The following is a 115,343-nucleotide window of genomic DNA, read 5'->3' on the forward strand; positions in this document are numbered from 1 at the left end:
CGCTGGTGTCGTTGGCCTGCTTGAGCGAGAGCGAGATGCGGCGACGCTCGAGGTCGATGTCGATGACCTTGACGAAGATGTCGTCGCCGACCTGCACGACCTGCTCCGGGATCTCCACGTGGCGCTCGGCCAGCTCGGAGATGTGGACCAGGCCCTCGATGCCGTCGTCCACGCGGACGAACGCACCGAACGGCACCAGCTTGGTGACCTTGCCCGGCACGACCTGGCCGATGGCGTGGGTGCGGGCGAAGTGCTGCCACGGGTCCTCCTGCGTCGCCTTCAGCGACAGGGAGACACGCTCGCGGTCCATGTCCACGTCGAGCACCTCGACGGTGACCTCCTGGCCCACCTCGACGACCTCGGACGGGTGGTCGATGTGCTTCCAGGACAGCTCGGAGACGTGCACCAGGCCGTCGACGCCACCGAGGTCGACGAACGCACCGAAGTTGACGATGCTGCTGACGACGCCGGAGCGGACCTGACCCTTCTGGAGCTCCTTGAGGAACGTGGTGCGCACCTCGGACTGGGTCTGCTCGAGCCACGCACGGCGGGACAGGACCACGTTGTTGCGGTTCTTGTCCAGCTCGATGATCTTGGCCTCGATCTCCTTGCCCACGTAGGGCTGGAGGTCGCGGACGCGACGCATCTCGACGAGCGAGGCGGGCAGGAAGCCACGGAGGCCGATGTCGAGGATGAGGCCACCCTTGACGACCTCGATGACGGTGCCGGTGACGACGCCGTCCTCCTCCTTGATCTTCTCGATCGTGCCCCAGGCGCGCTCGTACTGCGCACGCTTCTTGGACAGGATCAGGCGGCCTTCCTTGTCCTCCTTCTGGAGGACCAGGGCCTCGACCTCATCGCCCACGGAAACGACCTCGGAGGGGTCGACGTCGTGCTTGATGGAGAGCTCGCGGGAGGGGATGACACCCTCGGTCTTGTAACCGATGTCGAGCAGGACCTCGTCCCGGTCGACCTTGACGATGACACCCTCGACGATGTCTCCGTCGTTGAAGTGCTTGATCGTCGCGTCGATAGCGGCGAGCAGCTCCTCCTCAGACCCGATGTCGTTGATCGCGATCTGCGGGGTGGCCTTCTCAGCCGTGGTGGCAGTCATGTAGTGGGAACTCCGATGGTGGACAGATGATCGATGGGATGCGCCCGGTCGCTGTCGCGTGACCGGGCGCACAGATGTGCTCTGCCACCTTACCGACGTCGTCTCGTGCTGGTCAAAGCAGGGCAGGATAGCGCCGTGAGCGATGAACTCGAGGCGTTTGAGCAGGTCGGCCGGCGTGCCGCGGACCAGAACGAGACGGTTCGGGCGAACCGGTCGTGGTGGGACGAGGAGGCGGTCGGCTACTACGCCGAGCACGGGGACTTCCTCGGCGACGAGGACTTCGTCTGGGGCCCCGAGGGCCTGCGGGAGGCCGACGCGCACCTGCTCGGGGACGTCCGCGGCCGCCGCGTCCTCGAGATCGGCGCCGGGGCCGCCCAGTGCTCCCGGTATCTCGCGGGGCTGGGTGCGCAGGTCGTGGCCAGTGACCTCTCGGGCGGCATGCTCCGCCAGGGCCTCGAGATCGACCGCCGTTCGACCCACCACGCCGACTCCCCGACCGCTGCGACGCCGGGCTCGCCATCGGCTTCCGACTCCCCTGCCTCGGCGGCCGTCCCGCTCGTGCAGTGCGACGCCGCCGCGCTCCCCTTCGGCGAGGCGAGCTTCGACACCGTCTTCACGGCATACGGGGTGGTCCCGTTCGTCGCGGACTCGGCGTTGGTGATGCGCGAGTGCGCGCGCGTGCTGCGCCCCGGCGGGCGGCTCGTCTTCTCGACCACGCACCCGATCCGGTGGGCCTTCGCCGACGACCCGGGTCCGGAGGGGCTCGTGGCGCGCCTGCCGTACTTCGACCGCACCCCCTATGTCGAGGCGGACGGACAGGGGCGGGCCACCTACGTCGAGCACCACCGCACCCTCGGCGACCGGGTGCGCGAGCTGACGGCCGCCGGGCTGCGGCTGCTCGACCTCGTCGAGCCGGAGTGGCCGGACACCAACGGGCAGGAATGGGGCGGCTGGAGCCCCCTGCGCGGCGCGATCATCCCGGGCACGGCCATCTTCGTCGCCGAGAAGCCGTAGCCGGCGCGGTTCGCGCCCGGCGGCTCAGGCGCCCGCCGCCTGACCTGCGGGGCACGCGGCCGCCTGGGCCCGTTATCCGTGGTTCGGCGCTCAGGTCCGAGCACGCTCGACCGACATCGCGGCCGCGTGGACGCCATATCGCGCCGAAACACCCGCGACGGGGGTCGCCCGTGCACGCCTCCGGGTCCGGGCGCACCATGGCACCGCCGATCCGCCGGAGGCAGACGACGACCGGCGCGCCGCACCGTTGCCGCGGCGGCCAGCGGGAAGGGACAGTGAGTGGACCGGCCCGCGACCCGCCCCCCGACGGAGGTGTTGAGCGTGACGACGTCAGGACCACGCGTCGCGACCCAAGGCGACGCGGCGCGGGTCACCGACCTGCTCGTCGGTGCCTTCGCCGAGGACCCCACCTGGGCCTGGGCGTTCCCGGACCCGCTGGCCAGGCCCGCCCAGCACCGGCGCCTGTGGGGGCTGATGGTGGCCGGGGCCCTGCGCTACCCGTGGGTGTGGCTCGCCGCCGGGGACGGCGCGACCAGTGTCTGGATCCCGCCGGGAGGCACGGAGCTGTCGGCGGAACAGGAGGAGCGCATGGAGCCGATGCTGCGTGAGGTGGCGGGGCCCGGTGCGGGACGGGTAATGGACACCCTCGAACTGTTCGGGGCGGCCCACCCCCACGAGGAGCCGCACTACTACCTGAGCCTGCTCGCGACCGACCCGGCGCATCGTGGCAAGGGGCTTGGGCTCGGGCTGCTCGCCGAGAACCTGGCCCGGGTGGACGTGGAGGGCGCGCCCGCCTACCTCGAGGCCAGCAACCCCGCGAACGTGCCGCTCTACGAGCGCCACGGGTTCGAGGTGGTCGGCCACTTCGACCTGCCCGACGGGGGCCCGAGGGTGCACACGATGTGGCGGGCTGCGAGGTCGTCCGCACGTCCGTGAGGCGCGCTCCTCAGGAGGTGAGCCTCAGGGTGGTGGACCTCAAGGCGTAGGCGTCAGGGCGTGGAGGTCAGCAGGTTGGCGCTGGTGACGGCGAACCGCGAGAGCTCCGGCTCGAAAGCTCCCTGGCTGCTCTCGTCCGTGAGTACCCGGGTGACGGCCGGGCGGCCGGTGGTGATGACGAGGATGCGGCCGTCGTCGGCGGCGACCCACTGCCCGTTCGGCGCCCAGAACACCGCACCGAGGCGGTAGGTGCCGTCACCCGGCCCGCGGGCCGACATCAGGGTCCGGGACGTCGCGCCCTCGTGGAGGACCACCTTGACCTGGCCGCTGTCGGTGGAGGTCCACGTGAGCCGCTGCCCGGCCGCGTTCACGCTCGGGTGGGTGGTCCGGTTGGGCTCAGACGGAACCTGGGCGGCCGGCACGTCCTGGACGGCGCCGGTGCGCACGTCCACGATCTTCTGCCAGCCCTTCCGGAAGCCCGGGCCGGGCGGGTCGGTCATCCGGAACATGGTGATCTCCAGCCGGCCGTCGGGTCGCCACCCGAGCTGCGGCCCGAGCTCCTTGCCCAGCTTCTCGCCCGTCTTCACGTCCAGCGCCGGGAGGCAGTAGACGTCCTTGGCCGGCTGACCGGACGCCGCCCTGACCCGTACGCAGCCGGACCGGTCGGCCAGGTAGGCGACGGTGCCGTTCAGCGCAGGGTCCGGACGCTGTGCCAGGGAGGGGAACGCCGGGGCCTCATGCGGGCCGAGCGCGAGACCGACGCCGAACGTGACGACCGCGACCGCAATAGCCAGGACCAGCAGCCCGAGCATCCACCAGCCCATCCGCTGCCGCGGCAGGAGGGAGGTCCGCGACGGCGGCCGTTGCCCCGGTCCGGACTCGACGGGTGAGGGCGAGAGCTTCTCGGTCACGACAACCACCTCCGGCGGTGACGCCCTGCCGAGGAAGGTGTCCGGGTCCTCGGCCCTCCCGACACCTCCAGCGCATCACGGTGCGCTCGCGTGGTCCCCTGCCGAAGGTCCGGACACCGTTGTCCGACAGGCCGATCCGCAATGCCCGCCTGTGCCGGCCCGGGCGCCGGAACCGCTGCCGGGGACGACGGAGGGGCGCACCGGCTCATCGCCGGCACGCCCCTCCGTCGTTCACAACCCCTTGGCTGACTCCGGGGTCCGGAGCTCACCGTGCCCCGGACCCGGTCGGCCTCAGAGCCAGCGGCGCCGCAGCACCGTCAGGCCGGCACCGAGGCCGAACACCGCCATGGCCCCGAGGCCGCGGCCGACGTTGCGGCTCCCCTCGCCGGTCATCCCGGCCAGCTCCAGGCTGTATGCCGTGGCGCCGGCTGCGTTCGCCGGCGCGCCGTAGGCCATGCCCTCGGCCTTGGCCCGCTGCGCGCCGGCCTCGATGAGGGCGTACTTCAGGCCGTAGTCGGCCGCCGTGGACTTGCCCGAGCCCACGAGCTTGCTGGTGCCCTGGGCGGACAGCTGCCCGGCGCCGTCCCTCAGTGCCGGCGCCTTGTCGGCGGCCTGGGTGAGGCCGTCGGCCAGCTGCCCCGACCCGGTCGCGGCGTCGCCGAGCCCGGAGGAGAGCTGGTCCGCACCGGCCTTGAGCTGCCCTGCGCCCGAGTCGAGCTGCCCCGCACCGCTGTCGAGCTTGCCCGCACCCGAGTCGAGCTGTCCCGCACCGGTGTCCAGCTTGCCGAGGCCGGCGTCGAGCTGGTCCAGCCCACCCTTGAGCCGGCCAGCTCCGGCTCCCGCCTTGCCGACGCCGGCGGCGAGGCGGCCGGCGCCCGAGGTTGCGGTCGCCGCCCCGTCGGCCAGCTGGTCGACACCGAGCACGGCCTCGGTGAGCCCCTGGGTGAGGGCGTCAACGCCGGGCAGGACCAGGTTCTTCACGCCGTCACGGGCGCTGATTGCGCCGGCGTTGAGCAGGCTGACCCCGGCCTGGACCGACCCGAGGCCCGGCAGCAGCTTGGCGTCGATGCCGCCGACCACCTGGGTCAGGCCGGCGCCCGCTGCCTTGGTCTGGGCCTTCAGGCCACCTGGGTCGCTCGGTGTCAGGAAGTGCTCCGGCAGCAGGAGACCGTAGACGACGTTCGACAGCAGGACACACACGTTGCCTCCCGTGAGCCCATAGCCGGCGGGAGGCGCAGCCATGAGCGCCGAGGGCGGCAGGACGGGCGACACCGGCATGGCCGCGTTCGTCGGACACGGCGTCGTGCCACCCATGATCGACTGCTGGTAGGCACCGACGGCCGCGGCGCCGAGCTGGTCGATCGCCCCGCTCGTCGCCGCCGCGGTCGTGAGCTTGCCGGCGACCATCTTCACGACGTCGCGAACACCACAGGGGTTGCTGGCGTTCGCCGGGTCAGCGAGGTCGCACGTGGCGTTGCTGATGCCAGCCCCGACCCCGCGCAGCCCCTCGGCCACCCCGCACGGGTTGGCCGGGTTGGTGGGGTCAGCCAGGGAGCACGCCGGGTTCGACAGGCCTGCGCTGATCTGCTGCAGGCCCTGGAGGAGACCGCCGGGGTCGGAGGCTCCAGCGGCACCGACCGGGTGGTCCAGGCCTGCTCGCAGGTCCTGCAGCCCCTTCAGCGCGGCGGGGAGCCCGTCCACCCCGGCGAGCTGGTCGAGACCGCCGGAGATGAGCCCGAGGCCGGAGGCGAGGCTCCTGCTCCCCGAGGTGAGGTCGGGCTGGTGCTTGCTGGACGTGAACGCCTCCTTGAGCTCTGCAGCACCCGCGGCCAGCTGCGCGGAGCCGGACTTGGCGTCCTTGGCGCCCTTGGCGAGCTGACCGGTCCCGGCCTTGAGCTTCAAGGCGCCCGAGGCGAGCTGGCTGGTGCCGGCCTTGAGCTGACCCGCGCCGGTGGCGAGCTTGGCGGCACCGGGGGCCGCCTGGCCGGCCAGGCCGGAGTTCAGCTGCTTGGCGCCGTCGCGCAGCTTGATCAGGCCGGCCAGCAGCTGGGCCGCACCGTCGCGCAGCTTGAGCACGTTGCTGTCGATCTCGGTGGCCCCGGACGTCAGCTGCACGCCGGTGTCCGCACCGCCCTTGTAGCTGGCCGCCCCGCCCTTGAACGACGGGCTGTCCAGCGGCGAGACCGGCAGCGCCGCGACGGTGGCGGCGGGGACGACCCCGTCGGTGACCTTCGCGACATACCCGAACTCGGCGCGGGGCGAGCCGATCGGCCCGAACAGCGTCATCGTGTAGGTCATCTTCGTGCCGCCGTGGCCGTCGCCGGCGATGGCGGCCTCCGCGGAGCGCACGTCGGTGAAGCTCGACGGGAGGACGGTGGTCAGCGAGCCGACCATCGGGATGACGACCTTCTCGGTCCGGGTGACCTTGGTGCCGGTGCCGTCGTCGAACGACACGTCCTGGTCCCGCCCGGTGAGGTTCTCCACCACGTAGTGCACCTCGAGGGTGCCGGACTGCCCGACCACGTCGCCGGGCTGCACCTGCTTGCCGTTGAGCCGGTAGGTGGCAGAGACCTTCAACGGCAACGACTTCGTGAAGTCCGAGACCGTCCGCAGCCGCCGCTCGCCGTCCACCGACAGGTCCGCGACGAGGTTGCCGCCCTTGACGTCGAACCCGCCGAAACCGTCGAGGTTGCGCAGGTTCTTCGTCGAGACCGGGTCCGAGATCGCGACCCGGCCGTGACCCTCCAGGGCCAGCTGCTCGTAGACGCGGGCGTCGCGCACGTTGCCCAGCGCGTCGAGGTGCGCCTGCACCGTCTCCTGGTTGGTCACGACGACCCCACCCGCGGCCCCGCCGTCGGCGGCCAGCGCCGGGCCGGCAGCCAGGACGAGCGCCGCCGGGACCACGGCACAGGCCGCACCGGCCCGCAGCGTCTTCTGCACGCGCTTCACTTGTTCTCCCCTGCCAGGACGGCGTCGAATGCGGCGGTGTTGCTCTGGTCCTCGGTCGCCCATGCGGCGTTCGGTGCTTCGGTGCCGTGCACGTCGGTGCCGTGCTCGTCAGAGACGGCCTCAGTGCCGTGGCGATCGACCTGCGGCACGACGGCCGCGACGGGGTCGCCGAAGGCCGTCGTCGCGAGGTAGCCCAGGGCCGCGGCGAAGAGCACCGTGGTCGCCGCCGTCGGCGAGTCCTGGAGGAACTGGGAGGGCGAGCTGGAGTAGGTCGCCTCGTAGGCACCGACGATCGCGGCCGCCCCGATCAGCGTGCTCCACAAGGGAATCCGGCCGGCGCTGATCGAGCAGGCCAGCGCGCAGACCGCGATCACGAGGAACGCGGCGACGGCGCGACCACCGGCAGTGTCCGGCAGGACCGCGGCGCGGACGGCGAACCCGACCCACGCCAGGACGAAGCCCAGGGCAAAACCGCCGAGCTTGCCCGCGCCGGGGCGGTGCGGGACGAGGCCGATGACGCCACCGAGGGCGGCACCGAGGAGAGCGAAGTGCTGGAGGTCTTCCCCCAGCCAGCTGCCAAGGAGCACGATCACGGCCGCAGCGACGGCCAGGAGGGCGCCCGAGAGCAGGGCTTTACGCATGGTCACCTCACGGAAAGGGGGCTGCAGGCAGCACGCTTCGGCCGCCCCGAGCAGCAAGAGTTACCGGACGGTAACGGCCCGCCCGACCCCTCCGCAGGCGATTCTGTGAAGTTTCTTTGTTCCGACAGGAACCTGTCCGGCGTCAAGCATTGACGCTCGCCGGGCCCTCTTGGGCCGAGCCCGGAAGGAAGGCGTCCGACCCGGGCGCGGCGCCGCTGTCGGCGCCGCGCCCGGCCCTGCCTCAGTGCCCGGCGTCCTGCCAGGTGCGGCCGACCCCGACGCTGACCTCGAGCGGCACGGCGAGGTCGATGGCGGCACCCATCTCCTTGCGCACCAACGCTTCCACGGCCTCCCGCTCGCCCGGAGCGATCTCGAGCACGAGCTCGTCATGGACCTGGAGCAGCGTCCGCGACGTCGCGCCCGACTCCCGCAGCGCGGCATCCACCCGCAGCATGGCGAGCTTGATGATGTCGGCCGCCGAGCCCTGGATCGGCGCGTTGAGGGCCATCCGCTCGGCGCCCTCACGGCGCTGGCGGTTGTCGGAGGTCAGGTCGGGCAGGTAGCGGCGTCGGCCCAGCATCGTCTCGGTGTAGCCGGTGCGCCGCGCCTCCTCGACCACGTCGCGCAGGTAGTCGCGCACCCCACCGAACCGCGCGAAGTACTCGTCCATCAGCCCGCTGGCCTCGGCGGCTCCGATGCCGAGCTGTTTGGACAGTCCGAACGCGGAGAGGCCGTAGGCCAGGCCGTAGGACATCGCCTTGACCTTGGAGCGCATCTCCGGCGTGACCTCCTCCGGCGCGACGGAGAACACCCGCGACCCGACGAAGCGGTGCAGGTCCTCGCCCGTGCGGAAGGCCTCGATCAGCCCCTCGTCGCCGGAGAGGTGGGCCATGATCCGCATCTCGATCTGGCTGTAGTCGGCCGACATCAGCGACTCGAAGCCCTCGCCGACGACGAACACCGACCGGATCCGGCGACCCTCGTCGGTGCGGATCGGGATGTTCTGCAGGTTGGGGTCGGTCGAGGACAGCCGGCCGGTCGCGGCGATCGTCTGCTGGTAGGTGGTGTGGATCCGGCCGTCGTCGGCGACCGACTTGATCAGGCCCTCCACGGTCACCCGCAGCCGCGAGGAGTCGCGGTGCCGCAGCAGCGCCTCGAGGAAGGGGTGCTCGGTCTTGGCGAACAGGTCGGTCAGCGCGTCGGCGTCGGTGGTGTAGCCGGTCTTGGTGCGCTTGGTCTTGGGCATGCCGAGCTGGTCGAACAGCACGACCTGCAGCTGCTTGGGCGAGCCGAGGTTGATCTGCTGGCCGCCGATCGCCTCGTAGGCGTCCTCCTGCGCCTCGCGCACCTTGGCCGCGAAGTGGGCCTCCAGGGAGGTCAGCGCGTCGACGTCGGCCGCGATGCCGACCCGCTCCATGCGCGCCAGCACCTCCACCAGCGGCAGCTCGATCTGGTCGATGAGCGAGGCCCCGCCGGTCGCCTGGAGCTGGGTGTCGAGGGCCGCCGCAAGGTCGAGCACCGCCCGGGCCTTGACCATCGCCTCGTCGGCCTCGGCGCCCCCGTCGGCGGCGAAGTCGAGCATGCCCTGTCCGCCGTTGTCGGCCTCGGCCTTGAGCTCGCGGCCGAGATTGCGCAGCACCAGGTCGGCGAGGTCGTAGGAGCGCTGGTCGGGCCGCACGAGGTAGGCGGCGAGCGCGGTGTCGCTGGTGACGCCCGCCAGCGTCAGGCCGCGGGCGGCGAGCGCCTGCATCGGGCCCTTGGCGTCGTGCAGCGCCTTGGGGCGGCCCGGGTCGGCCAGCCAGGCCTCGAGCGCCGCCTCGGCCCGCTCGTCGAGCGTGGTCAGGTCGACGTAGGCGGCCTGGTCGCCGCCGGTGGCGACCGCCACGGCGTCGACGTCGCCGGTGCCGCGGGCCCAGCGCCCGACGACGTGGACCCCGACCCGCGCGCCGGGACCGGCGTGCTCCTCGAGCCAGCCGGGGACCTCCTCGGCGGAGAGCACCACGCCGTCGACGTCGAAGCCGGCCTCGGCCTCCTCCTCGACGGACTCCAGCGTGGCGAAGAGCCGGTCGCGCAGCACCCGGAACTCCAGGCCGTCGAAGACACGGTGGACCTCCTCGCGGTCCCACGGCTTGCGGGCGAGGTCGTCGACGGTGACGCCGAGCTCGAGGTCACCGACGAGCTGGTTGAGCCGGCGGTTGCGCAGGACGCCGTCGAGGTGCTCGCGCAGCGACTCCCCGGCCTTGCCCTTGATCTCGTCGACGTGGGCGACGACGCCGGTCAGGTCGCCGTAGAGGCCGATCCACTTGGCGGCCGTCTTGGGGCCGACGCCGGGCACGCCGGGAAGGTTGTCGGAGGACTCCCCCACCAGCGCTGCGAGGTCGCTGTAGCGCTGCGGCCCCACGCCGTACTTGGCCTCGACCGCGGCCGGGGTCATCCGGGCCAGGTCGGAGACGCCCTTGACCGGGTAGAGCACGGTCACGTCGTCACTGACCAGCTGAAGCGCGTCACGGTCGCCGGAGCAGATGAGCACCTCCATGCCCTCGGCGCGGCCCTGTGCCGTGAGGGTGGCGATGACGTCGTCGGCCTCGTAGCCCTCCACCTCGACGTAGGGGATGTGCAGGGCGTCGAGCACCTCGTGCAGCAGCGACACCTGCCCCTTGAACTCCGACGGGGTCGCCGAGCGCCCCGCCTTGTACTCGGCGTACTCCTCCGTGCGGAACGTCTGCCGCGACACGTCGAAGGCCACCGCCACGTGGGTGGGCTGCTCGTCGCGCAGGACGTTGATCAGCATCGAGGTGAAGCCATAGACCGCGTTGGTGCTCTGGCCGGTGGAGGTCGAGAAGTTCTCGACGGGCAGGGCGAAGAAGGCGCGGTAGGCCAGCGAGTGACCGTCGAGGAGCAGGAGTCGGTTCACGCATGGCAGCCTATTGCCACAGTCGGACACACAGACGGGCAGGCACGCACCCATGGACCGCGCAGCACAGCAGGAGCACGTCCTCGCCGGACTCAACGGCATGAACGCCGGCACCCTCGGCGAGCGGATGGAGATCGAGTTCGTCGAGGCCTCCCCCGAGCGGGTCGTGGCGCGGATGCCGGTCAAGGGCAACACCCAGCCCTACGGCCTGCTCCACGGCGGGGCCAGCGTCGTGCTCGCCGAGACCGTGGGGTCCATCGGCGCGGCGCTGCACGCCGGCAAGGACCGCATCGCGGTGGGCCTCGACATCAACGCCACCCACCACCGCGCGGCCCGCGAGGGCTACGTGACCGGCACGGCCACGGCACTCTCCCTGGGCAACACCCTCGCCTCCTACGACGTCACGATCACCGACGAGCAGGGCAACCGGGTCTGCACCTCCCGGATCACCTGCCTGATCCGACCCAAGGCCCCGGGCGCCTGAACCACCGCCGCACCGCCACACCAGCACACCCGCACACCCCGGGTATGACGAAGGGGCCGTCCCAGCCGGGCCGGCCCCCTCGTGCTGTGGTCGCCTCAGCCGACGTGCACCCACGTCGCGGTGGAGGGCACGCCGCTGGCGTCGACCAGGAACAGCAGGTACCACCCGGGAAGGGCGACCGTCCCGGACGGGACGGTCGCGCTGACCCCGCCGGCCGTGGCCGTCGTGTCGAGGGCGATGGTCCGCTCGTGGAAGTCCACCGTGTGCGTCGACGACCCCGGGGCCATGAGCACCAGGTGGCTGGTCGTGTCCGGGGTGCTGACCGACAGCGTCCCCCCGTTGGCGACCTGGGACGGTGCCGAGCCGATCGCCGGCCGCGCGCCCGCGGTGAGGTAGGCCGGCGTGTAGATCTCGTCGGTGTTGCCGCCACCGCCGGAGCCGGTGTCACCGGCCGACAGGACCCTTCCGTCGGGCATCAGCACGGCCGAGGAGTGGTAGGCACGCCGCATCGTCTGTGCCGCGAGGGTCTCCCACGTGTTGGTGTCGAAGCGGTAGCGCAGGCTGGTGTAGATCGGCCCCGCGAAGTTGCCGGAGCTGTTGCCGGCGACCGCCATGAGCGACCCGTCGGGCAGGAGCACCGGGCTCATGTGGGTGCGCGGCTGCGGCATGGACGCCACGGCCGACCACCCGGCGGTGGGGTTCGCGGCGTCGAAGGTCTCCGCGGCCGCGGTGGCACCCGTGCCGGTCTTGCCCCCGAAGAGCATGACCTTGGTCTGACCGGCCGGACCACTGGGCAGCAGGACCGCCGCCTCGCCACTGCCGTGCTGGAACAGGGGACGGTGGTAGCTGGTCCAGGTCCAGGTGCTCGGGTCAAGGATCGCCGTCGAGCGCGAGGTCACCTCCAGCACCTTGCCGTTCGGCAGCACCCACTGGTGCGGATACAGGCCGGACGGCCACGGGCCACCGACCTTCTGCAAGGTCCCGACCGAGCCGCCGGCCGGTGGAGGGGTCCAGACCTCCATGTCGGGGTTGGGGTTGCCGTTGCTGTCGAAGCCACCGCTGATGAGCACCCGCCCGTCGGCGAGGCGGGTCGCCGTGGGGTAGTACCGCCCCTTGGGACTCGACGGCTGGGGCGTCCACGACAACGAGACAGGGTCGAACAGCAGGATGTTGTTGATCCCCTTGGCGCCCTTGGCATGGCCACCGACGACGAGGATGCGACCGTCCGTGAGCGCCTCCATCGCGCCGCACTCCACGTCCGCGGGCGGGTCCGTCTCCGTCGCCTGGCCAGTGGCCGGGTCGTAGACGTACGCCTGGGTCGGGCGCAGCGCGCCGAACAACAGCACCTTGCCGGTGTACAGCATCACCGAGTGGACACCGATGACCCGCGTGTTCGCGCCGGGTGGCGTGAAAGGCGCGGACCAGGACCCTTGTCCGGTGACCACCGCGGTGGTCGTGGCCAGACCCGTGGCAGCGCCTGCCGGTATGGCCGTGGTTGCCGCCAGCACGGCGGTCGCCGCAGTGGCAGCGAGAACTGACCGTCGTCTCATGCCTCATCTCCCCAAGAAACGGCGCCGGGGTGGCCGGCGCTCAGGAACGACGATGGGGCCCGGCGGCCGGACGCGCCCCGCCACGGCGGCGTATCCCGGCTAGGCCCAACGGTTCACGGCCCCCGGCCGGTGGCGACGCAGGCCCCTCACCCCGCTGACGGATCCGGACCACCCGCCGATGCAGGCATCGCCCTGATGGCGCATGTGCCGAGGGGGTCCGTCCCGGCCGGGACGGACCCCCTCGTCGTGGGAGCTGCGGTGTGCCCGCCGGGTCAGCCGACGAGCTGGCGGTCGCTGAGGCGGGAGGCGCGACCGCGCAGGGAACGGCGGCGCTGCTGGAGGACGAGCTCGAGGCCGCCGCGATGCTCCTCGCCCGCGAGCTTGCGCCTCAGGCCGCTGGTCGTTGTGACCCGCTTGACGACGTAGGAGGAGAAGCCGAGGCGGGCGAAGAAGCGGTTGGCGTCGCGGCCCTGGGCCGGCACGCACGTGGCGATCTGGTCGGCACCGAACCGCTCGGCATACGTCGTCGCGGCGGTGAGCAGCGCCTTGGCCGCACCCTGGCGGCGGGCGGTCTCGGCGACGTAGAGCTGGTCGATGGACACGCACGGCATGTCGGTCAGCCCGGAGAGCGGGCTGTGGGTCAGGACCATGTAGCCGATCGGCTGGCCGTCGCTGTAGGCGAGGTAGGCCCGCACGTCCTCCCGGCCGAGTGCGGCCGCCACCCGGCCCTCGGAGGCCGCGCGCGTCGCGGACTCCAGGCTGCCTCCAGCCTCGACCCGCGCCGACAACCACAACCGTGTGAACTCCGGGTGCTGTGAGGGCGAAACCGGACGGACGCTGACCTGGGGACGCGACACAGACCCTCCATCGTTGGCGAAGCACGTTGCGGCAGTACGGGTCCCCCACCCGAGAAGTCCCGCAGACGTCCGCCCTGCGAAGGACGTCTCCGGAACGAGGCAGAGCCTAGAGGCAGGACTCCCGCCGGGTGAAGGGGTACCGCATAAATTTCACGAGCGGCCCCTAGGGTGGGCCGCGTGAGTGGTGCTTTCCCCGGTCTCGGCACGGTCATCAACGTCGCCACCGTGCTGGTCGGCGCAAGCCTGGGTATGGCGGTCGGTCACCGCCTCCCCGACCGCACCCGGTCGGTGGTCACCGACGTGCTCGGGCTGACCACCCTGATCATGGCGGGGCTGTCGGCGGTCAGCGTGACCGACCGCTCGCTGGGCGACGCCGTGGGGCGCGGCGCCCCGGTGCTGATCGTCCTCGGCAGCCTGCTCATCGGCGGGATCGCCGGGTCGCTGCTCGGCATCGAGGAGCGGCTCGAGGGCCTGGCAGGGGCGATCCAGGCCCGGCTGGCGCGCCGGCCGCGGCTCATGGGCGTGCAGGAGACCGGCCAGGGCCACGAGGCCCGCGAGCGGTTCATCGAGGGCTGGCTCAGCGCCTCGCTGCTGTTCTGCGTCGGGCCGCTGACGATCCTCGGCTCGCTCTCCGACGGCCTGGGGCGCGGCATCGACCAGCTGGCCCTGAAGTCGGTGTTGGACGGCTTCGCGGCGATGGCGTTCGCGTCGTCCTTCGGGGTGGGGGTGCTGTTCTCGGCGGTGTCCGTGGCCGTCGTGCAGGGCCTGCTGACGCTGCTGGGCGTGCTGCTCGGCTCGGTCCTGCCGGACGCCCACATCGCGGCGCTGACGGCGACCGGTGGGCTCATGCTCGTGGGGATCTCGTTGCGGCTGCTGCGGATCAAGGAGGTACCGGTGGGCGACCTGCTGCCGGCCCTGGTCGTCGCCCCGCTGCTGACCCAGCTGGTGATCGCCCTTCGCTGAGCACCTGGCAACCACGGGGCGTGCTGCCGGGCGGGCGGTGGTGCGCACGCGCAGGCGCCCGCCCCGGGGCACCCGGGGCGAGCACACGGCATACCGGGTGGCTAGACGTCGCCGCCGAGGTAGGCGGCCTTGACCGAGTCGTCGGCGGCGAGCTCGGCACCGGTGCCCTCGCGCACGATCTCCCCGGTCTCCAGGATGTAGGCCCGGTTGGCGCGCTTGAGCGCCTGGGCGGCGTTCTGCTCCACCAGCAGGACCGTCGTGCCCTGGTTGTTGATCTCGGTGACGATGTCGAAGATCTGCCGGATCAGCTTGGGCGCCAGGCCCATCGACGGCTCGTCGAGCAGCAGCAGCCGGGGCCGGGCCATGAGCGCGCGGCCCATGGCCAGCATCTGCTGCTCACCGCCGGACATCGTGCCGGCGGTCTGGTTCATCCGCTCCTGGAGCCGGGGGAAGAGCGAGAACACCCGGTCGCGGTCCTCGGCCACTGCCTTGGTCTTGCGGTCCTTGCGGGCGTAGGCGCCCATGTCGAGGTTCTCGTTGACCGTCATGCCCGGGAAGCAGCCCCGCCCCTCCGGACTCTGGGAGATGCCCAGCACCGGCCGCTGGTGCGGCGGCATGTGGGTGATGTCCTGGCCGTCGAAGCGGATCGTCCCGGCCCGCACCGGGCGCAGGCCGGAGACGGTCTTCATCGTCGTCGTCTTGCCGGCACCGTTGGCCCCGATCAGCGTGACGACCTCACCCTCCTCGACGGTGAAGGTGATGTCCCGGATCGCCTCGATGCGCCCGTAGTTGACGCACAGGCCCTGCACCTCAAGAAGCATTCTCGTCGACTCCCAGGTAGGCGGCGATGACGGCGGGGTTGTCGCGGATCTCGGCGGGCAGGCCCTCGGCGATCTTGCGGCCGAACTCCAGGACCACGATCCGGTCGGTCACCCCCATGACCAGCCTCATGTCGTGCTCGATGAGCAGCACGGTGTAGCCCTGGTCGCGGATGGTGCGGATCAGCTCCATCAGGCGGGCCTTCTCCGCCGGGTTGAAGCCGGCGGCGGGCTCGTCCAGGCACAGCAGCGTCGGGTTGGTGGCCAGGGCGCGGGCGATCTCGAGCCGGCGCTGGTCGCCGTAGGACAGGTTGCGGGCGAGCTCGTTGGCGCGCTTGCTCAGGCCCATGAACTTGAGCAGCTCGCGGGCGCGCTCGTAGCCCTCCTTCTCCTCCCGGCGGTGCTTGGGCAGGCGCAGGATGGCCGACCCGACCCCGGTCGTGTGGTGGGCGTCGGCCCCGACGAGGACGTTCTCCAGCGCGGTCATGGTGCCGAACAGCCGGATGTTCTGGAAGGTACGCGCGATGCCGAGCCGGGTGATCTCGTGCTTCTTGCGTCGGCCGAGCGGCTCCCCCTGGAAGCGGACGTCGCCCGAGGTCGGCTGGTAGACGCCGGTCATGACGTTGAAGCACGTCGTCTTGCCGGCACCGTTGGGGCCGATCAGGCCGAGGATCTCGCCCTCGTTGATGTGGAACGAGACCTCGTTCAGTGCCACGACTCCGCCGAAGCGCAGCGTGACGTCGTCGACCTCCAGCAGCCGGCGGGCGGACGCACCGGCGCCGGCCGCCGGGCCGGTCGAGTCGACCTGGGTGTCGGTCGCGGGCGTGCTGTCAGGCATGTGCGGTCCCCTCCTCCAGGGCCTCGATCTCCTCTTCGGACTCGATCGCCCGGACGGCCCTCCGTGGCGGGAGCAGACCCTGCGGTCGGAAGATCGCCAGGGCCATGAGCGCCAGGCCGAAGAGCAGGTAGCGCTCCTCGGACAGGAACCGGAACTTCTCGGGCAGCCACGTCAGCAGGAAGGCCGCCGAGATGACGCCCCACCGGTTGCCCTGGCCGCCGACGACGACCATGGCCACGAACAGCACCGAGTAGAGGATGGTGAAGTTGTCGGGGTTGAGGAACCCTTGGCGGGCGGCGAACAGCGATCCGGACAGGCCGCCGATGCAGGCACCGATCGCGAAGGCGAGCAGCTTGAACCGGAACGTGGGCACGCCCATGAGCTCGGCGGCGTCCTCGTCCTCCCGGGTCGCCTCCCAGGCCCGGCCGACGCGTGAGTTCTGCATCAGCCGGTCGATGAAGATCACGATGATGACGATGGTCAACGCCAGCCAGTAGTACGGCGTGGCGTCGCGCACCCCGAACTCCAGGAACGTCGAGGTCGTCGACAGGTCGACCACCGGGGCGCCCCCGGACCAGTCCAGGTGCGGGATGTCGAACAGCGCGAAGCTCTGCGGTGAGGGGATGTTGCTGATGCCCTGTGCGCCGCCGAGCCACTCGGAGTTGAGCAGCACCAGCCGGATGATCTCGCCGAAGCCGAGGGTCACGATGGCCAGGTAGTCACCGCGGACCCGCAGCGTCGGGGCGCCGAGCAGGATGCCGGAGAACATCGCCACGATGATCGCCAGCGGCACGCACAGCGCCCAGGAGAGCTTGCCGTGCTGGGAGCCGAAGACCGCCACGGTGAAGGCGCCGATGGCGAAGAAGCCCACGTAGCCCAGGTCGAGCAGGCCGGCGTAGCCGATGACCACGTTGAGGCCGAGGGCGACCAGCGCGTAGACCGCGCAGCTGAACAGCACGCTGGCGAAGTCGGAGTCGGTGGTCGTGATGAACGGCGGGTTGATGATCGGCAGCAGGTAGACCAGCAGGGCCGCGACCACGAGCAGGACGATCTTGACCGGCTTGGGCAGGCCTGCGACCCGCCCGCGGAAGCCGTGGAAGAAGTCGGTGACGGCACTCATGCGCGGGCCTTTCCGAGCGACTCGCCCAACAGACCAGTCGGGCGGAACAACAGGATGACGACCAGGAGCAGGAACGCCACGACGTCCTTCCACTGGGTGCCGACCAGCGCCGAGCCGTAGTTCTCGGCGACGCCGAGGATGAAGCCGCCGAGGAGGGCACCCCGGACGTTGCCGATGCCACCGAGCACGGCGGCGGTGAACGCCTTGACGCCGAGGATGAAGCCGGCGTTGTAGCGGGTGACGCCCACCTTGAGCAGGTAGAGCATCGCCGCCCCGCCGGCCATGATCCCGCCGACGAGGAAGGTGATCCGGATGACACGGTCGCGGTTGACACCCATGAGGGCCGCCGACTCGGGGTCCTGGGCCACGGCCCGGATGCCCCGGCCGAGGCGGGTGCGGCTGACGAACTGGTCCAGCACCACCATCATCACGACGGCCGCGACCAGCACGATGATGTCGATGTTCTTGACGCCGTAGTCGCCGAGCTGGAACACCACGTGGCTGTCGACGAGGCTGGGCGCGACGGCGTTCTCCCGGGGCCGGCCGACGTAGTCGGCCAGGGTCCGGTCGAGCCCGAACCACGCCGCGACCTTGTCACGCAGGCCCATCAGCTCGGAGAGCACGAACGAGGCGCCGATGGCCGAGATCAGTGCGATCAGGGGCGGGGCGTTGCGCTTGCGCAGCGGGCGGTAGGCACCGTACTCCAGGATCAGGGCGACGATCGCCGAGACCAACATCGCGGCGAGGAAGCCGATGATGAGGTAGCCCACCACCGCGAACCCGGTCGCCTTGCCCGCCCCCAGCGCAGTGAGCACCCAGACGGCGCCGAAGGTGCCCCACATGAACACCTCGGAGTGGGCGAAGTTGATCAGCCGCAGCACGCCGTAGACCAGCGTGTAGCCCAGGGCCACGAGCGAGTAGACCGCCCCGATCGCCAGGCCCGTGACCGTCAGCTCGAAGAAGTGGTGAATCAGGAGGTCCATGCAGGTCCCGTCTCGATGGCGGTTCGGACAGCGTCAGCATCGGCTTTGGGGGGACTCTAGGCCACCCGTGGCGCCCGCAGAAGGGCCACTGACGCGCGTGGCGGCCGGAGGCTGGTGCCTCCGGCCGCCACGTCTCACTGCGGAACCGGCCTGACGGCGAAGGCAGGTGTCGCCGGTTCCCTCAGCAGGTCAGCGTCTTACTTGATCTCCTGGTCGGGCACGATCTTGCCGCCGGTGACCTTGTAGGCCCAGACCGTCTTGTCGGACGGCTCGCCCTGGGCGTCGAACTTGATCTGCTTGGTCACGCCCTTGGCGTCGTAGTTGTGCACGAAGGTGTTGACGTCCGACAGGCTCGTCTTGCCGGCGGCGATGGCCGCGAGGAAGACGTTGGCCGCGTCGTAGCCCTCGGCGGAGTAGGTGGCCGGGTCGGAGCCGTAGGCCGCCTTGAACGCCGACTGGAACTCCGGCGCCTTCTCCGGCGGGAGGCAGGGGCAGGTCATGACGGTGCCCTCGGCAGCGGCGCCCGCCGCCTTGATGTACCCGTCGTCCTTGACACCGTCGCCCACGACGATGGTGCCCTTCCAGCCCTGCTGACGCAGCTGCTTGGCGAGGATGGCCGCCTCGGCGTAGTAGCCGCCGTAGAACAGGGCGTCAGCGTTGGACGCCGCCACCTTGGTCACGGTCGCCGAGAAGTCGGTCTGCTTCTGCTGGACCTCGTCGGTGCCCACGACCATGGAGCCGAGGTCACCCTTGACGATGTCGGCCAGGCCCTTGCCGTACTCGGAGGAATCGTCGGCGACGAACACCTTCTTGGCCCCGAGGATGTCCTTGATGTACTTGGCGGCCGCCGGACCCTGGGTCGCGTCGTTGCCGAGCATGCGGAAGAAGGTCTTCCAGCCGTTCTGGGACAGCTTCGGGTTGGTCGCCGACGGGGTGATGGTGGTCAGGCCCGCCTTGTCGAAGATCGGGTCAGCAGCCTTGGACTCACCGGAGAATGCCGGGCCCACGATGCCGATGACCTTCTTGTCGCTGACGGCCTTCTGTGCCAGTGCCGGCGCCTGCGCCGGGTCGCCCTGGCTGTCGAAGGTCACGAGGGTGACCTTGCAGTCGGCGTGCTTCTCGTTGTACTGCTTCACGGCGAGGTCGGCGCCGTTCTTGATGTTGATGCCGAGGTTGGCGGCGTCGCCGGTGAGCGCACCGAAGAAGCCGATCTTGAGGTCGCAGGCCTTGCCACCCGCGGCCGCCGAGGAAGAGCCCCCCTTGGTGCCACACCCGGTCAGGACGAGTGCGGCGGCCAGGACAGGCGCACCGAACTTGATGAGAGAACGCACAAATCCTCCTGATGCCACGTTTGGCGCCGCGCCCCGCGCAACGCTCTCAAACCCCCTCTGCGGGAGGTTTGTCGGAACACTAGACCCCGGCAGCCCCCCGGCGGGACTGTCTGGACCCGAACGGTGACCGTGTCGTGACCTGAGGTTGATGCGGGGGGTGTCGCGACATCCCCGACCCGGCCGCCGCGGCGGTTCTACGCGCCTGCGGACGAACCCGGCATACCGCTGATCACGGCCTCGGCGACCTCGCGCATCCCGAGCCGGCGGTCCATCGCGGTCTTCTGGATCCAGCGGAAAGCGTCGGCCTCGGTGACCTCCAGCCGCGACATCAGCACGCCCTTGGCCCGGTCGACCAGCTTGCGCGTCTCGAGCCGCTCGGCGAGGTCGGCGACCTCCTGCTCGAGGGCGTGCAGCTCGGCCCAGCGCGACCGGGCGATGTCGATGGCGGGCCCGAGGTCGGCGGCGGAGAACGGCTTGACGACGTAGCCCATGACCCCCGCGTCCCGGGCCCGCTCGACGAGCTCCTTCTGGCTGAAGGCGGTGAGCATCAGGACCGGGGCCAGCTTCTCGGCGCCGATCTGCTCGGCGGCGCTGATCCCGTCCAGGACCGGCATCTTGACGTCCATGACCACGAGGTCGGGGCGCAGCTCCCGGGTCAGCTCGACGGCCTGCTCGCCGTTGCTGGCCTGGCCGACCACCTCGTAGCCGCTCTCCCCCAGCATCTCGGCGAGGTCGAGCCGGATCAGGGCCTCGTCCTCGGCGACGACGATGCGCAGCCGCGGCTGCGCCGGGGGGTATGCCGTGTCGCCGGCTCCCGCGGTGGCCGGAGCCTCGGGGGCGGCGGGCGTGGGGTCCGGGGTGGTGGCGTCGTCGGTCACGGCGGCCAGCCTAGCCAGCCGGGCGGAGGACCTTCGCAGGGTGAGTGCCGAGGGCGGGACTTGAACCCGCACGCCCTTTCGGGCAAAGCATTTTGAGTGCTCCGTGTCTGCCATTCCACCACCCCGGCAGGGTGCGGCGTCAGCATAGCGTCCGGCTCCCCCCGACCCGGACGAGGTGGGGTGCGCCATTCGCAGGTGCCACCATTCGGTGGCACGGTCCGACGATGGCGGCATGGATGGTGTCCCAGCCCTGGAAGCCAACAAGGCCCTGGTCCGCCGGCACTTCGAGGAGACCTTCAACCAGCGCCACCTCGCCTCGTGCGAGGCGCTGTTCGCCCACGACTTCATCGAGCACGCGGCGGCACCGTTCTCGTCCACGACCCCCGGGCTGGTCGACGGCCCGCGGCACATGCGCGAGACGGTCGAGTGGCTCGTGGCGCAGTACCCCGACCTGCAGATGCGGGTGGACCAGCTCGTGGCCGAGGGCGACCTGGTCGTGGCCCGGGTCCGCAGCACCGGCACCAACCTGGGTCCGCTCAACGGGGTGATGCCGCCGACCGGCCGCCGCTTCGACAGCTACGCCTGCCACTGGTTCCGCGTCACCGACGGCAAGCTCAGTGAGCACTGGGCGGTGCGCGACGACCTGACCTCGATGATCCAGGTCGGCGTGATCGCGCCGCCCCGGCCGCCCGAGGGCGGTGCGGGCCGCGCGGCGCCGCCTTCCGGCGGGGCCATGGGGCGTCGCGGCGTCGGCTCCGCCCCCGGGGTGGTCCAGCTGCACCCCCGCGGCCAGTCGTAGGGCCGGGGCCCCGGCAGCTCGGCCTAGAGGTCGAGGTCCTGGTAGGCCGGCGCGACGCGGTTGACCGCGTTGCCCATGCGGTGCACCCGCAGGGCGTTGGTGGAGCCGGGGATGCCGGGCGGGGAGCCGGCCACGATGACCACCAGGTCACCCTCGGCGGCCCGGCCGGACTGCAGCAGCGACACGTCGACCTGCAGCGCCATCTGGTCGGTGTGCTTGGCCATCGGCACGAGGAAGGTCTCGATGCCCCAGGTCAGGGCCAGCTGCGAGCGGGTCGCCTGGTTGGGGGTGAAGGCCAGCATCGGCAGCTTGGACCGGATCCGGGACAGCCGCTTGGCGGAGTCACCGGTCGTGGTGAACGTGACGAGGAACTTGGCCCCGACGAGCTCGCCGATCTCGGCGGCGGCGCGGGTGACGGCGCCACCGGTCGTGTGCGGCTTGGTGCCCAGCGGCGCGACCCGGTCCAGGCCGTGCTCCTCGGTGTTCTCGATGATCTTGGCCATCGTCTGCACGGCCTCGATGGGCCACTTGCCGACGCTGGTCTCACCGGAGAGCATCAGCGCGTCGGCGCCGTCGAGCACGGCGTTGGCGGCGTCGCTGGCCTCGGCGCGCGTGGGGCGGGAGTTCTCGATCATCGACTCCAGCACCTGGGTGGCGACGATGACCGGCTTGGCGTTGCGGCGGGCGATCTCGATGGCGCGCTTCTGCACCAGCGGCACCTGCTCCAGCGGCAGCTCCACGCCGAGGTCGCCGCGGGCGACCATGACGCCGTCGAAGGCCTCGATGATGTCGGCGAGGTTGTCGACCGCCTGCGGCTTCTCGATCTTGGCGATGACCGGGAGGCGCACGCCCTCCTCGTCCATGATCCGGTGGACGTCCTCGATGTCCTTGGAGGAGCGCACGAAGGACAGCGCGATCATGTCGGCGCGCAGGTGCAGCGCCCAGCGCAGGTCGGCCTCGTCCTTGTCGGACAGCGCCGGCACGCTCACCGCGACACCGGGCAGGTTGATGCCCTTGTTGTTGGACACCACGCCGCCCTCGATGACGACGGTGACGACCTCGGTGTCGGTCACCTCGACCGCCTCGAGGGCGACCTTGCCGTCGTCGATCAGCAGCCGGTCGCCGGGGTTGACGTCCCCCGGCAGGCCCTTGTAGGTCGTCGACACGCGGTCCTGGTCGCCGAGGATGTCGTCGGTGGTGATGACGAAGCGGGCGCCGTTCTCCAGGGTGACCGGGCCGTCGGCGAAGCGACCGGTGCGGATCTTGGGGCCCTGCAGGTCGACGAGCACGCCGACCGCGCGACCGGACTCGTCACTGGCGCGACGCACCTCGAGGTAGACCTTCTCGTGGTCCTCGTAGGCCCCGTGCGAGAGGTTGAGCCGGGCGACGTCCATGCCGGCCTCGACCAGCTCCTGCAGCTTCTCCGGGGAGGAGGTGGCAGGTCCCAACGTGCAGACGATCTTGGCGCGGCGCATGGGTCAAACCCTATGGGTTACCGGGCCGTAGCACGGAACCGGCCACCCTCGTGGACGGCCGGTTCCGGACAACGGACGTCGCTCAGGCCGTGAGCGGACGGTCGGTCGGGTTGATCGGGCGCGGCAGGGCCGAGGACCCGGTCAGGAAGGCGTCGACCCCGTTGGCCGCGGCGCGCCCCTCGGCGATGGCCCAGACGATCAGGGACTGCCCGCGACCGGCGTCGCCGGCGACGAAGACGCCCGGCACCGTGGTCTGGAAGTCCTTGCCGCGCTTGATGTTGGAGCGCTCGTCCAGCTCGACGCCGAGCTGCTCGACGACACCGGGCGCCTGCGGCCCCAGGAAGCCCATGGCCAGCAGGACCAGCTGGGCCGGGATCTCCCGCTCGGAGCCCTCGACCTCGGTGAAGCCCTTCTCGCCCATCTCGACCTCGACCACGCGCAGCGCGCGGACGTTGCCGTCCTCGTCGCCGAGCACCTCCTTGGTGCTGGCGGCGTAGACCCGGTCGCCGCCCTCCTCGTGGGCGCTGGCGACGCGGAAGAGCATCGGGTAGGTCGGCCACGGCTGCCCGGCCGGCCGGTCCTCCGGCGGCCGCGGCATGATCTCCAGCTGGGTGATCGAGCGGGCGCCCTGGCGGATGGCGGTGCCGAGGCAGTCGGCACCGGTGTCGCCGCCGCCGATGATGATGACGTCCTTGCCGGTCGCCAGGACCTGGTCCTCGACCTCCTCGCCGAGCGCGACCCGGTTGGCCGGCGGCAGGTAGTCCATGGCCTGCACGATGCCGTTCAGCTCACGACCCGGCACCGGCAGGTCACGCGGCACCGTCGCCCCGACGGCCAGCACGACGGCGTCGTAGCGCTGGCGCAGCTGCTCGCCGGTGATGTCCTCGCCCACGCTGACGCCACTGCGGAAGCGGGTGCCCTCGGCCTTCATCTGCTCCAGGCGCCGGTCCAGGACGGACTTCTCCATCTTGAACTCGGGGATGCCGTAGCGCAGCAGGCCGCCGGGCTTGTCCTCGCGCTCGAAGACGGCCACCGTGTGGCCGGCCCGGGTCAGCTGCTGGGCGGCGGCGAGGCCGGCCGGCCCGGAGCCGACGACGGCGACGGTCTTGCCGGAGAGCCGCTCCGGCGGCTGCGGCGTGACGTTGCCGTCCTCGAAGGCCCGGTCGATCGTCGTGACCTCGATCTGCTTGATCGTCACCGCGGGCTGGTTGATCCCCAGCACGCAGGCGGTCTCGCAGGGGGCCGGGCACAGCCGCCCGGTGAACTCCGGGAAGTTGTTCGTGGCGTGCAGCCGCTCGATGGCCTCGCGCCAGTCGCCCTTCCACGCCAGGTCGTTCCACTCGGGGATGAGGTTCCCGAGCGGACAGCCGTTGTGACAGAACGGGATGCCGCAGTCCATGCAGCGACCGGCCTGGCGCTGGAGCTGGGCCGGGTCCTGCCGCTCGTAGACCTCCTGCCAGTCCATGATCCGGACCGGCACGGGCCGCCGGGTCGGCAGCTCACGCTGACGGGTGGTCAGGAAACCCTGAGGGTCAGCCACGGGAGGCCTCCATGATCCGCTCCCACACCTGGGTGCCGTTGAGGTCGAGTCCCTCGGACTCGGCCGCTGCCCTGACGTCCAGCACGCGTTGGTAGTCGCGTGGCAGGACCAGGGAGAAGCGGCTCTTGACGTTGTCCCAGTCCCCGAGCAGCCGCGCCGCCACGGCGGAGTCGGTCCACTCACGGTGCCGGGTGAGCAGGTCGTGCACGACCTTCTCGTCGTCCTCGCGCAGCGGCGAGAGGTCGACGAGCTCGGTGTTGACCCGCTCGGGCCGCAGGTCGAGGACGTAGGCCACGCCACCCGACATACCGGCGGCGAAGTTGCGGCCCGTCGGGCCGAGCACCAGGGCGATGCCCCCGGTCATGTACTCGCAGCCGTGGTCGCCCACGCCCTCGACGACGGCGGTCGCGCCGGAGTTGCGCACGCAGAACCGCTCGCCGACCTGGCCGCGCAGGAACACCTCACCGGAGGTCGCGCCGTAGCCGATCACGTTGCCGGCGATGACGTTGTGCTCGGCGGTGAGCGAGGCACCGCGCTCGGGGCGGACCACCACCCGGCCGCCGGACAGGCCCTTGCCGACGTAGTCGTTGGCGTCGCCGAAGAGCCGGATCGTCACGCCCGCGGGGACGAACGCGCCCAGCGACTGCCCGGCGGAGCCGTTCAGCGAGATGTCGATGGTGCCGTCGGGCAGCCCCTCGGGGTGGGCCTTGGTGACCTCGTGGCCGAGCATCGTGCCGACGGTCCGGTTGACGTTGCGGACCGGCAGGTCGATGCGCACCGGCTCGGCCCGCTGCAGCGCGTCCTGGCTGAGCTGGATGAGCGTGTGGTCCAGGGCCTTCTCCAGGCCGTGGTCCTGCCCGCAGGAGTTGTATCGCGCGGACCCGTCCGTGGGGGCCACCTCGGTGAGGATCGGGGTGAGGTCCAGGCCGCTGGCCTTCCAGTGCTCGACGGCCTTGGCGGTGTCGAGCAGGGAGACCTGGCCGACCGCCTCCTCGATGCTGCGGAAGCCCAGCGCAGCGAGGTGCTCGCGCACCTCCTCGGCGATGTACTCGAAGAACGTCTCGACGAACTCGGGCTTGCCGGAGAAGCGGGCGCGCAGCTCGGGGTTCTGCGTCGCGATGCCGACCGGGCAGGTGTCCAGGTGGCAGACGCGCATCATGATGCAGCCGCTGACCACGAGCGGGGCCGTGGCGAAGCCGAACTCCTCGGCGCCGAGCAGCGCCGCGATGACCACGTCACGGCCGGTCTTGAGCTGGCCGTCGACCTGCACGACGATCCGGTCCCGCAGGCCGTTGAGCACCAGCGTCTGCTGGGTCTCGGCCAGGCCGAGCTCCCAGGGGGCGCCGGCGTGCTTGAGCGAGGTCAGCGGCGACGCGCCGGTGCCACCGTCGTGGCCGGAGATGAGCACCACGTCGGCGTGGGCCTTGGACACCCCGGCCGCGACCGTGCCGACGCCGACCTCGGAGACCAGCTTGACGTGCACCCGCGAGGACGGGTTGGCGTTCTTGAGGTCGTGGATCAGCTGGGCGAGGTCCTCGATCGAGTAGATGTCGTGGTGCGGCGGCGGGGAGATCAGGCCCACGCCCGGCGTCGAGTGCCGCGTCCTGGCCACCCACGGGTAGACCTTGTGGCCGGGCAGCTGGCCACCCTCGCCGGGCTTGGCGCCCTGGGCCATCTTGATCTGGATGTCGTCGGACTGGGTCAGGTAGAGGCTGGTGACCCCGAAGCGGCCCGAGGCGACCTGCTTGATCCGCGAGCGACGGGCCGGGTCCAGCAGGCGGTCGACGTCCTCGCCGCCCTCGCCGGTGTTGGAGCGGCCGCCGAGGTTGTTCATCGCCACGGCGAGGGTCTCGTGTGCCTCCTGGCTGATCGAGCCGTAGCTCATCGCCCCGGTGTTGAAGCGCTTGACGATCTCGCTGACCGGCTCGACCTCCTCCAGCGGGACAGGCGTGCGCCCCTTCGCGCCGAGCTCGAACAGGCCGCGCAGCGTCATCAGCCGCTCGGACTGCTCGTCGACGCGGGAGGTGTACTGGCGGAACACGTCGAAGCGCCGGGCCCGCGTGGAGTGCTGCAGGCGGAAGACGGTCTCGGGGTCGAACAGGTGCGGCTCGCCCTCGCGGCGCCACTGGTACTCCCCACCGACCTCGAGCTTGCGGTGCGGCAGGCGCACCCCGTCCGGCGGGTAGGCCCGGGCGTGGCGGGCGGCGGCCTCCGCGGCGAGCACGTCGAGGCCGACGCCGCCGAGCTGGGTCACCGTGCCGGTGAAGTAGCGGTTGACAAGGTCCTGGGACAGGCCGATGGCCTCGAAGACCTGCGCGCCGCGGTAGGACGCCACGGTGGAGATGCCCATCTTGGACATCACCTTCAGCACGCCCTTGCCGAGCGCCTTGATGAGGTTGGCCACCGCCTTCTCCGCGGAGACCCCCGGCAGCTGGCCGGAGCGGACCAGGTCCTCGACCGTCTCCATCGCCAGGTAGGGGTTGACCGCCGCGGCCCCGAAGCCGATGAGCAGCGCGACGTGGTGGACCTCGCGGACGTCGCCGGCCTCGACGATCAGGCCGACCTGGGTGCGGGTCTTCTCCCGGATCAGGTGGTGGTGCACCGCCGAGGTGAGCAGCAGCGACGGGATCGGGGCCAGGTCGCGGCCCGAGTCGCGGTCGGAGAGCACCACGAAGCGCGCTCCCCCGGCGATCGCCTCGGACACCTCGGCGAAGATCTCCTCCAGCCGGGCCTCCATGGCCGCGGCGCCTGCTGACACGTCATACAGGCCCTTGACCACGTGGGTGGCGTAGCCGGGCAGGTCACCGTCGGCGTTGATGTGGACGACCTTGGCCAGGTCGTCGTTGTCGATGACCGGGAACGGCAGGATGACCTGCCGCGCGTGGGCCGGGGTCGCGGTGAGCGCGTTGCCCTCGGGGCCGATGACCGTGCCGAGGGAGGTGACCAGCTCCTCGCGGATCGCGTCCAGCGGCGGGTTGGTCACCTGGGCGAACAGCTGGGTGAAGTAGTCGAACAGCAGCCGGGGCCGGTCGGAGAGCACCGCGATGGGGCTGTCGGTGCCCATCGACCCCAGCGGCTCGCCGCCGGTCCGCGCCATCGGCGAGAGCAGGATCCGCAGCTCCTCCTGGGTGTAGCCGAAGGTCTGCTGACGCCGCGCCACCGAGGCCGCGGTGTGCACGATGTGCTCGCGGTCGGGCAGGTCGTCGAGGTGGATCAGGCCGGCGTGCAGCCACTCGTCGTAAGGGTGCTCGGCGGCCAGGGTGGCCTTGACCTCGTCGTCGCTGACGATGCGGCCGTGCTCGGTGTCGACGAGGAACATCCGGCCCGGCTGGAGCCGGCCACGGCGCACGACCTTCTCCGGCTCGAGCTCGAGCACGCCGGCCTCGGAGGCCAGCACGACCAGGCCGTCGTCGGTTACCCAGTAGCGCCCGGGGCGCAGCCCGTTGCGGTCGAGCACCGCGCCGATGAGCGTGCCGTCGGTGAAGGTCACGCAGGCGGGACCGTCCCACGGCTCCATGAACGTGGAGTGGAACTCGTAGAACGCCCGGCGCGCGGGGTCCATGTCCTCGTGGTTCTCCCACGCCTCCGGGATCATCATCAGCACCGCGTGCGGCAGCGACCGGCCACCGAGGTGCAGCAGCTCCAGGGCCTCGTCGAAGCTCGCGGAGTCCGACGCCTCCGGGGTGCAGATCGGGAAGAGACGCTCGAGGTCGCCGGGGATGATGTCGCTGGCCAGCTGGCTCTCGCGGGCGCGCATCCAGTTACGGTTGCCCTTGACCGTGTTGATCTCGCCGTTGTGGGCGATCAGCCGGTAGGGGTGGGCCAGAGGCCAGGAGGGGAAGGTGTTGGTCGAGAAGCGGGAGTGGACCAGCGCCAGCTCGGTGGCGAACCGCCGGTCGGACAGGTCCGGGAAGAAGGGCTCGAGCTGGCCGGTGGTCAGCATGCCCTTGTAGACGAGGGTGCGCGCCGACAGCGACGGGAAGTAGACCTCGGCCTCACGTTCGGCCCGCTTGCGCAGGCAGAACGCCATCCGCTCCAGGCCCAGGCCGACGACGCGGCCGGCGGCGGCGGTGACGAACAGCTGGCGGAAGACCGGCATGCAGGCCCGGGCGGTCTCCCCCACGAGCTCCTCGACGACCGGCACGTCGCGCCAGCCGAGGACCCGCAGGCCCTCCTGCTCGGCCAGCGACTCGATCGTCGCGACCGTGGCCGCCTGCTCGGCGGCCTCGACCGGCAGGAAGGCGGTGCCCACGGCATACGCACCCTTGGCGGGCAGCTCGAAGTCCACGACCTCGCGCAGGAACTCGTCCGGGACCTGGGTGAGGATGCCGGCGCCGTCGCCGGCCTCCGGGTCGGCGCCCGTCGCACCGCGGTGCTCGAGGTTGCGCAGCGCCGTCAGCGCGTGGTCCACGATGTCGTGCCCGGCGCTGCCCCGCATCGTGGCGACCAGCGCGACACCACAGGCGTCGTGCTCGTGCGCGGAGCTGTACAGCCCCTGGTTCGCGGGCTGCGCCGAAAAGCGCGTGAAGGCAGACATGCTGCTGAGTCACCGTCCTTGAAACTGTCGCGAGTTCGCCTCGGGCACCGGGCTGGACGGCGTTGGCCAGCGTGGTCCGAGCAGGATAGCCGAGACCGGCGATGTCCTGACAGCTGGGACGATTCAGTCCGGATCGTGAGACGAGACGCGCTCCCCCGCAGGGGTCGCCTCCCCTGCGGCACCCTCGTTCGGAGCCTTCCCGGTATCGCGCGCCGCACCGTCCGCGGTCCCCGCACCCTCCGGCTCGGCGCCCGCGAGCCGCGGCTCGCCGTCCGGCATGGCGAGGTCCTGCGTCCGCCCGAACCGCCAGAAGAGGACGGCCGCCCCGAGGAAGACCAGCACCGAGGTCCACACGTTGAGGCGCAGGCCGAGGATGAGGTTGGCGTGGTCCTCGCGCATCATCTCGATGACGCCGCGGCCCACGGTGTAGATCATCACGTAGAGCGCGAAGGCCTGGCCGCGGTGCAGCGAGGTGCCCCGGGCCCGCAGGCGCCGCTCGACCAGCACGATGGCCAGGGCCAGCAGCAGGCACCACAGCGACTCGTAGAGGAAGGTCGGGTGGTAGATGCCCGCCACGACCGGCTTGCCGCTGGCGTCGACGACGGCGCGGCCGGCGCCCTGGTCCCACTCGTAGACCTTCAGGCCCCACGGCAGCGTGGTCGGTCCGCCGTGCAGCTCGTTGTTGAACCAGTTGCCCCACCGGCCGAACGCCTGCGCCACCGCGATGCCCGGCGCCGCGGCGTCGGCGTAGTCGAGGAAGCGGATGCCCTGGCGACGGCAGCCGATCCAGGCCCCCACGGCGCCGAGGGCGATGGCGCCCCAGATGCCGAGGCCGCCGTTCCAGACCTTCAGCGCGTCGAGCGGGTGCTTGCCGGCGGCGAAGTACAGCTCGGGGTCGGTGATCAGGTGGTAGAGCCGGCCGCCGACGATGCCGAAGGGCACCGCCCACGCGGCGACGTCGAGGGCCTGCCCGGGCCTGCCCCCGCGGTCGAGCAGCCGGCGCTGGGTGATCCAGACGGCCACGACGATGCCGGCCAGGATGCACATGGCGTAGGCGCGGATCGGGAAGAAGCCGAGGTACCAGACGCCCTGCGTGGGGCTGGGGATCGTGGCGGGGACCAGCGCGCTCACTTGGTGGCTGCCTTGACCTGGTCGGTGAGGTACTGCTGCGAGAGCTGCTGCAGCGGCAGGTCCTTGCCGTTGAGCTTGAGCGTGGGCGTGCTGAAGACACCGGCCCTCTCGGCCGCGGTCTCGACGGCCGTGGCGTATCCCTGGTGCGTCTTGGCGTCGAAGCACTTCGTCCACGCCGTCAGCGCGGACCCGCTGATGCCCGCCTTGCTGGCGAAGCCCATGAGGTCGGCGTCGGTGTAGCCGGCGCCCTCCTGGGCGGGCTGGTTGGCGTAGACGACGCCGTGGTAGTCGAGGAACTTGCCCTGGTCGGCCGCGCACGCCGCCGCGGCGGCGGAGCGCACCGAGGCGTCGTTGCCGAGCTTGGCGTCGAGGAAGCTCATCATGTGCACGACGAGCTTGATGTCACCGGCCTGGGCCATCGAGGCGATCTGCTTGCCGAAGACCTGCTCGAGCTTGCCGCAGACCGGGCACTGGAAGTCCTCGTAGAGGTCCAGCGTCGGGGCGCCCGCCTTGGCCGTGGCGGCGTTGGCGACGATGCCCCCGCCCTGGCCGGTGGCGCCCACGGGCAGAGCCGCCCCACTGCTGCCCGAGGCCGAGGTGCCGGATCCCGTGCCGCCCGAGCCGCCGGCCCCGAGGATGACGGCGATCACGATGGCGATGATGGCCACCGCGGCCACCACCCCGCCGATGATGATCTTCGACGGTCCCTGCTTCGGGGCCGCTGCCTTGATGCGCGCCGAGGCGTCAGGGCGGGGGGTCATCGTTGCTCCTGTCCGAACAGACGGTGGTCGAGCCCGTATGCCGTGCGCGGCCGGGCGGTGAGCCAGGCGCCGCAGAGCAGCAGCCCGGCGTCGCGGAGGACTTCCGAGAGGTAGTGCGTCTGGGAGGCGGCGATGGTTCCCCCGCCTCCGAAGCAGCCGCAGTCGATGGAGAGCCCGCGGGCCCAGGCCGAGATGATCCCGATCTCGAAGGCCACCATGAGCAGGGCTCCGCCGATCGCGGCAGCGCGGGTGAAGAGGCCGGCCAGCAGGAGCAGGCCGAGGACGATCTCCAGGACCGGCAGGGCGAAGCCGATGTAGCCGGCCGCGTCGTAGGGCAGCAGCTGGTAGGCGCGCACCGCCATGGCGGACTGGGCCGGCTCGGCCACCTTCAGGGCCCCGGCGACGACGAGCACCCCACCCAGCGCGAGCCGGGCGACCAGCCCCACGATGTCGGCCACGCGTGCCCCCTGGCGCGAGAACATGACGGTCAGCGACCCTTGCGCACGCCCGCGGCCAGGTCCCGGGTCAGCTCGCGCAGCGCCTCCAGGCCCGCAGCGCGGTCCTCCGCGGCGTCGGTGAGGCAGCGCACGAGCGCCGAGCCCACGATGACGCCGTCGGCGAAGGCCCCGACCTCGGCGGCCTGCGCCCCGCTGGAGACCCCGAGCCCGACGCACACGGGCTGGTCCGTGGCGACCCGCGCACGGGCCACCAGCGCCTCGGCGGCGTCCCCGACCGCCGTCCGGGCGCCGGTGACGCCCATGACGGCGGTGGCGTAGACGAAGCCCCGGCACGCCGCGGCGGTGCTGCGCAGCCGCTCGTCCGTGGAGCTCGGCGCGACGAGGAAGACCTTGTCGAGGCCGTGCCGGTCGGCCGCCTCGATCCACTCCTGGCCCTCGTCGGGGATCAGGTCGGGGGTGATCAGCCCGGCACCGCCGGCCGCGGCGAGGTCGGCGGCGAACCGCTCGACCCCGTAGCGCAGCACCGGGTTCCAGTAGGTCATCACCAGGGCAGGAGCGCCGGCGTCGGCGACGGCGCGCACCGCGGTGAAGACGTCCGCCAGGCGGGTGCCTCCCTTGAGTGCCCTGTCGACCGCGTGCTGGATGACCGGGCCGTCCATCAGCGGGTCGGTGTAGGGCACACCGATCTCGACGATGTCGACGCCGGCCTCGACCATGGCCACCATGGCCTCGATCGAGCCGGGCACGTCGGGGTAGCCGACCGGGAGGTAGCCGACCAGGGCCGCACGCCCCTCCTGCCGGGTCCGCTCCAGGACCTGCGCGACGCTGCTCACCAGCCACTCCCCTCGGCCTGCTCGACCGGTTCCTCTGCCTTGAGCTGCTCGGCCTCGACCAGCTCCTCCTCGGAGATGAGCCCGAACCATCGCGCAGCGGTGTCGACGTCCTTGTCACCACGGCCGGAGAGGTTGACCAGGACGATGCCGTCGGGGCCGAGCTCCTTGCCGATCCTGATCGCACCGGCGAGCGCGTGGGCGCTCTCGATGGCCGGGATGATGCCCTCGGTGCGGCTCAGGAGCGCGAAGGCGTCCATCGCCTCGGTGTCGGTCACCGGGTAGTACTCGGCGCGGCCGGAGTCCTTCAGGAAGGAGTGCTCCGGGCCGACGCTGGGGTAGTCCAGGCCGGCCGAGACCGAGTGCGACTCCAGCGTCTGGCCGTCCTCGTCCTGCAGCACGTAGGTGAAGGCACCGTGCAGCACGCCCGGCACGCCGGTGCTGAACCGCGCGGCGTGGTGCCCGGTGTCGACGCCCTCGCCCCCGGCCTCGAGGCCGACGAGGCGCACGGAGGCGTCGTCGATGAACCGGTGGAAGATGCCCATGGCGTTGGACCCGCCCCCGACGCAGGCGCACACGGCGTCGGGCAGCCGGCCGACGAGGTCGAGCACCTGGGCCCGCGCCTCGACGCCGATGATGCGGTGGAAGTCGCGGACCATCTCGGGGAACGGGTGCGGGCCGGTCACGGTGCCGATGAGGTAGTGCGTGTCCTCGACGTTGGTCACCCAGTCGCGCATGGCCTCGTTGATGGCGTCCTTGAGCGTGGCGCTGCCGGTGGAGACGGGCACCACCTCGGCGCCGAGCAGCCGCATCCGGGCGACGTTGAGCGCCTGGCGCTTGGTGTCCTTCTCGCCCATGTACACGGTGCAGGTCAGTCCGAGCAGGGCCGCCGCCGTCGCGCTGGCGACACCGTGCTGGCCGGCGCCGGTCTCGGCGATGATCCGGCTCTTGCCCATGCGCTTGGTCAGCAGCGCCTGGCCGAGCACGTTGTTGATCTTGTGCGAGCCCGTGTGGTTGAGGTCCTCCCGCTTGAGCAGGATGCGGGCCCCGCCGGCGTGCTCGGCGAAGCGCGGGACCTCGGTGATGAGGCTTGGCCGGCCGGTGTAGGTGCGGTGCAGCCGCTCGAGCTCACCCTGGAAGGCGGGGTCGACCGCGGCCTTCTTGCGGGCCTCGTCAAGCTGCTCGAGCGCAGCGACGAGGGCCTCGGGGACGAAGCGACCGCCATACGCGCCGAAGCGCCCCTCGCGAGGCGAGGGCGGGGACTGGCTCATCACACTCCTTGCTTGCGCAGCGCCGGGTGGGCTCCGGCGGCGATCAGGTCTGCCACGGCCTCGCGGGGGTGACCGCCGGTCACGAGGCTCTCCCCCACCAGCACCGCTCCCGCCCCGGAGCGGGCGTAGTCGAGGACGTCGTGCGGCCCGCGGACCCCGGACTCGGCCACGCGGACCACCCCGGCGGGGATCATCGGGGCCACCCGGGCGAACGTCGAGCGGTCGACCTCGAGGGTCTTGAGGTTGCGGGCGTTGACGCCGATGACCTTGGCCCCGGCGTCGATCGCGCGCTGGGCCTCCTCCTCGTCGTGGACCTCCACGAGCGCGGTCATCCCCAGGGACTCCGCCCGCTCGCGCATCCCGACGAGGGTGTCCTGGTCGAGGGCGGCGACGATGAGCAGGATGACGTCGGCGCCCCAGGCGCGCGCCTCCCACAGCTGGTAGGAGGACACCATGAAGTCCTTGCGCAGCACGGGGATGTCCACGGCGGCGCGGACGGCGGCGAGGTCCTCGAGGCTGCCGCCGAAGCGCCGCTGCTCGGTGAGGACGCTGATCACGCTGGCCCCGCCGGCGGCGTAGTCGGCCGCGAGCCCGGCCGGGTCCGCGATCATCGCGAGGGCGCCCTTGCTCGGGCTGGACCGCTTGACCTCGGCGATGACCTTGACCCCGCCCGGCGCGCTGAGCGCGGCGAAGGCGTCCTTGGGCGGGTCGACCCGCGCGACCCGGGCCTTCAGGTCCTCCAGGGACGTGCGCGCCTGACGGACCGCGAGGTCCTCCCGGACTCCGTCGATGATCTCGTCTAGAACGCTGGGCACCCGTCAAGGCTAGCCGCGCCGGTCCTGGTGTCCGAATCGACCCCGGGCGAGCGCCCGGGCCGCAGCCCGGTCGACCAGGGCGTCGGGGCCGCACCGTCGTGCCGCACCGTCGCGCCGCACGTCAGCGCCGCATCGTCACCCCCCGACGGGCCGCCGCGATACCGGGCGATACCGCTCGCCCCTCAGGCGGGCGAGAGCCAGGTCCAGCCGGGGAGGTTGCGCAGCACCCAGAACGCGAGGATGCCGACCAGCAGCAGGTTGATCGTCCAGGCCGGCGCGACCCGGCGGGGCACCCGGCCGGTGAGACTGCGCTCGAGCCAGAGCACCCAGGCCAGGACCAGGAAGGGCACGACCGCCACCGTGAACGGGTTGCGGGCCAGCGCCCCGGCGACGTCGAGGTGCGCGAGGTCGTGGATCGCCCGCAACGACCCGCACCCGGGGCACCACCAGCCGGTCAGCGCGAGGAACGGGCAGGTCGGGTAGTGCCCGGGCTGGTTGGGGTCGACCGAGCCGAGGTATGCCGTCGCCCCGGCGGCGAGCGCGCCCACGGCCACAGGCAGCAGCGGGCCGCGTCGCCCACCCGGTCGGGTGGGCGACGCGGCCCGGTTCAGCAGGGAGCTCACGTGGTCAGCGTAGGCCGGTCACGCGCTCGAGCGGACACGCTCGCGGTGTCACCTGCCCGGCCTTCAGGCTCGTGGCGTCACGGGCTGGTGCTGGAGGTGGCACCGCCGAGGATGCCCGCCCCGATGAGGATGCCGTAGAGCACCCCGACGACGACGCCGGCGACCGCGCTCCAGATGGCGAACTTGCGGGCCTTCTCCGAGGAGTCCTGCGCCCCGGCGTAGTCGCCCATGGCCCACTTGCTGTTGACCTGGCTGGAGAACACGATCGAGGCGATGCCCAGCGGCAGGCAGCACAGCACCGTGGACAGGATCGCCCACACGAGGTAGTTCTGCGGCGGGGCCCCGGGGGCACCCTGGCCGGGCATCCCGTAGGACGGGGGCGGGGGCGGCGGCGGCGTCTGGCCGTAGTCGGACATGAGAGAGTCCCCTGTTCGTCATGGAGTCGCGCCGGCGCGGCGCGTCAGGGCCAGACCTTAGTGGTTCCTGTGACGCGTGGGAACGACTGACCCGCCGAAGCCTCTGCGGCTTCGGCGGGTCATCGTTGGCCGGTCTCGCTCGTCGGGTCACGCTCGCTGGGTCATGCTCATCGCGTCTGGGGCGACCGCGACGGTGGACCGGGTGGTCAGCGGACCGGTTGGTCAGCGGACCGGTTGGTCAGCGGATCGGGGGGTCAGCCGACCGGAGGGTGGTCAGCGGACCGCGGTGGTCCCGCGCGCGGTCTCGGGCTTGTGCTGGCCGAACCCCATCATGGCCAGGACCTTGCCCGCGATGACGCCGACGACGACGAGGACGCCACCCGCCACGAACATCCACACGGAGGCCAGCACGACGGCCAGGGACATGATCGCCGAGGCGACCAGGAGGATGGTGACGGCGGTCCAGGCCGCGACGCTGTGGCCGTGTCCGTGCTCTGCCATGAGGGTTCTTCTCCTTGTGACGCTCTGACGTTGGGGCACATTGTGTCAGCGCCGCGACGCCGGGGGGACAGCGGGCGCCGCGGGCCTACTCCTCGGTGGGGTCCTCGCCCCGGGAGAGCTGGTCCCAGGCCGAGACCTCACGGGCGGGCCGCCGGCGTGCGCCGGGTTCACCGGGCACGCTCTGGCCCTCCGCGGCGGCGCCGGCGGAAGACCCGGCCCCCTCGCCCGCGGTCACACCACCGGCGGCCGCGGCCCCCTCACCCGCGGACCCTTCCTGCGCCGCGTCCTCACCCGCTTCACCGCCGCCCGGGGCTCCGGCTCCGGCACCTGTCGGGACCCCGGCACCGGTCGGGACCCCGGCACCGGTCGGGACGCCGTCGCGGACAGGAGCATCCCCGGCAGGTGACGGCGCGTCATACCGGCTGGACAGGCCGGCCCAGTGGCGGCCGCCGACCAGGGCGGCCGCTCCCCCGAGGGTGACGGCGAGGGCGGCCAGGGCGGCGACCCACACCCAGACGGTGAGCGTCCCGTGGGCCGGCACGGACCCGGTCCGTCCGGTGCTGGCCGCCGCGAGGCGGCCGAGCGCGGCGCCGGGGTCGGAGGCGACGATGCCGATGATGACCAGGGCCAGGACGCCGGCGAGGAACGCCGCGACGCTGGCGATGACCCGGACCACCCGGCCCGCGGTGGCGGCGGCGACGGCGGAGGCGGCACCGACCAGCGCGGCGGCGAGCACGCCGGGCGCGACCTGCGACCCGGTCCCGCTGACGGCGCTGGCCCCGAGCACGGCGTCGCTGACCGACCCCTGCAGCCAGGTCCGCGAGCCGGTGACGAGCAGCACGCCGGCGCCGAGCAGCACGAGCAGCAGGACCACCCGCTTGGAGGTCAGCCGGGTCACGGCGCGCGCAGCCCGCTCGCGGAGGCCACGGCCCGCAGCGCGGCGGCCGCCTTGTTGACGCTCTCCTCGAACTCCAGCTGCGGCACGGAGTCGGCGACGATGCCGCCCCCGGCCTGGACGTGCGCCACCCCGTCGCGGATCACCGCGGTGCGGATGGCGATCGCCATGTCGAGGTCACCGTGGAAGTCGAGGTAGCCCACGACGCCGCCATAGAGGCCGCGCCGGCTCGGCTCGAGCTCGTCGATGAGCGCCATCGCCCGCGGCTTCGGCGCCCCGGAGAGCGTGCCCGCCGGGAAGGTCGCGGCCAGCACGTCGTAGGCGCTCCTGTCGGGTCGGATGTCGCCGACGACCGTCGACTCCAGGTGCATGATGTGGCTGTAGCGCCGGATGGTCATGAACTCCACGACGTCGACCGTGCCGGACTCGCAGACCCGCTGCAGGTCGTTGCGCGAGAGGTCCACGAGCATCACGTGCTCGGAGCGCTCCTTGGCGTCGGCGAGCAGGTCCTCGCCGTTGGCCACGTCCGCCTCGGGTGTCGCCCCGCGCGGCCGGGAGCCGGCGATGGGGTGGGTGATGGCGCGTCGTCCGGTCACCTTGACCAGCGCCTCCGGGCTGGAGCCGACGACGTCGTATGCCGTGCCGTCGGGTGCCGGGAGACGCAGGAGGTACATGTACGGGCTGGGGTTGGAGGCCCGCAGCACGCGGTAGACGTCGAGGGCGTCGGCCGGGCACGGCACCGAGAACCGTTGGGAGAGCACGACCTGGAAGACCTCGCCGGCACGGATGGCCTCCTTGCCGGCCTCCACCATGGCGAAGAACTCCTCGGGCGTGCGGTTGCTCGTCGCCTCCGGGGCCGTGGGCTCGATGACCGCGACGGTGCTCGGCGCCGAGGCGGCGAGGTCGGCGGTCATCCGGTCCAGGCGCTCGACCGCGTCGCGCCACGCGTCCTCGACCCGCTCGTCGGTGGCGTCGTAGTTGACGGCGTTGGCGACCAGCAGCAGCGAGCCGTCGGCGTGGTCGAGCACCGCGAGGTCGGTGGCGAGCATCATCGCCAGCTCGGGCAGGTGCAGCTCGTCCGGCGTCCCGTCGGGGACCTTCTCCCAGCGACGGACCGCGTCGTAGGTGATGGCGCCGACCATGCCACCGGTCAGCGGGGGCAGGCCGGGGATGGGCTCGGTGGCGAGCGCTGCAACGGTGTCGCGCAGGGCCTCGACCGGGTTGCCGCTGGTCGGGACGCCGACCGGCGGCGTGCCGATCCAGTGAGCCTGCCCGTTCTGCTCGGTCAGCGTGGCGTGGCTGCGCGCCCCGACGATGGAGTAGCGCGACCACACCCCGCCGTGCTCGGCGGACTCGAGCAGGAACGTGCCCGGCTGGTCCTTGGCGAGCTTGCGGTAGACCCCGACCGGCGTCTCGGCGTCGGCCAGCAGCCGACGCACCACCGGGATGACGCGGCGGTCGCGGGCCAGGTGGGTGAAGGTGGGCAGATCGGGCCAGGTCGTGCCGTAGCGCAGGTCGGGCTGCTCGCGGCGGTCGGCACCGGCCTCGGACGGGGCCGGGGTGTTCGGCGCCGTCGGACCCGTCGTGTCGCCGGTCGACTCGGAGGTTGGTGCGCCGGGTGGTGCGCCGGTCGTCGAGGCGTCCGTCGAGGTGGTGGGCTCAGGCATCGCGAGACCCCTCGACGACGGTCAGGTCGCGGCCGTCGAAGCAGGTGCGCGAGCCGGTGTGGCACGCCGCGCCGACCTGGTCCACGCGCACGAGCAGCGCGTCGCCGTCGCAGTCCAGGGCGACGGACTTCACGTGCTGGGCGTGCCCGGAGGTGTCGCCCTTGCGCCAGTACTCCCCGCGGCTGCGGGACCAGAAGGTGACCCGGCCACCGGTGAGCGTGCGGTGCAGCGCCTCGTCGTCCATCCAGCCGACCATGAGCACCTCACCGGTGTCGTGCTGCTGGACGACGGCGCAGACGAGACCGGCGTCGTCACGCTTCAGGCGTGCGGCGACGGCGGGGTCCAGGGCCGAGGGGGTTGACACCTGCCCCATTCTGCCGTGCCGGTTAGCCCTGCTGTTGGGCGACCCAGGAGGCGTGGAGGTGGGAGTAGACCCCGCCGGCGCCGACCAGGTCGCGGTGCGGACCGCGCTCGACGATCTCGCCCTTGTCGACCACGACGACCTCGTCGGCCGCCTCGGCGGTGGACAGGCGGTGGGCGATGGCGATCGACGTGCGCCCGCGGGTCAGCCCGTCGAGGGCGCGCTGGATACGGACCTCGGTGGCCGGGTCGACCGCGGAGGTGGCCTCGTCCAGCACGAGCAGGTCGGGGTCGGCGAGGTAGGCACGGGCCAGGGCGACCAGCTGCCGCTCACCGGCCGAGAGGGACTCACCCCGCTGGCCGACCTCGGTCTCCAGCCCCTGGGGCAGGCCGGACAGCCACGCGTCCAGGCCGAGCTCGGTGAGGGCGAGGCGCACCTCGTCGTCGGTGGCCTCGGGCTTGCCGAAGCGGATGTTGTCCAGCAGCGGGGCGTCGAAGAGGAACCCCTCCTGCGGCACCAGCACCACCCGGCCGCGCAGGGAGTCGAACCGCACCCGGCGCAGGTCGACCCCGTCGATGCGGACGGCACCCTCGGTCGGGTCGATGAGCCGGGTGAGCAGCTTGGCCAGGGTGGTCTTGCCCGATCCGGTCTCGCCGACGATGGCGATGCGCGAGCGCGGCGCGATGCTCAGCTGCACGTCGCGCAGCACCGGCGGGCCGCCGGGGTAGGCGTAGGTGACACCGTCGAAGTCGACCGTGATGGGCCCCCGCGGCAGTCGCTGGCCGTCCTCGCCGGGGTCGGAGATGTCGGCCGCGGTGTCGATGACGCCGATCACGCGCCGCCAGCCCGCCACGGCGTTCTGCATCTCGTTGAGGATCTCGCTGGCCATCTGCACCGGCTGGGTGAACAGGTTGACCAGGAAGAGGAACGCGAGCAGCTCCCCGAGCGTGAGCCGGCCGTGGACCGCGAGCACCGTGCCGACGACGATGACCGCCGCCATGGTCAGCCCGGAGACGAGCTGGCCGGTCGTGAAGGACAGCACGGCCTTGACCTGGGCCCGCACGGCGGCGGAGCGGTGGCGCTCGATGGCCTCGTCGATCCGGGCGGCGGTGCGCTCCTCCACCCCGTAGGCCCGGATCGTGGCCGCCCCGACGACGGACTCCGAGACCGCGCCGAGCAGCTCGCCGACGCGCTGGCGCACGAGGGTGAAGGCGCGCCCGACCATGCCCTGGAAGCGCGGGATGAAGAAGAACAGCGGCAGGAAGCAGACCCACACCAGCAGCGCCAGCGGCGGGCTGTAGATGGCCATCAGCACCGTCGCGACGGTGAGCTGGCCGAGGGAGACGATGAGGATCAGGCCGCCGAACTGCACGAACATCGAGATGGTGTCGACGTCGCTGGTCACCCGGGACACCAGCGAGCCGCGGCGCTCGGTGTTCTGGGTCAGCACCGACAGGTCGTGGATGTGTCGGAACGCCTTGAGCCGCAACGTCGCCAGCCCGGCCTCGGAGGAGCGGAACAGGCGCACGTTGACGAAGTACGAGGTCAGCGCGGTGAGCAGCACCACCACCGCCGCCAGCAGCACCAGGCGCACGACCAGGCCGACGTCGGGCCCGCCGGGCGCAAGGATGCCGTGGTCGGTCGTCTGCTGCACCACGAACGGCACCAGCACCCGGCCGATGGTCGAGACCAGCGCCAGCCCGAGGGTGACGCCGATGCCCTTGCGCAGCTCCGGCGACAGCTCGACGCCACGCTTGAGCGTGGCCCACGTGCCGAGGTCGGCCGAGCTCTCGATGCCCTTGGTGTCGGGCAGCGGCTGGGACCGCGTCGCCGTGCTCATGCCTGGTCCCCTGCCGTCACGCTGTCCTCCTCGTCGGCGGCGACCGCCGCACGCTCCGCGGCCTCCCGCGCGTAGGCCGTGACCAGGCGCGCGTAGCCCGCGCACCGGCCGAGCAGCTCGTCGTGCGTCCCGTGGTCGACCACCCGGCCGTGCTCGAGGTAGACCACGTCGTCGGCGAGGGCGATCGTCGCCATGCGGTAGGCCACGACGACCACGGTCGTGCCGAGGCTGGAGTCGCGCAGCGCGGCCAGGATGGCCTGCTCGACGCTGGGGTCGACCGCACTCGTCGCGTCGTCGAGCACGAGGATCCGCGGGTTGCGAATCACCGCACGGGCCAGGGCGATCCGCTGGCGCTGCCCGCCGGACAGGCTGGCACCCCGCTCCCCCACCTTGGTGTCGATGCCGTCGGGCAGCGCCGCGACGAACCCGTCGGCCTGGGCGACCCGCAGGGCCGACCAGACCTGCTCGTCGGTGTGGTCCTCGCCGAGCGTGACGTTGCTGCGCACGGTGCCCTCGAACATGAACGTCTGCTGCGAGACGAGCGACCCGACCGCGGGCACGCCTCCCTGGGTGACCTCGCGCAGGTCGACACCATCGAGGCTGACCGTGCCGGTGTCGGGGTCGATGAGGCGCAGCATCAGCGACGTGAGGGTCGACTTGCCCGACCCGGTCGGCCCGACCAGCGCCGTGGTGCCGCCGGCGGGCACGTCCAGCGTCACGTCGCGGACCGCGGGGTTGGCCCCGGCCACCACCTCGCCGTCGGGACCGACGGTGCTGACGTCGTAGGCGTAGGACGCCCCCTCGACCCGCGCCCGGGTGGGGCCGGCGGGCGCGAGCCGGCGGTCGCCATACTGCATCTCCCCCGTGGCCTGGAGGACCGCGTCGACGCGGTCCCAGCCGACCACGGTGCGGGGCAGCTCGGCGAGCACCCAGCCGAGGGCGCGCACGGGGAAGGCGAGGATCGAGAAGAGGTAGGCGATCTGCACGACCTCGGCCGCGGTCAGCTGCCCGGTGGCGACGCGGGCGGTGCCGAGCGCGAGGACGGTGAGCGTGCCCAGGGTCGGGATGGCCTCGATCGCCGGGTCGAACTGCCCGCGGGTGCGGCCGACCTCGACGTTGGCGGTCTGCAGCCTGCGCGTGACGTGCTCGAAGCGCGCGGCCTCCTGCTCCTCCCGGCCCATCGCCTTGACGACCACGGCCGCCTCGAAGCTCTCGTGAGCCACCTCGGAGACCTCGGCCCGCAGCTGCTGGGCGAGGGTGACCCGCGGGGACATCCGCCGCTGGAAGGCGAGGTTGGCGAGGAAGAGCGCCGGGAACACCGTCATGCCGACCGCGGCCAGCACCGGGTCGACGAGGAACATCTCGACGGCGCCGACGACGAGCATCAGCACCACGCCGACGGCCATCGGCAGCGGCTGGAACACCTGCCAGGCGGCCTCGACGTCGGCGTTGGCGTTGGACAGCAGCTGCCCCGAGGGGTGGCGGTGGTGCCAGGACAGCGGCAGCCGGAGGTACTGCCGGGTGACCCGACGGCGGTAGGTCGCGCTGAGGTTGTTGAAGGTGAGGCCGGCGGCGACGCGGCGCATGACCACCCCGACCACGTTGAGCACGACCACGGCGGCGACCATGAGGCCGGCGCGCCACAGCTGGGCGGACGTGACGTGGTGGGCGGCGATGGCCGGGCCGACGACCTCGTGGGTGACCTTGCCGATGACCCACGCGGTGCCGACGGTCATCACGGCGTAGAGCGCGCTGCCGAGGACGGCCACCGAGAACCACCATCGCTGCTGCCGGATGCCCTGGCCCACGACGAAGAGCCCACGCCGGAGCGTGGACGGGGACGCGGCTGGCACAGCGACCTCCTGCGAGGGGTGGGTGGGATGCCTCTCAGCCTCTCACGGGGCGATGACAGGATGCGCCCATGACGCGCTGCGCCCGGACCGAACGCCAGGCCCTGTGTGACACCTTCGAGCGGGTCGGCCCCGACGCCCCGACCCTGTGCCCGCCGTGGCGCACCCGCGACCTCGCGGCCCACCTCGTCCTGCGCGAGCGGCGGCCGGACGCCGCCTTCGGGATCTGGCTGGAGCAGGTCAAGGAGCACGGCCAGCGGGTGCAGGACGACTACGCCGGTATGCCGTGGGGTCGCCTCGTCGACCTGGTCCGCTCCGGACCGCCGCCGTGGTCGCCCACGCGGGTGCCGCTGCTGGACGAGCGGGCCAACCTGGCGGAGTTCTACATCCACCACGAGGACGTGCTGCGCGCCCAGGACGGGTGGACCGCCCGCGAGCGCTCCGCCGAGCTCGAGGCCGCGCTGTGGCACAGCCTGTCGACCGCCGGCCGGCTGATGTTCCGCCGGGTGCCGGTCGGGGTCGTGCTCGTCACCCCCTCCCACGGCCGCAAGGCGGTCAAGGCCCCGACCGGGCTCGGCACGGTCGTGCTCCGGGGCGAGCCCGGTGAGCTGACGCTGCTGGCCTCCAACCGCCGTGAGGTGGCCGACGTCGAGGTGACCGGGCCGGACGAGGCCGTGGCGGCGTTCGGGCAGGCCCGCCTCGGCCTCACCTGAGCCGCATCACCTCGACGGCCTTCCCCCGGCGGTCCCGTCAGCGGACCTCGTAGCCGCGCTCGCGCAGCGCGTCCTTGACCTGGCCGATGGTCAGCTCGCCGTAGTGGAAGACGCTCGCAGCGAGGACGGCGTCGGCGCCGGCGGCCACGGCCGGAGCGAAGTCCTCGACCCGACCCGCTCCCCCGCTGGCGATCAGCGGGACGGTCACCTCGGCCCGCACCGCGTCGATGAGCGCGACGTCGAAGCCGTCCTTGGTGCCGTCGGCGTCCATCGAGTTGAGCAGGATCTCCCCGGCTCCCAGCGAGGCCGCCCGGGCGCACCACTCGACGGCGTCGATCCCGGTGCCCTCCCGGCCCCCGTGCGTGGTGACCTCGAAGCCCCCGGTCGGGTTGCCGGCCGCGTCGCGGCGGCGACGGACGTCGGCGGACAGGACGAGCACCTGGGAGCCGAAGCGGTCGGCGATCTCGCTGATCAGCTCCGGCCGGGCGATGGCGGCGGTGTTGACGCCCACCTTGTCGGCGCCGGCCCGCAGCAGCCGGTCGACGTCCTCGACCGAGCGGACCCCGCCGCCGACGGTCAGCGGGATGAACACCTGCTCGGCCGTGCGGCGGACCAGGTCGTAGGTGGTCTCGCGGTTGCCGCTGCTGGCCGTCACGTCGAGGAAGGTCAGCTCGTCGGCACCCTGCGCGTCGTACTGCTTGGCGAGCTCGACCGGGTCGCCCGCGTCACGCAGGTTGAGGAAGTTGACGCCCTTGACGACGCGGCCGGCGTCGACGTCGAGGCAGGGGATGACGCGGATGGCAACACTCACGGGACGAGCGTAGCGACGCCGCTGCCGCTCCCTCCCCGCGGCCGTTAGCCTCCCCGCATGGCCACCCCTGCGCCGGAGATGGACGACGCCGGACCCCACGTGGGCACCCACTCGGGCACCGGCGCCGACGCCGACGTGACCTCCGCGGCCGAGGACCACGCTGTCGATCACGCTGGCGACCACGCTGTCGACCACGCTGTCCACCACGCCCTGAAGCGCGCCGTGGCCCTGGTCCGGGCCGCCGAGCCGCGCTGCGGCAGCACCGTGGTCGTGGCCGTCGACGGCCCCAGCGGCGCCGGCAAGTCGACCTTCGCCACGGCTCTTGCGGGCCGCCTCGGCGACCCGCAGGTGGTCCGCATGGACGACCTCTACCCGGGCTGGGACGGGCTGGCCGAGGCCGTCCCGAGGCTCCAAGACCAGGTCCTGGCACCGCTCGCGCGGGGCGAGCGGGCGGCATACCAGCGGTATGACTGGGACCGCGGGGCGTACGCGGAGTGGCACGAGGTGGCCCCCGCGCAGGTGCTCGTGCTCGAGGGCGTGGCGTGCGGGGCGCGGGCCTGCGCGCCGTACCTGTCGGTGCTGGTCTGGGTCGAGGCGGCGCGGGACGTGCGCTTCGCCCGGGGCATGGAGCGCGACGGCGAGGCCTACCGGCCGCACTGGGAGCGCTGGGCACGGCAGGAGGAGGCGCACTTCGCGCAGGAAGGGACACGCGGGCGCGCCGACCTCGTGGTGGTGACGGACCCGCCTGCCTCCGGGGCATGATGGCGCTCATGGAGCCCGTGGACATGATGGCGGCGGTGTCCTCCTCGATGAAGGAGCGCACCGGCCGCACCCTCGAGCAGTGGGTCGCGCTGGTGCGGGAGTCGGGGCTGGACCCGTTGCAGCAGAACGAGGTCCGCCGCTGGCTCAAGGACGTGCACGGAGTTCCGCAGAACTCCCAGTGGGCGATCGCCGACGCCGCCGCCCGCGATGCCGGGTGGGTGGAGCCGACCGTCGAGGAGTACGCCGACGCCTTGTATGCCGGACCGAAGGCGGCGCTGCGTCCGCTCGCCGACGCGGTGGTCGCCCTGGCCCTCGCCCAGGGCGAGGACACCAGCGTCCAGGGCCGTGGCGGCTACGCCCCCGTGGTCCGGCGGACCCAGTTCGTCGCGGTCGCGCCGGGCCCGGGCGGCAGGCTGCGGGTCGGCTTCCGGTTCCGTGGCCAGGTGCCCGAGGACGAGCGGCTGGAGCCGGCCAGGGGCTTCGCGCAGGCGACGCACTGGCTGCACCTGGACGCCGACGCCGACGACAACGACCTGCGCTCGCTCGAGCCGCTGCTGGAGGAGGCCTACGCCCAGAACGGGTGAGCCTCAGCCCTGCCGGCCCTGCTGGGCCTCCCGGTTCACGCGGCTCTCCCGGCCCTCGCGGTTGTCCCGGCCGCGGCGGTTGTCCCGGACCTCGCGGCGCAGGACCTGCTCCCACGTCGCCGGCGGCCGGCCGAGCAGGTGGGTGAGGACGGTCGCGTTGCCGGCCAGTCCGCGCGCGTCGTAGGCCGCGAACATCGCCAGCAGGTCGGCGCGCGCCTGCTCGGGCAGCCCGGCTCCGGCGCTGCCCGCCCACTCCCCCGGGTCCGTGCGCTCGACCCGGACCTGCCGGCCGAGCACGGCGGTCGCTGACTCCGCCAGGCCCCGCACCGTCGTCAGGTCGCCGGCGAGCTCGTAGGTCGCGCGCTCGTGGCCCGCCTCCGCGAGCACCCGCGCCGCCACCTGGGCGACGTCCTCGAGGTCGACGAACGTGAACGGCGCATCCGGGGAGTAGGGCACCGCGATCCGCCCCTCCAGGGCGGCTGGCAGCAGGTTCTGCAGGTATGCCGCGGGCCGCAGCACCGTCCACGACGGCACCTGTGCGCGGACCAGCTCCTCGGCCTGCGCCTTGCGCCAGTGGTGCGGCATGGCGCGCTCATGCGGGTGCAGCACCGAGTGGAGGACCAGCCGGGTGACCCCGGCGGCGCCGGCCGCTGCCACGACCCGGGCGGCGATGCCGACCTCGTCCGGGTGGACGTTGGGGGCGAGGTGGTAGACCGCGCTGACGCCGGAGACTGCACCGTGGAGCCCCTTTCCGGTGACCAGGTCCGCCGTGGCGACCTCGATGGCGCCGGCCGAGCGCGCCCTCCGGGCGCCCTGGTCGGAGCGGACCAGCGCGCGGACCGGGATCCCGCGGGCGGTCAGGGCGCGCGTGATGGCCAGGCCGGTCTTGCCGGCCGCGCCGACCACCAGGACCGGGCCAGGGGTGTGCGACATGCGCACCACCCAAGCCGAGGGGCGGTGGCGCCGTCTTCGGCAGACCCTGCCAACGCGGATCCTGCCAACGCAGACCCGGACGACCCACCCTGCCAACACAGACCCTGCCGCCACCGCGCCGATCGCGCGCAGAGACCGTGCCGTGCATGGGACGTGCCGTGCAGGACCGTGCAGTGCAGGGACCGTGCCGTGCAGGGACCGTGGCCCCTCAGCGGCGGTCGGCCCAGCGTCGCCGGCCCTGGCGCTTCGCCACCACGTCCAGCGCCTGGGCCAGGGTGAGCCCGGCGATCTCCTCGCGGGTGATGACGCGCGAGGACAGGGCCCAGATGACCGGCCGGAGGGCGCGCAGCTCCGCCTGGTCGCGGTGCCGCAGGGCCGCGGCGATCCGGACGGTGAGCGACGTGGCGTGGCGGTCGACCCGGGACATCAGGCTCAGCTCGCGCGCCGGCCGGCCTCGGGGCGCACCCGGCGGCGACGGGACGGCCGGGGCGCGCCTGACGGCCCCGCGGTCCGCCGCGGGCCGAGCAGGTCCAGGTGCGGGCTGCGCTCCGCGATGAGGGCGCACACCTCGTCCTCGGACCGCCCGCTCACCTCGGCGACGGTCAGCAGCCCGGCCGAGAGGCAGGCGGCGACCATCTGGACCAGGTGGTCGTGGTCGAGCCGGACCTGCTGCTCGGACGACAGCGGACCGCCGGCAGGAAGGACCCGTTCGGGGGTGCTGTCCTGGGCCGGTGTGCGGGGTGCGGGTGTCGTGCAGGGTTCGCTCGCCGCGAGGGGCGGGCCATCGGACGGGATCACTGCTCTCCTTCTGCTCCCCCGCCGGGTGGATTCCGGGACCATAGCCCGTCAACGGGCCCGTGCGGTAGGGGGTGGGTGGCGCCGGGCCGGGAGCCGGAGCAGGACCATCGACCATGACGGAGGTCCGGGGCACCGGGCGCGCCGCGCCCCTACTGTGGGGTCATGTCCTCACTGGGTCTGTGGCGCGAACGCGGGGCCGCGCTCGGCCCACGTGCCGTTCGTCGCTCACGCGAGTCGATGGAGCGGCGCGTCCAGCGCCTGCGCTCCCGGTTCTTCTTCATCGTGCAGTGCGCGCTGGCGGCCGCCCTGGCCTGGTGGCTCGCCCGCGTACTGCTGCACCACCACACCCCGTTCTTCGCACCCGTGACGGCGATGATCTGCCTGGGGCTGACCTTCGGCCAGCGACTGCGCCGGGTCATCGAGGTGACCGTCGGTGTCGCGGTCGGCGTGTTCGTCGGCGACGTCTTCGTGCACTTCTTCGGCTCCGGCGTCTGGCAGATCGCCGCCGTGACCACGATCGCGATGTCCGTCGCCGTGCTGCTCGGCGCAGGGCTGCTCATCGTCACCCAGGCCGGGGTCCAGTCCGTGGTCATCATGACGCTGCTCGCCCAGCCCGGCTACGCGTTCTCCCGCTGGCTGGACGCCGTGGTCGGTGGCGGGATCGCGCTCCTGGCGGCGACCATCGCCCCCGCCGCCCCGCTGCGCCGGCCACGGCAGCAGGCGGCCGCCGTGGTCAACGAGATCGCCCTGATCCTGGCCGAGACGGCCAGCGCCCTGCGGGACTGCAACGGCGACCTCGCCGGGGTCACGCTCGAGCGCGCCCGGCAGTCCGAGTCCGCTCTCGACGAGCTGCGATCGCTGTCCGCGGAGGGCATCGCGGTGGTCCGGCTCTCACCGTTCCGGCGCCGGCACCTGCCGGCCGTGCAGGCGATTGCCGACCTGCTCGAGCCGCTCGACCGCGCCATCCGCAACGTCCGCGTGCTCGTCCGTCGTGCCGCCGTCGCGGTGTGGCGCACGGAAGAGGTGCCGTCGGCATACGTCGATCTCATCGAGGAGCTCGGTCAGGTGACCGCGCGCATCGCGCAGGAGCTCGAGCAGCGCAAGCTGCCCGAAGGGGCCCGCAGTGAGCTCTCCCGCCTCGGACGGGCCAGCGCGCAGGTGGCGCCGCACCCCACGTTGTCCGCCGAGGTGATGCGGGCGCAGGTGCGCTCCACCGTCGTCGACCTGCTGATGCTGACCGGCCTGACGTATGCCGAGGCCCGCAACCGTGTCCCCGTCACCGTGGACGCGCTCGAGGACGACTTCGTCGAGAGCGAGCACTGAGCGCGGCGCCGGGCTGACCGGCCAGACCGGCTGTCCCGTCTGCGCCGGCGCGTCGGGGATGCCGAGCACGGAGAGCCGGGCCCGGGCTGGGAGACTGGCCCCGATGACCACTGCGCCCGCACGTCCCACCACCCCCACGCTCGCCCCGGTCTGGCTCATGGCCCTGGCCCTCGTGGCCGTCTCGGCGAACCTGCGCACCTCGATCGCCAGCGTCCCGCCGATGGTGCGCACCATCGCGGCCGACCTGCACCTGTCCAACGCGTGGATGGGCCTGCTGACCACGCTGCCGGTCCTGTGCATGGGCCTGTTCGCCCCGGTGGCGCAGCGGCTCGGCGCACGGATCGGGGCGGCGATGTCGGTCCAGGTCGCGGTGGTCTGCGTCGGGATCGGCACGCTGCTGCGGCTGTTCGGCGACCTCGTCTGGCCGCTCTACCTCGGGACGTTCGTCGCGGGCGTGGGCATCGCCATCGGCGGCACCCTGCTGCCGCGCCTGGTCAAGGCGCTGTTCCCCCCGGAGCGCTCGGGGGTCGTGACCGGGCTCTACATGTTCTCGATGATGGGCGGGGCCGCGGCGGCCTCCGCGCTGTCCGTGCCGTTGCAGGGGCTGCTCGGCAGCTGGCAGGGGTCGCTCGCCTCATGGAGCGTCCTCGCGCTCGTCGGCGCCCTGGCCTGGGCGCCGATGGCCACACGCGCGTTCCGGCACCGCGCCGCGAACCCCCCGACCGACGAGGGTGCCCATGGACTGCCCTGGCGACACGCGACGGCCTGGCTCGTCGCGGGGTACCTGACGGTGCAGTCGATCGAGTTCTACTCCTGCCTGGCCTGGATCGCCCCCTCGTACGTCGACCGCGGCTGGTCGCCGACGACGGCCGGCTACCTGCTCTCGGTCTTCAGCGCCGCCCAGCTGGTCTCCGGCCTCGTGGCGCCGGCGCTCACCGACCGCATCCACGACCACCGTGCCCTGCTCATGCCGGCGGCACTGCTCGGCGTGGCCGGCCTGCTCGGGCTGCTGCTCCTGCCCGACTCCGGGCCGTGGGTATGGGTGACGGTGCTCGGCCTGGGCCAGGGCGCCAGCTTCGCGCTCGGGCTCGTGCTGCTCGTCGACTACTCCAGCAGCCCGGCCGGCAGCGGCCGGCTCGCCGCGATGGCGTTCCTCGTCAGCTACACGACGGCGTCACTGGGGCCGGCATCCCTGGGCGCCCTGCGCGACGTGACGCACGGCTTCCACGCGACATGGTCGGTGCTCACGGCACTGATGCTCGTGCAGGCCGGGCTGGTGGTGCTGATGAAGCCGGGTCGGGCCCGCACTCCCTGACCCGGCGTCAGGTGCTGTCGAACCGGGCGCCGTGGACCTGCACCAGCGCGGAGAGCCGGCTGGCCTCGGCCCGGCCGAAGGCCCCGTCGGCCTTCTGGATCGCCATGACGGCAACGGTGTCGGTGTCGTCGAGGTCGAGGCTGACCCACGGCGCTCCCCCGCCGAACTGCACGCGCACGATCTGCGCCCACTCCAGCCGGCGGGTGAGGACGAGGTTGCGCACGGTCAGGCCGTCCTTGGTCGGCACCGCACGGATGGTCGCGTAGCGCCACATCAGGAACGCGACGGCGAATCCGCAGCCGACCAGCAGCATCCGGTCGCCGAAGCCCCAGCCGCCGTAGAGGACGTCCTTGCCCGGCAGCGAGATCGCCCCGATGGTGAAGATCAGCACGGACAGGACGGCGGCCACGAGCGCCACCCGCCGGCCGCGGCGGGGGCGGAACACGGCATACGGGTCGGCCTTGGGCTGCTCCACGACTGGCGCGCCCGTCAGAGCCGGCAGGCGGCGATGTCGGTGACCAGGATCGCGCGGGCGCCGAGCTCGTAGAGCTCGTCCATGACGCGGTTGGTCAGGTGCCGCGGGACCATCGAGCGGACCGCGACATAGCCCTTGTCGTGCAAGGGCGAGACAGTCGGCGACTCCAGTCCGGGGGTCAGCGCGCAGGCCTGCTCGACGAGCTCGACACGGACGTCGTAGTCCATCATCACGTAGCTGCGCGCGGTCAGGACGCCCTGGAGCCGGCGGCACAGCACGTCGACCGCCGGCTGGGCGGAACCGTTGTGCTCGCGGGTGATCAGCACGGCCTCGCTGCGCAGGATCGGGTCGCCGAAGGTCTCCAGCCCCTGGTTGCGCAGCGTCGTGCCGGTCTCGACGACGTCGGCGATGACGTCGGCGACGCCGAGCGTGATCGCGGTCTCGACCGCGCCGTCGAGGCGCACGACCTCGGCCCCGACGCCGTGGTCGGCCAGGTGGTGCCGGACGAGGCCGGCGTAGCTGGTGGCCACGCGCTTGCCGTCGATGTCCTTGACGGTGGTCGCCACGCCGGGCTTGGCCGCGAAACGGAAGGTGGAGGCCGCGAAGCCCAGGGCCATCACCTCGACCGCGGGGCTGCCCGAGTCGAGCAGCAGGTCGCGGCCGGTGATGCCGACGTCGAGCGTGCCCGAGCCGACGTAGACGGCGATGTCACGCGGGCGCAGGAAGAAGAACTCGACGTCGTTGGCGGCGTCGGTGAGGACGAGCTCCTTGGAGTCGCGGCGGCCGCGGTAGCCCGCTTCGCGGAGCATGTCGGCGGCGGACTCGGACAGGGAACCCTTGTTGGGGACGGCGATACGAAGCATGGGAGGCCTTTTTCGGTGCGGCCGGCGCGGTGTGCGCGGCCGGTCAGAGGTGGGAGTAGACGTCGTCGAGCGTGATGTTGGAGGCGACCATGAGCACCTGCAGGTGGTAGAGGAGCTGGCTGATCTCCTCGGCAGTGCGCTCATGGCCCTCATGCTCGGCGGCCATCCACACCTCGGCGGCCTCCTCGACGATCTTCTTGCCAATCGCATGGACGCCGGCGTCCAACGCGGCAACGGTGCCCGAGCCCTCGGGGCGCGTGGCAGCCTTGTCGGTCAGCTCGGCATACAACTGGTCGAAGGTCTTCACGGGGGACAAGGGTACGTGCCGCTGTCCGCGCCCCGTCCGTTGCGTCCACGCCGCGACGCGGACCCACAGGTATGCCGGCCTCTCACCCCGCCCGGTCCAGTCACCGGGGCGGCCGACGGGCCACGAACAGCGTGCGGGTCGAGTGGGCGACGAAGGGGCCCTCCTCCCGGATCCTGGCGTCGAGCCGGGCCAGCGCGCCGCGGTAGCCTTCCACACTGAAGTCAGGCACCCACCAGATGCACTTGCGCAGGATGTAGACGACCGCTCCGATGTCGTGGAACTCCATACGGCAGCGCGCAGTCCGCATCTCCAGGATCTCCAGCCCCGCGTCCCGCGCCGCCGCCGCCTCGCGATCATGGTGGCGGCCTTCGCGGTGATCCGGCAGGGGCCCAAGGAAGTACTCGATGAGCTCGAATGCGGACGCCGGTCCGACGTGCTGACCCAGGTAAGTGCCGTCGTCCTTGAGCACACGGGCGATCTCAGGCCAGTCCGGCACCACCGGATGACGGCTGGTGACCAGTTCGAAGGTCTCGTCGAGGAAGGGCAGTCGGTCGCCGGGCTGCCGGGGCACGACCTCCACGCCGCGACGCGCCAGCAGGTGCTTGGCCCGCTCGATGTTGGGTGGCCAGCCCTCGGTGACGACCATCCTCGGCGGCAGGGACGGTGCCTGACCGACGATCTCTCCCCCGCCAGTGTCGATGTCGAGGGCCGACTCCACACCTGCGAGGCGGGAGGCCATCATCCGCGAGTAACCCCACGGCGGCCTCTCCTCGGTGGCTCGCCCCGCCAGCCAGGAGAAGTCCCAGCCGGTCACGTCGGCGTCGGCCGCTTCCTCCACCAGCTCCTCGAACGCACGCATGTGAGCCATCGTCGCCATGCGGTCAACCGGTTATGACCCGGCCGTCGCGTGGAGCTCGGAGCCGACCAGGCCAGTCGGGCCGACGTTCGGCCGGACCGGCCGGACCGGCCGTGGTCATGCTGCCGATGCGGTCCCCCAACCGTCGTGGCGCTGTCGGGTCCGGACACGCCGCCGGCCCGGTCGTCATCCGGCCGGGTGCGGGGCGGGGTCGTCACAGGTGCCAGGTGACGCCGGTGTCGGTGGCGGTGGCGGTCCAGCCCTTCTGGTGGGCCAGGGTGTGGTGTCGGCCGCAGAGCAGGGCGGCGTTGCGCACGTCGGTGGGACCGCCGTCGACCCAGTGGATGACGTGGTGCCCGTCGCACCACCACGGCGGGGCGTTGCAGCCCGGGATCGTGCACCCGCCGTCGCGTTTCCACAGATGGGCGAGCTGCGCCGGGGTGAACAGGCGCTTGGTGCGACCCTGGTCCAGGATCTCCCCCTTGCCGCCCAGGACCATCGGGATGATCGCGGCATCGCAGGCGATCCGGCGCACCGTCTCCGGCGCGATCAGGGCCCCGCTGCCCAGCACCGTCCCGGCCCCGGTGCCGAGCGTGGTCGCCGCGCCGCAGGCGTCCCTGAGCTGCTGGTAGTCCATGGTCAGGAACAGCAACGCCTTCGCCTGCGCCGGCACCCCCTCCGCCGCGGCGGTCGACCGCCGGCACACCGCCACCAGCGCGTCACCACGCCGCTGGTCCGAGCTCCGCAAGTCGCTGACCCCCTCGGCCGGTTGCGGGGCGGACAGCGGCCCGATCGCTGCCTCCAGCACGCTCGCCCCCTCGGGGTCCAGGCGCAGCAGGTACTCCACCATCCCGTCATCGGCCCGCCCCGCCGACAGGGACACCCCGTGCTTGAGCCGGTCCTGCCGCACCTGGAACTCACCGTCGCGGCCGTACTGGGCGATGATCCGCTCCCGCAACCCCCGCACCCCAGACGGGCCTTCGGAGGCCGCCAACGTCAGGAAGCCCTCCCACACCGTGGGAACCGCCTCACGCGTCAACCGGGGCGCGAGCCTGTGCAGCTCACCCAACGCCACCGCCGCCCCATGCACCCCGACCTCCCCCGACAGCACGCAGCGCCGCAACTCCTGCACCGACCCGTGGTCGATCACCTGACCCGCCCGCACCGGCCGCCCGGTGCACGCCGTCGCCACGCTCACCAGGTCCCTGACCCCACCCGAGCGGTACGACGGCGCCCACTCCAGCACCCACGCCCCCGCCGACGCGTGCGAACAGGTCACCTCACCCCGCTCGATCGCCTCGGCCAGCACCGCAACCTTGGCCGCCTCCACCCGACGCGCCAACGCATCCAGGCGAGCGAACGCCGGCCCAAGATCCGACCCCACGCACTCGTGCAGGACCTCCTCGACCCCGGCCAGCGCCGACTCCGCCCCGGCCACAGCATCGAACCGCGCGGCCAACGCGGCGGGCACGCCTTCCCCGTGCACGGCATGCGACGCGGGTGCAGGCACGCCGGCGGAACCGCTGGCCGCGGCCCCCTGCTGACGGTCCCCCTGCTTCATGATTCGAACATATATTCGACCACCGACAGGCCTCCCCGCGTACCGAGGCGAAGGCCCTGCGCACCGGACGGCGCAACCATGGATGGACCCGGCCGGCCCCGGGGTCGCTTGCCCCAGTGCCAGCCACCCCTCGGCGCCCTCGTCAGGGCCGAGCACCGCCTCCCTGGCCCGACCGATGGCGCGGGGTCACCGGGTGGCCGTGGGGCGGCCGAGGCTTGGCAGTCTTGGCCTGGCCGTGCGGCACCTTCTTCGGCTTCAGCCCGCGGGGAGGCACGGGAGACGGCTTCAGGCCGCCGGGCGGGTGCAGCCGCGCGGCGGCGCCGGCCCCGGCGCAGGCGGAGGCCACGCGCTTGCACTTCGTCGGATCCGGTGTTGGCACCGGGGTGACCACCGAACCGCTGCCGGCTGCCCGGGTGCTCGACACGGGAGGAGCTGCAGGAACGGTGCCCGGCACCGGCGACGACCGCTGCGTCGCCGGTGAGCCGGCCGGCTGCACGAGGACCGGCAGCGGTGTCGGTGTGGCGGGGCCGGGCACCGGCGGCGTCGGGAGCTGCTGGCCCCATGGGTCGACCCGCCCCTGGCCGGGTGTCGGGTCGCCCGAGGGCGAGGGCGAGAGCGAGGGCGACGGCGCGGCACCCGCGATCCCCCGCACCCCACCGGCAGAGGGCGGATCGCCCTGGTGGGCCGCCACGGCGAACGCGCCTGCGACGACGGCACACGCGGTCCCCAGCACGACCACCCTGGCGGCGACCGCGCCCCAGGACCGCGACCTCCCGTCGGCCTCGCTGGCCCCGCCGGACCGACCTCCCTCGGCCACCCCTTCCCCGCCAGCAGCTCCGCCGGCCGCGCCGTCCCCAGGTGCGCCCTCCCGGGGCCTGGCATGCGCCGTACCGGCCTCCAGAGCCGCGGACTCCGGGTCCGCGGACTCCGGGTCCGCGGACTCCGGATCCGCCTCCCACCCGGGGATCCACCAGCTGTCCGGGTCCGGCGGGCCGGAGACCGCTGCGTCCTGGGGCTCGGGTGTCATGGTGCGTTCCGTTCTGGGCTGCTGGTGAGCACTTCCCCCCACCTCCCACGCGGCGTGACGACGCCGCCACCGACGCTAACGAGGGCGCCGCACCGACCGCTCAGGCAAATGGGCGAGGCCGCACCTGCGTCGTCGACCTCCGGACGCAGTGCCTCCAGAACGCCGCGGAGGCGGCAGCCCCCCAGACCGCCGCGGACGCGGCAGCCCCAGACCCCTGTATGCCGCATCGCCCCCGCCTCCCCCACCACCAGTCGACCGAGGACGGGCAGCCCCGGGGCCGGCGCCGGATCAGCCCCCTGCCCTGCCCGCCGGGTGGGAGGTCGCCGTCGTGGCGTCCCGGGCCAGCCGGGTCACCGGGCGCCCCGGCGCGATGGGGTCGGAGGGCCAGCGCCGGGGTCCGCTCCACAGCGCCGGCGGGGCGTCGAGGTGCTTCGCGAGCGCGAGGGCCGTGATGTCGTAGTTCGCCCGCCACCCCCGGAAGTGCGGCCAAGCCTCCTTCGTGCTGCGTTCCACGGGGTAGCCCAGCTGGCGCAGCTCCTCGACGGCTTCCTCGAACTGCTGGTAGCTGACCGAGATCGGTGCGTCCGGGTCGGGCTCCGCGGGGACCGGCAGCCGCACCGCGCGAGCGATCTGCTCCAGGGCCGTGAACCCCATCCGCAGCATCAACCGGGCCGACATCCGGGGCTCCCGGGACGGCGCGAGGGCCAGGTGCAGGGCCGCGGCGTCCATCACCGCCAGCAACGAGGTGAGCCAGTGGGACAGGGGGCGCGGCGAGCGCAGCCGCACCAGCACGGCATACGTCGTGTGCGACTCGGCGAGCTCGGCGGACCAGCGTTCCCAGGAACGGAACAGGTCGCCCAGCACCGGCCCGGTGTCCCCGTCGCTGATGCCCCACAGCGTGCGCGCCAGGATCTCCGGCCCCCACGCCGGGACCCCCGCGCGGGTGGTCAGCAGCGTCACCTCGGTCTCGCGGCGGTTGAAGGCGGCATACAGCGTGGGCAGGTAGCCCACCTGCAGACCGATCACGACGAGGCCGGTGAACGCGGCCGCGTACTCCACGACCGTGCTGCCGGGGTTGCGCGGGGCGGCGTAGCCCAGCGTCAGGATCGAGGAGCCCGCCTCGTGGAACGACGAGGCCACCGGGCCGCCGACAACGGGCAGCAGGACGAGGGAGTACCCGACGACGAGCAGGACGAGCCACACGCCGAGCCGGACCAGCAGGCTCAGGGGCGACTGCCAGGCGAGGATGCGGTCGCGGCGCACGAAGGAGCGCACACCGCCGGTCGCGAGCAGGAGGAGCAGGTCCACCACGCGGTCAGTGGCGCGCGAGACCCTGGAGTCGATGGCCCGGGGCACGACCAGGGTGCCGACCACGCTGAAGAGCGTGCCGCCCACGATGAGGAGACCGACGACACACCCGATCCAGCGCCACAGCACTCCTGCTCCAACCCCTCCGGGTGGCTAACCCTTCCCCGTACGGCCCGGGACCGGGCTCCGGTGCCGCCCGCGCCGCCTACGCTCCCGAGCCGGGACGGTCCCCGGCTGACCCTCCAGCGCTCCCTCCGGCGACCTCGTAGGACCACAGCTCGCTGTGGACCCCGACGGGGCGGGTCGGCCCACCACCCGCGGGCTGCTCACGCGGGGACTCCGCACCCGGGGACGCCTCGCCGGCACCCTCGGATGCCTGACGGTGGCCGTGCGCGAATGCCCGGGAGCTCACCCAGGCCTCGAACGCCGCGTCGTCACGCCACCGGGTGACGACCAGCCAGGTGGTCCGGTCGTCGGTGGGCTTGAGCAGCTCGAAGCCCTCGAACCCGTCCTGGTCGTCCACGGCGCCCGCCCGCGCGGCGAACCGGCGGGCCAGCTCGTCGCCACTGTCGGCGGGCACGGTGATCGCGTTGATCTTGATGACCGTCACCCTCGCCATGGTGCCAGAGGACGCGGGGTCACCCCAGGGGGCACGGCGAGCTCAGGAGACGGCGGGCACCGCGGCGCTGAGGAGCTGGGACCTCGTGCCGCAGCTGAGCCTCAACCTCGACGCCGGCGCGGCCTCGAGCCGGCAGGGCCCGTCCATCGGGTCCACCGTCGCCGTGCCCGGCTCCTGCACGTAGGTCACGGCCCCCTCCTGCCTCCAGACGTCGACGAAATCGCCGTCGTAGCTCCGGCTGATCACCACGACCTCGCCGCCGGGACCGCGGACGGTCGTCTGCGTGCCCGTGAGGCCGGCGAGCAGCCCGAGCACGAAGACCCAGGCGGCCAGAAAGGCAGCCCCGCCCAGCCACGCGATCGCGCCGACGACGGCCACCACCCTGCGCCAACGGCCAGGCACGTGATTACCGACGCGCAGGAGCACCCATGCGGCGAGCACCAGCGACAACAGGCTTGCGACCGCGAGGCAGACTGCCAACCATGCGTCGCTGGTCTGGTGCCAGTAGTAGAGGACCCGGCGGCCCGACCGGTCCGTCGAGGGCAGGCGGTGGAGGTGGACGGTCAGCCCCCACGCCGCGGCCGTCGCGACGACGAGCGCCGCCACGACGAACCGTGCGGCGAGCAGCCGACGCCACACCGGAGGGGTCCCCCGAGCGAGGCCTTGACCTGCCGCGCCGGGGTCGACCCCGCCCTGGGAGCTGCCCGGGACGCGAGCGCGCAACGGCTCCTGCGGGTCCCCTCCCATGCGGTGATCAAACCACGGGGAGCCGGCTCAGCCGGTGAGCGACGTCAGGAAGCCGCCGGCACGGCATACGTGGTGGTGCGCTCCCGCACGGGACGACCGATCCCGGAGGCGATCTCGGTCAGCTCGGCGACCGTCTTGGCCGACCCGTGGGCCGAGCCCGCCATCCGGCTGATCGTCTCCTCCATCAGCGTGCCCCCGACGTCGTTCGCTCCGCCGGTCAGCATCAGGCGCGTCCCCTCGACCCCGAGCTTGACCCAGGAGGTCTGCACGTTGTCGATGCGCCCGTGCAGCATCAGCCGGGCGACCGCGTGCACCGCTCGGTTGTCGCGCAGCGTCGGGCCGGGCCGCGACAGCCCGGCGAGGTAGACCGGCGCGTTCGTGTGGATGAAGGGCAGCGGCACGAACTCGGTGAACCCACCGGTGCGGTCCTGGATCCGGGTCAGCGTGCGCAGGTGGCCGACCCAGTGCCGCGGGTGGTCGACGTGGCCGTACATCATCGTGCTCGAGCTGCGCAGCCCGAGCTCGTGTGCCGTCTCCACGACCTCGATCCACTGCGCCGCCGGCAGCTTGCCCTTGGTCAGCACCCAGCGGACCTCGTCGTCGAGGATCTCGGCCGCGGTCCCGGGGATCGTGTCCAGCCCGGCCTCACGCACCTCGGTGAGCCAGTCCCGCACGGAGACACCGGACTTCGCCGCTCCGGTCGCGATCTCCATGGGCGAGAACGCATGCACGTGGATGCCCGGCGCCGCGGACTTCACCGCGCGCACGATGTCCGCGTATGCCGTGGCCTTCAGGTCCGGGGAGATCCCCCCTTGCAGGCACACCTCGGTCGCCCCCAGCGCCTGCGCCTCGGCGGCACGGCGGCCGACCTCCTCCAGCGAGAGCGTGTAGGCGTCGGCGTCGGTCTTGCGCTGGGCGAACGCGCAGAACCGGCAACCGACGTAGCAGACGTTGGTGAAGTTGATGTTCCGGTTGACCACGTAGGTCACGTCGTCCCCGACGACGTCGCGTCGGATCGAGTCCGCCAGCCCCGCGAGCGCCTCCAGCTCCGCGCCGTCGCACGTCAGCAGCGTCAGGTAGTCCTCGTCGGACAGGCCCGCCGGGTCGGTCTCGGCCCGCCGCAGGACCTCGCCCGCGTCGGAGTCCAGGCGCACCGGGGCGGCGGCTCCCACCCGCGACGCCACCTCCGACCAGTCGCCGTAGACCTCGTCGAAGTCGCTGCGCCGGTCGCCCGTGCGCCCTTCCGAATCAACGGCACGGTGCAGGTCCGTGCGGCCGGATCCCGTTCCGCCAGAGGTCATCCCGCCGTCAGGCTCCTGCCACACCAGCCCCTCGGGCCGCGCGTCCTCCCGGGCCAGGCCGGTTGCCGGGTCCACCAGCGCCCGCACGTGCGCGTGCACCCGCGGGTCGATCCATGCCTCGTCGCGCTCCAGCGACCCGAGCACGTAGCGCGGGTGCGCCGTCAGACGCTCGCGCAGCTCCAGCCCCGACTCGGCCGTCCAGGCGCGCAGGTCCTCCACGTGCGGCCACGGCCGCTCCGGGTTCACGTGGTCGGGGGTCACCGGCGACACCCCGCCCCAGTCGTCGACGCCCGCAGCCAGCAGCCGCGAGATCTCCTGCGGGTCGGACAGGTTCGGCGGCGCCTGGATCGTCACCGACGGCCCGAGGAGCAGCCGCGCCACCGCGATCGTGGCGAGGTACTCCTCCTCGCCCACGTCCGGCTCGCCCCGCATCGCGGTGTCGTCCTTGGCCCGGAAGTTCTGCACGATGCACTCCTGCACCGAGCCGTACTCCCGCGCCACCCGCCGGATCGCCAGGATGCTCTCGACCCGGTCCTGCGGCGTCTCGCCGATGCCCACGAGGATGCCCGTCGTGAACGGCACGCCCACGCGCCCGGCGTCCTCGAGCACCCGCAGGCGCACCGCCGGGTCCTTGTCGGGGGAGCCGAAGTGGGCCTGGCCGGGCTCGCTCCACAGCCGCTCGGAGGTGGTCTCGAGCATCATCCCCATCGACGGGGCGACCGGCTTGAGCCGCTGAAGGTCCGCCCACGACATCACCCCGGGGTTGAGGTGCGGCAGCAGCCCGGTCTCCTCCAGCACGCGGATGGCCATGGCGCGCACGTAGGCGAGGGTGTCGTCATACCCGTGCGCGTCCAGCCACTCCCGCGCGGCCGGCCACCGGTCCTCGGGACGGTCACCGAGGGTGAACAGCGCCTCCTTGCACCCCTGCGCCGCCCCTTCGCGCGCGATCTCCAGGACCTCGTCCGGGGAGAGGTATGCCGCGGGGAGACGATGCGGGACGGTCGCGAACGTGCAGTAGTGGCAACGGTCCCGGCACAGCCGGGTGAGTGGGATGAAGACCTTGCGGGAGTAGGTCACCACGCCCGGGCGCCCCGCGGCGACCATCGCCGCGTCGCGCACCCGGGAGGCCGCCTCCGACAGCGTCACCAGGTCCTCGCCGCGCGCCGCGAGCAGCGTGAGCGCCTCGGTGGCGTCGAGGGCCTTGCCGTCTCGGGCTCGGGCGAGGGCGCGGCGCATGGCGTTGTCAGTCACCACGGCAGGCTATGTCAGGCGGTCCTGCCCTCCGCCGGCCGGGCGGTCGCGTCCCGCAGGGTGACCGCCGTCGCCACCGCGGCGGTTGCGGCCTCGTGGCCCTTGTCCTCGTTCGAACCGGCCAGGCCGGCCCGGTCCAGCGCCTGCTCGTCGTTGTCGCAGGTGAGCACGCCGAAGCCGACCGGCACGCCGGTGCGCACGGACACGTCCGTCAGACCCACCGTCGCGGCCTGGCAGACGTAGTCGAAGTGCGGCGTCCCGCCACGGATCACCACGCCCAGGGCGACCACCGCGTCGTACGAGCCCGCGAGCCGCGCGCACGCCACCGGCAGCTCGAACGTGCCCGGCACCCGCACGATGTCGAAGCCGTCCACGCCGGCCTCGTCCAGCGCACGACGGGCGCCGTCGACCAGGCCGTCCATCACCGTCTCGTGCCACGACGCGGCCACGACGGCCACCCGCAGACCTCGTCCGTCGACGGTCAGAACCGGCGAACCCGCCCCGCTCATGCTGATGCTCCCTTGTCCGTGGCCTCGATGACGAGGTCGTGTCCCATCCGGTCCCGCTTGGTGCGCAGGTAGTGCTCGTTGTCCTCACCCGGGGTGATGCTGATCCGCTCGACCGCGGCGACCTCGATCTCGTACTCCCGCATGGCGTTGACCTTCAACGGGTTGTTGGTCAGCAGCCGCACCGCGTGCAGCCCGAGGTCGGCCAGGATCGCCGCGCCCGCGGCGTACTCCCGCGCGTCGATCGGCAGGCCGAGCTCGACCTGCGCGTCGACGGTGTCGAAACCCTTGTCCTGCAAGGCGTAGGCCCGCAGCTTGTGCAGCAGCCCGACCCCGCGGCCCTCGTGCCCGCGCAGGTAGACCACGACACCGCCCTCGCGCCCGACCCGCTCCAGGGCCCAGTCGAGCTGGGGCCCGCAGTCGCAGCGCTGCGACCCGAAGACGTCGCCGGTGAGGCACTCGGAGTGCAGCCGCGCCAACGGTGCCCGCCCGCCGAGGCCGCGCGGGCTGACCAGCGCCACGTGCTCGTCGCCGGTCACCATGTCGCGGTAGCCGTGCACCTGGAACTCGCCGTGCTCGGTGGGCAGGCGGGTCTGCACGATCCGCTCGACGCGGTCGTTGCGCTGCCGCCACGCGATGAGCTGCTCGATGGTGATCACCGGCAGGTCGTGGGCGGCCCCCAGCTCCTGCACCGCGGGCAGGCGCATCATCGAGCCGTCGTCGTGCACCAGCTCGGCGATGACCCCGACCGGGGACAGGCCGGCGAGGCGGCACAGGTCCACCGCCGCCTCGGTGTGCCCGGCGCGCACCAGGACGCCACCCTCCCTGGCCCGCAGGGGGAAGACGTGCCCCGGTCGCACCAGGTCGGTGGGCTCGGTCGCCGGGTCGGCGAGCAGCTGCACCGTCCGCGCGCGGTCCGCCGCACTGATGCCGGTGGTGACGCCCTCCCGGGCGTCGACCGAGATCGTGTATGCCGTGCCGCGCGGGTCCTCGTTGCGGCTCACCATGGGCGGCAGCTCGAGCCGGTCGGCCACCTCGTCGGGCATCGGCGCGCAGACGACGCCGGAGGACCAGCGGATCGTCCACGCCAGCCACTGGGCGGTGGCCGTCTCGGCCGCGAGGATGACGTCGCCCTCGTTCTCGCGGTCCTCGTCGTCGGTCACGAGGACCGGCAGCCCGCGGCGCAGCGCCTCCAGGGCCTGCTCGATGGTCGCCAGCTCGCTCATGCGGGCACCTCACTCGTCTCGCTCAGGGGGGTCGGCGTCTCGACGCGGGAGGCCCGCAGCCAGACGAAGAAGCCGTAGATGACCAAGCCGCCGTACACGGCATACAGGACGGCCGAGGGGTAGAAGTGGGAGTGGACCAGCAGCGGCACGCCGACGAGGTCGACGCCGATCCAGCAGAGCCAGAAGTCGTTCCAGCCGCGGGCCATGGCGTAGGTCGCGACCATGGACCCGACGAAGATCCAGGCGTCGCACCAGAAGTACCAGCGCGGGGCGGGGAACCCGGCGCCGATGGCGGAGAACACCTGCTGCGCCACCACGACCCCGACCAGCCACACCGCGAGGTAGCCGACCCGCTCACGCCCGCTCGCCCATCGCGGCGTGATCGCCGGGGCGTGCCCGTCCCCGGCCGCCCGCGCCCGCCGCACCTGCGACCAGCGCCACCAGCCGTAGACGCTGGTGATGATGAAGAAGACCTGGCGCCCGGCCTGGCCGTAGAGCGTCTCGCCCTGCGGGTTGGAGAAGGCGACGCCGAAGAACACGGTGAACAGCAGCGCGTTGCCGACGATGCCGACCGGCCAGGCCCACACGCGCCGGCGCATGCCGCCGATCGCCGAGGCGAAGCCGAACGCGTTGCCGATCACCTCGCGCCACAGGATCGGCTGGCCGGCGATCGTCAGCTGGGCCTCGAAGAGGCGCTGGAGGAGGTTCATGCTTGGGCTCCTGCGGACATGAGGCGCTCGACGTACTTCGCGAGGACGTCGACCTCGAGGTTGACGGTGGCCCCAACTCCCTTGTGCCCCAACGTGGTCAGGTCGAGGGTGGTCGGGATGAGCGAGACGGAGAAGGTGTCGTCGGTGACGGCCGAGACGGTCAGCGAGACACCGTCGACGGTGATCGAGCCCTTCTCCACGACGTAGCGCGCCAGCGACGGCGGCAGCGTGAACGTCACGACCTCCCACCGGTCGCCCGGCTCGCGGGCGGTGATGGTCGCGGTGCCGTCGACGTGCCCCTGCACGATGTGGCCGCCGAACCGGCTGCTCGCCCCCATGGCCCGCTCGAGGTTGACCGGGTCGCCGGCCGACAGGTCGCCGAGGCTGGAGCGCCGCAGCGTCTCGGCCATCACGTCGACGGAGAAGGACTCCGCGTCGTGCTCGACGACGGTCAGGCACACGCCGTTGACCGCGATCGAGGCGCCGTGTGTGGCGTCGCTGGTCACGAGCGGGCCGCGGACCCGCAGCACCGCGGACTCCTCCCCCGGCTCGACGGACACGACCTGTCCGAGCTCCTCGACGATGCCGGTGAACATCAGCGATCTCCCTGGGGTGCGATGGTCGCGACGACGCGGATGTCGTCGCCGATGGTGGTGACCTCGCGCGGCACGAGCCGCACGGCGTCACCGATGGTCCGTATGCCGAGGTCCCCCACCGCGGCCGCCCCGGCGCCGAGGAGCGCGGGGGCCAGGTAGGCGACGACCTCGTCGACGAGGCCGGCGGCCACGAAGGCCGCCGCCAGCGTCGGGCCGCCCTCGAGCCACACGTGCCGGACCTCGCGGTCGGCCAGGGCCTTCAGGGCCAGCGCCGGGTCCCGGTCGCGCAGGTGCAGGGTCGGCGCGGCGTCGTCGAGCACGCGCGCCCCGGCGGGCAGGTCCCGCTCCCCCATGACGACCCGCAGCGGCTGCCGCTCCAGCGGGGCACCGTCGAAGGGGCGCACGGTCAGCTGGGGGTCGTCGGCCAGGACGGTTCCCGTGCCGACCAGGATCGCCCCGCACCGGGCCCGCAGCGCGTGGACGTCGGCGCGAGCCGCCTCGCCGGTGATCCACCGGCTGGTGCCGTCGGCGGCCGCCGAGCGCCCGTCGAGGGTGGCGGCGAACTTCCACGTGACCATCGGGCGGCCGCGGGTCACCGCGAAGGTCCACGCCTGGTTCAGCGCGGTCGCCTCGGGCGCGAGCATGCCGCCGACGGCCTCGATCCCCGCGGCGCGCAGGGTCTGCGCCCCGGCCGCGGCCTCGGGGTTGGGGTCGGACTGGCCGAACACCACCCGGACCACGCCCGCGTCGACCAGGGCCTGCGCGCACGGCCCGGTGCGCCCGGTGTGGTTGCACGGCTCGAGGGTGACCACGGCGGTGCCGCCGGCCGCCTGCGGGCCGGCCTGGCGCAGGGCCTCGACCTCCGCGTGGGGGGTGCCGGCACCGCGGTGCCACCCCTCGCCGACGACGTCACCGCCGGCGTCGAGCACCACAGCGCCGACGCGGGGGTTCGGGTCGCCCAGGGGGCCACGGGCGGCGAGCTCGAGGGCGCGACGCATCAGCGCGACGTCGCGCTCGTCCTGCCTCGACTGCTCCATGTCCTGCCCCTCGTGCTCTGCCTGTCTCGGGCGAGCTCCGGGGTGGACTGTCGACGGCTCGGACCGGCGGTCGACGGCGTGCCTGTCGACACGGCATACGGACTGCCGGAAAAGCCTTGTCCTGCAACGGGACTGACGCTCCGACCGCGACCACTGGTCACGACCGGGCACCGGTCCCGCACGCGCTGCCTACCATCCGGACTTTCACCGTCGGTCCTGGAGTTCCACCAGGTCAACCGGCCGCTGGCTGCGGTCGGGTCGCGGACTGTCACCGCCGGTTCGGAGTTGCACCGACCCCGGAGCACGTGTCGTCAGTATCGCATCCGGGCGGCCGCCTCCGGCAGGCGCGTCCGGGTGACGGTCCTCACCCGTGGTGGTGGCGGCTCGCCAGCGCGCGGAGCTCGTCGACGGCGGCGGCGGCGTCCTGGGCGCCGTAGACCGCCGACCCGGCGACGAAGACGTCGGCCCCGGCCTCGGCGCACTGCTCGATCGTCTCGGCCGAGACCCCGCCGTCGACCTGGACCCAGATGTCTCCCCCGTGGCGCCGGACGGCCTCGCGGACCTCGCGCACCTTGGGCATCTGGTCGGCCATGAACGACTGCCCGCCGAAGCCCGGCTCGACCGTCATGACGAGCACCATGTCGAGCTCGGGCAGCAGGTCGGCGTAGGGCGTGAATGCCGTGCCCGGCTTGATCGCCATGCCGGCCCGGGCTCCCGCCGCGCGCAGGTCACGGGCCACCCGGCGCGGGTCCGCCGCGGCCTCGACGTGGAAGGTCACGCTCGACCCGCCGGCCTCGGCGTACATCGGCGCCCAGCGGTCGGGGTCGTCGATCATCAGGTGGCAGTCCAGCGGGATCGGGCTGACCTTGGCGAGCGCCTCCACGACCGGCAGGCCCAGCGTCAGGTTGGGCACGAAGTGGCCGTCCATGACGTCGACGTGGGCCCAGTCGGCGTTGCTGATGCGGCCCAGCTCACGCTCGAGGTTGGCGAAGTCGGCGGACAGGATGCTCGGGGAGATCTGCACGGACGCCAGCATAGGAGGGCCCGCCGGTGGCTCCGGCGGGCGCTCGGTGCCGGCGGTCGGTGCTTGCGGTCAGTGCCGGCAGTCGGTGCCGGCACTCAGTGCTTGCGCAGCAGGGCGAGGAACATCCCGTCGGTGCCGTGCAGGTGCGGCCAGAGCTGGACGTAGGGGCCGTCGCCGAGGTGGGACAGCGGTGCGCCCTGGGCGTCGCGGAAGTACTCCCGTGCGTCGACGACGCTGACCTCGGGGTGACGCTTGGTGACGTCCTCGACGACATAGCGCGTCTCGGCCAGGTGCGGGCTGCACGTCGCGTAGGCGATGACGCCGCCGGGCTTCGTCGCGGCGATGGCGGAGGCGAGCAGCTCGCGCTGCAGGCCGCCAAGGTCGGCCAGGTCCTCCGGCGACCGGCGCCAGCGCGCCTCGGGGCGCCGGCGCAGCGCGCCCAGGCCGGTGCACGGGGCGTCGACGAGCACCCGGTCGAAGAACTCCGGCTCCTCCTCGCCGACCTCGCGGCCGTCGCCGGTGCCGACCATGACCTCGATGCCGGAGTCGAGTGCGGCGCGCAGCGTCTGGCGGATGAGCTCGGTGCGGTGCTCGCTGACCTCGTTGGCAAAGAGCGTCGCCTCGTGCTGGGCGCCCAGCGTCGCCAGCAGCGCGGCCTTGCCGCCGGGGCCGGCGCACAGGTCGAGCCAGCGCTCGTCCCCACCGCCGGTCTCCACGGGCACGGCGGCGAGGGCCAGGGCGAGCAGCTGGGAGCCCTCGTCCTGCACGGCCGCGCGGCCGTCGCGCACGGCGGCCAGGGCCCCCGGGTCGCCGGACTCCAGCGTCGCCCCGAGCGGGGAGAGCCCGGAGGCGGTCGCCCCGGCGTCGACCAGCTCGGCGACGGTCGACAGGCCCGGTCGGGCCACGAGCGAGACCTTGGGCGCGGCGTTGTCGGCGGCGAGCAGGTCCTCGAGGTCGACGTCGACGCCGTCGGCGGTGGAGGCGCCGTGCCCGAGCAGGGCCGCGCGCAGGGCGCGGACCACCCACTCCGGGTGCGACTGCTCCACCGCCAGCCGGGCGAGCGGGTCTCCCGTGGGCGCCACGCGGGCCACCCACTCCTCCAGCGGACGCTCGCTGATGCGCCGCATCACGGCGTTGACGAAGCCGCTGGCCCCCGCGCCGTTGACCTTGCGGGCCAGGCCCACGGTCTCGTCGACGGCGGCGTGGACCGGCACCCGCATCCCGAGCAGCTGGTGGGCACCGAGACGCAGCGTGTCGAGGACGGCGGGGTCGATCGCCTCGACCGGGCGACCGGCGGCGGAGGCGATGACCGGGTCGTAGAGGCCGCGCATCCGGATGGCGCCGTAGGTCAGCTCGGTGGCGAACCCGGCGTCCCGGCCGCGCAGCCCGCGGGCGCGCAGCTCCTTGGGCAGCTCGAGGTTGGCGTAGGCGCCGTCGGCGACCGCCCGGGTGACGGTGTACGCCGCCAGGCGGGCGGGGTCGGTGCTGCGGGAGCGCTCCGAGGGCCGCTGCACCGAGCGCTGCGGCTGCCGGCGGGGGCGTTGCGGGGAGCGCGGTCGGCGGGGCTGGTCGGAGTGGCCGTGGTCGGAGGGGCCGTGCTCAGCCATCGGCCAGCTTCTCCCCGGACTCGATGCGGACCCCGCGGGCCCAGTCGGCCGCGGCCATCGCCTTCTTGCCGTGTGGCTGCACGGTGCCCAGCCGCACCGGGCTCGTCGCCGTGCCGACCAGGACCTCCTGCTTGCCCACCAGCAGCTCGCCGGGAGCCACCGCCGGGGCGTCCTGGGCCACCGTGACCGGGTGCAGCTTGAGCCGCTCCCCGCGGAAGGTGGTCCACGCGCCGGGCGCGGGCGTGCAGCCGCGCACCTGCCGGTCGATCGCCAGGGCGGGGGTGCCCCAGCGGACCCGGGCGTCCTCGACGCTGATCTTGGGTGCCAGGGAGACCCCCTCGGCCGGCTGCGGCACGGCTTCGAGGTCGCCGGACTCCAGCCCGTCGATGGTCGCGACGAGCAGGCCCGCGCCGGCGTCGGCGAGCCGCTCGAGCAGGTCACCGGAGGTGTCGGTCGGGCGCACCGTCTCGGTCATCACCCCGAACGTGGGCCCGGTGTCGAGCCCCTCCTCGAGCAGGAACGTCGTGGCCCCGGTGACCTCGTCGCCGGCCATGACGGCGTGCTGCACGGGGGCGGCGCCGCGCCATGCCGGCAGCAGCGAGAAGTGCAGGTTGACCCAGCCGTGCGCGGGGATCTCCAGCGCGGCCGCAGGGATGAGCCCGCCGTAGGCCACGATCGGGCACGCGTCCGGGGCGATCTCGCGCAGCCGGTCGAGGAACTCCGGCTCGCTCGGCCGGCGCGGGGTCAGGACCTCCAGGCCCAGCTCGAGCGCGCGCTCCTTGACCGGCGACGGCACGAGCGTGCGGCCCCGGCCGGCGCGGGCGTCCGGGCGGGTGACGACCGCGACGACCTCGTGCGCGGACGCCTCGAGCGCCTCGAGGCTGGGCAGGGCGACCTCGGGGGTGCCGGCGAAGACGAGCCGCACGCGGTCAGAGGCCCTTGCCGAAGGTGGCGTGCGGGCTGACCTTGACCGTCGGGGCCTCCTGGCCCGCCCACTCGGCGTCGCGGATCGCCTTCATGGCGAGCTTGCGCTGCTGGCGGTCCATCCGGTCGATGAACAGGATGCCGTTGAGGTGGTCGGTCTCGTGCTGGATGCAGCGCGCCATCAGCTCGCTGCCCTCGAGGGTGACCGGGTCGCCGTACTCGTTGAAGCCCTTGGCCACGACCCGCAGCGCGCGCGGGGTGTCGAAGTAGATGCCGGGGAAGGACAGGCAGCCCTCCTCGCCGTCCTGCAGCTCCTCGGACAGGTCGAGGCTGGGGTTGATCAGGTGGCCGAGCTGGTCGTCGACGTAGTACGTGAACACGCGCAGCCCGACACCGATCTGCGGCGCGGCCAGACCGGCGCCCGGGGCGTCGATCATCGTGTCGGTGAGGTCCTTGACGAGCTGGCGCAGCTCCTTGTCGAAGTCGACGACCTCGGCAGCGGGGGTGCGCAGCACGGGGTCGCCGAACAGGCGGATGTCCTTGATCGACACGGGTACGTCCTTGAGGGGGTTGGTGGCGCTGGCCGGCCCAGTCTATGCGGGCGCGAGCGGGAGGCCACGCCGGCGCAGGTCACTCCTGAGGTGGCCGGTGTCGGTGAAGTGGATCGCGTCCATCCCGGCCGCCCGGGCCGCCTCGACGTTGCGGAGGCTGTCGTCGATGAACACGCACGCCGACAGCTCCCGACCGGCCCGCCGTGCCAGCGTCGTGAAGATGCGCGGGTCGGGCTTGGCCACCCCCTCGTCGCCGGAGACGACGATGTCCGCGAACAGGTCGAGGAACGCGAAGCGCTCCCGGGCGTGCGGGAAGAGCTCGGCCGACCAGTTGGTCAGGGCAAACAGCGGTATGCCGTGCCCGTGCAGCTCCTCGAGCACGGCCACGGTGGCCTCGATCGGCCCGAGCAGCGATGTGGGGTAGTGCGCCCGGTAGGCCCGGATCTCCCGCTCCCAGTGCGGGTGGCTGGCGACGGCGAGCGCCTCCGCCTCGGCCCAGCTGCGCCCGGCATCCTGCTCGTGGTTCCAGGCCTGGAAGCTGAAGTCCTCGGCCGCCAGGAAGGCGCTGGCCCGCTCCGGCCCGACCTCGCGGGCGATCGCCCCGTGCGGGTGCCAGCGGATCAGCACGTTGCCGAGGTCGAAGACGACTGCCTCGACCGGCGTCGGTGTCACGTCAGGGGATCCCACTCCCCCGACCCTAGACGGGAGGCCGGGCGGCCGCAGACCCTCGGGTGCGCTCAGGCGCTCAGGCGCTCAGACGCCCGCCGGCCGGCGCGGCTGGTAGAGCCAGGCTTCGAACAGGCCGTCGAGCTGCTGGCCGCTGAGCCGCTCGGCGAGCCGGAGCAGGTCGGAGGTGCCAACCACGCCGTACCGGTGCTCGGCCGCCCAGGTGCGCAGCAGCTGGGCGAACGTCGCGTCGCCGATGCGCTGGCGCAGGGCGACCAGGGCCATCGCGCCCCGCTCGTAGACCGGGGTGGAGAACAGGTTCGCCGGACCGCCGGGGTTGGCCGGGGGGATCGTCCAGAAGGCGTCAGAGGCCGGGTGCGCGGCGAGCAGCGTGGTCAGCTGCGCGGCGGCGGTGCGCCCACCGTGGCGTTCGGTCCAGAGCCACTCGACGTAGGTGGCGAAGCCCTCGTTGAGCCAGATGTCCTTCCACCGACGCGGCGTGACCGAGTCGCCGAACCACTGGTGCCCGAGCTCGTGGACCACCGTGGCCAGGTCCGGCGCGCGGTCATACATCGGCTTGGTCGCGGTCTCCAGCGCGTAGCCCACCGTCTTCGCGTTGTCGACGACCCCGCCCGTGGCCGAGAAGGGGTAGCGCCCGAACTGGGCGGTCTCCCAGTCGGTGATCTCCGCCGTGCGCTGCAGCGTCGTCCACGGCGCGCCCGTGACCGTCGGGTCCACCGCGAGGTAGACGGGCAGGCCGTGCGCGGTGCTGCCGGTGCGCTGCTGGAACCGGCCGACGGTGGCGGTGACCAAGTAGGTGGAGATCGGCTGCGCCTGGTGCCACCAGTACGTCGTCCGCCCGGCGCTGGTCGCCCGGGAGCCCAGGACGCCGTTGCCCCAGACGGAGGCTCCCGAGGGCACGTTCATCCGCAGGTCGTAGGTCGCCTTGTCCAGCGGCACGTTGTTGGAGGGGAACCACGACATCGACCCCACCGGCTCCCCCACGACGAAGGCGCCGTCGGCGGTGCGGACCCAGCCCTCGATCGACCCGTCGGCGTCGGTGATGACCTGTGGCACCCCCGCGTAGCGCACGGTGACCGAGAACGTGCGCCCTGAGCGGATCCCGGCGGCCGGGGTGACGATGAGCTCCTGCCCGGAGCGTCGGAACTGCGCCGCACGTCCGTCGACCGTGACGCCGCTCACCGTGAGGCCGGCCAGGTCGAGGTCGAAGCGGGAGAGGCCCTGGGTGGCCCGGGCGCGCAGCTCGGCGCTGCCGGAGAGCCGGCCGGAGCCGGGGTCGTAGGCCAGCCGCAGGTCGTAGTGCACGGCGTCGTAGCCGCCGTTGCCGGCCAGCGGGAAGTACGGGTCGCCCGCGCCGGCAGCCCCCGGCGTGAACGTGGCACCGGACGAGCCGGACGACCTCGCCGCCGTGACCGCACCGGAGGACGTGACCGCAGGTGACGACGTGGCCGGGCCGGCCGCCCTGGCCGTCGCCCCGACGGCCACCGACCCGGTCGCGACAGCCAGCGCGACCGTGGCCGTCCCGAGGATGCTTCGCGTGCGCTTCACGACAGACCCCTCCCCGCCAGGTCGGCCCCTGCCACCCGGGCGAGGCACTCTGGCTCCTGCCGGCGACGGTACGCCGCGGCGCGGTGGGACCACCCGGGCCCTTGTACCCCGGAGTTGCGGGGGTTCAGCCGGCGTTGACGACCGCGGGTCGGTCGGGCAGGCCGAGCCAGGCCAGCACCTGCGCCGCGTCGGCCTCCAGCGCCCTCAGGTCGGCCCGCCGCACGCGCTCCAGCGGCGAGATGGTCACCGTCCCCGAGGCCAGGCCCCACAACGCCACGGCCCGGCCGTCCACCATGGCGAAGGGCCGGAACAGCCCGTTGTTGGTGACGATCCCGCGGTGGTCGCCGACGACGTCCTGGCGCGACACCCAGCCGTGCAGGACCGGGTCGAACGCACCCAGCAGCCGCGGCTCCGGCACCGGAGCGGGCACCCCCGGCCGCTCGGCCAGGTCGACCAGCCCGTCGGGCCGTGGCACGACCTCCTCCCCCAGGCCGGCCAGGCCGGCGCGGGCGTCGGTCAGGGTGATGCCGGCCCACTTGGCCAGGTCGCGGGCGTCGGCGGGGCCGTGCCCGGCGAGGTAGCGCCGGGCCAGCCGGGCCAGCGCCTCGGCCTTGTCGAGCGGCTCCGGGGCCGGCCCGAGCCAGTCCTCGACGTCGACGAAGCACTGGTCGCCGTCGCGGACGGGACCGCGCACCACGTGCCCGGCCAGCGTCGCCGCCACGAGCACGTGCACGAGGGCCTGCCCGGCGGTCGGCACCCCGGCGGCGTCGAGCGCGTCGCGCAGCTCGGCCCGGGTCCGCGGGCCCTCGGTCGCCACCTGCTCGGCCACGACGGCCACGCCGCGGAGGGCCTGCTCCGGCGAGACCCCCTCCTGCTGGAGCCGGGTGCGGTTGCCGGTGGCCAGCTGCGGGGTGGTCAGCGGGTGCAGCCACCAGTAGTCCTGCGCCGGCACGAGGTGCAGCGTGCCGCGGTTGAGCCAGGACACCACCACCGAGCGCCGACGGGTCAGCGCCTCGTCGACGTCGGCGGCGCACAGCCCGGTGCTGCGGGAGCGGACGGCCAGGCGCGCACCGCGCGGGTCCTGCGCCTGCACCGCGAGCAGCCGGTCGACGACGGCCTCGACCGAGTCGGCCGGTGGTCCGCTCAGCTGCTGAGCCGTGAGCCGGGCGGCGTGCAGCGAGGAGCAGGGCCCGGCGGTCGCGCTGCGTGCCGGCACCTCAGCCGATCCCTTCGGTCGGGTCGATCCGCACGGTGACCGACTCGCGCTCCTTGCGTGCGCTGCGCACCGCCTTCATCGCGGCCAGGGCGCTCGCCAGCGCCGGGCCGCCCTCGAGCGCCGTGCGCAGCAGCAGCTGCAGCTGCTCGGCCTCCGCTGCCGCCTCGCCCCGCCCACGTCCCCCGGCTCCCGCGCCACCCCGCCGGCCGGCGCCACCGTTGGCCGACACCGGCAGGGGGCCGAGCCGCTCGACGTCCGCGGCCAGCTCGGCGTGGTCGACGGCGTCCTGCAGCGCGCGGCGGCCGCCCACGAGCTGGGCCATCGCCACGCTCGGCGGCAGCCGCAGCTCGCGGCGCTCGGCCAGCTCGCGCCCGGCGAACCACGTCGGGTCCCAACGCACCAGGGCCTCGACCGGCGGCAGCGTGGTGTGCAGCGGAGCCCCGCACAGCACCACCAGGCCCCCGTCGGCGGCGCCGCGCGTCAGCGCCGCCGCGGCCGTCCAGCGGCGCAACGCCTCCTCGGCGGCGCCCAGCGTCGGCCGGTCGAGCAGCGCCCACGCGTCCAGCAGCAGCGTCGCGGCGAACCCGCCCTCGGCGACCGGCTCGGCGCCCGGTGTCGCGATGACCAGCGCCGGCCGCGCCGCGACCGCCGGGAGCACCTCGCCGGCGCCGGAGGTGTGCACCGGCACCCCGGGGAACGCCCGGCCCAGCTCCTCGGCCGTGCGCCGCGCGCCGACCACGCTGGAGCGGACTGTGCGCCCGTGGCAGTGCGGGCAGTCGAAGGCCTGCACCGCCGTGCCGCACCACCGGCACGCCGGCGGCGCGTCGGCCGCGACCAGGGCGAGGGGGCCGTGGCAGCGGCCGCAGCGGGCCGGCATACGGCAGGTCTGGCAGGACAACGACGGCAGGTATCCGCGGCGCGGCACCTGGACGAGCACGGGTCCCCGCTCGAGGGCGGCCCGGGCCGCCCGCCAGGCCACCGAGGGCAAGTGAGCGGCGGCGGCGGCCGGGTCGCGCTCGAGGTCGGTGCCCTCCCCGGCGACCTGGACCCGCGGCACCGCCCGGCGGATGTCGGCGGGCGCCCCGAGCACGGGTCGCAGCACGCCGGTCTCGACCAGCTGCTGGACCGCGACGGTGCGGGTGAAGCCGGCCTGGACCACGGCCGCGCCCTCGAGGCGGGCACGCGCGAGCAGCACCTCGCGCACGTGCGGGTAGGGCGTGCGGGGCTCCTCGTGCAGGTCGTCGCCGTCGTCCCACCAGGCGACCAGGCCGAGGTCGCGCACCGGGGCGAAGGCCGCGGCCCGACTGCCGACGACGACCTGGACGTGGCCGCGCAGCACCTTCAGCCAGGCGGTGTAGCGGGCCTGCGGACCCTGGTCGGCGGTGAGCCGGACGTGCCGGCCCGGGCCGAGGGCCTCCTTCAGCGCTGCCTCGACGCGGTCGACGTCCCGGTGGTCGGGCACCACCAGCACCGAGCCGCGCCCGCCGGCGAGGGCCGTGGCCGCCGCCGTGGCCAGGGCCGCGGGCCAGTCGAGGGCGGGGTCGGTCGTGGGCGTGGCCAGCCAGGAGGCCGCCGGCGCCTCGCCGCCCGCCACCCGGCGCAGCAGCGATGGCCCGGCCGGGTAGGCCGCCCACGGCCCCGGCGCCGGCAGCGCCAGCGGCTCGACCTCCGGGGGCTCGGTGGCCAGGGCCTTCTCGGCGGTGGCGTGACGCGGTGGCACCGCGAGGCGCAGGACGTCCTCGAGGGTGCCGGCGTAGCGGTCGGCCACGGCCCGGCACAGGGCCAGGGTCGGCGGGGTGAGGACGGGCTCCGGGCTGACCACCTTGCGCAGGGGGGCGAGCTTGCCGGTGTGCTCCGCCTCGGCCCGGCGCTCGAGGACGAAGCCGTCGACGTCCTGCCCGGCGAAGCGCACCTTGACCCGCACCCCGGGGACGGCCTGGTCGGCCAGGGACGCCGGCACGACGTACTCGAACGGGCGGTCCAGGTGCGGCAGGCCGACCTCGACGGCCACGAGCGCGACCGGGTCGACCTCGGCCAGGTCCTGGGCGGCGGGGGCCTTGCGCGGGGCGCGCGTGCTGGCGCGGACCAGCTCCAGCTGCTCGCCCGCCGCCGGTGCGGCGCCCTGACCTGTCATGCGCCACTTCTACCGCACGGCACCGACGCCGCCGGACCCGCCATGCCAGGCTCGCCATGCCAGGGGTCCGGTATGCCGCTGCCCCCGGCCCGCGCGGACGCGGGACGGGGGCAGCGGTTCGGCGACGGATCCGCGCCGGTGAGGCTCAGATCGCGGCGCGCAGCTTCTCGACGCGGTCGGTGCGCTCCCAGGTGAAGCCACCGTCCAGGCCCGGGGCCGAGGTGCGGCCGAAGTGACCGTAGGCCGCGGTGGGCTGGTAGATCGGGCGGAGCAGGTCCAGCTCCTCGATGATCGCGGCCGGGCGCAGGTCGAAGGTCGAGTCGATCGCGCGCTGGATCTTCTCCAGCGGGACGGTCTCGGTGCCGAAGGTCTCGACGTAGAGGCCGACCGGCTGCGCCTTGCCGATGGCGTAGGCGACCTGGACCTCGCAGCGCTTGGCCAGGCCGGCGGCGACGACGTTCTTGGCCACCCAGCGCATCGCGTAGGCCGCGGAGCGGTCGACCTTGCTCGGGTCCTTGCCGGAGAAGGCGCCGCCACCGTGGCGGGCCATGCCGCCGTAGGTGTCGACGATGATCTTGCGGCCGGTCAGGCCGGCGTCGCCCATCGGGCCGCCGATCTCGAATCGCCCGGTCGGGTTGATCAGCATGCGGTAGTCAGACACGTCGAGATCGGTGCCGGCGGCGACGAGCTCGTCGAGGACCGGCTTGATGACGTGGGCGGCGATGTCGGGCTCGAGCATGCCCTCGAGGGAGACGTCGCCGGCGTGCTGGGTCGACAGGACCACGGTGTCGAGCTTGACGGCCTGGTCCCCGTCGTAGCCGATGGTGACCTGGGTCTTGCCGTCCGGGCGCAGGTAGGCGAGCTCACCGGACTTGCGCACGGTGCTGAGGCGCTCGGAGAGCCGGTGCGCGAGGAAGATCGGCAGCGGCATCAGCTCGGGGGTGTCCTCGCAGGCGTAGCCGAACATCAGGCCCTGGTCGCCGGCGCCCTGCTTGTCCAGCGGGTCGACGCCGCCGGTGCGGTTCTCGTGGGCGGTGTCGACGCCCTGGGCGATGTCGGGCGACTGCTGGCCGATGGAGATGGACACCCCGCAGGAGCGGCCGTCGAAGCCCTTGAGCGAGGAGTCGTAGCCGATGTTCACGATCGTGTCGCGCACGATGCGGGGGATGTCGACCCAGCCGGTCGTGCTGACCTCACCGGCCACGTGCACCAGCCCGGTGGTCACCATCGTCTCGACGGCCACGCGGGCGTTCTTGTCCTGCCCGAGCATGGCGTCGAGGATGCCGTCACTGATCTGGTCGCAGATCTTGTCGGGGTGACCCTCGGTGACGGACTCGGAGGTGAAGAGGCGTGACACGTGATTTCTCTCCTTGGTGCAGCGGCTGCTGGCTGACGGTTGGCGGAGTCTAACCCGCCCTACAGACGGTCCTGGATGACGTCCCAGAGGATGGCCGCCACCGCGTCCTTGGGTGCGGGGCCGGCCACCACGGGTTCGGAGACGTCGCGCTGGAGGATGTGGACGGTGTTGTCGTCCTGGCCGAAGACCTTGCCGACCCCCACCTCGTTGACGACGAGGACGTCGCAGCCCTTGCGCTCCAGCTTGGCGCGGGCGTGGTCCATGACCGAGCCGGTCGCGTCGCCGGTCTCGGCGGCGAAGCCGACGACCACCGGGGACGCGGACGAGCCGCGGGTCGCGACCAGCTCGGCGAGCACGTCGGGGTTGCGCACCAGCTCGATGACCGGCGCGGACTCGTCGCCCCCGGGCACGGACGGGTCGTGGGTCTTCTTGATCTTGGACTCGGAGTAGGTCGCCGGCCGGAAGTCCGCCGGCGCCGCCGCCATGACGACCACGTCGGCCTCCTTGGCCGCAGTGGTCACCGCCTCGCGCAGCTCCAGCACGGTCCCGACCGGTATGACGGAGACACCGGGCGGCACCGGCAGGCTGGTGTTCGCCGCGACGAGGGTCACCTCGGCACCACGGGCCGCGGCCACCGCGGCGATCGCGAAGCCCTGCTTGCCCGAGGACCGGTTGCCGATGTAGCGCACCGGGTCGATCGGCTCGCGGGTGCCGCCGGCGCTGACCACGACCCGGCGGCCGGCCAGCGGACGGTCCACGGATGACGTGACGGATGACATGACGGATGCCGTGGCGGAGGCGGAGGGAGCCTCGGATGTGCCGCTGCCCGCGGAAAGCAGCTCACGGCATACGGCGAAGATGTCCTCCGGCTCGGGCAGCCGGCCGGGGCCGGTGTCGGCGCCGGTGAGCCGGCCCGACGCCGGCTCGATGACGTGCACCCCGCGCGAGCGCAGGGTGGCGACGTTGGCGACCGTGGCCGGGTGCTCCCACATCTCGGTGTGCATCGCGGGGGCGAGCACGACCGGGCAGCGGGCGGTGAGCAGCGTGTTGGTCAGCAGGTCGTCGGCCAAGCCGTGCGCCGCCCGCGCGAGCAGGTCGGCGGTGGCCGGCGCGACGACCACGAGGTCGGCCTGCTGGCCCAGCCGCACGTGCGGCACCTCGTGGACGTTGCTCCACACGTCGGTCGCGACCGGCTTGCCCGACAGCGCCGCCCAGGTGGGGGCGCCGACGAACTCCAGCGCGGCCGCGGTCGGCACGACGGTGACGTCGTGGCCGCTCTCGGTCAGCAGGCGCAGCAGCAGGCACGCCTTGTAGGCGGCGATCCCGCCGCTGACGCCCAGTACGACTCGCACGCGCGGCTCCTGCCGACCGGTGGTGGGGTGGCTCAGCCCTCGGTGGGCGTGGAGGTGAGCAGGCCCTCGTTGATCTCGCGCAGCGCGACCGACATGGGCTTCTCGTGGACCTGGGTCTCGACGAGCGGGCCGACGTACTCCAGCAGGCCCTCGGAGAGCTGGGAGTAGTAGGCGTTGATCTGCCGGGCGCGCTTGGCCGAGTAGATGACCAGGGCGTACTTGGAGTCAGCAGCCTCGAGCAGGTCGTCGATCGGCGGGTTGGTGATGCCCTCGGGGGCAGCAACGGTTCCGGACACGGTCAGTTCTCGTTTCGTCGGGGTTGGGGTGCGAGGGATCCGGTGGATGCGGCGGATCGCATCAATGATACGAGTTCCTCGCTCGCATGCCGAACCTCGTCGTTGGTGATGATGACGTCGAACTCGCGGGCGGCGGCCAGCTCGTGCCTGGCGGTGGTCAGCCGGACCTCCCGCTCCTCCTCGGTCTCGGTGCCCCGGCCGACGAGCCGGCGCACCAGCTCCTCCCAGCTCGGGGGCTCCAGGAAGACGAAGAGCGCCTCCGGCATCGTCCTGCGCACCTGGCGCGCACCCTGCAGGTCGATCTCCAGCATCGCCGGCCGGCCGGCCGCCAGCGCCTCCTCGACGGGCCGCCGCGGGGTGCCGTACTTGGCCCGCCCGTGGACGACGGCCCACTCGAGGAACTCGCCGGCCTCGCGCAGCCGCTCGAACTCGGCGTCGTCGACGAAGTGGTAGTGCACCCCGTCGACCTCACCGGGCCGCGGCCGGCGCGTGGTCATCGAGACCGACAGCCACACCTCGGGGAAGTGCTCGCGGACGTAGGCCGCGACGGTGCCCTTGCCCACCGCGGTGGGGCCGGCCAGCACGACCAGCCGGGAGCTGTGCTGCGTCATCGGGGGCGCTGTGCCGTCCGCCGCCGGGTCAGGACTGCTCGAAGCGCTGGAGCAGCGCCGCGATCTGGTTGGCGCCCAGGCCACGGACGCGACGGCTCTCGGAGATGCCGACCTCCTCCATGATCTGGCGGGCGCGGACCCGGCCGACGCCGGGCATGGACTCGAGCAGGGCCGAGACCTTCATCTTGCCGACGATGTCGTCCTTCTTGCCGTCGGCGATGACCTCGGACAGGGAGCCCTGGGCGTACTTGAGGCGGTTCTTGACGGCCGCACGCTCCCGGCGTGCCTTGGCGGCCTTCTCGAGGGCCTCGGCGCGTTGTTCCGGCGTGAGCGGGGGAAGGGCCACGTCAGTCTCCTCGGGGTGGGGTTCGGGGGATGTCCTGAGCGCCGTCGCACGCGGGATGACCGGGCGGCGGCGGGATGTCAGGAACCTAGCGAAGCGGCCCGTGACCTGCAACGAGGGGGTGTGTGCCCCGCCCGCAGGTCAATCAGGTATGGGCCTGCGGGCGGGGCGAGACTCCTCACACCGAGGGCGTTCAGCCGCCGAGGTCGGCTGCCAGTCGCTCCCCCGTATCGCGCGCCGCCGCCGCGAGCGCGGCCGCGTCGGGACCGGCTCCCAGGACCTCGCGGCTGCTGCTGGCGAGGACGTTCGGCAGCGCGTCGCCGAACACGGCGCGCAAGCTGTCGGCGGTGCCGCCCTGGGCGCCGACGCCGGGGGCCAGCAGCGGGGCATTGGCCCCGGCGAGGTCCAGGGCGAGCTCCTGCACGGCGGTGCCGACGGTCGCGCCGACGACCATGCCGACACTGCCGAGCGGGGCCGCGCCGGCGTTGTCGGCCGTGACCCCGTCGACGACCCGGCCGGCGACGCTGCGCCGGTCGAGCATGGCGTGCTGGACGCTGGGCCCCTCGGGGTTGGAGGTCAGGGCCAGGACGAAGACGCCGCGTCCGGTGCGGGCCGCGAGGTCCAGCGCCGGGCGCAGCGACTCGTAGCCCAGGTAGGGGCTGAGCGTGACGGCGTCGGCCCGCAGCGGGCTGTCCTCGCCGAGGTAGGCGTCGGCGTAGGCCGCCATCGTCGAGCCGATGTCACCGCGCTTGGCGTCCAGCAGCGACAGCGTGCCCGCCGCGCGCAGGTCGGCCAGGGTGCGCTCGAGCACCGCGACGCCGGCGGAGCCGAACCGCTCGAAGAAGGCCGACTGCGGCTTGACGCAGGCGACCCGCCCGGCGAACGCCTCGACGCAGGTCGCGGCGAAGCGCTCCAGGCCCGCCACGGTGTCCGGCAGGCCCCACGCCGCCAGCAGGGCGGCGTGGGGGTCGATGCCGACGCAGAGCGGCCCATGGGTGTCCATCGCGGCCCGCAGCCGGGCCCCGAACGGCACGACCGCGTGCCCGCCGGCCCCGGCCTCCGCGACGCTGGCGGCCGCGAGGTCGGCCGCCAGCTCGGCGGCCGCCTCCGCTCCCCCGCCGGCGATCACTCGGTCACCGGCCGCGCATACAGGTTGAGGTCGCGTGCATGGTCCTGCAGCGACTTCACCCGCACCGGCCCGGCCATCTGCGCCTCGATGCCCTGCACCGCCGCGGCGAGCTGCTGGACGGTGGTGATGATCGGCCGGTCCATGCTCGTCGTCGCGGCGCGGATGGCGTAGCCGTCGGCGCGGGCGTCCCGGCCGGACGGGGTGTTGACCACCATGCCCACCTCGCCGGCGAGGATCCGGTCGACGATCGTCGGCTCGCCGTCGGGGCCCTCGCCCTGGCTGTGCTTGCGCACCACCTCGGCGTCGATCCCGTTGCGCCGCAACACCTCTGCGGTGCCGGCGGTGGCGATCAGGTCGAAGCCGAGGTCCGCGAGGCGCTTGACGGGGAAGATCATCCCCCGCTTGTCGCGGTTGGCGACCGAGACGAAGATCGTGCCCTTGCGCGGCAGGCCGCTGATCGAGCCGAGCTGGCTCTTGGCGAACGCCGCACCGAAGTCGGCGTCGATGCCCATGACCTCACCGGTGGAGCGCATCTCCGGCCCGAGCAGGCTGTCGACGACCTGGCCCTCGCGGGTGCGGAACCGCTTGAACGGCAGCACCGCCTCCTTGACCGCCATCGGGGCATGCGCCGGCATCCGGCCGCCGTCGCCCTCCGGGGGCAGCAGGCCCTCCTCGCGCAGCTCGGCGATCGAGGCCCCGAGCATGACCCGGGCGGCCGCCTTGGCCAGCGGCACTCCGGTGGCCTTGGCCACGAACGGCACGGTGCGGCTGGCGCGCGGGTTCGCCTCCAGGACGTAGAGGACGTCCTGGGCCAGCGCGAACTGCACGTTCATCAGGCCCTTGACGCCGATGCCCTGCGCCAGCTTGAGCGTGGACTCGCGGACGCGGGAGAGCTCCTCGGGCCCGAGGGTCACCGGCGGCAGCACGCAGGCCGAGTCGCCGGAGTGGATCCCGGCCTCCTCGATGTGCTCCATGATCCCGCCGAGGTACATCTCGTGGCCGTCGTAGAGCGCGTCGACGTCGATCTCGATCGCCTCGTCGAGGAACCGGTCGACCAGCACCGGGTGCTCGGGCGAGGCGTGGGTGGCGCGGGTGACGTAGCCCGCGAGCGTCTCGTCGTCGTAGACGATCTCCATGCCGCGGCCGCCGAGGACGTAGGAGGGGCGCACGAGGACCGGGTAGCCGATCTCGCGGGCGACCTCGATGGCCTCCTCCGCGCTGTAGGCCGTCCCGTGCCGCGGGGCGGGCAGCGCCGCCTCGTGCAGGACGCGGCCGAAGGCGCCGCGGTCCTCGGCGAGGTGGATCGCCTCCGGGGAGGTGCCGACGATCGGCACGCCCTCGTCCTTGAGCGCGCGGGCCAGGCCGAGCGGGGTCTGCCCACCGAGCTGGACCACGACGCCGGCGATGGGGCCGGCCTGCCGCTCGGCGTGGACGACCTCGAGCACGTCCTCCAGGGTCAGCGGCTCGAAGTACAGCCGGCTGGAGGTGTCGTAGTCGGTGGAGACCGTCTCGGGGTTGCAGTTGACCATGACCGTGTCGAAGCCGTGGTCGCGCAGGGCGAAGCTGGCGTGGACGCAGGAGTAGTCGAACTCCACGCCCTGGCCGATCCGGTTGGGCCCGGAGCCGAGGATGATCACGGCCGGCCGCTCGCGCGGCTGGACCTCGCTCTCCTCGTCGTAGGAGCTGTAGTGGTAGGGCGTCTGCGCCGCGAACTCCGCCGCGCAGGTGTCGACCGTCTTGTAGACCGGGCGCACCCCGAGGGCGTGCCGCACGCCGCGCACGACGGCCTCGGGCATGCCCGTCAGCTCGGCGATCTGGGCGTCGCTGAAGCCGTGGCGCTTGGCCAGGCGCAGCAGCCGCGGCGTGAGCTGGTCGGCCCCGGCGATCGCCTCGGCGACCTGGTTGATGAGCTGCATCTGGTCGAGGAACCACGGGTCGATGCCGGTGGCCTCGTGCACCTGCTCGACGGACAGGCCGCCGCGCAGCGCCTGCTGCACCAGCACGATCCGGCCGTCGGTGGGGGTGCGGGCCTGCTCCAGGAGCGCCCGGGCCTGCTCCTTGGACGGGGACTCGTCCCGGCGCCAGTGGAAGCTGGACCCCTTGCGCTCCATGGACCGCAGCGCCTTCTGCAGCGCCTCGGTGAAGTTGCGCCCGATCGCCATGGCCTCGCCGACCGACTTCATCGTCGTGGTCAGCGTCGGGTCGGCGGCCGGGAACTTCTCGAACGCGAACCGCGGCACCTTGACGACCACGTAGTCCAGCGCCGGCTCGAAGCTGGCCGGGGTCTCGCGGGTGATGTCGTTGGGCACCTCGTCGAGGGTGTAGCCCACGGCCATCTTCGCGGCGATCTTGGCGATCGGGAAGCCGGTGGCCTTGGAGGCCAGCGCCGAGGAGCGCGAGACGCGCGGGTTCATCTCGATGACGATGATCCGGCCGTCGGCGGGGTTGACCGCGAACTGGATGTTGCAGCCTCCGGTGTCGACGCCGACCTCGCGGATGACCTTGATGCCGATGTCGCGCAGCCGCTGGTACTCGCGGTCGGTCAGCGTCAGCGCCGGGGCGACGGTGATCGAGTCGCCGGTGTGCACGCCCATCGGGTCGAGGTTCTCGATGGAGCAGACCACCACGACGTTGTCGGCGTGGTCGCGCATGACCTCGAGCTCGTACTCCTTCCACCCCAGGATCGACTCCTCCAGGAGCACCTCGGTGGTCGGGCTGTCGTGCAGGCCGGCACCGGCGATGCGGCGCAGGTCGGCCTCGTCGTGGGCGAAGCCGGAGCCGAGGCCGCCCATGGTGAACGAGGGGCGCACGACCATCGGGTAGCCGAGCTCCTCGGCCGCCGCGAGGCACTCGTCCATGGTGTGCGCGATGATCGAGCGGGCGACCTCGGCGCCGCAGCGCTCGACGACGCCCTTGAACGCCTGGCGGTCCTCGCCGAGCTGGATCGCGTCGACGTTCGCGCCGATCAGCGGGCAGTTGTACTTCTCCAGGACGCCGTTCTCGTGCAACGCGATCGCGGCGTTGAGGGCGGTCTGGCCACCGAGGGTGGCCAGGACCGCGTCGGGGCGCTCCTTGGCGATGATCGACTCGATGACCTCAGGGGTGATCGGCTCCACGTAGGTGGCGTCGGCGAACTCGGGGTCGGTCATGATCGTCGCCGGGTTGGAGTTGACCAGGATGACCCGGATGCCCTCCTCGCGCAGGACGCGGCAGGCCTGGGTCCCGGAGTAGTCGAACTCGCAGGCCTGGCCGATGACGATCGGGCCGGACCCGATGACCAGGACGCTGTTGATGTCGTTGCGCTTGGGCATCAGGCGCGGCCCTCCTTGTGGGTGGTCATCAGGGAGACGAAGCGGTCGAAGAGGTAGCCGGCGTCGTGCGGGCCGGCCGCCGCCTCGGGGTGGTACTGCACGGAGTAGGCCGGCAGGTCCAGGCACTCCAGGCCCTCGACCACGTCGTCGTTGAGGCAGACGTGGGAGACGCGCACCCGCCCGTATGCCGTGCCGGTGGCGTCACTGGGGGCGCTCACCTCGCCCTCGAGCGGGGCGTCGACGGCGAAGCCGTGGTTGTGGGCGGTGACCTCGACCTTGCCGGTGCTGCGGTCGATGACCGGCTGGTTGATCCCGCGGTGGCCGTACTTGAGCTTGTAGGTGCCGAAGCCCAGGGCCCGCCCGAGCAGCTGGTTGCCGAAGCAGATGCCGAAGAAGGGGATCCGGGCCTGCAGGACCTGCCCGAGCAGCTCGACCTCGCGGTCGGCGGTGGCCGGGTCGCCGGGGCCGTTGGAGAAGAAGACGCCGTCGGGTGAGAGGGCCTGCACCTGCTCGAACGTCGCGGTGGCCGGGAGCACGTGCACCTCGATGCCCTGCTGGGCCATCAGCGCCGGGGTCATCGCCTTGATGCCGAGGTCGACCGCGGCGACGGTGAAGCGCTTCTCCCCCACCGCGGGCACGACGTAGGGCTCGGTCGTGGTGACCTCACCGGCCAGGGCCGCGCCGCTCATCTGCGGTGCGGAGCGGACCCGCTCGACCAGCCGCTCCTGCGGCTCGCGGGCGGCCTCGCCGGAGAACACGCCGACGCGCATGGCGCCACGCTCGCGCAGGTGGCGGGTCAGCGCCCGGGTGTCGATGCCGCTGATGCCCACGACGCCCTGGGCGACGAGCTCGTCCTCCAGGGACCGCTGCGAGCGCCAGCTGGACGGCCGCACGGCGGGGTCGCGGACCACGTAGCCGGCGACCCAGATGCGCCGGGACTCGGGGTCCTCGTCGTTGATGCCGGTGTTGCCCACGTGCGGGGCGGTCATGACGACCACCTGGCGGTGGTAGCTGGGGTCGGTGAGCGTCTCCTGGTAGCCGGTCATGCCGGTGGAGAACACGGCCTCGCCGACGGTCTCGCCGACGGCTCCGTAGGCGTCGCCGCAGAAGGTGCGGCCGTCCTCCAGGACCAGGATCGCCGGCTCGTTGTCGAGCAGGTCGGTCAGCGCGTTCACAGGTCTCCGTCCTCGGTCAGCCGGGTCACGGCCTCGATCAGCGTGTCGGTGTCGTCCTTGTAGCGGGGCAGGAAGCCGGTGTCGTAGATCTGGCCGTCGGGGGCGCGCCAGGAGACCACGACGAGGCGGTTCTGGCCGACGAACTTGCCGGCCATGCCGCGGTCGAGCCGCACGGAGGTCACCGTGTGCCGCTCGACGTGGACCGGGACCGCGCCCTGGCGCTCCCACCGGACGCCGGCGCCGTCGACGATCATCGTCGCCTCGGCCTTGGCCCCCAGCCCGGCGGCGTTGACCCTCTCGAGGCGGGAGACCGCGATGGTGGTGCTGACGTAGGTGCCCTCGGCGCGGGCCCAGTCCTCGATCGCCATGGGCAGCTCGAACTGGCCGGTCTCCTCCAGCGACATCAGGGTCGGGGCGTCGTCCGGCTCGGCCGGGGCCGCCACCACGGGCAGCTCCCCCGTGGCGTCGCGCTGGACGGGGTCCGCGCGGTAGGACGCCAGGGGCGTGCCGGTGGCCGCTGCGACCGCCGCGGACTGGTGGCGGCGCGCGCGACGCAGCCACCCGAGATACATCAGGGCGTAGACCACCCCGAGGACGATCAGCAGCACCCCCACTGCCTGCAGGCGGGTCATGCCAGGGCTCCCTTCAGCACCGTGGGGCGGCCCCGCAGCACCGTGCCGTGGACGGCACCGGTGAGGGTGCGCCCGTGCCACGGGTTGTTGCGGGACAGCGAGTGGGACGCGTGACGGTCGATGGTGACCGCGGCGTCGGGGTCGACGAGGGTGAGGTTGGCCGGCTCCCCCACCGCGAGCGGGCGGCCGTGGCCGGCCAGGCCGGCGATCCGCGCCGGGTTGACCGACATCGCCGCGGCCACCGCCGCCCAGTCCATCCGGCCTGAGCGGACCATGACGTCGCTGACGACGGACAGGGCGGTCTCCAGCCCGAGCATGCCGAAGGCGGCGTCGACGAAGGCGTGCTCCTTGTCGTGCCGGGCGTGCGGGGCGTGGTCGGTCGCGACGGCGTCGATCGTGCCGTCGGCCAGGGCCGCCCGCAGCGCCTCGACGTCCTCGGCCGGGCGCAGCGGCGGGTTGACCTTGAAGGTCGGGTCGTAGCCGGCCAGCAGGTCGGTGGTCAGCACCAGGTGGTGCGGGGTCACCTCGGCGGTGACGGCGATGCCCTGGGCCTTGGCCCAGCGCAGCACCTCGACCGAGCCGGCCGTGGACACGTGGGCGACGTGCACCCGGGAGCCGGTGTGCCGGGCCAGCATGACGTCGCGGGCGACGATGCTCTCCTCGGCCACGCCGGGCCAGCCGGGCAGGCCGAGGCGGCCGGAGAGCTCCCCCTCGTGGCAGCACGCGTCGGGCCCGGCCAGGCGCGGGTCCTGGGCGTGCTGGGAGACGACGCCCCCGAACGCCTTGACGTACTCCAGCGCCCGGCGCATCACGCGGGCGTCGGCGACGCAGCGGCCGTCGTCGGAGAAGACCCGGACGCGGGCGCGGCTGCGGGCCATCAGCCCGAGCTCGGCGAGCTCCTCCCCGGCCAGGCCCTTGGTCACGGCGCCGACCGGCTGCACGTCGACCAGTCCGGCGCGCTGCCCGAGCTCGGCGACCCGCTCGGCCGCCTCGGCGGTGTCGGTCACCGGCGTCGTGTTGGCCATGGCGAGCACCGCGGTGTAGCCGCCGACCGCCGCCGCGGCCGCGCCGCTGGCGATCGTCTCGGCGTCCTCGCGGCCGGGCTCGCGCAGGTGGGTGTGCAGGTCGACCAGGCCGGGCAGGGCCACCAGGCCGTCGGCGTCGATGACCTCGGCGTCACCGGGCGCGGTGACGTTCCCGACCTCGGCGATGACACCGTCACGCACGAGCAGGTCGGCCGCGCCGGCGCCGGCGAGGTCGGCGCCCTTGATGAGCAGGGTCGTCACGACTGGCTCCCTTCGGCGCCCCCGGAGGAGGCGAGCAGGTGGTAGAGGACCGACATCCGCACCGCCACCCCGGCGGAGACCTGGTCCAGGACCAGGGACTGGGCGGCGTCGGCGGCGTCGGCGGCGATCTCCAGGCCGCGGTTCATCGGCCCGGGGTGGCAGATCACGGCGTGCTCGGGCAGCCGGGCCAGCCGCTCGCGGGTCAGGCCGTAGCCCACGGTGTACTCCCGGGGCGTCGGGAAGTAGCCGCCAGACATGCGCTCGCGCTGCACGCGCAGCATCATCACCGCGTCGACGTGCGGCAGCACCTCGTCGAGGTCGTATGCCGTGTCGAACCCGTCGGTGGCCGCCCAGGTCGCGATGCCGCTGGGCATGAGGGTCGGCGGGGCGACGACGGTGACCCGGGCGCCGAGCGTGCGCAGGCAGATGAGGTTGCTGCGCAGCACCCGGGAGTGGGTCAGGTCGCCGACGATCGCCACGTGGCGGCCCTCGAGGTCGCCGAGGCGCTGGCGCATCGTCCACGCGTCCAGCAGCGCCTGGGTGGGGTGCTCGTGGGTGCCGTCGCCGGCGTTGACGACCACGGCGTCGACCCACTGCGAGACCTGCTGGGCGGCACCGCTGGCACCGTGGCGGATGACGAGGCCGTCGACGCCCATCGCGGCCACGGTCAGCACCGTGTCGCGCAGCGACTCCCCCTTGCTCGTCGAGGAGCCCTTGGCCGAGATGTTGATGACGTCGGCCGAGAGCCACTTGCCGGCGATCTCGAAGGAGGAGCGGGTGCGGGTGGAGTCCTCGAAGAAGAGGTTGACCACGGTGCGGCCGCGCAGGGTCGGCAGCTTCTTGACCTCGCGGCGCTGCACGTCGTGCATCGAGGTGGCGGTGTCCAGGATGGACAGCACCTCGTCGCGGTCGAGGTCGTGCATGGACAGCAGGTGCCTCATCGGCGCTCCCCTCCGGAGATCAGGACCTCGTCGGTGCCGTCGTGCTCGGCGAGGCGGACACTGACCCGCTCGCTGCTGGCCGTGGGCAGGTTCTTGCCGACGAAGTCGGCGCGGATCGGCAGGTCGCGGTGGCCGCGGTCGACCAGCACCGCCAGGCGCACGGCCTGCGGCCGGCCCAGGTCGGACAGGGCGTCCAGCGCGGCCCGGACCGTGCGGCCGGAGAAGAGCACGTCGTCGACGAGGACGACGGTGCGCCCGTCGATGCCGGGCTCGGGGACGTCGGTGTGCTCGACCGCGCGGGTGGGGTTGCGGCGCAGGTCGTCGCGGTACATCGTCACGTCGAGCGCGCCCACCGGGACCTCGCGGCCCTCGACCTCGGCCATCACCTTGACCAGGCGGCGGGCGAGGGCGACGCCACGGGTGGGGATCCCCAGCACGACGAGGGACTGGGCGCCCTTGTTGCGCTCGAGGATCTCGTGGGCGATGCGGCGCAGGGCCCGGGAGACGTCGGCCTCGCTCATCACCACGCGGGGGGCGGCGCCGTCCGCGGACGGGCCGCCGGGGGGTACGTCAGAGTCAGGACGCATGCGCGTCAGGACCTCCTTCCCCGCCTCACGGGACGGGTCGTTAAAGGATGTCGGTCGCGCCCACCTTACCGGGCGCCCGGCCCCTGTCCCGCACCGGCCGGTCGACCCCGGGCGTGGCCGGGCCCGGCCCCGGCGCAGCCCGGCCCGCGCCTCGCGGGTCGCCGGGCCGGCGGGAGGTAGGGTCGGCGCGTGGCGTCGGACTACGCACGGTCGCTGGGGGCCCGGCTGCGGTCGGTGCGCACACAGCAAGGGCTGTCCCTGCAGGCGGTGCAGGAGCGGTCCGGGGGCCGGTTCAAGGCCGTCGTGGTCGGCTCCTGGGAGCGCGGTGACCGCGCGGTCACGGTGGAGCGGCTCGCCGACCTGGCCCGCTTCTACGGCGTCGCCGTCGCGGCCCTGCTGCCCGACGGCGGTGGGCTGCCCGGGGCCGCCCCCGGCACGGCATACCGGCTGGACCTGCGTGCCCTGGCGCGCCTGCAGGGCAAGCCCACCCAGGCCCTGGAGCGGTATGCCGCGACCCTGCGCGCCCAGCGCGGGGAGGACTCCGCCGACCTGCCGCTCACCGAGGAGGACCTGCGGGCGCTGGCCTCGCTCCACGAGTGCAGCACCGGGCAGGTCCTGCAGATGCTGAGAGGCTGGGGTGTCCTGGTGGACACCCCAGCCTCCCCGGCGGGCTGACGTCGCGCAGACCCTCGCCCGGTCCAGTGGTCAGACCAGCGTCGGCTTGACCTCGGAGAGCCGGTTGAGCAGGCCGTTGACGAACTTGGGCGAGTCGTCGGTCGAGAGCGTGCGGGCGAGCTCGACCGCCTCCGAGATCGCCACCGCGTCGGGCACCTCGTCGGCGTAGAGCACCTCGAACGCCCCGATCCGCAGGATCGCCCGGTCCACCGCCGGCATGCGCTCGATCGTCCAGCCCTGGCTGTAGGTCGAGAGCAGCTCGTTGATCGCGTTCCACTTGCGGACCACGCCCTGCACGAGCTCGACGGAGTACTCGTTCAGCGGCGCCTCGGTGCCCGGGTGGGCGAGGCGCTCGGCCAGCAGGGTCTCGACGTTCATCCCGCGCTGCTCGGCCTCGAAGAGGACGTCGAGGGCGCGCTTGCGGGCCTTGCTGCGGGCGGACATCAGGGGGCTGCTTTCGGTGGTGCGGTCAGGGCCGGGTGGTGCGGTGCGTCGGTCTGGTGCAGTGCGTCAGTTGACGCGGCCGAGGTAGGAGCCGTCGCGGGTGTCCACCTTGACCTTGGTGCCGGTCTCGAGGAACAGCGGGACGGCGATCTGGGCGCCGGTCGAGAGGGTGGCGGGCTTGGTGCCACCGGTGGAGCGGTCGCCCTGCAGGCCCGGCTCGGTGTAGGTGATCTCCAGGACCACGGAGGCGGGGAGCTCGACGTAGAGCGGCACGCCGTCGTGGGTGGCGACGATCGCCTCCTGGTTCTCCAGCATGAAGTCGGCCGACTTGCCCACGACGTCCTCGGACACGTGGATCTGGTCGTAGGTCGAGCCGTCCATGAAGACGAAGTCGGAGCCGTCCTTGTAGAGGTACTGCATGTCGCGCTTGTCGACGTTGGCCGTCTCGACCTTGGTGCCGGCGTTGAAGGTCTTGTCGACGACCTTGCCGGACAGGACGGCCTTGAGCTTGGTGCGCACGAAGGCCGGGCCCTTGCCGGGCTTGACGTGCTGGAACTCCACGACGGACCACAGCTGTCCGTCGATGTTGAGCACCATGCCGTTCTTGAGGTCGTTGGTCGAAGCCACGCGCGGTTCTCTTTCGTATGACGGGCCGCCGGGTGCGCGGGTCAGCGCGGGCGGGCGCCCGTGAGGTCTGGTCAGGATCCCGGCCAGTCTAGCGGTCGGTCCCGCACGGTCCCCACGGCGGCGGGGGCCGGTCACCACGTGTCCCGGACCCGCCGTGCCGCCCCGGGACAGGTGGCGGCCAGGGCGTCAGGCCTCGGGGATCGGACGGCCGAACCGCTCCAGGGTGATGTCGGCCGGCTCCGGGCCGCCGCGCCGACCGGTCTCGAGACCGTCCACCGCGGCCATCTCGTCCTCGCCCAGCTCGAAGTCGAAGACGTCGAAGTTCTCGGCGATGCGGTGCGGCTTGGTCGACTTCGGGATGACCGAGCGGCCCTGCTGCAGGTGCCAGCGCAGCATCACCTGCGCCGCCGACCTGCCGTGCGCCTCGGCGATCCTGCCGATCACCGGGTCCTCGAGCGTGCTGCCGTGGCTGCCGTCGCGGTAGAAGGTGATGCCACCGATGGGCGACCACGCCTGGGTCAGGATCCCGTGCTCGACGCCGAACGCCTGGACGTCCCGCTGCTGGAAGTAGGGATGGACCTCGATCTGGTTGACCGCCGGCACGACCGTCGAGCTCCCCAGCAGCGCGGTGAGGTGGTCGACCGTGAAGTTGCTGACCCCGATGGCCCGCACCGAGCCCTTGTCGAGCAGCGCCTCCAGCGCGCGGTAGGCGTCGAGGGTCCGGTCGAAGGCGGAGGGCAGCGCCTGGTGCAGGATCAGCAGGTCGACCTGCTCGACCCCGAGCTTGGCAGCGCTCTTCTCGAAGCCGTGCAGCGTCGCGTCGTAGCCGTAGTCGCTGATCCAGATCTTCGTCTCGACGAAGATCTCGTCGCGGGCCAGCCCGGAGGAGTGGATGGCCTCCCCGACCTCGCGCTCGTTGCCGTACGCCGCGGCGGTGTCGATGTGCCGGTAGCCGGTGCGCAACGCCGCCTCCACGGCCGCCCGGGTCTCCTCGGGTGGGGTCTGGAAGACCCCCAGCCCGAGTGCGGGCATCTCGACGTCGTTGTTCAGGGTGAGCGTGTCCATGTCAGCGACCGTAGACATCCCGCGGGGATCCTGGGAGGCCCTGCCAAGACCCCCTTCGTCCGGGAGGTGGTGCCACGACAGGGAGCGACCGGCGGTCCGCTCAGAGCGCCCGCTCGTAGCGCAGCACCCTCTCCCCCGCCTCGTCGACGCGGGTGTGCTCCGGGGTGAGCCGGAACCCGAGCCGCTCGTAGATCCCGCGGGCGCGCGGGTTGTCCTCCAGCACCCACAGCTGCGCCCGCTCGAAGCCCTGCGCCCGGCCCCGGTCGAGGACGTCGGCGAACAGGGCGGTGCCGATGCCCCAGCCCTCGCGGGCTGGGTCGGTCGCCACGGTCGAGACGTGCAGCAGCCCGGGCACGGGGGCGGCGTCCCCGACGCCGATGCCCGCCACGGCCTGCTGGCCGATGGCCGAGCCGACCAGCTTGTCCCCGACATGGGCGAGACGCCGGATGCCGTGCGCGAGCTTGCCGGCGGCGGCCGCCTCGTCCAGCTCCGGCGCCGGACGGCCGTCGGGCCGGGCTGCGGCCCGCGCCCACAGGTCCATGACCGCGTCGCGGTCGGCCGGCCCACCCTCGCGCACCGTCGGCAGGGCGATGTCGTAGCGAAGGGAGGGCTCCTCGCCGTACCACTGCCCCTGCCCCGTGACGACTCCCCCGAGCCGCTCGGCCAGCGCCCGGCTGCGGGTGTTGTCGTGGCGCACGAGGGCCAGGACCGCGGGCAGGCGCAGCTGCCACGCGGCATACCGCAGCACCGCGCGCATCCCCTCGGCGGCCAGGCCGCGACCCCACTGGTCGACGGCCAGGAACCAGCCGACCTCCGGCGGGTCTGCGGGCACCGCGTGCTTCCACGGCCGCAGCGAGAACCTCCCGACCACGCGGTCGGGGTCGGCCGACCCGTCGGTCAGGTGGGCCACCCAGCCGCCCAGGCCCGGCGGCAGGTCCTCGAACACGCGCAGGTAGCCGGCCTTGTCCTCCACCGTGGCGTGCGCGCCGGAGGCGAGGTGCGCCGCGAACTGCGGCGCGGCATACAGCTCGTGCAGGCCTGCCGCGTGGCGCGCGGGGTCCAGCGGCTCCAGGCGCAGGCGGGTGGTGCGCAGCGGCGGGACGCTCACCGGGCGAGGGCGCGCAGGGCCAGCATGTAGGAGTCGGTGCCGAACCCGGCGATGGTGCCGGTGGCGACGCCGGCCACGACCGAGGTGTGCCGGAACTCCTCGCGGGCGGCCGGGTTGGACAGGTGCACCTCGATGAGGCGGTGCCCGGAGGTCGTGACCATCGCGCAGGCGTCCCGCAGGGCGTAGGAGTAGTGCGTGAACGCCGCGGGGTTGAGGACGACGTCCGCGCCGGCGTCGACCGCCTCGTGGACCCAGCCGACCATCTCGCCCTCGTCGTTGGTCTGCCGGAAGTCCACGGAGAGGCCGAGCTCGAGCGCCTCCCGCGCCACGCGCTGCTCCACGTCGGCGAGGGACTCGCTGCCGTAGACCTCCGGCTCGCGGGTGCCGAGCCGGTTGAGGTTGGGGCCGTTGAGCACGAGGACGGGGGCTGTCGTCATGCCGGGGATTCTAGGAGCCCTTCACAAAGGCACATTCCCGCACGCACCGGAAGAAGACGAATTGAGCGAAAAAGCCCCCACATGGGTTCTTTCTTCGCTACTTTTCGACTGGACCACCATCGAGGGTTGCCTAATTCAGGGGAGAAAACACATGCGCGCTTTCAAGGCGGCGCTCGCTGCCGTCAGCCTTTCGGCCGCGCTCACGGGCGCCACCGTCGCCCTCGCGGGCGCCGCGGATGCCGCCACGTGCCAGGGGGGATACCCGGCCAGCCAGTGCACCGTCGCCGTGAGCGACACCACGGTCACGCCGGGCGAGAAGGTCTCGTTCCAGGCCAAGGGCTTCGCCGGCAAGGAGCTCGTCGTCGGTACGGTCCGCTCGACGCCCCAGGTCGTCGGCCGGTGGCGCGCCAGCGGCGGCGGCGTCGTGTCCGGCTCGTTCAAGGTGCCGACCAACCTCGACCCCGGCACCCACACCTTCACGCTGGTCGGCTCGACCTCCGGGGTCTCCAAGAGCACGACCTTCACCGTGGTCGGCGCCGCGGGTGCCGGCACCGGAACGGGCACGGGCACCGGGACGGGCACGGGCACCGGGACTGGCACCGGGACTGGCACGGGCGCTGGCACGGGTAACGGCTCGCTGGCCTTCACCGGTGCCGACGTGGCCCGCACGGTCGGCGCTGGCCTGGTGCTGATGGTCGGCGGTGGGGCCCTCGTGGTGGCCTCCCAGCGCCGCAAGAGCAGCTCCGCCGCCTGACACCGGGCGTTGCCAGTCCGCCGGCGAGGCATTCGCCTGGGTGCCTCTGTCCTCGCCGCGGGCGTGGCGGCCTACGCCCTGGTGCTCGCATGGTCGGTCGTCCAGACCCACCGCCACCTGCGTGATGCGCAGGTGGCGGTGGGTCTGTTGCGTGCCGACCTGACCCGCAAGGACGCCCCGGCGGGGACGGTGGAGGCCCGGCTCAGGTCGGTGCAGCACGAGGCCCGGGCCGCCCGGGCGCTGACCGACGGACCGGTCTGGGACCTGGCGGCGGCCCTGCCTTGGGCCGGCCGGCCGTTCACCACCGTCCAGGGCGCCGCCGACGCGGTCGCCGACCTGGCCGACGAGGTGCTCCCCGACCTGCACCGGGTCCAGGGCGACCTGCTCCACGGGGACCTGCAGCACCAGGGTGGCGGCCTCGACCTCGCCCCGCTGCTGCGGGCGAAGGCTCCGTTGACCCGCGCCGCCGAGACGACCACGAGGATCCGGGCCCGGGTGCAGGCGTTGCCCGTGACCGGGATCGGCGCGGTCGACTCCGGGCGAACCCGACTGCTCGGCCAGCTCGACGACATGGTCAGCCAGCTGGACACGACCCGCGACGTGGTCGCACTGGTGCCCCCGATGCTCGGTGCCGACGGACCACGCCGCTACATCCTGGCCTTCGAGAACAACACCGAGGCGCGAGGGCTCGGCGGCCTCCCCGGTGCCTACGCCGTCCTCAAGGCCGACCGCGGCAAGCTCTCCTTCGAGCACTTCGGCGCGGACAACGACTTCAACGGCGTGACCATCTCCACCAAGGGCCTCGACCCCACCTTCCTGACGCACGCCGCCGGCTCGGCGGTCAACCGGGTCTTCGTCAACAGCACGGTGAGCCCGCACTTCCCTTACGCCGCAACGATCTTGATGCGCTACTGGCAGGCCCGCACAGGGCAACGCCTCGACGGCGCGCTGGCCACCGACCCCTCTGCCCTCTCGATGCTCCTGGCCGTCGCCGGACCGACCCGGCTCGCGGACGGGACGGTGCTCAACGCCGCCAACGTCGTGCCGCTGACCGAACGCGACGCCTACGCGCGCTTCGACGACCCGGTCCAGCGCAAGCAGTTCCTCGTGCTGGTGGCCAAGGCGGTGGCCGACGACGTGCTCCAGCGCGGGCCGTCCCACGCAGCGTCGATGGCGCAGGCTCTCGGCGCCGCCGTGGGGCAACGCCGCCTGCTCGTCTACAGCACCCACCCCGCGGAGCAGCAGGTCCTGGCACGCCGGCCGGTCGGCGGCACGCTCACCGACACCACCGGGCCGTTCTCCGGGGTGGTCATCAACAACGGCGGCGGCAACAAGCTCGACTACTACCTCGCCCGGGACGTCACCTACCGCACCGAGTCCTGCCAGGGTGACCCGCGCCGCACGACGGTGACGATCCGCCTCACCAACCGGGCGCCGCGCAAGGGCCTCACCACCTATGTGGCCGGCCGCGCCGACCTGCCCCCGGGCACCGTGCCCGCGGGCACCAACCGGCTGCTGGTGGACTACTACGCGACCAAGGGAGCGGCCTTCTCGGGCGGCACGCTCGACGGCCGGCAGGCGCTGCTGTCGATCGACACCGCCAACGGCCGCCCGGTCTTCACCTCCGAGCTGGAGATCGGGCCCGGGCAGACCCGCACCCTGGTCCTGCACCTCGAGGAGCCCGCGAGTGCTGTGGGCCCGGTGACGACGCTGGTCCAGCCGCTGGTGCTGCCGCAGACCACGCACGTGCTCGGGCCCGTGTGCGCGGCCCGACCCGCAGCCTCCGGCAAGCGCTGAGCAGCGGCCGGGCGCACGCCTGCCTCAGCCCAGCGAGATCGCCCCGGGCTTGACGTCCTCGCTGACCTCGGCGTACGCCGCCTGGAGCAGTGCCGGGTCGGGCCCCTCGAGCCGCGTGGGCCGGCCCAGGTCGTCCAGGACGACGAAGCGCAGCAGCGAGCCGCGGCTCTTCTTGTCGCGCTTCATGGCCTCCAGCAGGCGCGGCCACCGGTCGCCGCGGTAGGTCGTCGGCAGGCCCACGCTGCGCAGGACGCTGCGGTGCCGCTCCACCAGGGCGTCGTCGAGCTTGCCTGCCAGCCGCGCCAGCTCGGCCACGTAGACCATGCCCACGCTCACGGCGGCTCCGTGCCGCCACGAGTAGCGCTCGACCTGCTCGATGGCGTGGCCGAAGGTGTGCCCGTAGTTGAGGATCTCGCGCAGCGAGTCCTCCCGCAGGTCCTGCGCCACGACCTGTGCCTTGACGGCGACGGCGCGCTCGACGAGCTCACGCACCGGGGCCCCGTCGGGACGGGTCGCCGCCTCCGGGTCGGCCTCGATGAGGTCCAGGATCGCCGGGTCGGCGATGAACCCGCACTTGATGACCTCGGCCAGGCCGGAGACGAAGTCGTGCCGGGGCAGCGTCTCCAGCGTCGCGAGGTCGCACAGCACCCCGGCCGGCGGGTGGAACGCCCCTACGAGGTTCTTGCCCTCGGCGGTGTTGATGCCGGTCTTGCCGCCGACCGCGGCGTCGACCATGCCCAGCAGCGTGGTGGGCACGTGGACGACCTTCACGCCGCGCAGCCAGGTCGCCGCGACGAAGCCGGCGAGGTCGGTGACGGCCCCGCCGCCGACCGAGACCACGGCGTCGGTGCGGGTGAACCCGGCCTGGCCGAGGACGCCCCACAGGAACGCGGCAACCTCGGCCGACTTGGCCTCCTCGGCGTCGGGCACCTCGGCGACGTAGGCCGAGAACCCTTGTGCCGCAAGGTCATCGCGCACGGCCTCGCCTGTCGTGCGCAGTGCCCGGGGGTGCACGACGAGGACCCGCTCGACCTGGCCGCCGAGCATCGTCGGGAGCTCCCCGAGCAGGCCGGTGCCGATGACCACGTCGTAGTCACCGCCGACGCTGATCCGTGTCGCCTCGCTCACTGCTGCTCTCCTGCTCCTCGTGCGCCGGTCCCCGCGAGCCCGAGCTCCCGGGCGATCTCGGCGGCGATGTCCTCGGGGGTGCGCCCGGCCGTGTCGACCCGCACCGTCGCCAGCCGCTCGTAGGTTGCGCGCCGGGCGTCCATCAGCCGGACCCACTGGGCGCGGGGGTTCATCGCCAGCAACGGCCGGCTCCGGTCGAAGCCGACCCGCTTGGCGGCGTCGGCGATGCCCACCTCGAGGAACACCACGGTGTGCCCGGCCAGCGCCTGCGCCGTCGCCGGGTCCATCACCGCTCCCCCGCCCAAGGACAGCACGCCCGTGTGCGAGGCCAGTGACGCCTCGACCTCCGCGCGCTCGAGCTCGCGGAAGCGGGGCTCGCCGTCCTCGATGAAGATGTCGGAGATGCTGCGCCCCTGCGCCTGCTCCACCGCCTCGTCGGTGTCGCGCAGCGCGACGCCGAGCAGGCCGGCGAGCGCGCGGCCGACGACGGTCTTGCCCGACCCCGGAGGCCCGATGAGCACCGCGACCGGCCGCGCCGTGGACCCGCCCGAGGCGGACGTGCCCGCAGCAGACCCGCCGGCGGGGGCGGACGGCATACCGGCTGTCACCACGTGCGCATCCCCTCGGGGATGGAGGCGAGGTATGCCGTGTGGTTGCGGGCCGTCTCGGCGACGCTGTCGCCTCCGAACTTCTCCACGCACGCCTGCGCCAGGCACAGCGCGACCATCGCCTCGGCCACCACCCCGGCTGCCGGCACCGCGCACACGTCGGAGCGCTGGTGGATGGCGGTCGCGGGGTCGCCACTGGCGACATCGACCGTGTCGAGGGCACGCGGCACCGTGCTGATCGGCTTCATCGCGGCGCGGACCCGCAGCACCTGGCCGGTGGACATGCCGCCCTCGGTGCCGCCGGCGCGGCCGGTGCGCCGCCGGATCGTGCCGGAGCTGTCGCGCTCCATCTCGTCGTGGGCGGCCGAGCCGCGCCGGGCGGCGGTGCGGAAGCCGTCGCCGACCTCGACACCCTTGATCGCCTGGATGCCCATGAGCGCCGCGGCGAGCTGGGCGTCGAGCCGGCGGTCCCAGTGGACGTGGGAGCCCAGGCCCGGCGGCAGGCCGTAGGCCAGGACCTCGACGACGCCGCCGAGGGTGTCACCGTCCTTCTTGGCCGCCTCGATCTCGGCGACCATCGCCGTGGTGCCCGCGAGGTCGAGGCTGCGCACCGGGCTGGCGTCCAGCGCCGCCACGTCCTCGGGCCCGGGCAGCGGGGCGTCCTCGGCCACCGACGCGGCACCGATGGCGACGGTGTGCGCGACGAGGCGGATGCCGTAGGCCTGCTGCAGGAACCGGGCCGCCACCGCGCCAAGGGCGACGCGGGCGGCGGTCTCGCGGGCCGAGGCGCGCTCGAGCACCGGGCGGGCGTCCTCGAAGCCGTACTTCTGCATGCCGACGAGGTCGGCGTGACCCGGGCGCGGGCGGGTCAGCGGCTTGTTGCGCCCGACCTCCTGCGGCGCGCCGACGTCGTCGGCGGCGGCGAAGGCCTCCTCGTCGACCGGGTCGGGGCTCATCACGGTCTGCCACTTCGGCCACTCGGTGTTGCCGATGCGGATGGCCACCGGGGAGCCGAGGCTGACGCCGTGGCGCAGGCCGCCGAGGAACTCGACCTCGTCCTGCTCGAACTTCATGCGCGCGCCACGGCCGTAGCCCAGGCGCCGACGGGCCAGCGCGGCGGCGACGTCACCACTGGTCACCTCCACCCCGGCCGGCAGCCCCTCCAGGAGCGCGACGAGGGCGGGGCCGTGGGACTCACCGGCGGTCAACCAACGCAACATGCCGGTGATCCTCCCACGCGGGGTCAGCCGGTCGGCGAGCCGGTCAGGAGCTGGACCGGGACGCAGATCGCCAGCCACGCGCCGACCAGCATGGCCGGCCCGAAGGCGATGTGGGACGTGCGCGAGACCCGCCGGGCCACCAGCAGCACCACGCCGACCAGGCCCCCGATGACGAACGCCAGGAACGTCGCCTCGATGACCGGCCCCCACCCCAGCCAGCCGAGGAAGAGCCCGAGCACGCCGGCCAGCTTGACGTCGCCGAAGCCGAGCCCGCCGGGCGAGACCAGGGCCAGCACGAGGTAGAGCAGCCACAGCCCGGACCCGGCCATCGCCGCCCGGGCCAGGGCCCACCAGTCCCCCGTGCCGAGCGAGGCGGTGGCCAGCAGCACCAGCGCGACCGGGTAGGCGGGCAGGACCAGCGCGTCGGGGAGGCGGTGCACGTCGGCGTCGATCGCGGCCAGCACGACCCCGAACGCCCCCAGGTACAGGTATGCCGGCAGCACGGCCAGGTGCCCCGCGGCACCGAGGCGCCACGCCAGGCTTGCCCACACCACGGCATACAGGAGGGCCACCCACGCGCGGTGGGGCGGCAGCGGCAGGTGCCGCTCGTCGTCGCGGCGGTAGCCCCCGGTGGCGAGCCGCCGCGCGGCGACCTCGCCGACGGCCAGGCCCAGGACGGCCACGACGGCGACCAGCCACCACGGGGCCGTGCCGGCGCTCACCGCCGGGCGAGGGCCGCGAGACCCGCGGCGCGCATGGCCTCCACCGGAGGCTCCAGACCGGTCATCAGCTCGACCTGCGCCGCCGCCTGGTGCAGCAGCATCTCGAAGCCCGACACCACGACCGACCCCCTGTCCGTGAACGCCTGCGCGAGCGGCGTGGGCCATCCCGCGTAGACGACATCAAACAGGATCGGGCGGCCCGCCGCAGGCGTCCCGGACGGCTCCTCCATCCCGGCCACCGCCGCGGCCACCAGGTCGGCGGCGCCGGCGGGCAGGGTGCTCACCACGAGCGGGACCTCCGCGGCCAGCGCGGCGGCGTCCTCGAGCGAGCGGACCCGGGTCGTGATGCCGAGGCGCCCGGCATGCTCGAGGGTGGCCTCCCGGGCCTCGCCGCGGACGGCGAGGGTCACCCGTTCTGCGCCGAGCCGGCCCAGTGCCGCCAGGACCGAGCGCGCCGTGGCGCCCGAGCCGAGCACCAGCGCCTCGGGCACGGAGGTGAGGCCGGTCGAGCGCAGGGCCTCCTCCACGCCGTGCACGTCGGTGTTGTGGGCCGCCCAGCCGCCCTCCGGCAGCCGCACGAGGGTGTTGGTGGCGCCCACCTCCCGGGCCAGCGGGGAGACCTCGTCGGCGACCGTGAGGCCGACCTCCTTCAGGGGCATGGTCAGCGACAGGCCGGCCCACTCCGGGCCGAGCCCACCGATGAAGTCCGCCAGGAGCGGCTCCCTGACCTCGTGGGCGCAGTAGCGCCACGAGTCGAGGCGGAGGGCTCGGTAGGCCGCGTCGTGCAGGACCGGGGACAGGGAGTGACCCACCGGCGAGCCCAGCACGGCCGCGAGGTGCCCGGCGCGGCTCAGCACTTGCCCGGGTTGGCGCTGCACCACTTCTGGAACAGCTTGACGTTGGCCTGGTGGCTGGCCGCATCGGTGGCGAACCGGGTCTCCCCGGTCTGGGGGTTGACGGCGACGAAGTACAGCCACGGTCCCGGGGTGGGGTGGGCCGCCGCCTGGATCGCCGCGGCGCCGGGGTTGCTGATCGGGCCGGCCGGCAGCCCCGGCACCCGGTAGGTGTTGTACGGGTTGTTCGCGGCACGCTCGGCGTTGGTCGTCGTGATCGCCCGGTGCTGCACGCCGTAGCTCACGGTCGAGTCCATCTGCAGCTTCATCTTCCTCGCCAGGCGGTTCTCGATGACCCGCGCGATCTTGGGCCGGTCGGCGTCGCGCATGCCCTCGGCCTCGACGATGCTGGCGATGATGACGGTGCGCTCCATCTGGGCCGGCTGGACGCCCAGGCTCTGCAGCTCGGCGACCGACTTGGTGACCATGGTCCGCAGCTGCTCGGTGGCGGTGGCCTTGGCCGCGAACTCGTAGGTGGCCGGGAAGAGGTAGCCCTCGACGTTGCCCTTGGCCGCCGCCGGCAGGCCCAGCAGCTCGGGGTCCTTGGCGGCCGCCACGTAGTCGGCCACCGGCACCCCGGTCGCCTTGCTCAGGGCGGCGAAGACCTCCGACTTCCAGAGCCCCTCGCGCAACGTCACATGGGGCACCGTGCGGTTCTTGGCGTCGAGGAGCAGGTCCAGCGCCGCCTGGGCACTCATGTGCAGCCGCAGCGCGTAGCTGCCCGGCTGGATCGACGCGGCCTGCGGGGAGCTCTCGGCGAGGTCGGCGAAGGCCGACGCGGTCTTGACCACCCCCGCCTGCTGGAGCGTGGCACCGATGTTGCGGCCCGAGTCGCCCTCGTGGACCTCGATGGTCACCGACCCGGTGCCCGTCCCGGTCCAGTCGTCACTGGCGGTCAGGCCGGCCACCATGGGCTTGAGGTACTGGGTCGCCGCGAGCGCCCCGCCGCCGACCAGCAGCGCGGACAGGGTCAGCACGAGGAAGCGGCGGCTGCGGCGTCGACGGTTCCGGCGGCGCTCCTCGCGCTGCCGGCGGGCTATCTGCTGGCGGTTCTGGGCCCGGGTCGGCAGCGGGGGCGCCGGCTCGTGTGTCCGGCTGGCCGGGATCTCCTCGGCGGAGTCGCCGAAGATCGTTTCGACCAGGTGGTCTTCCTTCATCGCGTCCGACCCTTTGCCTTGGCCCGAGGTTTGCGTCGTGTCACCAGCTCCCCCGGTGGCCGGCCGGAGGCGCGCTCGGCATCGAGCGCCGCCTGCAGGATCAGCACGGCAGCCGCCTGGTCCACCACGGCACGCTGTCGCCGACCGGCGACACCACTGTCGCGCAGCTGCCGGTGCGCGTCCACCGTGGTCAGCCGCTCGTCGACGAGCCGGACCGGAACGGGCGCCACCTGCTCGGCGAGCTCGCGGGCCCAGGCGCGGGCCGTGGCCGCCGCGGGCCCCTCGTCGCCGGACAGGGACCGTGGCAGCCCGACGACGACCTCCAGCGCCTGCCGCGAGGTCACCTCCGCGGCGACCTCGCCGTGGTCGGCACCGCCCTCGACGTCACGCTGCACGGTGCGCACCGGCGAGGCCAGCAACCCCGAGGGGTCACTGGCGGCCAGTCCGACGCGCACGCTGCCCACGTCGACGCCGAGGCGGATGCCCTCGCGCACGTGCTACCGACCGGCCGTGACACGCTCGCCGACGGTGTGCTCGACGCGCGCGAGCGCGTCAGCCACCTTGCTGGCGTCGGTGCCACCACCCTGGGCGACGTCGTCCTTGCCCCCGCCGCCGCCGCCGAGCGTGCTGGCCGCGACCTTGACGAGGTCACCGGCCTTGACGCCCCACTGGCGGGCTGGCTCGTTGGTGGCGACGATGACCACCGGGCGGTCCTTGGCGACTCCGGCCACGGCCACCACGGCCGGGCGGTCGTTGCCGAGGCGGCTGCGCAGGTCGAGTGCGAGGCTGCGCAGGTCGTCCGCGCCGACCCCGGCACCGGCGTCGTGGCCGACGAAGGACACGCCGTAGACGTCGCGGGCGCCGGCAGCCAGACCCTGGGCGGCGGCCAGCACCTGCTGCTGGCGCATCGTGCTGATCTCGCGCTCGGCGTCCTTGAGCCGGGTCAGGATGCTGTTGATCCGCTCCGGCAGCTCCTCCGAGCGCACCTTCAGCGCCTCGGTGAGCTGGCCGACGACGGCGTGCTCGCGGGCGAGGAAGTCGTAGGCGTCGGTGCCCACGAGCGCCTCGACGCGGCGCACGCCCGAGCCGATGGACGCCTCCCCGAGCAGCTTGACCAGGCCGAGCTGGCCGGAGCGCTGGGCGTGGGTGCCACCGCACAGCTCGCGGGCCCACTCGCCGACGGAGATGACCCGGACCTGGTCGCCGTACTTCTCCCCGAACAGCGCCATCGCGCCGGAGTCGACCGCCTGCTGCTGGGTCATGATCTCGGCGTGGACCGGCAGGTCCTCGGCGAGCAGGGCGTTGACCCGGGCCTCGACGTCGGTGAGGACCGAGGCCGGGACGGCGGACTGGGCGTTGAAGTCGAAGCGGAAGCGGCCGGGGGCGTTCTCCGAGCCGGCCTGGGTGGCGGTGTCGCCAAGGGCCTCGCGGATCGCCTTGTGCACCATGTGCGTCGCGGTGTGCGCGCGGGAGATGGCCCGGCGCCGGTCGATGTCGACCAGGGCGTGTGCCTGCTCGCCGGGGACCACCTCGCCGGAGACGACGGTGGCGCGGTGGACGATGAGGCCACCGATCGGCTTCTGCACGTCGCGGACCTCGATGACCGCGCCGTTCGCGAGCTCGACCCGGCCGCCGTCGGCGAGCTGGCCGCCTCCCTCGGCGTAGAACGGCGTGCGGTCCAGGACCAGCTCGATGTCCTGGCCGGCGCGCGCCGAGCCGACGCTGGCACCGGCGAGCAGGACGCCCGCGACGCGGGCCTCGGACACCGTCTCGTCGTAGCCGGTGAACTCCACCTCGCGGCCGAGCAGGTCGGCCACCTCGCGGTATGCCGTGGTGTCGCCGTGCGCGCTCTTCTTCGCCTTCGCGTCAGCCTTGGCCCGGTCCCGCTGCTCGGTCATGAGCCGGCGGAAGCCCGCCTCGTCGACCTCGAGGCCGTGCTCGGCGGCCATCTCCAGGGTCAGGTCGATGGGGAAGCCGTAGGTGTCGTGCAGGGCGAAGGCCTGCTCCCCCGCCAGCGTGGTCGAGCCGGCCGACTTGGCCTTGCTGACCGCGGTGTCGAGGATCGTCGTGCCGGCCACGAGGGTGCGGCGGAACGCCTCCTCCTCGGCGTAGGCGACCTGGCTGATCCGGGCGAAGTCCCGCTCGAGCTCGGGGTAGGACTGCTTCATCCGGTCCATGCTCACCGGGAGCAGCTGCGGCAGCGACGGCTCGTCGACGCCGAGCAGGCGCATGGAGCGCACGGCCCGGCGCAGCATCCGGCGCAGCACGTAGCCGCGGCCCTCGTTGCCGGGGGTGACGCCGTCGCCGATGAGCATCAGCGCGCTGCGCACGTGGTCGGCCACGACGCGCAGCCGGACGTCGTCGGGGTGGGAGTGGGCGGCGTCGTGCTGGGACTGGGCGCCGTACTTCTTGCCGGCCATCTCCGCCGCGCGGGCGAGGACCGGGTACACCTCGTCGATCTCGTAGAGGTTGTCCACGCCCTGCAGGACCGAGGCGATGCGCTCCAGGCCCATGCCGGTGTCGATGCTCTTGGCCGGCAGCTCCCCGACGATCGGGAAGTCGTCCTTGCCGCCACCCTCGCCACGCACGTTCTGCATGAAGACGAGGTTCCAGATCTCCATGTAGCGGTCCTCGTCGACCGCCGGGCCACCCTCACGGCCGTACTCCGGGCCGCGGTCGACGAAGATCTCGCTGCACGGGCCGCACGGGCCGGGCACGCCCATGGACCAGTAGTTGTCCTTCATCCCGCGGCGCACGATGCGCTCGGCGGGGATGTCGGTGTGCTCCAGCCACAGCTGGGCGGCCTCGTCGTCGTCGTGGTAGACCGTCGCCCACAGCCGGTCGGGGTGCAGGCCGTAGCCGCCGTCGGCCTGGCTCGTGGTGAGCAGCTCCCACGCGAAGGTGATGGCGTCCTTCTTGAAGTAGTCGCCGAAGGAGAAGTTGCCGTTCATCTGGAAGAACGTGCCGTGGCGGCTGGTCTTGCCGACCTCGTCGATGTCGAGGGTGCGCACGCACTTCTGCACGCTCGTGGCGCGCTTCCACGGGGCACTCTCCTGCCCCAGGAAGTAGGGCTTGAAGGGCACCATGCCGGCGTTGACGAACAGCAGGTTCGGGTCGTCGTAGAGCAGCGGGGCGCTGGGCACCACGGCGTGGCCGGCCTTCTCGAAGAAGCTCAGCCAGCGTCGCCTGATCTCGGCGGTTTCCATGCTCAAGTCCTCACTGCGTTCGTCGGGGTGGTCGTCACCGTGTAGTCACCGTGGTCGCGGCCCGACAGGCATGCCGCAGCCGGGTCAAGGGCCGATGTGCCGGGCAGTCGCCCATCCTCGCAGGGTATGCCGTGTGCGGGCGAGGGCGGCTGCCCTACCGGGCTCGGGGTCCTGTGGGGTCGTCGAGGAGCCGGCGGGCCGCGTCCGCGTCCATGGCCCGGCCGTCGGGGAGGGTGGCCGTGTCGATGCCGAGGGCGAAGCGCAGCTCCTCCTCGCGCTCGGCCATCCCCTCACGGACGGCCTCGGCCATCTCCTTGAGGCCCTCGCCGATCCCCGCCAGGCCACTGGCGACCCCGGCAGGGGTGTAGGCCTGCGCCGCCTTGGACACCTTCCGGACCGCCAGGACACCCACCGTCGCCCCAAGGGCCAGCCAGAAGACGCGTCGCATGCCCATCAGCCCTTCCGGCGGCGCCGACCGGCCGCCTTGCCCTCGGCGCTGCCCTTCATCGCGGAGCGCACGCCGTAGCTGAACGCCGCCACCTTGACCACCGGCGAGCCGAGGGTCGCCGCGAACAGCGAGGTGAGGGCGTTGACGTTGGTCGACATCGCGGCGACGTTGGCCGTGATGGTGTCGACCCGGATGATCTGCTCGTTGGTCGAGGCCACCGTGTCGGTCACCTGGGAGAGCAGCGGAACGGTCTGCTCGGAGACCCCGCGCACCCCGAGCCTGGCCTCGTCGAGCACCTTGCCGGCCTTGCCGATGACGCCACCGAGACGGATCACCACATAGGCGAACGCCAGGGCCGCGATCAGTCCGGCGACGTCGCCGAGGGACACGCTCACACTCTCACCTCACGCTGTGATCGGGGTCGCGAACGCACGTCACCGCCGGCGCGTGCCGCGTTGTCTGCCGGAACCCTACCCCCCGCTCCCGGGGTCAGGCCGAGGCCTCCGAGACGAGGCTCTCCTTGACCTCCGGGAAGTGGCAGGCGATCGCGTGACCCGCCCCGGCGGAGTCCTTGCCCTCCAGCGTCGGCTCCTGCGTCGCGCAGATGTCCTGGGCCTTCCAGCACCGGGTGCGGAAGCGGCAGCCGCTCGGGGGGTTGATCGGGCTCGGCACGTCGCCGGCGAGCCGGATCCGCTCCCGCGGCGGGACGCCCCGCACGGCACCGAGGTCGGGCACGGCCGACAGCAGCGCCTGGGTGTAGGGGTGCTGCGGCGCGCAGTAGACCTGCTCGCGGTCGCCGACCTCGACCATCTTGCCGAGGTACATCACGGCCACGCGGTCGCAGAAGTGGCGCACGACGCCGAGGTCGTGGGCGATGAACACGAACGCGATCCCGAGGTCGCGGCGCAGCTCCTCCATGAGGTTCATGACCTGCGCCTGGATCGAGACGTCGAGTGCCGAGACCGGCTCGTCGGCGACGATCACCTGCGGCTCGACGGCCAGGGCCCGGGCGATGCCGATGCGCTGGCGCTGACCGCCGGAGAACTCGTTCGGGTAGCGGTTGTGGTGCTCGGGGTTCAGGCCCACCCGCTCGAGAAGCTCCTGCACCCGCTGGATCTCCTTGCCCTTGGCCAGGCCGTGGACCTGCAGCGGGGTGCTGATGATGGAGCCGACCGTCTGGCGCGGGTTCAGCGAGCTGTAGGGGTCCTGGAAGACCATCTGCAGCTCGCGCCGGAACGGCCGCATCTTCTTCTCCGGCAGGGGCGCCAGGTCGGTGCCCTCGAAGAGGATCTGCCCGCTGGTGGGCTGGTACAACCGGGTGATCGCCCGACCCAGGGTCGACTTGCCGCAACCGGACTCACCGACCAGGCCCAGGGTCTGGCCCTTGTCCAGGTCGAAGGAGACGCCGTCGACGGCCTGCACGACCTGACGCTTGGCCAGGAGGCCGTCCGCGCTCTTGATCGGGAAGTGCATCTTCAGGTCGCGGACGCTCAGCAGGGGCGTGCCGGACGCGGGGGTGCTGCTCACGGAGGTACTCCTTCTCAGGCCAGGCCCGGCTCGACCTCGGCCGTGAAGATGGCCCGGGGGTCGGCAAGGTGGCAGCGGGATGCGTCGGTGCTGACCTGGTCGCGGCGGACCAGCTCGGGCAGCTCGGTGCGGCACAGGTCGCCGGTCACGCGGTCGGCGTAGGGGCAGCGGGGGTGGAAGGAGCAGCCGCTGGGCAGGTTGACCAGGCTCGGCGGGTTGCCCCGGATGGGGCGCAGCATCTCGTGCTCGGTCGAGACCGAGGGGATCGACTCCAGCAGGCCCCAGGTATAGGGGTGCGTCGGCGAGGCGAGCACCTCCTGGGCGGTGCCGTACTCGACGGCGCGACCGGCGTACATGACCAGCACGTCGTCGGCGACCTCCGCGACGACCCCGAGGTCGTGCGTGATCAGCATGATCGCCGAGCCGAACTCCTTCTGGAGGTCGTTGAGCAGGTCGAGGATCTGGGCCTGCACGGTGACGTCCAGGGCCGTCGTCGGCTCGTCGGCGATGAGCAGCTTGGGGTCGTTGACCAGGGCCATGGCGATCATGGCGCGCTGGCGCATGCCCCCGGAGAACTCGTAGGGGAACTGGTCGATCCGGCGCTGCGGGTTGGGGATGCCGACGCGGTCGAGCATCTCCAGGGCGCGGGCCCGGGCGACCTTCTTGGAGACGCCGTGGTGGGCCCGGTAGGCCTCGGCGATCTGCCACCCGATCTTGAAGTACGGGTGCAGCGAGGACTGCGGGTCCTGGAAGATCATCGAGGCGACGCCGCCGCGGACCTTGCGCATGCCCTGGCCGGACAGGCCGACGATCTCCTCGCCACCGAGCTTGATCGAGCCGCTCATCTTGGTTCGGCGCATGTCGTGCAGCCCCATCACGGCCATGCTCGAGACCGACTTGCCCGAGCCGGACTCGCCGACGATGGCGAGGGTGCGGCCCAGCGGCAGCTGGTAGCTCAGGCCCTGGACGGCCTTGACCGGGCCGTCGGCCGTGGGGAACTCCACGCGCAGGTCGTCGACGACGAGGAACGGCTCCTGGCCGGAGGGGTTGGTGACCCGTCGGGTGCGGGTGACCGTCTGCGGACGGCCGGCGGTGTTGGCAGCGTCGAGGCTGACCGAGGGCTGGCTCATGACAACCTCACGCGGGGGTCGAGGAAGGAGTAGACGATGTCGACCAGGAGGTTCATGACCACCAGGACCACCGACCCGACGATCACGGTGCCCATGATCATCGGCAGGTCGGAGTTGTTGAAGCTCTGGAGCACGAGGTTCCCGATGCCGGGAAGGTCGAAGATCCGCTCGGTGAAGATCGAGCTGACGATGAGGTAGGCGATGTCCAGGCCGTAGATCGTCACGACCGGCGTGATGGCGGCCCGCAGGCCGTGCAGGTAGGTCACGCGACGCTCGCTGATGCCCTTGCTGCGGGCGGTCCGGACGTAGTCCTCGGACAGCGACTCCACCATGGAACCGCGCGAGTAGCGGGCGTAGGAGGTGGAGTTGTAGATGCCCAGCACCAGCCACGGTGCGAGGAAGCCCATGAACCACTTGAGCGGGCCGTTGTCCCCGATCGGGAAGTAGCCGGGGCGAGGCAGGACCGGGTAGAGGACGACCAGGTACAGGAAGACGAGCAGGGCCACCAGGTAGTACGGGATCGAGCTCATCACCAGGGTGGCACCGACCAGCGCGCGGTCGGCCGTGGTGCCACGGCGGCGGGCCGCCATGGACCCCAGGCCCACGCCGAAGCCGAAGAAGATGACGGAGGCCCCGAGGACCACCGTGAGGGTGACCGGCAGGCGCTTGCCGATCTGCTCCAGCACCGGCTGGCCGGTCTTGAAGGAGTAGCCGAGGCAGGGCGCCTCGCAGTGCCGGGTGATGCCGCCGTCGGTGAAGTCGCGGCCGAAGAGGATGCCCCCGGCGTACTCGGTGAACTGCTCGGTGACCGGCCGGTCGAGGTTGAGGCTCTTGCGGATGTCCTCGTAGCGCTGCTGGGAGCACCGGGTCTCGCCGCAGATGGCGGACGCCGGGTCGCTGGGCGCGATGAAGAACAGCGCGAACGAGGCGATGACGGTGGCGATGATGACCGAGATCGCGCTGATGATGCGCCTGGACAGGTAGGTGAACACAGGTGGGGCTCTCCCGCAGTGGTGGGCCGCTCGGTGACCGGTGGCCGGGCTCGCGCCCGGCCACCGGCCACCACTGAGCTGGGGTCAGGTCAGCTCTTGACGAACATCTGGGTGAAGACCGGCAGACCCTGGGTCGGGTCGCCCACGGCGCCGCCCACCTTGTTGCCGATGACGATGGCCATCTTGTCGTAGTAGAACGGCAGGGCCGGGACGTACGTCTCGAGGATCTCCTTGTCCAGCGAGCCCCACTTGGCAGCCTGCTGGTCGAGCGGGAGGGCCGAGATGTCGTCGATCTTCTTGTCCAGGGCCGGGTCCATCAGCTCACCGATGGAGTTGCCGTCCTTGACGGACTGGGACTTGAACAGCACCGGGAACCAGGAGGAGCCGCTCGGCCAGTCGGAGCACCAGCCGCGGGGCGAGAACAGCATGTTGACCGGGCTGTCGTAGTTGCCGGTGTACTTGCGGATCTGCGCCTTCGGGACACCGATGGCCTTGACCTTGAAGCCGGCGGCCTCGAGGAACTTGGTGCGGACCGCGGTGACCTGCGACGCGGTCTGGTTGTCGTTCGAGTAGTACCACTTCAGCTCGAAGCCCAGCTTGCCGGCCTTCTCCAGGGCAGCCTTGGCCGCGGCCGGGTCGCCCTTGCCCATGCCGTTCAGGCCCGGGACGGTGAACTTGGTGTAGCCGGGGACCGCCGGGGGCAGGATCGAGGAGGCCGGGGCGCTGGTCAGGCTGTTGTTGCCGCTGACCTTGTTGAGCTCGTCCCAGTTGTAGGCCATGGCGATGGCCTTGCGGACCTCGAGCGGGATCTTGCGGGTGTCCATCTGCTCGACGATGGTGCAGGGGCTGTCGCCCTGGAGCAGCTGGGCCTTCTTGTCACCGGTGAGCTGCGGGACGACCGAGGAGTCGACGTTGTCGTACTCGATCGAGGAGGCGTCCGGGCCCTGGCTGGCCAGCACCTGCTGCTGGGCCTTGATGGCGTCGCCACCCCACTTGAAGTCCCATGCGTCGACGTACTGGTGGCGCACCGGGTCGGTGTTGGGGTCCCAGTTGGGGTTCTTGACGAGCTTGAGCTCGGCGCCCGGGTTGTAGCTGTCCCACATGTAGGGGCCAGTGGTCATCGGGTGCTGCTCGTAGTTCTGCTTGGTGTCCTTGGCCTTGGGAATCGGCGTGAACATCGGGAACGTGCCGTAGTAGGGCATGTCCGGGAACGGCGTCTTGAGGTGGATGACCAGAGTGCTGTCGTCCGGGGTCTCGACACCGGAGTAGGTGTCACCGCCGGAGTAGGGGCCCTTGTAGGTGTCGGCGTCCTTGAAGTAGGACAGCTGGTAGGTCGGGCCGGCGTCGAACACGTCGTGCGCGAAGGAGCGCTTGATCGCGTAGGCGAAGTCTTCGGCCTTGACCGGGGTGCCGTCCTGGTACTTGATGCCCTTCTTGAGCTTGAAGGTCCAGGTCAGCTTGTCCGCGGAGACCTTGCCCAGGTCCTCGGCAAGGTCCGGCACCAGCACGGGCTTGCCGTTACGGATGTCGAACTGGGTCAGCGTCCGGAACGCGAGCTTCGCGATCTGGTTGCCGTCGGTGTAGTAGATGTTGGTCGGGTCGAACGTCGAGGGGGTGGACTCGGCGTAGACCGTCATGGTCCCGCCCTTCTTCGCCCCTGCGATGTCCTTCGCCGGACCCTTGGCGGACTCGTCGGTCGCCTTCTGCTGCGGACCCGAGTTACCCCCCGCGGTGCTGTCGCCACCCGCCTGGTTGTTGCTGGACGGCGTGCCGCACGCGGCCAGTCCGATCACAGCCACGGCGGCGATGAGCGCCGTACCCTTCAATCGAATCACTGCGATTCTCCTTGTCTTGCCTCGATGGGCCACGCTGCGTCAGCGGCGCGTCTTGGGGTCGAAGGCGTCACGCACGCTGTCACCGAGCCAGCTGAGGGCGAGGGTGAGGGCGGACACTCCGACGACAGGCAGCCACAGGTACAGCGGGTCTGCCTGGTAATACGTGGTGGCCTTGGCGATCATCTGGCCCCATGAGGGCGTGGGCTCGATCAGCCCGACGCCGAGGAAGGTGAGGCCGGCCTCGGCCACGATGTAGGCCGGCAGGGCCAGCGAGAGCTGGATGACGATCGGCGCGACCAGGTTGGGCAGCAGCTCCTTGAAGAGCACCCGCCGGGTCGGGACACCGATGACCTTGGCCGCGGCGATGAACTCGCGCTCGCGCAGCGAGATGACCTCACCGCGGATCAGTCGCGCGAGGCTGGCCCAGCCGAAGAAGACCAGGACGCCGATCAGCACGTAGAAGCGGATGTCGGCGTTGTCCTGCGGCGACAGCTCGTTCACGCCTCCGGAGATGCTCACGACGATCGGCACCGCCGCGATGGCGACGAGCAGGTACGGAAGGCTGAGCACGAAGTCGATGACCCAGCTGATGACCCGGTCGACCCAGCCGCTCATGAAGCCGGCGGTCAGGCCCAGCACGACGCCGACCACCGAGGACGTCACCGAGGCGACGAAGGCGATGATCAGGCTGGGGCGGGCGCCGTAGACCCACTGGGCGAACAGGTCCCGGCCGGTCTTGGGCTCGACGCCGAACCAGTGGGCGGCGTTGGGGCCGATGGTCGGGAAGCCGAACTCGTCCACCAGGTCGGTGTTGAAGTCGGAGTAGTTCTGGCCCTCGATCGCGCAGAGCAGGCCGGCGAAGACCGCGACGAGGAGGAAGAACAGCACGATGCCGGCGCAGACGATGGCCATGCGGTCCTTGCGCAGCCGGTCGAAGGCGATGCGGGAGGGGGACCGGCCGTGGTCCCGCGAGGGGGCCACGGGAACCGCATCGACCAGTGCCTCGGGAGAGACCTGGTCCTGCGGGTTGACGCCCAGCGACATGCGCACTCCGTCCACGAAAAAGAAGCCAAGAAGACGTCGTGCAGCGCACAGCTGGTTCTGGGTTCCCCCACAGATGTGACCGCGCTCTCACGAGTCGGCGTAAACATGCCACACGGTCAGGGGTCGTTCCAGAAAGGTTGATGCCTTGTATGGCAAATCGTTACCGAGCGTGTCGGTGCGACCTCATCCGCCGCGGATGTGCTTGCGCAGCTGGGCCCAGCGCGCGGACAGCGTCTGCTCCCAGCCCCGCTCGGTCGGGTGGTAGTAGTCGGCGTCGGCAGCGAGCTCGTCCGGGAGGTACTGCTGGCGCACGACTCCCGCCGGGTCGTCGTGCGGGTAGGCGTAGCCCTCGCCGTGCCCGAGCCGGGCCGCGCCGGCGTAGCCGCTCCCCCGCAGGTGCACCGGAACCGGGCCGCCCCGACCCGCCCTGACGTCGGCGATCGCGGCGTTGATGCCGGCGTAGGCCGCGTTGGACTTCGGGGCCAGGGCGTTGTGCACGACCGCCTGCGCCAGGATGATCCGCGCCTCGGGCATGCCGATCTGGGCCACCGCGTGCATCGCCGCGACGGCTGTCTGCAGCGCCGTCGGGTCGGCCATCCCCACGTCCTCGCTGGCGGCGATGACGATGCGCCGGGCGATGAACCGCGGGTCCTCCCCCGCCTCGAGCATCCGCGCGAGGTAGTGCAGCGCCGCGTCGACGTCGCTGCCGCGCATGGACTTGATGAGCGCGCTGGCCACGTCGTAGTGCTGGTCTCCCGTGCGGTCGTAGCGCACGGCAGCGTGGGCCACCGCCTGCTCGACCTGCGCCAGTGTGATCTCCACCGGCCCGTCGGTATGCCGGCCGGCCGGCTGCGCGTCCAGGGTCACCCCGGCCGCGGCCTCCAGGGCCGTGAGCGACCGCCGCGCGTCACCGCCGGCGATGCGAATGAGGTGCTGGCGCGCCTCGGTGCTGAGGGTGAACGCTCCCCCGAGTCCCCGCTCGTCCTCCAGCGCGCTCGTGAGGACCTCGTCCAGCTCCTCGTCGGACAGCGGGCCGAGGGTGACCAGCATCGAGCGCGACAGCAGCGGCGCGATCACGCTGAACGAGGGGTTCTCCGTCGTGGCGGCGACAAGGATGACCAGGCGGTTCTCCACGCCGGGCAGCAGCGCGTCCTGCTGGGCCTTGGTGAAGCGGTGGATCTCGTCCAGGAACAGGACCGTCTGGCGGTCGTAGAGGTCCCGCTCGCGGGCGGCCGAGTCCATGACCGCGCGCACGTCCTTGACCCCGGCGGTGACGGCCGAGAGCTCGACGAAGCGACGGCCCGCGGCCGTCGCCACCAGGTGCGCGAGGGTCGTCTTGCCGGTCCCCGGCGGCCCCCAGAGGATGGCCGACAGGGGGCCGGCCGGCCCGGCATACCCGTCGATGAGGCGCCGCAGCGGGCTGCCGGCGCGAAGCACGTCGCCCTGGCCGCGCACCTCCTCCAGCGACCGGGGCCGCATCCGCACCGCCAGCGGGGGCAGGGTCGCCGAGGAGGCGTCACCGGCCGTCGTGGAGTCGCGGTGCGCCGTCGCGAAGAGGTCGTCGTCGGCCGTGCTCACGGCTGGCAGGCTATCCCGTGTGACCCACACGCCCTCCCCCGAGGCAGCGCCCCCGCAGACCCGCCTGGCCCGGCTGGGCACCGTCCTCGGCCACCACCCGTGGCGCGTCCTCGGCCTGTGGCTGGTGGCCGTGGCACTGTGCTTCGCGGCCGCTGCCGGCGCCCTGGGCGGTGAGTCGCTCTTCCATCGGCTGACCTCGGGCGCCCCGACCGTGCCCGGCGAGGCGCGCACCGGCCAGGACCTCCTGTCCCGGGGAGCGACGAAGGGCCCGGCCACCCTCCTGCAGGTCACCGGCGTCGACCTGGCCTCGCCGACCGTGGCGCGCACCGTGCAGCAGCACTCGGCGGCGCTGCGCCGTGTCAGCGGTGTCGCACAGGTGGCCAACCCCTTCCTCGTCCCCGGAGGGCCGACGTCGGCCGCCGCCAGATCGCTTGTCGCGCAAGGGGATCCGTCCCGCCGTGGCTTCCTCACCGTGGTGGACCTCAAGCCCGGACTCGGCAAGGCAGCGCAACGCGACACCGAGGCCGCGGTCACCCGCGAGCTGCGGGCGATGGTGCGAGACCTGCCCGGGGCCCACGGCCGCGTCGGCGGCACCTCCCAGCTGGTCAGCCAGATCACCGGCCAGGTCGAGATCGACCTGCGCACCGGGGAGGGCATCGCCCTGCCGGTCAGCCTCCTGGTCATGGTGCTGGTCTTCGGCGGGTTCATCGCCGCCGGGATGCCGGTCGTCGGGGCCATCGCCTCGATCGCGGGTGCCCTGGCCAGCCTGCTCGGCTTTTCCTACCTGATCGACCTCGACGCCTCGGTCGTCAACGTCGTCACGGTGCTGGGGCTGGGCCTGAGCATCGACTACGGCCTGCTGGTGGTCAGCCGGTTCCGCGAGGAGCTGCGCGCCATCGCCGCGGGCGGTCCGGCGGCCGACATCACCCGCGAGCAGGTCGTGCTCGCGACATCGCGGACGCTGGCAAGCGCCGGGCGCACCGTGATGTTCTCCGGGCTCACGGTCGCGATCTCCCTGAGCAGCCTGCTGGTCTTCTCCGCCCAGCTGATGAAGGCGATCGGCGCCGCCGGCGTCTCCGTCGTCGTGGTCGCACTGCTGGTCGCCCTGACGCTGGTGCCGACGCTGTGCGCCCTCGCGGGCCGGCGGCTGCTGCGGCGCGGCACCGAGCAGGCCTCGGACACGGGTGTGTTCAGCGCGCTGGCGCTGCGGGTACAGCGGCGCCCCGTGGTCGTCATCGTCGTGGTGGTGGCCGCGCTTCTGGTGGCCGCGGCTCCCGCGGTCGGCCTGAAGCTGACCTCCTCCGGTGCCGAGCTGCTGCCCCGGGGCACCGACCAGCGGGTGTTCTTCGAGGCCCTCGGCCGGGACTACCCCGCGACCAGCGCGCCCGACGTGACCGTGGTGGCCAGGGCCCCGCTGACCGACGTCAACCGGTGGGCGCAGGACACGGCCGTCCACCTCCCGGGGGTGCGCTCGGTGGATTCCCCCAGCCAGGTCGGCCCGGGGCTGGTGTCGGTCGACCTGCGCACGAGCGACGGTCCGCTGGGAGACCAGACCCGGGCCGTGGTCACCTCGCTCCGGGCGGACCGGCCCGCCTTCCGCACCTGGGTCACCGGGCAGGCCGCCCAGCTCGAGGACTTCACTGCGTCGATGCGCGCGCGGGCACCCCTGGCCCTCGGTCTCATCATCGTGGCCACCTTCGTGCTGCTGTTCCTCATGACCGGGTCGGTGGTCGTGCCGTTGAAGGCGCTGGTGCTCAACGTCCTGTCCCTCGGCGCCAGCCTCGGCATCACGGTGTGGGTGTTCCAGGAGGGCCACCTGCACGGCCTGGTCGGGTTCGACTCCACCGGCGGCATCGAGTCCACGATCCCGTTGCTGGTGCTGGCGTTCGGCTTCGGCCTGTCGATGGACTACGAGGTGTTCCTGCTCGCCCGGATCACCGAGCTGGTGCGGCAGGGCCACAGCAGCGACGAGGCGGTCGTGCTGGGGCTCCAGCGCTCGGGACGGATCATCACCTCCGCCGCGGTGCTGATCATCATCGTGTTCTGCGGGTTCGCCGCCGGCAAGCTGCTGGTCATCAAGGAGACCGGGGTGGCCCTCGCGGTCGCGGTGGCCATCGACGCCACCCTCGTGCGCATGCTGCTCGTGCCCGCGACGATGACCGTGCTCGGCCGGCGCAACTGGTGGGCCCCCGCTCCCCTGCGCCGCTGGCACGCACGGTTCGGCATCAGCGAGGAGGGACCGGCCCGTGCCGGCTGAGACGGTCGAGCGCCTCACCTCGTGGGAGGAGCTGCTCGAGGCGTCCGGGCACGACCCGCTGGTCCGGTATGACGCCGGGCCGGCCCCCGAGGGTGCCTGGGCGGCGCGCGGCGCCGTCGCCTATCTCCGGCGCACGCCGTCGCGCCGGACCGTGCTGGTCCTGCTGGGTGAGGACCGCGGCGTCGAGGCCCTGCTGGGTGGCGTCGCCGGTCTCGCCGGGAACCCGGCCATGGGACCTGCCCGCGACGTCACCGCCGTGACGCTGCCGCACCACCTGGAACCGTTGCTGCACCAGCACTTCCGGGTGGGGCAGGGTGGGGACTGGGAGTGGCTGTGGACCACGTCGGCACCTCCGCCGCAGTCGGCTGAGCCCAGCCTGCTGACCCTCGACGACAGCGCGGACGCCGCCGACCTCACGGCCCTGCTCACGCTGGCGAACCCCCGGGCGAGTGCTCGTCCCGGCGAGCCCGACAGCGAGTGGTGGGTCGGCGCCCGCGACGACTCCGGTGCGCTCGTGGCGTGCGGGGCGATGCAGCGGACCGACGGGGGCAGCCCGCACCTGGCGAGCATCGCGGTCCGCCCGGACCGGCGCGGCGAGGGCCTGGGCGCGGCGGTCACCGCGGCCCTGACCCGTGGCGGGGTGGCGGCGGACGGGGTGTGCACCCTGGGGATTTACTCGGACAACGCCGTCGCCCGGTCGCTCTACCTGCGCCTCGGCTACCGCGTGGGGCACACGTGGGCGACACGCGTCATACAGCCCTTGGGGTGATCCCGGCCCGCTGACAGCGGCCGGGGTGGGACCGCGCGGGAAGGCCACCCGGGCCGGCACGACGGAGCCCCCGCACCGGCGAGCGGTGCGGGGGCTCCGGCCACGGTGCCGGCGTCAGTGGACGTCGAGCGCCGCCGTGGCGTAGCTGCGGTCCGGCGCCCAGACGACGACCGTGTGGTCGCCGAGGCTGGTGTCGGCCGGGACGAGGACCTTGACCATGGCCGAGCCGTCACGGTCGGTCGTGACCGTGCCGAGGGTCGTGTCCTTGTCCAGCTTGATCGTCAGTGCGGTCGAGGGCGCGAAGCCGTCGAGGTGCACGAGCACCTGCTTGCCGGGCTTGACCCGCGGCGGCGACAGATGGACCGCACCGTCGCCGAGGTGCGCGGTGGGCACCGGGCGGATCCGGGCCACCTGCGGGTCGTGGTCGGACGCCTGGTTGGCGAACTCCGAGTTGACGTGGATGACGTCGTACTCCACCGCGCCCGGCGCCGTGAGCGCCGGCGAGGTGAAGATGTGGTCCAGCACCTGCGAGACGCCGTTGTAGTTGTAGGTGTAGCGCTCGTTCGCCGGCAACGTGTTGATGAGGTCGGTGAGCGTGGCGCCGTTGTCGGTCAGCGTCGTGACCGCCGGGGAGAACTGGTAGTCGTTGAAGTCACCGGCCAGCACGACGTTGGCGTCGGGGTCCACGGCCAGCACCTGCTTGACGAAGCCGTTCACCGCGGTGGCCTGCGCGGTGCGCTGCTGCTCGGAGCTGCGCGTCGGCGGCTGGAAGCGGCCGTCGGCGTTCTGGTCACCGCCCTTGGAGTTGAAGTGGTTGGCCACGACGATGACCTTCTTGCCCTGGAACACGAACTCGCCGGCCAGCGGCTTGCGGCTGTTCTCCCACGCCGGGTTGGCCGGGTCGATGCGGCCCGGTGAGACGGTCAGCGACGGGCTGCCGTCGCTGTCGGCCACGACGCCGACCGGCGTCGTCGAGGTGCCGCCGTCACGCTCGACGAAGGTCACCCGCGCGGGGTTGTAGAGGAACGCCACCCGGATGTTGCCACCGGGCTGGCCACCGTCCTGGTCGTTGACCGGGTCGATCTCCGCCCACTGGTATGCCGGGCCGCCGGCCGCCGCGATCGCGGCGGTCAGCTTGGTCAGGGTCTGGTCGGCGGCCACGGTGCCGTCGTCCGTGGCTCCGGTGTTGTCCTGGATCTCCTCCAGGCTCACGACGTCGGGGCTGGCCAGGTTGGTCACCACGCCGGCACCGAGCCGCTGGTACTTCGCGTCGGAGTCGCCGGGGGCGAGGTTCTCGACGTTGTAGGTCGCCACCGCGAGCTGGTCCTGACCCTGCGGGGAGGCGGTGTTGCCGGTCAGGTGGTTGTCCTGCCAGGTGCCGGTGGTCGTCGCAGCGATGGCGTAGCCGCCGAAGGTCGACCAGTCGACCGGGCCGCTGGTCACGCCGGTGAGGACGTCACCGACGTTGGCTGCGGGCACGACGCCGTTGACCGGCGTGACGAGCAGCCGGC

At 72.7% G+C, this 115,343-nt stretch carries 105 protein-coding genes, 1 tRNA gene and 1 riboswitch (2 of these 107 cut by a window edge); of the genes, 15 read left to right on the forward strand and 91 right to left on the reverse strand.

Annotated features, from left to right (window positions below):
* On the reverse strand, positions 1-1,114 hold the 5' portion of the coding sequence (gene rpsA / locus AC3ANM_RS03360) for a 30S ribosomal protein S1 (protein WP_488286728.1). 374 nt of this gene lie to the left of the window's left edge; only the first 1,114 of its 1,488 coding nucleotides appear in the window; it begins with the start codon at positions 1,112-1,114; its stop codon lies beyond the left edge, outside the window.
* Between the two features lie 135 nt (positions 1,115-1,249).
* On the opposite strand from rpsA, the gene AC3ANM_RS03365 reads away from it, so the two are divergent.
* Together AC3ANM_RS03365 and AC3ANM_RS03370 are read left to right on the forward strand one after the other, a co-directional pair.
* A complete protein-coding gene (locus tag AC3ANM_RS03365) occupies positions 1,250-2,128 on the forward strand; it encodes a class I SAM-dependent methyltransferase (protein ID WP_488286729.1) in 879 nt (292 codons plus the stop codon).
* A 321-nt stretch (positions 2,129-2,449) separates the two neighbouring features.
* Positions 2,450-3,064, forward strand: a complete 615-nt coding sequence (locus AC3ANM_RS03370; protein WP_488286730.1) for a GNAT family N-acetyltransferase — start codon at positions 2,450-2,452, stop codon at positions 3,062-3,064.
* A 53-nt stretch (positions 3,065-3,117) separates the two neighbouring features.
* Here the strand turns inward: AC3ANM_RS03370 and AC3ANM_RS03375 are convergent, their stop codons facing one another.
* From AC3ANM_RS03375 to polA, 4 genes are all read right to left on the reverse strand, one after another.
* Complete coding sequence (locus AC3ANM_RS03375) at positions 3,118-3,975, reverse strand: TolB-like translocation protein (protein WP_488286731.1); 858 nt, start codon at positions 3,973-3,975, stop codon at positions 3,118-3,120.
* 291 nt (positions 3,976-4,266) lie between these two features.
* Positions 4,267-6,924 (reverse strand): hypothetical protein, encoded by a 2,658-nt coding sequence (locus tag AC3ANM_RS03380; RefSeq protein WP_488286732.1) that lies wholly within the window; start codon positions 6,922-6,924, stop codon positions 4,267-4,269.
* Positions 6,921-7,565: a hypothetical protein gene (locus AC3ANM_RS03385; protein WP_488286733.1), complete on the reverse strand. Its 645-nt coding sequence runs from the start codon at positions 7,563-7,565 to the stop codon at positions 6,921-6,923. Before AC3ANM_RS03385 ends, AC3ANM_RS03380 begins: the two co-directional genes overlap by 4 nt.
* A 241-nt stretch (positions 7,566-7,806) precedes the next feature.
* Positions 7,807-10,479: a DNA polymerase I gene (gene polA, locus AC3ANM_RS03390; RefSeq protein WP_488286734.1), complete on the reverse strand. Its 2,673-nt coding sequence runs from the start codon at positions 10,477-10,479 to the stop codon at positions 7,807-7,809.
* Positions 10,480-10,531: 52 nt separating this feature from the next.
* Between polA and AC3ANM_RS03395 the strand changes: the two genes are divergently transcribed.
* Entirely contained in the window at positions 10,532-10,963 is a 432-nt protein-coding gene (locus AC3ANM_RS03395) for a PaaI family thioesterase (protein WP_488286735.1), read from the forward strand.
* Between the two features lie 95 nt (positions 10,964-11,058).
* On the opposite strand, the gene AC3ANM_RS03400 is transcribed toward AC3ANM_RS03395, so the two are convergent.
* Together AC3ANM_RS03400 and AC3ANM_RS03405 are read right to left on the reverse strand one after the other, a co-directional pair.
* Positions 11,059-12,513, reverse strand: coding sequence for a galactose oxidase-like domain-containing protein (locus AC3ANM_RS03400; protein ID WP_488286736.1), 1,455 nt, complete (start codon positions 12,511-12,513; stop codon positions 11,059-11,061).
* A 272-nt stretch (positions 12,514-12,785) separates the two neighbouring features.
* Positions 12,786-13,301, reverse strand: a complete 516-nt coding sequence (locus AC3ANM_RS03405; RefSeq protein ID WP_488286737.1) for a GNAT family N-acetyltransferase — start codon at positions 13,299-13,301, stop codon at positions 12,786-12,788.
* Positions 13,302-13,547: 246 nt separating this feature from the next.
* On the opposite strand from AC3ANM_RS03405, the gene AC3ANM_RS03410 reads away from it, so the two are divergent.
* A complete protein-coding gene (locus tag AC3ANM_RS03410; protein WP_488286738.1) occupies positions 13,548-14,333 on the forward strand; it encodes a DUF554 domain-containing protein in 786 nt (261 codons plus the stop codon).
* A gap of 101 nt (positions 14,334-14,434) precedes the next feature.
* On the opposite strand, the gene AC3ANM_RS03415 is transcribed toward AC3ANM_RS03410, so the two are convergent.
* From AC3ANM_RS03415 to AC3ANM_RS03445, 7 genes are all read right to left on the reverse strand, one after another.
* Positions 14,435-15,154: an ABC transporter ATP-binding protein gene (locus tag AC3ANM_RS03415; RefSeq protein WP_488286739.1), complete on the reverse strand. Its 720-nt coding sequence runs from the start codon at positions 15,152-15,154 to the stop codon at positions 14,435-14,437.
* The gene (locus AC3ANM_RS03420; RefSeq protein ID WP_488286740.1) at positions 15,144-15,989 is read right to left on the reverse strand and encodes an ABC transporter ATP-binding protein; all 846 of its coding nucleotides are present in this window, start codon (positions 15,987-15,989) and stop codon (positions 15,144-15,146) included. Before AC3ANM_RS03420 ends, AC3ANM_RS03415 begins: the two co-directional genes overlap by 11 nt.
* Positions 15,982-17,109 carry a branched-chain amino acid ABC transporter permease gene (locus AC3ANM_RS03425; RefSeq protein WP_488286741.1) on the reverse strand — a complete coding sequence of 376 codons (1,128 nt, stop codon included), beginning with the start codon at positions 17,107-17,109 and terminating at the stop codon, positions 15,982-15,984. Before AC3ANM_RS03425 ends, AC3ANM_RS03420 begins: the two co-directional genes overlap by 8 nt.
* Complete coding sequence (locus tag AC3ANM_RS03430) at positions 17,106-18,092, reverse strand: branched-chain amino acid ABC transporter permease (protein ID WP_488286742.1); 987 nt, start codon at positions 18,090-18,092, stop codon at positions 17,106-17,108. Before AC3ANM_RS03430 ends, AC3ANM_RS03425 begins: the two co-directional genes overlap by 4 nt.
* Before the next feature lie 197 nt (positions 18,093-18,289).
* Positions 18,290-19,423 carry a branched-chain amino acid ABC transporter substrate-binding protein gene (locus AC3ANM_RS03435; RefSeq protein WP_488286743.1) on the reverse strand — a complete coding sequence of 378 codons (1,134 nt, stop codon included), beginning with the start codon at positions 19,421-19,423 and terminating at the stop codon, positions 18,290-18,292.
* A 194-nt stretch (positions 19,424-19,617) separates the two neighbouring features.
* Entirely contained in the window at positions 19,618-20,301 is a 684-nt protein-coding gene (locus AC3ANM_RS03440; protein ID WP_488286744.1) for an ANTAR domain-containing response regulator, read from the reverse strand.
* A gap of 45 nt (positions 20,302-20,346) precedes the next feature.
* A tRNA-Leu gene (locus AC3ANM_RS03445) sits at positions 20,347-20,429 on the reverse strand.
* A gap of 104 nt (positions 20,430-20,533) precedes the next feature.
* On the opposite strand from AC3ANM_RS03445, the gene AC3ANM_RS03450 reads away from it, so the two are divergent.
* Positions 20,534-21,100, forward strand: a complete 567-nt coding sequence (locus tag AC3ANM_RS03450) for an ester cyclase (protein WP_488286745.1) — start codon at positions 20,534-20,536, stop codon at positions 21,098-21,100.
* Between the two features lie 23 nt (positions 21,101-21,123).
* Here AC3ANM_RS03450 and pyk read toward each other — a convergent pair whose 3' ends face one another.
* The 17 genes from pyk to AC3ANM_RS03535 form a co-directional block, all read right to left on the reverse strand.
* The gene (pyk, locus tag AC3ANM_RS03455) at positions 21,124-22,575 is read right to left on the reverse strand and encodes a pyruvate kinase (protein WP_488286746.1); all 1,452 of its coding nucleotides are present in this window, start codon (positions 22,573-22,575) and stop codon (positions 21,124-21,126) included.
* Positions 22,576-22,657: 82 nt separating this feature from the next.
* Positions 22,658-24,115, reverse strand: a complete 1,458-nt coding sequence (locus AC3ANM_RS03460) for a glutamate synthase subunit beta (protein WP_488286747.1) — start codon at positions 24,113-24,115, stop codon at positions 22,658-22,660.
* A complete protein-coding gene (gltB, locus tag AC3ANM_RS03465) occupies positions 24,108-28,652 on the reverse strand; it encodes a glutamate synthase large subunit (RefSeq protein WP_488286748.1) in 4,545 nt (1,514 codons plus the stop codon). Before gltB ends, AC3ANM_RS03460 begins: the two co-directional genes overlap by 8 nt.
* Before the next feature lie 123 nt (positions 28,653-28,775).
* Positions 28,776-29,774 carry a prolipoprotein diacylglyceryl transferase gene (gene lgt / locus AC3ANM_RS03470; RefSeq protein WP_488287904.1) on the reverse strand — a complete coding sequence of 333 codons (999 nt, stop codon included), beginning with the start codon at positions 29,772-29,774 and terminating at the stop codon, positions 28,776-28,778.
* A 5-nt stretch (positions 29,775-29,779) separates the two neighbouring features.
* Positions 29,780-30,544: a DsbA family protein gene (locus AC3ANM_RS03475; RefSeq protein WP_488286749.1), complete on the reverse strand. Its 765-nt coding sequence runs from the start codon at positions 30,542-30,544 to the stop codon at positions 29,780-29,782.
* Complete coding sequence (locus AC3ANM_RS03480; protein ID WP_488286750.1) at positions 30,541-31,026, reverse strand: MauE/DoxX family redox-associated membrane protein; 486 nt, start codon at positions 31,024-31,026, stop codon at positions 30,541-30,543. Before AC3ANM_RS03480 ends, AC3ANM_RS03475 begins: the two co-directional genes overlap by 4 nt.
* Before the next feature lie 5 nt (positions 31,027-31,031).
* Positions 31,032-31,835 carry a tryptophan synthase subunit alpha gene (trpA, locus tag AC3ANM_RS03485; RefSeq protein WP_488286751.1) on the reverse strand — a complete coding sequence of 268 codons (804 nt, stop codon included), beginning with the start codon at positions 31,833-31,835 and terminating at the stop codon, positions 31,032-31,034.
* Positions 31,832-33,103, reverse strand: a complete 1,272-nt coding sequence (gene trpB / locus AC3ANM_RS03490) for a tryptophan synthase subunit beta (RefSeq protein ID WP_488286752.1) — start codon at positions 33,101-33,103, stop codon at positions 31,832-31,834. Before trpB ends, trpA begins: the two co-directional genes overlap by 4 nt.
* The gene (gene trpC, locus AC3ANM_RS03495) at positions 33,103-33,918 is read right to left on the reverse strand and encodes an indole-3-glycerol phosphate synthase TrpC (RefSeq protein WP_488286753.1); all 816 of its coding nucleotides are present in this window, start codon (positions 33,916-33,918) and stop codon (positions 33,103-33,105) included. Before trpC ends, trpB begins: the two co-directional genes overlap by 1 nt.
* A 182-nt stretch (positions 33,919-34,100) precedes the next feature.
* Positions 34,101-34,541, reverse strand: a complete 441-nt coding sequence (locus AC3ANM_RS03500) for a DUF2752 domain-containing protein (protein WP_488286754.1) — start codon at positions 34,539-34,541, stop codon at positions 34,101-34,103.
* Between the two features lie 77 nt (positions 34,542-34,618).
* Positions 34,619-34,957, reverse strand: a complete 339-nt coding sequence (locus AC3ANM_RS03505) for a CD225/dispanin family protein (protein WP_488286755.1) — start codon at positions 34,955-34,957, stop codon at positions 34,619-34,621.
* Positions 34,958-35,230: 273 nt separating this feature from the next.
* Positions 35,231-35,458 carry an HGxxPAAW family protein gene (locus AC3ANM_RS03510; RefSeq protein ID WP_488286756.1) on the reverse strand — a complete coding sequence of 76 codons (228 nt, stop codon included), beginning with the start codon at positions 35,456-35,458 and terminating at the stop codon, positions 35,231-35,233.
* Positions 35,459-35,543: 85 nt separating this feature from the next.
* Positions 35,544-36,356 (reverse strand): Trp biosynthesis-associated membrane protein, encoded by an 813-nt coding sequence (locus AC3ANM_RS03515; protein ID WP_488286757.1) that lies wholly within the window; start codon positions 36,354-36,356, stop codon positions 35,544-35,546.
* Entirely contained in the window at positions 36,353-38,020 is a 1,668-nt protein-coding gene (locus tag AC3ANM_RS03520; RefSeq protein ID WP_488286758.1) for an anthranilate synthase component I, read from the reverse strand. Before AC3ANM_RS03520 ends, AC3ANM_RS03515 begins: the two co-directional genes overlap by 4 nt.
* Positions 38,013-38,393, reverse strand: a complete 381-nt coding sequence (hisI, locus tag AC3ANM_RS03525; RefSeq protein ID WP_488286759.1) for a phosphoribosyl-AMP cyclohydrolase — start codon at positions 38,391-38,393, stop codon at positions 38,013-38,015. Before hisI ends, AC3ANM_RS03520 begins: the two co-directional genes overlap by 8 nt.
* A 13-nt stretch (positions 38,394-38,406) precedes the next feature.
* Positions 38,407-40,221, reverse strand: a complete 1,815-nt coding sequence (locus AC3ANM_RS03530) for an ABC transporter ATP-binding protein (RefSeq protein ID WP_488286760.1) — start codon at positions 40,219-40,221, stop codon at positions 38,407-38,409.
* Positions 40,218-42,074 carry an ABC transporter ATP-binding protein gene (locus AC3ANM_RS03535; protein ID WP_488286761.1) on the reverse strand — a complete coding sequence of 619 codons (1,857 nt, stop codon included), beginning with the start codon at positions 42,072-42,074 and terminating at the stop codon, positions 40,218-40,220. The genes AC3ANM_RS03530 and AC3ANM_RS03535 overlap by 4 nt, the downstream gene beginning before the upstream one ends.
* 68 nt (positions 42,075-42,142) lie before the next feature.
* On the opposite strand from AC3ANM_RS03535, the gene AC3ANM_RS03540 reads away from it, so the two are divergent.
* Positions 42,143-42,784, forward strand: a complete 642-nt coding sequence (locus AC3ANM_RS03540) for a TIGR03085 family metal-binding protein (protein ID WP_488286762.1) — start codon at positions 42,143-42,145, stop codon at positions 42,782-42,784.
* A 37-nt stretch (positions 42,785-42,821) separates the two neighbouring features.
* Here the strand turns inward: AC3ANM_RS03540 and hisF are convergent, their stop codons facing one another.
* Positions 42,822-43,595 (reverse strand): imidazole glycerol phosphate synthase subunit HisF, encoded by a 774-nt coding sequence (gene hisF / locus AC3ANM_RS03545; protein WP_488286763.1) that lies wholly within the window; start codon positions 43,593-43,595, stop codon positions 42,822-42,824.
* A gap of 57 nt (positions 43,596-43,652) precedes the next feature.
* Here hisF and AC3ANM_RS03550 point away from each other — a divergent pair, with 57 nt between their 5' ends.
* Both AC3ANM_RS03550 and AC3ANM_RS03555 read left to right on the forward strand, forming a co-directional pair.
* Complete coding sequence (locus AC3ANM_RS03550; RefSeq protein ID WP_488286764.1) at positions 43,653-44,357, forward strand: nucleoside/nucleotide kinase family protein; 705 nt, start codon at positions 43,653-43,655, stop codon at positions 44,355-44,357.
* A gap of 8 nt (positions 44,358-44,365) precedes the next feature.
* Complete coding sequence (locus AC3ANM_RS03555) at positions 44,366-44,941, forward strand: DUF5655 domain-containing protein (RefSeq protein WP_488286765.1); 576 nt, start codon at positions 44,366-44,368, stop codon at positions 44,939-44,941.
* Between the two features lie 3 nt (positions 44,942-44,944).
* Here the strand turns inward: AC3ANM_RS03555 and AC3ANM_RS03560 are convergent, their stop codons facing one another.
* The 3 genes from AC3ANM_RS03560 to AC3ANM_RS03570 all read right to left on the reverse strand — a co-directional run bounded on the left by AC3ANM_RS03560 (position 44,945) and on the right by AC3ANM_RS03570 (position 46,672).
* Positions 44,945-45,874 carry an SDR family oxidoreductase gene (locus AC3ANM_RS03560; protein ID WP_488286766.1) on the reverse strand — a complete coding sequence of 310 codons (930 nt, stop codon included), beginning with the start codon at positions 45,872-45,874 and terminating at the stop codon, positions 44,945-44,947.
* 208 nt (positions 45,875-46,082) lie between these two features.
* Positions 46,083-46,301: a hypothetical protein gene (locus AC3ANM_RS03565; RefSeq protein WP_488286767.1), complete on the reverse strand. Its 219-nt coding sequence runs from the start codon at positions 46,299-46,301 to the stop codon at positions 46,083-46,085.
* Between the two features lie 5 nt (positions 46,302-46,306).
* A complete protein-coding gene (locus AC3ANM_RS03570; RefSeq protein ID WP_488286768.1) occupies positions 46,307-46,672 on the reverse strand; it encodes a hypothetical protein in 366 nt (121 codons plus the stop codon).
* A 162-nt stretch (positions 46,673-46,834) separates the two neighbouring features.
* Between AC3ANM_RS03570 and AC3ANM_RS03575 the strand changes: the two genes are divergently transcribed.
* Together AC3ANM_RS03575 and AC3ANM_RS03580 are read left to right on the forward strand one after the other, a co-directional pair.
* On the forward strand, positions 46,835-47,995 hold the full coding sequence (locus AC3ANM_RS03575) for an FUSC family protein (protein ID WP_488286769.1): 1,161 nt from the start codon (positions 46,835-46,837) through the stop codon (positions 47,993-47,995).
* A gap of 103 nt (positions 47,996-48,098) precedes the next feature.
* Entirely contained in the window at positions 48,099-49,310 is a 1,212-nt protein-coding gene (locus AC3ANM_RS03580) for an MFS transporter (RefSeq protein ID WP_488286770.1), read from the forward strand.
* Between the two features lie 7 nt (positions 49,311-49,317).
* On the opposite strand, the gene AC3ANM_RS03585 is transcribed toward AC3ANM_RS03580, so the two are convergent.
* From AC3ANM_RS03585 to pyrR, 34 genes are all read right to left on the reverse strand, one after another.
* A complete protein-coding gene (locus AC3ANM_RS03585) occupies positions 49,318-49,785 on the reverse strand; it encodes a PH domain-containing protein (protein ID WP_488286771.1) in 468 nt (155 codons plus the stop codon).
* A 14-nt stretch (positions 49,786-49,799) separates the two neighbouring features.
* Positions 49,800-50,648, reverse strand: a complete 849-nt coding sequence (gene hisG / locus AC3ANM_RS03590; RefSeq protein WP_488286772.1) for an ATP phosphoribosyltransferase — start codon at positions 50,646-50,648, stop codon at positions 49,800-49,802.
* 43 nt (positions 50,649-50,691) lie between these two features.
* Entirely contained in the window at positions 50,692-50,955 is a 264-nt protein-coding gene (locus AC3ANM_RS03595) for a phosphoribosyl-ATP diphosphatase (RefSeq protein WP_141788587.1), read from the reverse strand.
* Between the two features lie 100 nt (positions 50,956-51,055).
* Positions 51,056-51,814 carry a class I SAM-dependent methyltransferase gene (locus AC3ANM_RS03600; protein WP_488286773.1) on the reverse strand — a complete coding sequence of 253 codons (759 nt, stop codon included), beginning with the start codon at positions 51,812-51,814 and terminating at the stop codon, positions 51,056-51,058.
* Positions 51,815-52,025: 211 nt separating this feature from the next.
* The gene (locus tag AC3ANM_RS03605; protein ID WP_488286774.1) at positions 52,026-53,372 is read right to left on the reverse strand and encodes an HNH endonuclease signature motif containing protein; all 1,347 of its coding nucleotides are present in this window, start codon (positions 53,370-53,372) and stop codon (positions 52,026-52,028) included.
* Positions 53,373-54,687: 1,315 nt separating this feature from the next.
* Complete coding sequence (locus AC3ANM_RS03610) at positions 54,688-55,836, reverse strand: hypothetical protein (protein WP_488286775.1); 1,149 nt, start codon at positions 55,834-55,836, stop codon at positions 54,688-54,690.
* A 76-nt stretch (positions 55,837-55,912) separates the two neighbouring features.
* Positions 55,913-56,326 (reverse strand): antibiotic biosynthesis monooxygenase family protein, encoded by a 414-nt coding sequence (locus AC3ANM_RS03615; RefSeq protein ID WP_488286776.1) that lies wholly within the window; start codon positions 56,324-56,326, stop codon positions 55,913-55,915.
* Between the two features lie 42 nt (positions 56,327-56,368).
* The gene (locus AC3ANM_RS03620) at positions 56,369-57,073 is read right to left on the reverse strand and encodes a hypothetical protein (protein WP_488286777.1); all 705 of its coding nucleotides are present in this window, start codon (positions 57,071-57,073) and stop codon (positions 56,369-56,371) included.
* Positions 57,074-57,117: 44 nt separating this feature from the next.
* Positions 57,118-59,625 (reverse strand): bifunctional FO biosynthesis protein CofGH, encoded by a 2,508-nt coding sequence (locus AC3ANM_RS03625; RefSeq protein WP_488286778.1) that lies wholly within the window; start codon positions 59,623-59,625, stop codon positions 57,118-57,120.
* Between the two features lie 14 nt (positions 59,626-59,639).
* Entirely contained in the window at positions 59,640-60,134 is a 495-nt protein-coding gene (gene ribH / locus AC3ANM_RS03630; protein WP_488286779.1) for a 6,7-dimethyl-8-ribityllumazine synthase, read from the reverse strand.
* Positions 60,131-61,357, reverse strand: coding sequence for a bifunctional 3,4-dihydroxy-2-butanone-4-phosphate synthase/GTP cyclohydrolase II (locus AC3ANM_RS03635; RefSeq protein WP_488286780.1), 1,227 nt, complete (start codon positions 61,355-61,357; stop codon positions 60,131-60,133). Before AC3ANM_RS03635 ends, ribH begins: the two co-directional genes overlap by 4 nt.
* Positions 61,354-62,067, reverse strand: a complete 714-nt coding sequence (gene pnuC / locus AC3ANM_RS03640; protein WP_488286781.1) for a nicotinamide riboside transporter PnuC — start codon at positions 62,065-62,067, stop codon at positions 61,354-61,356. The genes AC3ANM_RS03635 and pnuC overlap by 4 nt, the downstream gene beginning before the upstream one ends.
* Positions 62,064-62,663, reverse strand: coding sequence for a riboflavin synthase (locus AC3ANM_RS03645; protein ID WP_488286782.1), 600 nt, complete (start codon positions 62,661-62,663; stop codon positions 62,064-62,066). The genes pnuC and AC3ANM_RS03645 overlap by 4 nt, the downstream gene beginning before the upstream one ends.
* Positions 62,663-63,700, reverse strand: a complete 1,038-nt coding sequence (gene ribD, locus AC3ANM_RS03650; RefSeq protein ID WP_488286783.1) for a bifunctional diaminohydroxyphosphoribosylaminopyrimidine deaminase/5-amino-6-(5-phosphoribosylamino)uracil reductase RibD — start codon at positions 63,698-63,700, stop codon at positions 62,663-62,665. The genes AC3ANM_RS03645 and ribD overlap by 1 nt, the downstream gene beginning before the upstream one ends.
* Before the next feature lie 178 nt (positions 63,701-63,878).
* Positions 63,879-64,009, reverse strand: a riboswitch (FMN riboswitch).
* 55 nt (positions 64,010-64,064) lie between these two features.
* The gene (gene rpe / locus AC3ANM_RS03655) at positions 64,065-64,724 is read right to left on the reverse strand and encodes a ribulose-phosphate 3-epimerase (RefSeq protein ID WP_488286784.1); all 660 of its coding nucleotides are present in this window, start codon (positions 64,722-64,724) and stop codon (positions 64,065-64,067) included.
* A gap of 95 nt (positions 64,725-64,819) precedes the next feature.
* Positions 64,820-66,331 carry an RsmB/NOP family class I SAM-dependent RNA methyltransferase gene (locus AC3ANM_RS03660; protein WP_488286785.1) on the reverse strand — a complete coding sequence of 504 codons (1,512 nt, stop codon included), beginning with the start codon at positions 66,329-66,331 and terminating at the stop codon, positions 64,820-64,822.
* Entirely contained in the window at positions 66,324-67,256 is a 933-nt protein-coding gene (fmt, locus tag AC3ANM_RS03665) for a methionyl-tRNA formyltransferase (protein WP_488286786.1), read from the reverse strand. Before fmt ends, AC3ANM_RS03660 begins: the two co-directional genes overlap by 8 nt.
* A gap of 4 nt (positions 67,257-67,260) precedes the next feature.
* A complete protein-coding gene (gene def, locus AC3ANM_RS03670) occupies positions 67,261-67,806 on the reverse strand; it encodes a peptide deformylase (protein WP_488286787.1) in 546 nt (181 codons plus the stop codon).
* Positions 67,807-67,848: 42 nt separating this feature from the next.
* Positions 67,849-68,493, reverse strand: coding sequence for an HAD family hydrolase (locus AC3ANM_RS03675; RefSeq protein ID WP_488286788.1), 645 nt, complete (start codon positions 68,491-68,493; stop codon positions 67,849-67,851).
* Positions 68,494-68,559: 66 nt separating this feature from the next.
* Positions 68,560-70,041 carry a M1 family metallopeptidase gene (locus AC3ANM_RS03680; protein WP_488286789.1) on the reverse strand — a complete coding sequence of 494 codons (1,482 nt, stop codon included), beginning with the start codon at positions 70,039-70,041 and terminating at the stop codon, positions 68,560-68,562.
* A 124-nt stretch (positions 70,042-70,165) separates the two neighbouring features.
* Complete coding sequence (locus tag AC3ANM_RS03685) at positions 70,166-71,257, reverse strand: winged helix DNA-binding domain-containing protein (protein ID WP_488286790.1); 1,092 nt, start codon at positions 71,255-71,257, stop codon at positions 70,166-70,168.
* A 1-nt stretch (position 71,258) separates the two neighbouring features.
* The gene (locus AC3ANM_RS03690; RefSeq protein ID WP_488286791.1) at positions 71,259-73,391 is read right to left on the reverse strand and encodes a primosomal protein N'; all 2,133 of its coding nucleotides are present in this window, start codon (positions 73,389-73,391) and stop codon (positions 71,259-71,261) included.
* 145 nt (positions 73,392-73,536) lie between these two features.
* Positions 73,537-74,748 (reverse strand): methionine adenosyltransferase, encoded by a 1,212-nt coding sequence (metK, locus tag AC3ANM_RS03695; protein WP_488286792.1) that lies wholly within the window; start codon positions 74,746-74,748, stop codon positions 73,537-73,539.
* A 59-nt stretch (positions 74,749-74,807) separates the two neighbouring features.
* Positions 74,808-76,100 (reverse strand): bifunctional phosphopantothenoylcysteine decarboxylase/phosphopantothenate synthase, encoded by a 1,293-nt coding sequence (locus AC3ANM_RS03700; protein ID WP_488286793.1) that lies wholly within the window; start codon positions 76,098-76,100, stop codon positions 74,808-74,810.
* Positions 76,101-76,132: 32 nt separating this feature from the next.
* The gene (gene rpoZ, locus AC3ANM_RS03705) at positions 76,133-76,396 is read right to left on the reverse strand and encodes a DNA-directed RNA polymerase subunit omega (RefSeq protein WP_488286794.1); all 264 of its coding nucleotides are present in this window, start codon (positions 76,394-76,396) and stop codon (positions 76,133-76,135) included.
* A gap of 2 nt (positions 76,397-76,398) precedes the next feature.
* On the reverse strand, positions 76,399-77,007 hold the full coding sequence (gene gmk, locus AC3ANM_RS03710; RefSeq protein WP_488286795.1) for a guanylate kinase: 609 nt from the start codon (positions 77,005-77,007) through the stop codon (positions 76,399-76,401).
* A gap of 28 nt (positions 77,008-77,035) precedes the next feature.
* Complete coding sequence (gene mihF / locus AC3ANM_RS03715) at positions 77,036-77,353, reverse strand: integration host factor, actinobacterial type (protein WP_488286796.1); 318 nt, start codon at positions 77,351-77,353, stop codon at positions 77,036-77,038.
* A 190-nt stretch (positions 77,354-77,543) separates the two neighbouring features.
* Positions 77,544-78,383: an orotidine-5'-phosphate decarboxylase gene (pyrF, locus tag AC3ANM_RS03720; protein WP_488287905.1), complete on the reverse strand. Its 840-nt coding sequence runs from the start codon at positions 78,381-78,383 to the stop codon at positions 77,544-77,546.
* A 92-nt stretch (positions 78,384-78,475) separates the two neighbouring features.
* Positions 78,476-81,790 carry a carbamoyl-phosphate synthase large subunit gene (carB, locus tag AC3ANM_RS03725; RefSeq protein WP_488286797.1) on the reverse strand — a complete coding sequence of 1,105 codons (3,315 nt, stop codon included), beginning with the start codon at positions 81,788-81,790 and terminating at the stop codon, positions 78,476-78,478.
* Entirely contained in the window at positions 81,790-82,965 is a 1,176-nt protein-coding gene (carA, locus tag AC3ANM_RS03730) for a glutamine-hydrolyzing carbamoyl-phosphate synthase small subunit (protein WP_488286798.1), read from the reverse strand. The genes carB and carA overlap by 1 nt, the downstream gene beginning before the upstream one ends.
* Positions 82,962-83,597 (reverse strand): PH-like domain-containing protein, encoded by a 636-nt coding sequence (locus AC3ANM_RS03735; protein WP_488286799.1) that lies wholly within the window; start codon positions 83,595-83,597, stop codon positions 82,962-82,964. Before AC3ANM_RS03735 ends, carA begins: the two co-directional genes overlap by 4 nt.
* Positions 83,594-84,883 (reverse strand): dihydroorotase, encoded by a 1,290-nt coding sequence (locus AC3ANM_RS03740; protein ID WP_488286800.1) that lies wholly within the window; start codon positions 84,881-84,883, stop codon positions 83,594-83,596. The genes AC3ANM_RS03735 and AC3ANM_RS03740 overlap by 4 nt, the downstream gene beginning before the upstream one ends.
* Positions 84,880-85,824 (reverse strand): aspartate carbamoyltransferase catalytic subunit, encoded by a 945-nt coding sequence (locus tag AC3ANM_RS03745; protein WP_488286801.1) that lies wholly within the window; start codon positions 85,822-85,824, stop codon positions 84,880-84,882. Before AC3ANM_RS03745 ends, AC3ANM_RS03740 begins: the two co-directional genes overlap by 4 nt.
* A complete protein-coding gene (pyrR, locus tag AC3ANM_RS03750) occupies positions 85,821-86,411 on the reverse strand; it encodes a bifunctional pyr operon transcriptional regulator/uracil phosphoribosyltransferase PyrR (RefSeq protein WP_488286802.1) in 591 nt (196 codons plus the stop codon). Before pyrR ends, AC3ANM_RS03745 begins: the two co-directional genes overlap by 4 nt.
* 189 nt (positions 86,412-86,600) lie before the next feature.
* Between pyrR and AC3ANM_RS03755 the strand changes: the two genes are divergently transcribed.
* Positions 86,601-87,086 carry a helix-turn-helix domain-containing protein gene (locus AC3ANM_RS03755; RefSeq protein WP_488286803.1) on the forward strand — a complete coding sequence of 162 codons (486 nt, stop codon included), beginning with the start codon at positions 86,601-86,603 and terminating at the stop codon, positions 87,084-87,086.
* A 30-nt stretch (positions 87,087-87,116) separates the two neighbouring features.
* On the opposite strand, the gene nusB is transcribed toward AC3ANM_RS03755, so the two are convergent.
* From nusB to aroQ, 5 genes are all read right to left on the reverse strand, one after another.
* A complete protein-coding gene (nusB, locus tag AC3ANM_RS03760) occupies positions 87,117-87,530 on the reverse strand; it encodes a transcription antitermination factor NusB (RefSeq protein ID WP_488286804.1) in 414 nt (137 codons plus the stop codon).
* 66 nt (positions 87,531-87,596) lie between these two features.
* Positions 87,597-88,157, reverse strand: a complete 561-nt coding sequence (gene efp, locus AC3ANM_RS03765) for an elongation factor P (RefSeq protein WP_488286805.1) — start codon at positions 88,155-88,157, stop codon at positions 87,597-87,599.
* Between the two features lie 186 nt (positions 88,158-88,343).
* Complete coding sequence (locus tag AC3ANM_RS03770; RefSeq protein WP_488286806.1) at positions 88,344-89,222, reverse strand: aldo/keto reductase; 879 nt, start codon at positions 89,220-89,222, stop codon at positions 88,344-88,346.
* Positions 89,223-89,322: 100 nt separating this feature from the next.
* A complete protein-coding gene (locus AC3ANM_RS03775) occupies positions 89,323-90,330 on the reverse strand; it encodes a GNAT family N-acetyltransferase (RefSeq protein WP_488286807.1) in 1,008 nt (335 codons plus the stop codon).
* Positions 90,327-90,767 carry a type II 3-dehydroquinate dehydratase gene (gene aroQ / locus AC3ANM_RS03780; RefSeq protein WP_488286808.1) on the reverse strand — a complete coding sequence of 147 codons (441 nt, stop codon included), beginning with the start codon at positions 90,765-90,767 and terminating at the stop codon, positions 90,327-90,329. The genes AC3ANM_RS03775 and aroQ overlap by 4 nt, the downstream gene beginning before the upstream one ends.
* Before the next feature lie 151 nt (positions 90,768-90,918).
* Between aroQ and AC3ANM_RS03785 the strand changes: the two genes are divergently transcribed.
* Positions 90,919-91,521: a hypothetical protein gene (locus tag AC3ANM_RS03785; RefSeq protein WP_488286809.1), complete on the forward strand. Its 603-nt coding sequence runs from the start codon at positions 90,919-90,921 to the stop codon at positions 91,519-91,521.
* 63 nt (positions 91,522-91,584) lie between these two features.
* Positions 91,585-93,318: a DUF4012 domain-containing protein gene (locus AC3ANM_RS03790; RefSeq protein WP_488286810.1), complete on the forward strand. Its 1,734-nt coding sequence runs from the start codon at positions 91,585-91,587 to the stop codon at positions 93,316-93,318.
* Positions 93,319-93,342: 24 nt separating this feature from the next.
* On the opposite strand, the gene aroB is transcribed toward AC3ANM_RS03790, so the two are convergent.
* The 16 genes from aroB to AC3ANM_RS03870 form a co-directional block, all read right to left on the reverse strand.
* Positions 93,343-94,446 carry a 3-dehydroquinate synthase gene (gene aroB / locus AC3ANM_RS03795; RefSeq protein ID WP_488286811.1) on the reverse strand — a complete coding sequence of 368 codons (1,104 nt, stop codon included), beginning with the start codon at positions 94,444-94,446 and terminating at the stop codon, positions 93,343-93,345.
* On the reverse strand, positions 94,443-95,042 hold the full coding sequence (locus tag AC3ANM_RS03800) for a shikimate kinase (RefSeq protein ID WP_488286812.1): 600 nt from the start codon (positions 95,040-95,042) through the stop codon (positions 94,443-94,445). Before AC3ANM_RS03800 ends, aroB begins: the two co-directional genes overlap by 4 nt.
* Before the next feature lie 8 nt (positions 95,043-95,050).
* On the reverse strand, positions 95,051-96,274 hold the full coding sequence (aroC, locus tag AC3ANM_RS03805) for a chorismate synthase (protein WP_488286813.1): 1,224 nt from the start codon (positions 96,272-96,274) through the stop codon (positions 95,051-95,053).
* Between the two features lie 23 nt (positions 96,275-96,297).
* Positions 96,298-96,996: a prepilin peptidase gene (locus tag AC3ANM_RS03810; protein WP_488286814.1), complete on the reverse strand. Its 699-nt coding sequence runs from the start codon at positions 96,994-96,996 to the stop codon at positions 96,298-96,300.
* Positions 96,993-97,853, reverse strand: a complete 861-nt coding sequence (locus AC3ANM_RS03815) for a shikimate dehydrogenase (RefSeq protein ID WP_488286815.1) — start codon at positions 97,851-97,853, stop codon at positions 96,993-96,995. The genes AC3ANM_RS03810 and AC3ANM_RS03815 overlap by 4 nt, the downstream gene beginning before the upstream one ends.
* A complete protein-coding gene (gene mltG / locus AC3ANM_RS03820) occupies positions 97,847-99,046 on the reverse strand; it encodes an endolytic transglycosylase MltG (RefSeq protein WP_488286816.1) in 1,200 nt (399 codons plus the stop codon). The genes AC3ANM_RS03815 and mltG overlap by 7 nt, the downstream gene beginning before the upstream one ends.
* Positions 99,043-99,540 (reverse strand): Holliday junction resolvase RuvX, encoded by a 498-nt coding sequence (ruvX, locus tag AC3ANM_RS03825; RefSeq protein WP_488286817.1) that lies wholly within the window; start codon positions 99,538-99,540, stop codon positions 99,043-99,045. The genes mltG and ruvX overlap by 4 nt, the downstream gene beginning before the upstream one ends.
* Positions 99,541-99,543: 3 nt before the next feature.
* Positions 99,544-102,252: an alanine--tRNA ligase gene (gene alaS, locus AC3ANM_RS03830; RefSeq protein ID WP_488286818.1), complete on the reverse strand. Its 2,709-nt coding sequence runs from the start codon at positions 102,250-102,252 to the stop codon at positions 99,544-99,546.
* Positions 102,253-102,406: 154 nt separating this feature from the next.
* On the reverse strand, positions 102,407-102,700 hold the full coding sequence (locus AC3ANM_RS03835; RefSeq protein ID WP_488286819.1) for a DUF6167 family protein: 294 nt from the start codon (positions 102,698-102,700) through the stop codon (positions 102,407-102,409).
* Between the two features lie 5 nt (positions 102,701-102,705).
* The gene (locus tag AC3ANM_RS03840) at positions 102,706-103,089 is read right to left on the reverse strand and encodes a DUF948 domain-containing protein (RefSeq protein WP_488287906.1); all 384 of its coding nucleotides are present in this window, start codon (positions 103,087-103,089) and stop codon (positions 102,706-102,708) included.
* A gap of 100 nt (positions 103,090-103,189) precedes the next feature.
* Positions 103,190-104,173, reverse strand: a complete 984-nt coding sequence (locus AC3ANM_RS03845) for an ABC transporter ATP-binding protein (RefSeq protein WP_488287907.1) — start codon at positions 104,171-104,173, stop codon at positions 103,190-103,192.
* Between the two features lie 68 nt (positions 104,174-104,241).
* Entirely contained in the window at positions 104,242-105,357 is a 1,116-nt protein-coding gene (locus AC3ANM_RS03850) for an ABC transporter ATP-binding protein (RefSeq protein ID WP_488286820.1), read from the reverse strand.
* Complete coding sequence (locus AC3ANM_RS03855; RefSeq protein WP_488286821.1) at positions 105,354-106,349, reverse strand: ABC transporter permease; 996 nt, start codon at positions 106,347-106,349, stop codon at positions 105,354-105,356. Before AC3ANM_RS03855 ends, AC3ANM_RS03850 begins: the two co-directional genes overlap by 4 nt.
* 89 nt (positions 106,350-106,438) lie before the next feature.
* A complete protein-coding gene (locus AC3ANM_RS03860; RefSeq protein ID WP_488286822.1) occupies positions 106,439-108,184 on the reverse strand; it encodes an ABC transporter substrate-binding protein in 1,746 nt (581 codons plus the stop codon).
* A 39-nt stretch (positions 108,185-108,223) separates the two neighbouring features.
* Complete coding sequence (locus tag AC3ANM_RS03865) at positions 108,224-109,228, reverse strand: ABC transporter permease (protein WP_488286823.1); 1,005 nt, start codon at positions 109,226-109,228, stop codon at positions 108,224-108,226.
* 183 nt (positions 109,229-109,411) lie between these two features.
* Positions 109,412-110,806, reverse strand: a complete 1,395-nt coding sequence (locus AC3ANM_RS03870; protein WP_488286824.1) for a replication-associated recombination protein A — start codon at positions 110,804-110,806, stop codon at positions 109,412-109,414.
* Between the two features lie 19 nt (positions 110,807-110,825).
* Between AC3ANM_RS03870 and AC3ANM_RS03875 the strand changes: the two genes are divergently transcribed.
* Together AC3ANM_RS03875 and AC3ANM_RS03880 are read left to right on the forward strand one after the other, a co-directional pair.
* Complete coding sequence (locus tag AC3ANM_RS03875) at positions 110,826-113,063, forward strand: MMPL family transporter (RefSeq protein ID WP_488286825.1); 2,238 nt, start codon at positions 110,826-110,828, stop codon at positions 113,061-113,063.
* Positions 113,053-113,832 (forward strand): GNAT family N-acetyltransferase, encoded by a 780-nt coding sequence (locus tag AC3ANM_RS03880; RefSeq protein ID WP_488286826.1) that lies wholly within the window; start codon positions 113,053-113,055, stop codon positions 113,830-113,832. The genes AC3ANM_RS03875 and AC3ANM_RS03880 overlap by 11 nt, the downstream gene beginning before the upstream one ends.
* Before the next feature lie 114 nt (positions 113,833-113,946).
* On the opposite strand, the gene AC3ANM_RS03885 is transcribed toward AC3ANM_RS03880, so the two are convergent.
* Positions 113,947-115,343: the 3' portion of a lamin tail domain-containing protein gene (locus tag AC3ANM_RS03885; RefSeq protein ID WP_488286827.1), read on the reverse strand. It continues 1,309 nt past the right edge of the window; only the last 1,397 of its 2,706 coding nucleotides appear in the window; its start codon lies beyond the right edge, outside the window; the stop codon is at positions 113,947-113,949.

This window comes from Oryzihumus sp. JJN4-3R (assembly GCF_057747915.1).

Coding starts and splice junctions, on each gene's coding strand:
- AC3ANM_RS03385 (WP_488286733.1), bottom strand. CDS start 7,565: ATGCGTAAAGCCCTGCTCTCGGGCGCCCTCCTGGCCGTCGCTGCGGCC.
- AC3ANM_RS03395 (WP_488286735.1), top strand. CDS start 10,532: ATGGACCGCGCAGCACAGCAGGAGCACGTCCTCGCCGGACTCAACGGC.
- AC3ANM_RS03400 (WP_488286736.1), bottom strand. CDS start 12,513: ATGAGACGACGGTCAGTTCTCGCTGCCACTGCGGCGACCGCCGTGCTG.
- AC3ANM_RS03415 (WP_488286739.1), bottom strand. CDS start 15,154: ATGCTTCTTGAGGTGCAGGGCCTGTGCGTCAACTACGGGCGCATCGAG.
- AC3ANM_RS03420 (WP_488286740.1), bottom strand. CDS start 15,989: ATGCCTGACAGCACGCCCGCGACCGACACCCAGGTCGACTCGACCGGC.
- AC3ANM_RS03425 (WP_488286741.1), bottom strand. CDS start 17,109: ATGAGTGCCGTCACCGACTTCTTCCACGGCTTCCGCGGGCGGGTCGCA.
- AC3ANM_RS03430 (WP_488286742.1), bottom strand. CDS start 18,092: ATGGACCTCCTGATTCACCACTTCTTCGAGCTGACGGTCACGGGCCTG.
- AC3ANM_RS03450 (WP_488286745.1), top strand. CDS start 20,534: ATGGATGGTGTCCCAGCCCTGGAAGCCAACAAGGCCCTGGTCCGCCGG.
- pyk (WP_488286746.1), bottom strand. CDS start 22,575: ATGCGCCGCGCCAAGATCGTCTGCACGTTGGGACCTGCCACCTCCTCC.
- gltB (WP_488286748.1), bottom strand. CDS start 28,652: ATGTCTGCCTTCACGCGCTTTTCGGCGCAGCCCGCGAACCAGGGGCTG.
- AC3ANM_RS03475 (WP_488286749.1), bottom strand. CDS start 30,544: ATGACCCCCCGCCCTGACGCCTCGGCGCGCATCAAGGCAGCGGCCCCG.
- AC3ANM_RS03480 (WP_488286750.1), bottom strand. CDS start 31,026: ATGTTCTCGCGCCAGGGGGCACGCGTGGCCGACATCGTGGGGCTGGTC.
- trpB (WP_488286752.1), bottom strand. CDS start 33,103: ATGAGCCAGTCCCCGCCCTCGCCTCGCGAGGGGCGCTTCGGCGCGTAT.
- AC3ANM_RS03505 (WP_488286755.1), bottom strand. CDS start 34,957: ATGTCCGACTACGGCCAGACGCCGCCGCCGCCCCCGCCCCCGTCCTAC.
- AC3ANM_RS03510 (WP_488286756.1), bottom strand. CDS start 35,458: ATGGCAGAGCACGGACACGGCCACAGCGTCGCGGCCTGGACCGCCGTC.
- AC3ANM_RS03520 (WP_488286758.1), bottom strand. CDS start 38,020: ATGCCTGAGCCCACCACCTCGACGGACGCCTCGACGACCGGCGCACCA.
- hisI (WP_488286759.1), bottom strand. CDS start 38,393: ATGGGGCAGGTGTCAACCCCCTCGGCCCTGGACCCCGCCGTCGCCGCA.
- AC3ANM_RS03530 (WP_488286760.1), bottom strand. CDS start 40,221: ATGAGCACGGCGACGCGGTCCCAGCCGCTGCCCGACACCAAGGGCATC.
- AC3ANM_RS03540 (WP_488286762.1), top strand. CDS start 42,143: ATGACGCGCTGCGCCCGGACCGAACGCCAGGCCCTGTGTGACACCTTC.
- AC3ANM_RS03550 (WP_488286764.1), top strand. CDS start 43,653: ATGGCCACCCCTGCGCCGGAGATGGACGACGCCGGACCCCACGTGGGC.
- AC3ANM_RS03555 (WP_488286765.1), top strand. CDS start 44,366: ATGGAGCCCGTGGACATGATGGCGGCGGTGTCCTCCTCGATGAAGGAG.
- AC3ANM_RS03560 (WP_488286766.1), bottom strand. CDS start 45,874: ATGTCGCACACCCCTGGCCCGGTCCTGGTGGTCGGCGCGGCCGGCAAG.
- AC3ANM_RS03565 (WP_488286767.1), bottom strand. CDS start 46,301: ATGTCCCGGGTCGACCGCCACGCCACGTCGCTCACCGTCCGGATCGCC.
- AC3ANM_RS03575 (WP_488286769.1), top strand. CDS start 46,835: ATGTCCTCACTGGGTCTGTGGCGCGAACGCGGGGCCGCGCTCGGCCCA.
- AC3ANM_RS03580 (WP_488286770.1), top strand. CDS start 48,099: ATGACCACTGCGCCCGCACGTCCCACCACCCCCACGCTCGCCCCGGTC.
- hisG (WP_488286772.1), bottom strand. CDS start 50,648: ATGCTTCGTATCGCCGTCCCCAACAAGGGTTCCCTGTCCGAGTCCGCC.
- AC3ANM_RS03600 (WP_488286773.1), bottom strand. CDS start 51,814: ATGCGTGCGTTCGAGGAGCTGGTGGAGGAAGCGGCCGACGCCGACGTG.
- AC3ANM_RS03605 (WP_488286774.1), bottom strand. CDS start 53,372: ATGAAGCAGGGGGACCGTCAGCAGGGGGCCGCGGCCAGCGGTTCCGCC.
- AC3ANM_RS03615 (WP_488286776.1), bottom strand. CDS start 56,326: ATGGCGAGGGTGACGGTCATCAAGATCAACGCGATCACCGTGCCCGCC.
- AC3ANM_RS03620 (WP_488286777.1), bottom strand. CDS start 57,073: ATGGGAGGGGACCCGCAGGAGCCGTTGCGCGCTCGCGTCCCGGGCAGC.
- ribH (WP_488286779.1), bottom strand. CDS start 60,134: ATGAGCGGGGCGGGTTCGCCGGTTCTGACCGTCGACGGACGAGGTCTG.
- AC3ANM_RS03635 (WP_488286780.1), bottom strand. CDS start 61,357: ATGAGCGAGCTGGCGACCATCGAGCAGGCCCTGGAGGCGCTGCGCCGC.
- pnuC (WP_488286781.1), bottom strand. CDS start 62,067: ATGAACCTCCTCCAGCGCCTCTTCGAGGCCCAGCTGACGATCGCCGGC.
- AC3ANM_RS03645 (WP_488286782.1), bottom strand. CDS start 62,663: ATGTTCACCGGCATCGTCGAGGAGCTCGGACAGGTCGTGTCCGTCGAG.
- ribD (WP_488286783.1), bottom strand. CDS start 63,700: ATGGAGCAGTCGAGGCAGGACGAGCGCGACGTCGCGCTGATGCGTCGC.
- AC3ANM_RS03660 (WP_488286785.1), bottom strand. CDS start 66,331: ATGGCTGAGCACGGCCCCTCCGACCACGGCCACTCCGACCAGCCCCGC.
- AC3ANM_RS03690 (WP_488286791.1), bottom strand. CDS start 73,391: ATGACAGGTCAGGGCGCCGCACCGGCGGCGGGCGAGCAGCTGGAGCTG.
- gmk (WP_488286795.1), bottom strand. CDS start 77,007: ATGACGCAGCACAGCTCCCGGCTGGTCGTGCTGGCCGGCCCCACCGCG.
- carB (WP_488286797.1), bottom strand. CDS start 81,790: ATGCCCAAGCGCAACGACATCAACAGCGTCCTGGTCATCGGGTCCGGC.
- AC3ANM_RS03735 (WP_488286799.1), bottom strand. CDS start 83,597: ATGACCCGCCTGCAGGCAGTGGGGGTGCTGCTGATCGTCCTCGGGGTG.
- AC3ANM_RS03745 (WP_488286801.1), bottom strand. CDS start 85,824: ATGAGGCACCTGCTGTCCATGCACGACCTCGACCGCGACGAGGTGCTG.
- pyrR (WP_488286802.1), bottom strand. CDS start 86,411: ATGCGTCCTGACTCTGACGTACCCCCCGGCGGCCCGTCCGCGGACGGC.
- nusB (WP_488286804.1), bottom strand. CDS start 87,530: ATGTCCGCCCGCAGCAAGGCCCGCAAGCGCGCCCTCGACGTCCTCTTC.
- AC3ANM_RS03770 (WP_488286806.1), bottom strand. CDS start 89,222: ATGGACACGCTCACCCTGAACAACGACGTCGAGATGCCCGCACTCGGG.
- aroQ (WP_488286808.1), bottom strand. CDS start 90,767: ATGACGACAGCCCCCGTCCTCGTGCTCAACGGCCCCAACCTCAACCGG.
- AC3ANM_RS03785 (WP_488286809.1), top strand. CDS start 90,919: ATGCGCGCTTTCAAGGCGGCGCTCGCTGCCGTCAGCCTTTCGGCCGCG.
- AC3ANM_RS03800 (WP_488286812.1), bottom strand. CDS start 95,042: ATGCCGTCCGCCCCCGCCGGCGGGTCTGCTGCGGGCACGTCCGCCTCG.
- aroC (WP_488286813.1), bottom strand. CDS start 96,274: ATGTTGCGTTGGTTGACCGCCGGTGAGTCCCACGGCCCCGCCCTCGTC.
- mltG (WP_488286816.1), bottom strand. CDS start 99,046: ATGAAGGAAGACCACCTGGTCGAAACGATCTTCGGCGACTCCGCCGAG.
- alaS (WP_488286818.1), bottom strand. CDS start 102,252: ATGGAAACCGCCGAGATCAGGCGACGCTGGCTGAGCTTCTTCGAGAAG.
- AC3ANM_RS03835 (WP_488286819.1), bottom strand. CDS start 102,700: ATGCGACGCGTCTTCTGGCTGGCCCTTGGGGCGACGGTGGGTGTCCTG.
- AC3ANM_RS03845 (WP_488287907.1), bottom strand. CDS start 104,173: ATGCACTTCCCGATCAAGAGCGCGGACGGCCTCCTGGCCAAGCGTCAG.
- AC3ANM_RS03850 (WP_488286820.1), bottom strand. CDS start 105,357: ATGAGCCAGCCCTCGGTCAGCCTCGACGCTGCCAACACCGCCGGCCGT.
- AC3ANM_RS03865 (WP_488286823.1), bottom strand. CDS start 109,228: ATGTCGCTGGGCGTCAACCCGCAGGACCAGGTCTCTCCCGAGGCACTG.